We start from the raw sequence: 115343 nt of genomic DNA on the forward strand, positions 1-115343 counted from the left end.
TAAGGACGATTCGGGGCTTACCCGCAAGCGGCTCCGTCAGCGCCTCGACAGCTGCGAAAATAGGCTCAGGCTTCAGTACCATACCGCCGCCGCCGCCGTAAGGATAATCGTCTACGGTATTATGCTTATTATTGGAATAATCGCGAAAATTAACCGTATTCAGCTCGACGATGCCTTTCTCCCTGGCCTTACCTAATATACTGGATGAAAACACGCCGTCAAACATGTCGGGAAATAATGTAAGCACATCAATTCTCATTAGTCCAGCAAGCCTTCCATCAGGGATACCTTAACCCGTTTTTCTTGTACGTCCACTTCCAGAACCACATCGTCAATATAGGGAAGCAGCACCGGTTTGCCGGACTCGCGCTCTACCACCCACACATCGTTAGCTCCCGGAGACAAAATCTCGCTGATGGTGCCGAGCTTCTCCCCCTCGTCGGTATACACCGTGCAGCCAATAATTTCATGGTAATAATATTCATCGTCGGGAAGCTCGCTCAAATATTTCTCTTCCACCTTAAGCAGCCAGCCCTTGTATTTCTCGACTTCATTAATGTTATCGAAGCCTTTAAACTTGACCATGAACATTTTTTTATGCTCGCGTGCCGATTCTACGGTAACAGGTAATCTCGTCTGCTTCTGGGGATCAAAAAAGACCAAGGAACTTCCTTTAGCAAAACGCTCATCCGGAAAATCCGTTTGTGGAACGATTTTCAGCTCTCCCCGGATGCCGTGCGTATTAACGATTTTACCTACCGTAAATAATTTATCGCTCATTTGTACCCTCCAACAGCATTGAATCAATTTCATTATGTATGCGTAAACTCCCTAACCATAGCTTTACCGCGATAAAGCAGTCCGAAGATTAGAGAGGGTAATAGAAGCTAATCTTAAGATAGGCCTGTTTCAGAAGAAAAGAAAGAGCTAGGATTTCTCCTAACTCTCATGGTGTCCATTATGACACGATCTCAACCGAAACACGCTTACTTTCTTTCACTGCAGCCGAGGTAACTACGGTACGAAGCGCCTTGGCAATACGCCCCTGCTTTCCGATAACTTTCCCGACATCATCGGGATGTACGGAAAGCTCGAAGGTAATGCTTCGTTCGTCTTCCACCGTATTTACCTTTACTTCTTCGGGATGATCAACCAACGCCTTGGCGATAACGGTTATTAGATCTTTCATAACACCCTCCGAATCGGCAGATTACTTCTGCAGCTTGGACTCATGGAACTTCTTCAAGATGCCAGCTTGGCTGAACAGACTGCGAACAGTATCAGAAGCTTGAGCACCAGTTTGAAGCCATCTCAGCGCTTTTTCCTCGTCGATATTAACAACGGCTGGTTGAGCAACCGGGTTGTAAGTACCAATCTCTTCGATGAAACGACCGTCACGTGGGGAACGGGAATCCGATACGACCACACGGTAGAAAGGAGCTTTGTGAGCACCCATACGTTTTAGACGAATGCGAGTTGCCATTAGAAAATCACCTCCAACATAGAATAAACTTGACTATATTACATTCCCGCGGGATCAACCGAACGGGAACTTCATTCCTTTGCCCAGCTTGCCCTTCAAGCCCTTCAACGCCTTCGGGCCTTTAGGTCCCATCATGCTGGAGAACTGCTTCATCATTTTGCGCATATCATCAAACTGCTTAATAAACCGGTTCACATCCTGCACGGAGTTTCCGCTTCCCGCAGCCAGACGCTTACGTCTGCTCGGACTGAGCATATCCGGATTTTGCCGTTCTTCCTTGGTCATTGACTTGACGATCGCGGCTATCCGAGCCATCTGCTTGTCATCGACCTTCAAATCCTTCATGCCCTTCATCTTGTTGGCTCCAGGCAGCATATCCAGGATTTGATCCAATGGACCAAGCTTCTTTACCTGCTCCATCTGGTCAAGGAAATCGTCGAACGTAAATTCCGCCGTGCGCATTTTGCGCTCCATTTCCTTGGCCTTCTCGGCATCAATACCGGCTTGGGCCTTCTCGATCAGCGTGAGCATGTCGCCCATACCCAGTATCCGGGATGCCATCCGGTCCGGATGGAACGGCTCAAGCGCATCCAGCTTCTCACCGATACCAGCGAATTTGATCGGGCATCCGGTAACGGCTTTGACTGAAATCGCCGCGCCGCCGCGAGTGTCTCCGTCCAGCTTGGTCAGCACAACACCGGTCAGTTCCAGCTGCTTGTGGAAGCTCTCGGCAACATTGACAGCATCCTGACCTGTCATGGCGTCAACGACCAGCAAAATCTCGTCCGGACTGATCGCCGCCACGATCTGCTTCAGCTCTTCCATAAGGCCTTCATCGATATGCAAACGTCCTGCCGTATCGACAATCAGATAATCATTCCCATTATCCTTGGCATGCTGTAAAGCGTTCTTCGCGATTTCAACGGGACTTACTTGATCTCCCATCGTGAATACAGGCACCTTAAGCTGCTCGCCCAGAACCTGGAGCTGCTTTATGGCAGCCGGTCTGTAAATATCGCCCGCAGCAAGCAGCGGCCGGTGATTTTGCTGTACAAGCATCTTGGCAAGCTTTCCTGTTGCCGTCGTCTTACCTGCACCCTGCAGACCGACCATCAGCACGACGGTCGGCGGCCGGTTCGACCGGGCCAGCTTGCTTTGTGAGCCGCCCATAAGCTCGGTCAGCTCTTTATTCACGATATCGACGACGACCATCGCCGGGGTAAAGCTCTCAAGTACTTCCTGACCGATAGCGCGCTCCTTCACCTTCGCGATGAATTCCTTCACTACCTTAAAGTTCACATCCGCCTCAAGAAGCGCGAGACGAACTTCACGCAGCGCCTCGTTAACATCGTCTTCCGTTAGCTTTCCTTTGCCTCTCAGCCTGCTGAACACATTCTGCAATCGGGTCGCTAATCCTTCGAATGCCATGCGAATTCACCTCTTGAGCGTTACTTATCTATCTTTGATACATAGTCCACATTTGACTGAATCAGGCTGTCCATATATCAATCGAGACTCACCAAGTGATGCAGCAGCTCTTGCGCCTGAGCCCGTTCATTGCCGGAGAGACCGGACAATAGCGGTTCAAGCTTTTGTGTCAGCTGAACCCGTTCATCGTGCTTGGCTAATAGCTGCAGCTTAATCTCGTAATCCTCCAATACGGACTCTGCTCGTTTTATATGTTCATACACCGCCTGGCGGCTAATCTTAAATTCAGCTGCGATTTCTCCAAGCGAATAATCATCGTGAAAATACAGCTTGCAGAACATTTGCTGCTTCTCAGTCAGCAGCTTCTCGTAGAAGTCAAAAAGCAAATTGATGCGATTGGTCTTCATCAATGCATTTTCTTCTGTCATAGTGCCCCGCCTCCGTTAAGGTAAAACACTTTACAGGAACAACAGAACCTATAATACCCAAAACGGAGAAGGATGTCAAGCTATTTTCCTTGTCACTTAAAATATCTTGGGCGAACTATGGTTTTGCCGTCTCATCCGGCTGAGCTTCCCCCTCCGGAATCCAGCGGCTGAACAAGGCATGGACGAACTGATCCGAATCAAACGGCTGTAAATCGTCCATTTTCTCGCCAAGGCCTACGAACTTAACGGGAAGATTCAGCTCCTGACGAATGGCCACTACGATACCGCCTTTTGCCGTACTATCCAGCTTGGTAAGCACAAGACCGGTCAAGCCTGTCTTTTCGTCAAACAGCTTAGCCTGGCTCAGAGCGTTTTGGCCCGTTGTAGCATCAAGCACCAGCAGCACTTCATGCGGCGCTTCAGGAACTTCACGGCGGATGACACGGTAAATTTTATTAAGCTCTTCCATCAAGTTCACTTTATTCTGAAGACGTCCCGCCGTATCGCATAGCAATACGTCTACGCCCCGGTTTTTGGCTGCATGGAGCGCATCGAACATCACCGCTGCCGGGTCGGAGCCCGCCTGCTGCTTGATAACATCAACGCCGACGCGCTGCCCCCATACCTCCAGCTGCTCAATAGCCCCGGCACGGAACGTGTCTCCTGCAGCCAGAAGCACCTTTTTACCCTGCGACTTCAAATGATGCGCCAGCTTGCCGATCGTTGTCGTCTTTCCTACTCCGTTGACGCCAACGAACAGAATGACGGTTAAGCCCGATTCCGCCATTTTCAGAGAAGCGTTCTCCTCACCTTTCAGCAGCTGGATAATCATCTCCGTCAAAATAGGCTGAAGCTCGCTTGGATCTTCGATCTTCCGCTTGCGGACCTCTGCACGCAGATCCTCGACCAGCTTCATAACGGTGTTGACGCCCACATCCGCACCGATCAGAATTTCTTCAAGCTCCTCATAGAAATCCTCGTCGATTTTTTTGCGGCGGCTGAACAAATCTTCGACGCGCTCGACCAGAACATCGCGTGTTTTGGACAAGCCTTCTTTAAACTTATTCGTAACCGCCTCGGCCTTGGAGGAAATGCTTTCTTTCAATCGTTTAAAAAAACTCATCGGGCGATAGCCCCTTTCTATATACTTTTAGCTTTATTGAACTCGAATTGGCTGCATCATGAACGAATCTAGCTCGCAATGATGGCTTCATCCTCTTCCAACCGGACGGATACCAGCTTGGATACGCCGCCTTCTTCCATCGTGACCCCGTACAGCACATCCGCCTCTTCCATCGTCCCCTTGCGGTGCGTTACTACAATGAACTGGGTTTGCTCGGAAAACTCGCGTAAATATTCCGCAAAACGGGATACATTCGCTTCATCCAGGGCTGCTTCGACCTCGTCAAGCACGCAGAACGGCACCGGCTTCACGCGGATGATCGAGAATAGCAGGGCAATAGCCGTCAGCGCTCGTTCTCCCCCCGACAAGAGCTGCAGGTTCTGCAGCTTCTTACCCGGCGGCTGAGCGACAATTTCGATCCCCGTATCAAGAAGATTATCCGGCTCGGATAAAATCAGATCGGCACGTCCTCCGCCGAACAGCTTGGCGAAGACGACAACAAAGTGAGAGCGGATTGCGTCGAACGTCGTTCTAAACCGCTTCGACATCTCTTCGTCCATTTCCCGAATCACCTGATACAAGGTGGTTTTCGCTTCAACCAAATCATTCTTCTGCTCACTTAAAAACTGGAATCGCTCGTTAACCCTCGCGAATTCCTCCACCGCTCCCAGGTTGACTTCACCAAGTACGGCAATGTCGCGTTTCAGCTCACGCACCTGGTTCTGGGCCCCAAGCACATCCTCTGGGACAGGGTAGCGCTCCTTGGCCAATTCATAGCTGAGCTCGTAATCATCCGACAGCTTCTTGAGCAGGTTCTCAAGCTCCACGTCCAGACGGTTTACCCGCACCTCGGTCTGGTGCAAATGCTCCTCCGTCTGGCGCAGCTGGTTGCGCTCTTCCCTTGTCTTGTTCTCCTCTTTCTCTAGCTGTGCCTGCCATTGGGCCCGTTCCGCACGCTTCAGCTCCAACTGCTCGGTACACTGCTGCTTCTTCAGCTTGAGGCTGTTCAACAGCTCGATCTGCATGATTGTTTCCTGCTCGTGATTCGCCATATCCTGCTCCAATTGCAGAACCAGCCTTCGGTTCAAATCGAGCTCGTTATGTAACTGGGTCAGCTCGGAGTGGCTGCGCCGCTCCTGATCCACCAAGGCCTGCTTCTCCTGTGTCTGGGAAGCGACCTTGACTTTTAACTCGGTAAGCTGCGTCTGAAGCTCCTCCTTCGCAAGCTCACCGGCCTTACGCGCCAGCTCCGCTTCACGAATAGCTTGCTGCAGAGCAGCCTCCTCCTGCGTTAGACGCTCCAGCGTTTGAATGGCAACCGCTTGACGGTCCTTCAGCTCCTTGCGCTCCGAGTCCAGCGCATCCCCGTCTTCACTGTACAGCGCCAGCTGCTCGGCTACCTGTTTGGCCTCCTGCTCCAGCGGCTGAAGTCCCGCACGAATTTGCTGCTCCTCTATACGAAGCGCCTCTCCTTCTTGGCGAAGCTCCTCGAGCATTGCGGACTCCGCAGCAATCTCCTTGCGAACCTGATCCGCTTTGACGCGCAGTTGTTGAAGCTGCTCTTGCGAAACGGCAATCTCCTTGTCCATTTCTTCAATCTGCCGCTGGCGGCTCAGCAGGCTGCTCGTTTTCTTCTGCTGACTGCCCCCCGTCATCGATCCTCCCGGGTTCACGACGTCGCCTTCCAGCGTAACCACCCGGTAACGGTATTGGACTTTTGCCGCAATGCGGTTAGCAACTTCCAATTGACTGGCGATGATGACATTGCCGAGCAAGCTGCCGACAATTTGACGATAAGTGTCCTCATATTGAACAAGGTCGGCACCGATACCGACGAAGCCCTCCATACCTTCTATCGTTCTTCGTTCGGAATCCGGAATTGAACGTCCGCGGATAACGTCGAGAGGAAGGAAGGTAGCGCGGCCTAACTGCCTGCGCTTTAAGAAAGCAATCGCTTCACGGCCGTTCGCCTCGCTATCGACGACGATATGCTGCAATGCTCCGCCTAGCGCCGTCTCTACCGCCACCTCGACATGGGCCGGAACCTTAACCAGCTCGGCTACAGCGCCTCGGATTCCGCGCAGATCTTGGCGGTCCTTCGCCTTCAGCACTTCTTTAACGCCATGCATGAAGCCGTCATAATCATTTGCCATTTCACGCATCGTATCGCGGCGGGAGATCATGGAGTCGAGCTTTTGTTCCCATTTTCGCACGGTGGATTGTGATTCCTCAGATAACATTTGCTTCGACTTCAAGCTTTGGCTCAGTTCCAGATAACGGTTTCTCGCGTTTTCAATGTTCCCTATAACCGCGGCTAACCGTTCTTCCAGAACCCGCTTACGTTCCGCAATGCTGTCCTGCTGCTCTCTCCATTTCCGGTGCTCGTCCCCGAGCCGGTCAAGCCGCTTAGACAGCCCTTCCAGCTGCTGCTCCGCGTAGCGCGCCTCGTTGCGGGCGTTCGCCATTTGATTCAGCGTTTCCAGGAGCTCGCCCTTCAGACGGTCTTCCTCCGCGCTGCTGATGCCGCCTGCTACGCCCAGCAACCGGTCTTCCTCCGCCTTTAGCTTGGCTTGATACTGCTGCAGTTCGTCCGAAATAACCGCCAGCTTTTCCCTAATGGCCGCTAATTCGGCTTCCTTCTCCGTTGAACGGATTTCTTGCTGCTTTACGTTTTGCGCGAGCTGAGCCTGGTTAGAAGCATAATTTCTTTTACGCTCCTTGAGTACCTCTCCCTGTCCCTCGCATTTTTCAAAATCCTCGCTTATCTGCAGAAGCTGCGCCTGAAGCGCCTCGATTTCTTCCTCAAGCCTTCTGGTTTCCCAGCGATGCTTCTCCAAATGCGCGTCATGCTGACCGACGATCGCGGATAGCTCCAGCTGCTCCTGCTTCAGCTTGTCCAGCTTTTTATTCGTCTCGGTCCACGAGTTGTAGATTTGCTCGATTTGATACACGTACATAGCAATCTCGTTCTTCTTTAGCTGCTCTCTCAGCTCTCTGTAGCGCACAGCCTTCTCGGATTGGATCCGCAGCGGCTCGATCTGATCCTCCAGCTCAACTACCAGGTCATTAATCCGGAGCAAGTTTTGCTCCGTTTCCTGGAGCTTCTTTTCCGTTTCACGCTTTCTTGATTTATATTTTACGATCCCGGAGGCTTCTTCAAAGATACCCCGGCGATCTTCCGATTTCGTGCTTAAAATTTCTTCAATTCGTCCTTGTCCGATGATAGAGTAAGCTTCCTTACCGATCCCTGTATCCATAAACAGCTCGGTAATGTCCTTCAGACGGCAAGCCTGCTTATTAATTAGATACTCGCTGTCCCCGTTCCGGTGTACGCGCCGGGTTACGGTCACTTCATTAAAATCCAGCGATAGCGATTGATCTGAATTATCCAGGGTGAGCGATACTTCACCGTAGTTAACCGCCTTACGAGCGTCACTTCCGGCAAAAATAATATCCTCCATCTTCCCTCCGCGCAAGCTGCGGGCGCTTTGCTCTCCAAGCACCCAACGAATGCCGTCGGAAATGTTACTTTTCCCACTGCCGTTTGGACCGACTACAGCCGTAATACCTTGTACGAATTCAAGCTCGGTCCGATCGGCAAACGATTTAAAACCGGACAGCTCAATACGCTTTAAAAACATCGTCTCACCTCAACGCTATTGTACCACACATTCCTTATTCATAGAATAAACTCCCACGGTCAACCTCAACACTCCAAGCATGATGTTCTGCATAGCTGGCAGGGATTTACCTTTGCTTTGAATGACGATTTCGTCTTCTCACATCTTCTGAAAAAAAAGAAATGCAGCGACGGCAACCCTTAAGCTGCCATCCCTGCACCCTCTTGCTCTGTTTGCGCTATTGAATATGGACTTTCAACGCTTCCAATGCTTGAGCAGCCGCATGCTGTTCAGCCTCTTTCTTCGAACGGCCGGACCCTTGCCCCAAAAGCGTATCGCTCACATGAACCTGGGCAACAAACTCTCTTTCATGAGCAGGCCCGCGTTCGTCGACGATCCGGTACTCCAGTACCCCCATGTTATGCTGCTGGGTATATTCCTGCAGATGGGTTTTGAAGTCAACGGTCAGCAGCTTGCCTTGGTGAGGCAAATTCGGGAACACATGCTGCTTAAGAAAGCTTGTCACCACTTGAAGTCCCTGGTCCAAATATAATGCGCCGATAAACGATTCGAACACGTCAGCCAGCAATGCCGGTCTGGTTCTGCCGCCGGTCAGCTCCTCGCCCTTGCCTAGAAGCACATAGGAACCGAACTCCAGCTCTTCGGCAAATCCGACTAATGAAGGCTCGCATACGATTGAAGCTCTTAACTTGGTTAATTCCCCTTCGGAACGTTCCGGGTACGTATCGAACAAATACTCGGAAACCGTTAGTTCCAAGACTGCATCGCCCAAAAATTCCAACCGCTCATTATCCTTGTAATTGCCGACTCTATGTTCGTTTACATAGGAAGAGTGGGTAAACGCCTGTCTTAATAGCTCGGGTTTGCGAAACGTAATATTTAACGCAGCCTGAAGCTGCTTCAGGTTTCGATGCATGCCTTCACCACCTAATCGGACATTCCCGTTCGTTAGATTAATTACGGTCTCGCGGCGGAGTGCTTATTGCTCGAACTTTTTCAAAATAATGGTGGCATTATGGCCGCCAAAACCGAACGAGTTCGACATTGCTACCTTCACGTTCGCTTGACGCGCTTGATTTGGCACATAATCCAGATCACATTCAGGATCCTGATTGTCCAAATTAATAGTTGGAGGGATAAACCCATGCTTCAGGGTTAATCCGCAAATCAACGCTTCCACACCGCCGGCAGCTCCTAATAGATGACCTGTCATGGATTTGGTTGAGCTGACTGCGACTTTATATGCATGCTCTCCCAGCGCCTTCTTGATGGCCGTCGTCTCCGAGCGGTCCCCAACCGGCGTAGAGGTCCCATGCGCATTAATATAATCAATATCCTCCGGTGTAATACCCGCATCCTTGATCGCTTTGGCCATACAGCGCGCAGCACCGTCCGGATCCGGATCGGTCATATGATAAGCGTCGCCGCTCATGCCGTATCCGATAACCTCACCGTAAATTTTAGCGCCGCGCTTTTGCGCATGCTCGAGCGACTCCAAAATCAGAATTCCGGAACCTTCGCCCATAACGAAACCGTCCCTGTCCGTATCAAACGGTCTGCTCGCTTTTTGAGGCTCGTCGTTACGAGTCGACATAGCGCGCAGCGCACAGAAACCAGCCACACCCGTCGGACTGATCGTCGCTTCAGCGCCGCCGCAAATCATGACATCGGCATCGCCGCGCTGTATCATTTTGAACGAATCGCCGATGGAGTGAGTCCCTGTTGCGCACGCGGTTACTGCTGTGCTGTTAGGACCTTTGGCTCCTGTGATCATGGAGATTTGGCCGGACGCCATATTCGCGATCATCATGGGAATAAAGAACGGACTTACTCTCTTCGGTCCTTTTTCCAGCAAAATTTTATGCTGCTCTTCCCAAGTGGACAAACCGCCGATACCGGAGCCTACATAGACGCCTACACGCTCCGGATCCGTGTCCTCCTTGATGTTAAGTCCCGCATCCTGCAGTGCAGACAAAGACGACGCCACTGCAAATTGTACGAAACGGTCCATGCGACGGGCTTCCTTTTTATCGAAATACTGCTCAGGATTAAAGTCTTTGATCTCAGCAGCAATGCGCGTTGGATATTCGCTCACATCGAACAATTCAATCATACCTACTCCGGATTTACCTGCCATCAGGTTCCCCCAGAATGTTTCAAGATCATGTCCCAAGGAGGTCATGACGCCCATACCTGTTATGACAACTCGTTGCTTCACTTTAATCCACCTCTATCTAAAATAACTAATGTTATGAATTTACCCAATTTAATGTAGCTGCTAGATTCGCCGTACATGTATGGCAATACTGAATGGAGATAAGTCCCGTCTAAAAAGCAAAACGGGACTTATACCAATTAAGTATGAGATTTTATGTACTCAACTACTTGACCTACTGTAGTTATCTTCTCTGCATCTTCATCAGAGATTTCCATATCAAACTCATCTTCCAGTTCCATGACAAGCTCTACAACATCTAGAGAATCAGCGCCTAAATCATCTTTAAAAGATGCTTCGAGGGACACTTCTGCCTCATCAACACCAAGACGATCGATGACGATACGTTTCACGCGATCTAAAACATCGGACATCCGGTTCACCTCCTCCTTGGTATTATACTTAACTTATGGACAAATTGCCAGAGCAAGCGCTATTTCCGCAGAAAAAAACAATATTTGCGAATTTTCGCACAATGGCTCGGTAACAATTTTCACCCTTACATATACATGCCGCCATCCACATGAATCGTTTGGCCGGTCATGTAAGAAGCATCGTCGGATGCAAGAAAGCGCACTGCCTTCGCTATATCATCCGGCTGGCCGAGACGCGCCAGTGGAATTTGCTTCAGCATCTGCGAACGGGTATCCTCGGATAATTTATCCGTCATATCCGTTTCAATAAATCCTGGAGCTACGGCATTGACTGTAATCCCCCGTGACGACAGCTCCTTGGCGGTTGACTTGGTCATACCGATAACGCCCGCTTTCGCTGCAACATAATTGGCCTGACCCGGATTGCCGAGCGCTCCAACAACGGAGGAGATGTTTATAATGCGGCCATAACGCTGCTTCATCATCGGACGTGTCGCAGCCTTAACACAGTTGAACACGCCCTTCAGATTTGTGGCGATAACCTCGTCGAATTCCTCTTCCTTCATGCGCATAATCAAATTATCTCTCGTGATGCCTGCATTATTCACTAAGATGTCCAGTTTCCCAAAGGTTTCAAGCACCTGCTTGAACATATCGTCCACTTCCTGAGAGGAAGCTACATTCGCTTTCACTTTTATCGCTTTGCGGCCCATACCCTCAATAAGGCCGACCACCTCTGCAGCTGCAGCTTCACTGCCGGCATAATTTACGGCAACGTCTGCTCCCGCTTCTGCAAGCGTAAGAGCAATAGCGCGGCCAATGCCTCGCGAAGCGCCTGTAACCAACGCGACTTTACCCGCTAACATCGTACCCCTCCTATCCTAGATTCTTCCGTTAATCTTGAAAGGCCTGCTTAATTGGTAACATCCAATTGGAACTGATCCAATGCTTCTTTGCTGTTGATCGAATAGATTTTGACCGATTTGTCGATCTTTTTGATCAACCCGGCCAAGACCGTTCCCGAACCGATCTCGACAAACGTATCCACGCCTTGTTCAATCAGCCAGGCAACGCTGTCTTCCCATAATACGGAAGAATGCACCTGCTCTACGAGCAGTTCGCGGATGGATTCAGGCTCTTGCACGGGACGCGCGGTTACATTGGCTACCACGGGCACCGACGCTGTTTGCATAGGAACCGCAGACAGCACATCCGACAACCGCTCGGAGGCGGGTTTCATCAAGGAAGAATGGAACGGACCGCTTACTTCCAATGGAATGACTCGCTTGGCGCCGATCTCCTTTCCACGCTCCACGATAGCTTGTACACCTTCTTTGCTACCGGAAATCACGATTTGACCGGGGCAGTTCAGATTGGCAAGCTCCACTACTCCAGCTTCTTTTGACACTTCTGAGCAGAGCTTCTGAAGCGCTTCCCTCTCTCCTCCGAGAACGGCTGCCATTGCGCCTTGACCGCTCGGAACGGCCTGATCCATGAATTCTCCGCGCGCACGGACGGTCCGCACAGCATCTTCAAAGCTCAGTACCCCGGCAGCTACCAAAGCGCTGTATTCTCCCAAGCTGTGTCCAGCCAAATAATCAGGCTGAAGTCCCTTCGACTTGAATAGCTCCAGGTATGCCACACTCGTCGTAAGAAGTGCAGGCTGGGTATGATAAGTGATTTTCAACTCCGAATCCGGACCATCGAAAATAAGCGAAGATAGAGAATAGCCGAGTGCCTGATCCGCACGATCAAAAATCGCTTTGGCCGCCGGATCGGACTCATAAATGTCCCGCCCCATCCCTACGGCCTGGGCGCCTTGACCCGGAAATACAAATGCTACTTTCCCCAACGTAATATCTCCTTTCGTATCGGTTGCCCGGAGAGCACCAACCCTCTCCAGGCGAACGATTCATCTCATTACCAAACGATTACGGACGCGCCCCAAGTCAGGCCGCCGCCAAATCCGACCAATACGATACAATCGCCCTCTTTTACCTTCCCCTCTTCTACCGCTTCCGCCAAAGCGATCGGGATGGAGGCTGCAGAGACATTGCCGTATTTATCCAAGTTTATCATACATTTGTCTTCGCTCAAATCCAAGCGGTTCAGCGCAGACTGAATGATGCGGATATTCGCTTGATGAGGGACGAGCAGATCGATATCCTGCTTCTCCATCCCTGCTTTACGAAGAGCTTCTTCCGCGGCGCTGCCCATAATCCGGACGGCGAATTTGAAAACCTCGCTGCCCGCCATATAAATGAAGTGCTGCTTGGTTTCGATCGATTGAGGCGATACCGGGCAGCGCGAGCCTCCGCCGCTAATGCGCAGCAGCTCTCCGCCGGAACCATCGGCGCCTAGTTCAAACGATTTGAACCCGCGGCCCTCCGGAACTGCGCCCAACACAACGGCACCCGCTCCGTCACCAAATAATATACATGTGTTGCGATCGGTATAATCCGTAATTTTGGATAAGCATTCAGCGCCCACAACCAAGGCGTATTTATAAGTCCCCAAAGCAATAAAATTGGATGCATTGGCCAATCCGTAAATAAACCCGGAGCACGCAGCGGACAAATCGAAAGCGGCAGCCTTCTTAGCGCCCAGCTTATCCTGCAGAATGCATGCCGTAGACGGGAATGACATATCAGGAGTAATTGTTGCGACAATGATCAGGTCCAGCTGCTCCGGACTGATTCCTGCCGCATCCAATGCCTTCAGAGAAGCCTCGTAAGCCAGATCCGAGGAGGCCTGTTCGGCACTGACCAGTCTGCGTTCCCGAATACCTGTGCGGGTAACGATCCATTCATCATTCGTTTCAACCATTTGTTCCAAATCATGATTCGTCAGTACCCGTTCAGGTACGTACTTTCCTGTACCGATAATGCCCACCGGTATTGAGCTCATAGGTCACATCTCACTTCCATTACTAATTTCCCTAGAAATACTTTGCACCAGATCATTCTGGATAGCAATACGAGCCTGCCGAACGGCATTTTTGATAGCCATGGCATTGGAAGATCCGTGGCTTTTCAGCACAAGTCCGTCAATCCCCAAGAGCGGTGCTGCGCCATGCTCGGCATAGTCGAATGAGCTTCGGAATTTCATTAGTCCTGGCTTCAGAACAGCGGCGGCCAGCTTCGTCATAAAGTTTCTTCTCAACTCCGTTTTGAGCGCAGAGAAGATAGTCGAAGCCGCCCCTTCCAAAGACTTCAGCATAATATTGCCGGCGAAGCCGTCGCAAACCAATACGTCACACGGGCCGTTCAGGACATCCCTGGACTCTACATTGCCCAGGAAATGAATAGGAGCCTGCTCCAGCAGTCCATAGGCTGCCTTGGTCACTTCATTTCCTTTCATGGCTTCGGTGCCGACATTAAGCAATCCGACCCGTGGCTTTGCGATCCCTTCAACCTTTTTCCGGTAAATGCTGCCCATGATGGCATACTGCGTTAATTCCTCGGCACTCGAGTCCATATTGGCGCCCAGGTCCAATGCCAGGATTCCTTTGCCGTCGAGCGTTGGAATCATCGGTGCCAATGCAGGTCTGCTTATCCCCTTCATACGGCCGACAACAAGAATCCCCATTGTCATCAATGCGCCGGTATTCCCCGCGGAGATCATGGCATCGGCTTCTCTTTCGCGAACCATCCGGCCCGCTACGACCATGGAAGCATCCTTTTTACGCCTAACTGCTTTTACCGGTTCATCGTCCGCTTCAATCTTCTCACCTGCATGGCGAACCTCAAGATTGGCAGGCTTTGCGTCACCTAGCATGGCTTCAATCCTGTTTGAGTCTCCAACTAGTGTGATGGTTGTGTCGCTCCATTCCCGTGCCGCTTCTATAGCTCCGGCTACTACAACATCGGGGGCATGGTCTCCACCCATTGCATCAATCGCAATCCGCATCAGGCTCTCCTCCCTCCGATCGATCTCTTGTTGAGTGGTATATGATGAAATTTCCTTGGAAAACAACTTCTTCCCCGATGTAAGTGAACACTTCCACCTTGGCTTTGCCTTTGGAGATAGAACGTACGTATGCTTTGGCGATGCATTTTTCCCCCAGCTTAACCGAGCGGACAAATCGAATATCCGCCGATGCGGTTAACGCAATCTGGTCGTTAATCAAGGCTACGGCGAGCGAATTCGCCTGTGAAAAAATATGATGCCCGCGCGCAATCTTCGTTCTGGAGAAAACATGCTCCTCCTTGATCTCGAAGATAGAAATCCCGCTCTTGTCCAATTGCAGATCAATAACATCCCCAATCACTTCATGAAGAGGCAATGAGCGTACCTGATCGTACGATTGCTCAGCCATCAGCTTAATCCGTTCACGAAGCTCGGGAATTCCGAGCTCCAGCCGGTCCAACCGAATGGTCTGGATACTGACCTGGAATAGCTTCATCAATTCTTCATCTGTAATAAAAGGGTTTTCCTCAATGGCTCCTGCCAGCTGCTGCTGTCGTTGTCGTTTAGGAAGGCGTTCGATGTCCGACACCACCTTTACCTTAGTATACATCCATGATCATTTATATATCTTGAACAGGAATGGTTAAATCATCCCCGCATATGTTCCTGGCTCCAGACTTCACGGCGATATGCCGAGCTAGTCTTATGTAGGTATTGAGCGACCCTGTTCCGAATAAAAGCATGCAAAGGAAACGCCATCTTCTCATGTCGGAATCCGGGTACCTCGAGCTGGATATCACTATATCTTATGACCAAGTAATAAGAGATAGTATAATGGATTGTAATCGAAAAGGGAAGCACAAAAATAGCACCTCACCCTAAAAGATGAAGTGCTACCGTTTTGCTGATATCATCCATTATTGCTTGATGATCTCTCTTTTTTTGTAAGATCCACACACCTTGCAAACGCGGTGAGCCAATTTCAATTCACCACAGTTGTCACACTTTACCATGCCTGGAACTACTAATTTAAAGTGAGTACGGCGCTTGTCGCGACGTGTCTTGGATGTTCTCCTTTGAGGTACTGCCATATTCCCACCTCCTTCAACGAATTCAAGCCTGCTATTGCTTAAAGAAATCTGCCAGTCCGGCCAGCCTCGGATCCGTCGTGTCCTGCTTGCAGCCGCAAGCCCGCTCGTTTCGGTTCCCACCGCATACAGGGCATAATCCTTGGCACCCTTCCTCGCACAGCGGTACGTACGGCAAAGCTACCAGTACATTTTCAATCAAATAGGGCATCAACTCTATCTTCTCATCCGTAACGAAGATAATGTCTTCTTCCTCGTCGTCCGGTTCCGATACATCTGCAGCGAGAGCAAACGTTTCATGAAAAGGAATTTCCAGCCTTTGCTTTACCGGCTCCAGGCAGCGGGAGCAGGGCTGCTCCACATCTATTTCCAGAACACCGGTGACCTCAGCCGCCTCGCCGTTATGACGAGCCTGCAGATTAACCTGCAGCGGACCGAAGCTGAGCAAATCAGTGCGATTCTTCAAAACATCGGACAAATCGATGGTCTCATCAATAAGTACCGTTTCTGCTTTCTTCGCCAATTCTTTTAATCGAATGAACATGAGTATCACCCCAAACAAACAAAGATTATTATAGCTATAATCCTTCTATTTTGTCAACATTTTCAGATCATGCTATAGTGAAAACATATGAAAACATTACCAAAGTGTGTACAAGGAGTGTACGATGAAAACGGTCGGACTAGTTGTTGAATACAACCCCCTGCATAATGGTCATCATTATCATTTCCAACAATCCAAAATCGTATCTGGCGCCGATGCGGTGGTCGCCGTTATGAGCGGTCATTTCCTGCAGCGGGGTGAACCTGCCATGATTGACAAATGGTCGCGTACGGAAATGGCACTTCGTATGGGCGTTGATCTGGTTCTGGAGCTCCCTGTCGCTTATTCTACACAGCCTGCCGAATGGTTCGCGTATGGCGCTGTCTCCGCGCTGGATGCTGCGGGCGTCGTGGACAGTCTCTGCTTCGGAAGCGAGAGCGGCGACATTCAGTGGCTGTATGACGTCGCAGAAGCAGCGTATCATGAGTCGGAGGAGTTTCATGGGCTCCTGCAGCAGGAGCTCAAAGCCGGTATCCCGTATCCGGCCGCCTACGGCAAAGCCATCGCCCGTTATGTACCAGGAACGAACGAAGAAGAGCTGGCCAAGCCTAACAATACGTTAGGCCTGCACTACCTTATTGCCCTTAAAAGATTGGGCAGCCGGATTGAACCATTAACCATCACGCGCCAAAAAGCAGGCTATCACCAGCTTGACATTACTGACCGTCAAATAGCCAGCGCTACGGCACTGAGACATCTGCTTTTCGAGAAGAAGATGCTTGAGGAAATCGCCCCTTATGTGCCTGTAAGCACTATGGAGGTGCTACGCCGCGAATGGAACAAAGGGCGCACACCCATCGGTTGGGAACATTTTGCCAGGCCTTTGCTCCTGCAGCTCATGAACCACAGTGCCGTAGAGCTAGCCGGATATCATGAAGTGGCCGAGGGGCTGGAGCACCGCATCAAGCAGTCGCTTCCTTCCCTGTCCACGGATTCCAGCCAAATCGTTGAGGATTTGATCAACCTGCTCAAAACCAAGCGCTACACTCGAACCAAGCTGCAGCGCACCCTGCTGCGCATACTCCTTAATCATACAAAGCCTAAGCTGACAGCAGATCTATTAAGGCGCGGAGTCCCGTATCTTCGAGTTCTCGGCTTTAGCGCGCGGGGGCAGGAGCTGTTGAAGCGTATGAAAAAAACGGCGAAGGTTCCCGTTGTTACGAAAATAACCTCTCTGGCGGATCCTTCACCGCTGCTGGATTTAGATATTCAAGCTACGTCCGTCTATGCCCTTGCCTATCCTGCGGCTGCAGAGCGCGAGCTCTTCAGGGATTATTACGAGCCCCCGGTCCGTGTTTAGCTTGCTTTTGCGGCTTTCGGCGGAAGATTGTTCATATAATCCAACGCTTCCTGCAAAGTGCCTACAGGAACGACCTTCATGGATGTATGAATTTCCTCCGCCCGTTTGGCCGCATCTGAATAATTGTTAATGCGCTGTTTACCATCCGGAGTTACATAATCTTTCGGTGCAAAGAAAATTTCCGCCCCGGCCTTGTCGGCCGCGATAATCTTATGCTGAATCCCGCCGATTACCCCTACGGTTCCTTTCTCATCGATCGTTCCCGTTCCGGCAACCTTATAGCCTTTTGTGATATCCTCGGGGGTTAATTTGTTGATGATTTCCATGGTGAACATTAGCCCTGCCGACGGTCCGCCGATATCCCCCGCTTTAATGGTCACCTGCTTCGACTCATCGTTCGCCTTGACGCTCTGCACATTGGCAGGCACAACACCAAGCCCTACCCTGCGAACCTCCGGGCTGACCCCCTCATCAGGCGGCAGTAAAGCCAGCTGTATGGATTGCGTCTTTTGCACCTTTTTCCGCTTGTAGGTGATGGAGACGGAGTCTCCTTCTTTTTTGCTTTTCAAAATGGTCTGCAGCTCTTCTTTAGTCTGAATCGGCGTATCGTCGACTTTGACGATGTAATCCCCCGGCTGAAGCACCTCATGCGCCGGAAAATCCTTAAAGACCTGCACGATAACAACACCATCCGTACTGATCCGGTAAGGGATGCCCAAATGGTGATAGGCGGCCTGTATAGCGCTTGACTGAGAGGAGAGCATATTGACCTCCTGCCTCTGTGAATATTCTTCCTCGGATTCGTTCTTTTGCAGCAGCTCTGTTTTCAAATGCAGTTCCTCGAACGGCCTGATGAAAGTCAGTAAATAGCTGAATACGGTAGCGTCGCTCACCCTGACGGTGGTCAGCATGAACGCGCCTTGCTCCTCATCGTTATTTTGATTCACATGAACCATAGGGCGAATAACCTCAGCCGTACCGGCTGAAAAAATGAATAACGGAAGCGGCATAAAATATACGCCGTATACGAGTACAATGGCTATAAATACGGAAACGACGATTCTAGAAGCGCGTTTCAAATGTCTGGTGTCCTCCATCCTTCTCCCCCTAAAGCCCGTATGACTGGCGCCTTCTATCGCAGGCGTTCTTTGTAGGGTTGACCTGCTTGGTCTAAACCATACGGACAAAGCGTAAACATGTACCATCCTACAAATCCGGAGTTGGTACTTATGGCAAGTGAAAAAACTTTAACATCTCCGCGCCTGACCACCTTGATTCTGGGCTGTTTGGCGCTGCTCTTGGTTGTCAGCATTATTTTATTTCCCGATCAAGCCTTCAAATCATCGCTTCAAGGGCTGAGGATCTGGTGGGAGCTTGTCTTCCCTGCTCTGCTGCCATTTTTCATCGTAATCGAGATTGCCAGAGGCATGGGGGTTTTGCACGCAATCGGAGCCTTGCTCGAGCCCCTTCTGCGTCTATTATTCCGGTTGCCGGGTATTGCAGGCTGGGCTATCGCCATCGGTATTACTGCCGGTACCCCCTCAGGCGCCGTAGCCGTAGGCAGCATGAGAAAAGATAAGCTGCTTAGCAGGGACGAAGCCGAGCGGCTACTTACGTTAAGCCACGTAGCAAGCCCTGTGTTCCTTATATCGGTCGTTGGAGTGGGCTTTTTGCATAATGCTCAAAGCGGCTTGGCCCTTGCGATCCTTCATTACGGTTCAGCCCTGCTGCTTGCCTTATGGCAGCGAATTACACTAGCCAAGCAGCATACGAAGCTGGAAGCGGAAGACCAACGCTCTGCCTTGCAAACGGCAACAGGAGACAGCGGGCTGTTCCGTCGCAGCGCCTCCGCATGGCGAACCGCGCAAGCCAGTGATGGCAGAACCTTCGGCAAGCTGCTCGGTGATTCTGTGACCCATGCCGTACAGCAAACAATGGCAATAGGCGGACTCATGATGATGTTCTCGGTCATTGTACATGCCGTATCACTAAGCCAAGTCCTTACCATAGCCGGGCTCGCCATTTCCGCCACTGGGATCGTGACACCCGAGCAAGCCGGTGCGATGCTGTCGTCTCTCCTGCCTGGATTGTTTGAAGCGCATTTGGGCGCCTATTCCCTCGGGCAAAGCCAAGCAATCACCGATTCATGGCAGTACGCGCTGCTTAGCGCCTTGTTCGCCTGGGGCGGCTTATCGACCCACGCTCAAGTCAAAAGCTTTACGTTAGGAACCGATATTCGGTATTCCGCCTTTCTGAAATCCAGGCTTCTTCATGCCGCCATCTCGTTTATAGCCACCAGCGCCTTATGGAAACCATTGAATAACTTGTTAGGTTCACCGGCACCCGCCTGGCTAACTTTCTCGGACCCAAGGATAGATACAATGAAATGGAATTATGTAACGATGTGGCCTCTATTTAGCAAATCGATGCTATGGTTCGGTATGATTCTGCTGCTTATGCTCGTGCTCTCCATAGTCACAGCCTTTGTATTCCATCACAGCCGCCGGGATTCCAAAGGCTAGCCTTTCGGATATTTGGTACGTAAAGCCTTTTCCACCACCTCGGGAACCAGATCGGTAACAGGTCCGTGGAAGCGCGCGATTTCTTTTACAATACTGGAGCTTAAATAAGAATATTGAGGCGTTGACGTCATGAAAAAGGTTTCAAAGCTCTCGTCAAGCTTTCGATTCGTTGAAGCCATTTGCAGCTCATATTCAAAATCCGACACCGCACGAAGACCGCGCACAATGAGATGCGCGTTTTTTTGTTTCATATAATTAATGAGCAAATCGCGAAAATTATCGATTTCCACATTGGGCAAATCCTTCGTCACCTGTTTAAGCAATTCGGTGCGCTCTTCGATCGTAAACAGCGGATTTTTGCTTGAATTGTTCAGCACAGCTACAATCAGCTTGTCAAACACTTTAGCGGAGCGGTGTATAATATCCAAATGCCCGTTGGTCACAGGGTCAAAGCTGCCGGGATAGACAGCGATTTTCATTTCAAAACGATCCATACTCATCTTTACAGTCAACTCCTCCAACATGTGCACGCAACACTCATGACTCATCTTGCGATGTATTTTTATAAATCGTAACCGCTGTATCCCCATATTCCGCTCTTCTTACCCACTGCAAACGGCCGATGGGATCCTGGTACACATCCTCGGCGTCATGTTCCACTACAATAGTAGCCAGCGGATTGAGCATATGTCCCTGATCCAGCTGCTCGATCAATTCTTGTACTACCTTTAACCGATATGGGGGATCCAGGAATACAAGATCAAACTTTGCTTCCCGCTTCATCAGTGCTTTCAATGCGCGAAGGGCATCATTGCGGTATACCTCCGCTTGATCGGCAAATCCGGCGGCCTGCAGATTTTGCCGTATGGTGTCGATGCTTTTTTTGTCAATATCGGTCAAAACTGCCCGGTCCATCCCCCTGCTCAGCGCTTCGATGCTTAGCCCGCCTGTTCCTGCGAACAGATCCAGCACGTGCCCTCCGTCAAAATACGGGCCGATCATGCTGAAAATGGCCTCCTTCACCTTGTCGGTGGTAGGCCTTGTGCCCATGCCAGGTACAGCCTTAAGCGGCCTTCCCTTGGCATTCCCTGATATGACTCTCATTTGCTTCCACCTTCTACTGGATAGTAATGCTATCGTACCACAAACGTAAACTTTTGCACAAAATTTTCTGAATAACGTATAGATTTTTTGAAATCTGTCTATCCTTATATCATCGACATCCGAAAATGTCGTAGACAACCGCGGAGAAGACTTACGTTCCCCATAAGCTCTTCGTCCGGTTTCTCCTCTCCCATGAATGAGCCTCGTCGTGAGACGGGGCTCGATTTTTTTTTTGGTCAAACAAAAAAAATCCCTGTTTCGTCGATGGCAGCCGACAACAGGGATTAAACGTGATATATGTTGAATGTGGGATCAACACTATTGATTCTATAAGAATAAGGTTAATGAAAAATGAACCTAACCTTAAAAAAAGATGAAAATCCGCTGAAACTTTTTCCAATTCCGGTCCCTCACTTTCTAATCCGCATGATTCCGGAGAATAATGCAGATACTGGAAAGAAAACGAGAAGGAGTTCCCACCATGTGCGACCGATTCAACCTGACTGCCGATTTGACCGAACTAAACGATCGCTACCGCTTATCCAAAACGATGTTTTACTATGCCAATGATCGCAGCTTGCGGCCTCAACAGCCGATTACCGCCATTACAGCCAAAGGAAACGAACGAATACTCGATGAATTTCGTTGGGGCCTGATGCCTTTCTGGGCACAAGACTCCGTGCTTGTCGACAGCGAAGCGATCTATGATAAAAGAGCCTTCGATCATTTGCTCAAGCGTCAGAGATGCATTATTCCGGCAAGCAGCTTCGACCGTGTCACCTCGTTAGGACGCAAAAAGGAACAGGTCCAACGTTATATGACCAATGATGGCCAAACATTCGCAATGGCCGGGGTGTACGACGTGTGGTCGGGCTCCTTCGGAGAAGAGCTTCGAACTTGCTCCATCCTGATTAAAAGAATACAAAATAACGAAACCGGAAGTATGGAGACGGTCCCTTTTATTATGAATGAGGAGCAAGCCGATACATGGCTGGACACGGAATTATTCGATAAACCCGCTTTATATCGATGGATGAGAACTGTTGAGCTTCCTCCGCTTCGCCTGCTGCCCGATTCATGGCAGGATATGGCGGACTCACAGGATCAAGAGGATGGAGCTGCAGCGGCTCATGGTATAGGATAATCAATAAAGACCCGCCAAAGCGGGTCTTTATTGATTACGGAATCGTCCTAATTTATCGGGGTTTAGTATAAAATAGATGTCTTGTAAACGGTGGGATTCGGTAGCCGCACCAAAACATATAGCCATGCTCGGCTTCCCTTCCTTCACGATCAATACCCCGTAATCTCCATTGATTCGAACCTCGAGCAGTTCCCCTTCGAAGGAGCCTTTGCCTTGAATTCCTTCCAGAAATGCCTGGATACGATCCTTGCCCAAGATGGGATATAGGGCTGCCCGAACTTTTCCTCCGCCGTCGCTTATGAGTGCAGCCTGTTCTGTAAGCAGTTGGATTAAACCCGCGAAGTCTCCGGTTTTCACCCCGTTAAGGAATGCATGAACGAACGGCTCGCTGTTCTGCTCAGCGGTGGAGGCCGTATTGAGCTGGTCCTGATTCACTTTATGCTTTGCGCGGCTCACAATTTTTCTGCAGTTTGTCTCGGATTTGTCCATCATCTCGGCGATTTGCGCATAATCGTAATCCAGTACTTCCCTCAGCAGAAAAATCGCCCGTTCCACCGGCGAGAGCTGCTGGAGCATAACGAGAAGCGCGTAAGAGACCTTCTCTTTCCTTATGATCTGCTCCTCGGGATTATTCGCTTCTAGTTCGATATCCGGCTCTGGCAGCCAAGGTCCTGTGTAGACCTCGCGCTGCTTCCTGGATGACTTCAGGAGATTCAGACACCTATGAGTCACTGTCTTAATCAAATAAGCCTTAACGCTGAGAATGTCCTCCTCACGGACCCGCTGTAGAGCTACAAATGCATCCTGTACGATATCTTCCGCGTCCGTGTAGGAACCCAGCATCCGGTAGGCAATCGACAGGAGCAGCTGCCGATGCTCAGTATAAGCATGTTCCCACTCAGTCAAACAGCCCCGCCTCCTATCGAATACATTCCATGAATTAATAACTTATCAAAGACGCCAGCAGCAAGCCTGTAGCCACGCTGAGACAGAATGAGAAAAGCCCGACCGAAGCGTTGCCTTTAGGAATTTCTGCTACGACTTTAAACGGCGTCAGGAGCTCGAAGATATAAAACACTATCACTTGAAACGCGATTCCGATGAATCCCCATACGATCAAGTCAACCAAGCCGAGAGAATGATAGACGGCAGATGCCAATACCAGAGTTTGGCCGATGATTTTGCCGCCAAGATCGTATGCGGCAGCCTTGGCCGCAGCCGCTTTGGAAGGGTCAGATAAATCTCCGCCTTCACGAATGAGCTTGAATTCGCTGTACGGCGTCGTAATTGTAAAAAGCAGAATGCCTATTCCCAATAAAGGCACCGTTACTCCCAAATAAATCAGAAAATTAAGTATGGAATCCCATTGTGTCATGCTTTAGCTCCCCCTTTATTCAACCCTGCCGGCAAATAATATGAAATATTGTTTGTAATATGCCCGCCTACTCTGGCGATGACCGCGGAAGGCTTGCCCGCAATAAGAAAGCAGCCCCATAACAAACGGCCGTTCGTCGTCCCCTTCAACGTCTCCACCCGTACAGGCGGAAGTTCTATGTATTGCTGATACACCATCGGCTGATCCAAGTATTCGTCTTCCCCGTTTTCATCGAGCACGCTCCCTGCGGCATCTACAATCCTGACACCGCTTCCCTCTCTTCCGTATATCGGCTTGATGACATAGGAAATGGAAGTGTCTGAGAACCGGTTTTCCAAATAAGTCGGCAGCATATGGGCGGCGATGATCTCATGCTCCTCGTCCGTATAAAATTGGCCCGACTCGTGCAAATTCCAAATAAGCGCTTGAAGCGCTTTGGTCTGAGCTGTAAAGCCTGACGGAGGATTGATGACGGCCAGCTTCTTCTCCGCTATCAGCCTAAGAACATGCTCACCGGTCGGGTATCCGTCTACATCTTTATCTTCCGCCAGCTTCTCCAGCGCATGGAGCCGATATAACACATCGACGGGTGTCATGTGATCGGAGTCATCGGATACCCACATGCGTTCGTCCATCACACGCAGCTGGGAAAGCGGAACAAAAGAAGCGGGGAGTCCCGACTGTGCCAGTAAATACTTGGTTGTGCCAGCATCCTCCTCATGCCAGTCGAGGGCACTGAAGAAGATGTGATCCAGCGGATATTGCGCTGAGCCGTAGGCTTTTATTGCTGCTTGAAAAGCCTCATACAGCATGCCCGAGCAGCCGGCGTTCGGATCCTCAGCTCCGTATGCCTGGCAAACAGCTCCGTTGACATGGAAGGCTTCTACGATCCCGGTAGGCGTATCGCTATTGAATTCAAGCATTTTAATCTGCCCGTTGTTGACGGCGAAATCGAACCTGCCGATAACGGTTGGCGATGGCATCGAATCAATGTGCTGCAATCGGACCGCATCGAAAGCCGCTGTCGGAATGCCGAGCCCGGTCAGAAGCCCTTCATCCGCCTGACTCACTATGTTAACCGTTTTGGCAAAGACACGCCCCAAGGCTTCTGCCGCTATCCTCATCTCATGAAGGACATCGCGGTCCAACGTATAGAGCCCGGCTAGTGCATATTCCTCCTCGTACATACAGTCCCAAGTAAAAATGCCTTCCTTCCTTAACGGCTCATACAATGCTTCCCGCCGCTCAGGATAAGGCAGTCCGGTTATGTCTCTGTCTTTATTCATTACGTGTCCCCCTGCCTTAGCTAGAGCTGGAGCTGCTGCTGCTCCCAATGCCGCCATGTGAGGAGGAACCCTCCGATATGCCCGAGTTTCCCCCTGATGTACCTGACTTACTGGAACTCCCGCCAATGTATCCGCGTGAGCTTCCGCCGCTGCTGCCGCTTCCGTTATCACAATAACCATCACCATTTTGATCTACGCAGTTAGAATTCGCGGTTGTATTGGAACAACCGGATGCAGCTATGAGAGCAGCGGTAACGAATAATGCTACCAGCTTATTTGATTTTCTATGTTCCAATTGAACTCCTCCTAAAATGTTATTCCAGGCGCGATTCTAAAGTCGACATGAAATAACAAGTTCGCAAGTCTGCCGAGAGATGTCCTCCAAGGGATCAGACCGGAGTTTTCTTAAGCACATATGATAGGTTTTATGCTTCTTCGTCCGATTTGACTGCATAGTACACGAAGGTTGACCGGTCTTCATCAATCTCGACAGACGTCCGATACCACTCCTGTCCGTCGACGTACAAATAATTAGCGGTCAGATACAGCATCACATCCAGACTGTCCTCAAAATAATACGTATGCACCAGCCTGTAGTCGGTTGCCAATTCCTTGAATTCCCTAAGCTCCATGCTGAAGCCTGGCGCCGGGGATTGCGGCTTCGCCCAGGATTTTACCTGCTCATCCTCCGAAGGCTTGACATAAATAACATAGCATGAGTCCTCGATCGCGCATGACGTTTTTTCATACACAGTTCCTTCTTTTACCAAATAATCGCATGCAAACCTCAAGGCCGTCTCATCGCGCTCTATATGATCGTAATAATATAGTAGCGGAAAATCTCCGCCTTCTTCATATAACCGATATTCCAAACGTGCCACCGTTAATTGCCCCTTTCCGACTTTGGATCTTTATGTAGAAGAACATAAATGTATTACGCAGCTGCTCAAAAAAAGGTTACAGAGCCTCATTTTTGTTTGGACCCTTTTAAAGAACGTGCGTTCTATTCATCATAGCACTGATTGTAACATTTTTACAAACCATTTTTCTTGGAAGCAAAAAAAGAGCGCTCTTTCTCCCGCGGAGTCAAAGCGCTCAAGGAATGGAGGCCGCAAAATGGACGACCACTCTTTCCCGTGATAATATATTTTGGAGGTGAATTCGGATGCTATTACATAAAGGCGAAATCTTGTTCAGACAAGGGGAAAGCGGACCCTTATTTCATATACGCAGCGGTTTGTTTAAAATCATGCGCGTTCATGAGGACGGCAGTCCCTTCCTCGTCAATATCGTGACTCCCGGCGAGACGATTCCTCATCATTCCTTAATCAGCCCTAAAGAATACCATGGTACGGCCATCGCCCTGATTACCAGTGAGGTAGAATTCATATCTCCCGATGAATGGTACACGGAGCTGGATGTGCATCCTGCAAAGTGCCGTGAGATCGCCCTGCAATTACAAAGCAAGCTGAGAATGATGCAGCAGCGAATTGACCATCTTACGCTGGTCACTCCTGCGGAAAAGCTGGAGAAGCTGGAACAATGGTTTGCTGAGTACATCTCCCCTATGTCCATAAAGGATATATTAACGCAAGAAGAAATAGCGCAATTACTCGGACTTCGGCGGGAAACGGTCAATCGCTTGTTTCGGGCTAAGCAAGGCTAACCCGATGGCTGTCCTATCCCCTTACGACGGCCTCTCCCGCTTCGTTTGTCTGTTCTGCCAAGCTGCCCGCCGGGCCAAAAAACTCAAAGTGAATGTCCGCGTCATCAACGCCCCAATCCTTCAGCGCTCGATATACAGCTTTCATGAAGGGAATTGGCCCGCAAAAATAAAAGCTGGCGTTCGGACCGGATACCCGCTGCTGCAGCCACTCCAAATCAAGATACCCCGCTTTATCAAAAGCCCCTTCCTTCCGGTCCAAATCGGTAGGAGAAGAATAGCAGACATAGGAACGGATATTCGGATGGCTCTTAGCTATATCGGCAACTTCTTCTTTCAAAGCGTGGAACCGGCCGCTGCGCGCGGCATGGATGAAAGTAACGGAACGCTCAGGCTCTTTGGCGGCCAGCGTTTTCAGCATGCTAACCAGTGGAGTCAGACCCACACCGCCGCTAATCAATACAGCCGGCTTTTCCTCTTTTCTCAAAATAAAGTCTCCGGCCGGTGCCGATACCTCCAGAACATCTCCAACAGTGACTTCCCGGTGCAAGTAATTCGATACAATGCCCTCCGGCTTTCCTTCCGCAGCCTCTTCCCTTTTAACGGAAATTCGATAATGCGGTTGTCCCGGCATATCCGACAAGCTGTATTGACGAATATGAGTATAGGATTGACCCGGAATCATAAGCTTCACGCTGATATATTGGCCCGGTTCGAAATCGGCAATTCCTTGTTGATCTTCCGGTACCAGATACAACGAAGTAATCGTATCGCTCTCCTTCACCTTCCGTTCCACAATAAACCGCCTAAATCCCTTCCAGCCCCCAACACGCTCTTCGGCTTGAAGGTACATTTCGTTCTCGGTTTGGATAAACACATTAGCTATAACCCCGTAGGCATCGGCCCAAGCGGCGATGATCTCATCCGTTGCCGCATCTCCCAGGACCTCCTTGATTGCCCGAAGCAGCGTTTCCCCGACAATCGGATAATGCTCTGCCTTCACACCAAGGCTTCGATGCTTGTGCGCTATTTGTTTGACTACCGGCAGGATCGTTCCCAGTTGATCAATATGGGCCGCAGCGGCATAAACCGCGTTAGCCAGAGCCGCCTGTTGACGGCCTTTCTTCTGATTGGCATGGTTAAACAGGTTCAACAGCTCGGGGTGGCCTGTGAACAACAGTTCGTAAAAACGCTTCGTTATGGCTGTTCCGTGTACTTCCAGAACGGGAACCGTGGATTTAATTGTTTGTATCGTTTGTTCACTCAGCATTAAGATCGCCCTCTCTTCATTTCGTTGTGTTCTTGTAATTAAGTATAGTAGAGAGCACAGGCTCGCCTTGTGATTGGAATCACATTGAAATGAACGGAATTGTGTCGATCATGCTGGATGAGACATCCCTACAAAGTTCCATCACATTGAAAAAACGCCCTCCGTGGAGAGCGTCTAGTGTTAGAAGCCTGCGGTCATCGTATTCGTGCCGCTATCTTTGAATGCCTCGGCATTGTCATAACCCGCATTGCCGAACACCGTGTTCGAGTCACAACGTGCAGAACCGACCAGTACTGCAGTAGTCGAGCTTTGCGAGATGGAGTTGTTCATAACGATATTCCGTTTAGCCGATAAGCTTGCGCCTTCTCCAACGACATCCACTACAATTCCGGTTTCCGTACGGCGAACCTCATTGTTTTTTACCGAGTTGCCATCACTATTCAGGATGGAGATACCTCTTACAGAGCCGTACACCGAATTGCCCGTTATCGTGTTTCCAAATGGTTTATCGTCACCTGCATTCTCAGGAGCATCCAGTTGAATGCCTGCGGAGGCCGCTTGAGAAATGACGTTATTCACAATGGTATTGTAGCTGCAAGCATCCTTTAGCCGAATTCCGTAGGTTGAGCTGTTTTTTTGGTCAATCAGCGCATAAGGAGCTACCATATTGGCCTCTATCAAATGATAGGAGCAAGCGCTGACTCTGGAAGATACCATAATGGCGGTATCTCCTGTAAATTCCATGATATTGCCTGTAACATGTGAATACGTGCTGCCTGCAGTCAGATGTATGCAGTATTTGTTTATGTTTTTGAAATGGTTGCCCTGAATGGTATGGTTCGCACCGCCTTCGATGACAATTCCGTACCCCTCATTCGATGCCTCTGTTCCAAATATTTTTATAAATGTGCAGTTCGTGATGCTGACATGTTGGGAACGAGCAGCCCGTATCCCGTTCGCTACGCCATTGAACACACAATTATCGATGCTGACATTAGCAGCCTCGACCATATAAATTCCGCGTTCAACAATTTCGCCTGTCGCTCCGCTTGGACCAATACCCTCAAATGTGATTCCTTCGATGGAATAGTTGTTGATGGATGAGCCGCTGTAAACCATGAACATATCGGCGTTCCCGGCCTTAATAGTCGTGGTCCCTGCTCCTGCCCCTATCAGGTTAACCTTGTTCCTGAGAAGCAGTCCGCGGCTTATGTAATACTTGCCTGCTGGCAGAAAGACCGTTCCCCCTTTGGCAGAGGCTGAGTCAATAGCGGATTGTATGTACGGTGCATCATCATCATATCCGTTGCCCAGCGCTCCGAAGTCCTTCACATTAAGCCATGATTTGTTCTCAGTCAGAGGTACGGTTGACGAGGCTGCACGAGCTTCAAAAGGCAATCCGGCGCCCGCGGCAAGTAGAGCTCCGGCAGCTCCCATGGAAGCAAGCAATTTTCTGCGTGTCATCGGTTTCTCTTTCGGTTCATTTGATGGCAATGATACTCCTCCCCCTATTTGGTTCTCTATGAAAATTATAGCTTTCATAGATTCGAATGGCAACCTTGCTTCCTTTTCTGGGAGCTTAAGTCATTCATAACAAAAAAAACAGACCCAACGGTCTGTTCATTAAGCTATTTACGCTGCGATTGACCGAGGTTTATCGGAACATTCCCCACAGCTTGAGTAAATGAAATGTATTGTTAGGATCTATTTTCTGGGAAATGACAAAATTGACCATATGCTCCTTCTGCATATCTGTCAATCTCTCGTTTAACACCTTTCCCAGCATGTCGACAAATCTTCTTACCTTCGTCCTGTCCTGCAAGTCCGTCTTCGTCACACCCTGCAAAATCATTTTGATACGCTCTTTCGTATCGGGATTTTTCATTTTTAATTTGACACGTTCAACAAAAACGGGATCGAAGCCATATTTTTGATAGCTCATGTCGCGAACTCCTCCCATCATAAGGATATGGTAGTCTTGTGTGCCAACCTCTTTGTAAGTCTATGACGGAAGGCTCGGACATGTGTCTAATAATATGGTTATGTAAGCAAGATTAGGTGTTAGTCCAATAAGTCACTATCGAAAATATGCTCCCTGCGCAAAAATTCATGAAGCATAGAATAACCGGCTGCCGTCCAAAAGTCGGGCTTGCGCACGATCTCGGCAGCATCGTCCCGGGCTTGCTCCATCGTTTCGAAATCTGTCACCATATCGGCGATTCGAAAATCAGGCAGACCGCTCTGCTTCGTTCCGAAGAAGTCCCCGGGGCCTCTCAGCTCAAGATCCCTTCGTGCGATTTCGAATCCGTCGTTCGTATCGGTCATCGCTTTCATTCGCTGCTTCCCTACTTCATTCTTCGGGTCGGCTATAAGAACGCAATAGGACTGATGCTCGCCCCTTCCCACCCGTCCGCGTAGCTGGTGCAGCTGGGACAATCCGAAGCGATGGGCGTCATAGACCACCATCAGGGTCGAATTCGGGACGTCTACCCCAACCTCGATCACCGTCGTAGAAACCAGCACTTGAACCCGATTTTCGCTGAACTCGCGCATGACTTCGTCTTTTTCGGCGGGAGACATTCTTCCGTGCAGCAGCCCGACTCGTAAATCCGGGAAAGCAAACTGGATTTGCGCATGGACGTCAATCGCGTTCTGTACATCCAGCTTCTCCGATTCCTCGATTAACGGACAGATTACGTAAGCCTGCCGGCCCGCAGCGACCTCTCGCCGGATAAACCCAAGCACCCGATCCAGCATATCGTGAGTTACCGCATACGTCTTGATCGGCTTTCTGCCTTTGGGCAGCTCACGCAAAGTCGATACATCCATATCACCAAACGCCGTTATTGCCAGAGTCCTTGGAATAGGTGTCGCGGTCATCGTAAGCACATCCGGATTCATTCCTTTGCGCCGGAGCACGCTTCTCTGGTTAACACCGAACCGGTGCTGTTCATCGGTAACGACCAGGCCAAGCTTGCGGAAAAAGACATCGTCCTGGATCAAAGCATGGGTACCGACAACAACATCGACCATACCGAGCTGAAGAGCTCCAAGAACTTCCCTGCGCTGCCGGGCCGTCAGGCTGCCTGTCAGCAAAGCGACCTGGATGCCGTAAGGCTCGAACAAGCGTTCCAGGGAACGCTTATGCTGTTCCGCTAATATTTCCGTCGGAACCATTAAAGCTCCCTGATATCCTGCTTTCACCACAGCAAATAAAGCGGCTGCGGCAACAACTGTTTTGCCGGCACCAACATCACCTTGAAGCAGGCGGTTCATACAGTAAGGCTGTTGAAGATCGTGTAAAATTTCTGCCAGCACGTTTTTTTGCGACTCGGTCAGGGTAAACGGCAGAGCCCGTACAAATGCGCGGACTGCGGGCAAATCTACAGGGTGGGCCACACCGTCTGCCCTGTCGTGATTGATCGCTCGGTATGCCTGCATTTTCAGCTGAAATAAAAACAGCTCCTCGTAAACCATCCGTTTGCGAGCCTTCTGCCCGTTCTCCATCGATTCGGGCAAATGAAGCAGCGCCACCGCCTGCTTACGCGGCATTAAACCATACTTATCCAGCAGCTCCTTAGGCAGCACCTCCGGGATTAACCCTCCGTACTGCGTCAAAGCCTGCTTCATCGTCTGCCTCATCCATTTTTGCGTTATGGAGCCTGTAACGGAATAAACAGGCTGCAGCGTACCGATCTTCGATGTCCCTTTTCCCGGAAATTCGGACTCCGATACGGTCAAATGCAGCCTTTTTGGATCCCATTTTCCGGTCAAAACAATGTCCGCTCCTGTTTGCAGCTGATCCTTCAAATAATGACGATTGAACCATACGGCAGTGACAAACAGCTTGTCTACCATAAGCTTGCAGGTTAGACGAGATTTGATTCGTCCATACATCTGTACCTGCGGAACCCCGACTATGGTTCCTTGAACCGTGATTTTATCACCGTCCTTAGCCTCAGTCAGATCGCGCAGCGTATAGTCTTCGTATCGAAAAGGATAATAATCAAGCAGCTCGCCAACAGAAGAAATGCCAAGGACAAGCAGCTCCTCCGGCTTCTTGCCCTTGACCCCGTACACCTCTTTAACCGGAACTTTGTACAAATCTATTGACATGCTATGCCGGTCTGACGAACGCAGCTATGGCTCCGGGACCGGCATGCGTTCCGATGACTGGCCCGATAACCGTATAGTTCAGGCTTTCAATCCTAAATTGCTCTTTGATCAACGCGCTCATCTCCTCAGCATAAGGAATATTATTGGCGTGAGCGATCGTGACATGAAGAGATTTATCGCCATAATCCGATTTGATCAGCTCCATAATCCGCGCCATCGCCTTTTTTTGTCCCCTCACTTTATCTACCGAGTAGACTTCACCTTCATCCGATATGGATAAGATCGGCTTAATGTTCAAGAGGGACCCAAACAAGGCAGCGGCTCTTCCGATCCGCCCGCCTTTCTGCAAATACTCGAGCGTATCTACTAAAAAGTAAATGTTCTGCTCCTTGCGGATCCGAGCGATCATGCTCACGATTTCTTCCTTGCTCTTCCCGTCTCTAGCCGCCTCGGCCGCGATCACAGCCAGCATCCCGATTCCATAAGAAGCCGTCAGGGAATCGACAATGGTGACATCGACCTCATCCTCCAGCATGGATTTTGCCAGCAGCGCCGACTGATACGTACCGCTCATATGAGAGGAAAGATGAATAGAAATAATCGGGCCGCCCGATTCGGCCGCCACACGCTTGTAGGTCTCTACAAACTCCACTGGGGATGGCTGTGAGGTCGTAGGCAGCGATGAATAGGCAGCCAGCTTTTCGAAAAAAGCCTCGGAGCCTATATCCACTGAATCTCTGTAGGTTTCCGTACCAAAATGAACCTTTAACGGAACCATTTCTATGTTCAACGCTTTGCGTAAATCCGCCGGAATATCGGCCGTGCTGTCCGTGACAACTCGAACCTGGCTCAATCAGTTCACCTCAAATACTCAATAATCGTAGTTGCTTACTCTGTGGAAATAATATAATAGTACAGCGGCTGACCGCCGTAATGAACTTCAACCTCCACATCGCTGTAATGCTCTTCCAAATATTTCACCAGATGCTCCGTCTGCTCTTCGTCGGCCTCTTCCCCGGTATAAACCGTTACAATTTCTGCTCCATTCTGCAGCAGACTATCCAGCAGCTTTTGGCAGGAGCTGAGCAAATCCGAATCAGACACGACAATATGGTTGTTCCGGATACCGATATAATCGCCTTGCTTAATATTCATTTCGTCTATCTGCGTATCCCGAACCGCATAAGTGACCAGCCCGGATTGAACCTGCTGGATCGCCTGCTGCATCAGATCCGTATTTTCCTCGGGAGCCATGCTGTCCTGATACGCAATAACAGCGGCAATCCCCTGAGGAATGGTCTTCGTCGGAATGACCACAGTCTGGATCCCTTCAACGAGCTCCACGGCTTGCTGTGCAGCCAAGATAATGTTGGAATTGTTCGGAAGAACGAAGACGGTCTGAGCGTTGACCTCTTGCACCGCTTTAACAATATCCTCGGTACTTGGATTCATGGTTTGCCCGCCCATGAGGACCCGATCTACGCCGAGGCTGGTAAAAATATCGGAAATCCCCTGTCCAGCGGATACAGCAACAAATCCATAGCGTTTAAGTTTCCTGCTGCTGTCGCTTTTCGGCTCGGGCGCCGCCTGAGCAATGTTGGAGTCCGCTTCTGTATGGATGATGTGGGAGTGCTGATCACGCATATTTTCAATCTTGATTCGGCTTAAATCCCCGTACTGCATGGCGTAATTCATCACATGGCCCGGATATTCGGCATGGATGTGTACCTTGACCAAGTTATCATCCGCTACTACAAGCAGGGAATCGCCGAACGCGGAGAGCCGCTCCCGGAACCTGGCTTCGTTAAAAGCATTCTCTGCAAGCTTACGGCTGTCCAATGTCACGATAAATTCCGTGCAATATCCGAACTCGATATCCTCGGTCGCCAGCTGAGCTTGGACCGGATGCATGGCTGAAGCTTCCGAAGAAGTCAAGCTTTTTGTAACCTCTGTTATGGCCTGAGCGGGTTGAACCGGGATTTCTGGAATCGTCACTCCTCCAGCCAACTGCTCAAGCGCTTGTACAAAACCCTCGTATATAAACATCAGCCCTTGCCCGCCGGCATCCACGACGCCTACCTGTTTTAGTACAGGCAGCATGTCCGGTGTACGGGATAGCGCCTCGTTCCCTTTTTTCCAAACCTCTTTCATCAGAGCCGATAAGTCCGTGGTGCGCTTAGCGGAAGCTATACCTTGTCTGGCAGCTTCCTTCGAGACCGTGAGGATCGTTCCCTCTACAGGCTTCACTACGGCTTTATAAGCCATATCCACGCCGTTTTGCAATGCGGCCGCGAAGCGTTCGGCATCGATAGTCTCCATATCGGACACAGCCTTGGAGAAACCTCTGAACAATTGGGATAAAATGACGCCGGAATTTCCCCTGGCTCCCATCAAGAGGCCCTTAGCTAATGCGTCCGCCGCTTTGCCTACATGCTTCGAAGGACGTCTGCGAAGCTCCTCCACACCTGAGGTTAAAGTTAAGTTCATATTGGTTCCCGTGTCTCCATCCGGAACAGGAAAAACATTGAGTGCGTTGACGTTGCTCTCATTTTCTCTTAGCTGCCGGGCACCACTCTCGACCATACGGATAAAGTCGTTCCCGTCCATTACATTTAAGCGCTTACTCAAAAAAACATTCCCCTCCCTGCGAAGTCGAACGGCGGTCTGCTTCGTACAGTACCGCAGCCCTCTTGGCATTACTGAGCCACGCGAACGCCCTGAACATAAATGTTCACCGACTCCACTTGAAGCCCCACAATTTCATTTAATACGTACTTTACCTTTGTCTGCACATTGTGGGCCACAACCGATATTTTAGTACCGTAGCTTACGACAATATATAGATCAATGGATAGCGCTCCCTCAGCGTCTTTGCGAACCTCGACACCTCTGCTTAAATTATCGCGGCGAAGCAGCTCCGCAATACCGTCTTTCAATTGATTGCGGGAAGCCATTCCTACAAGTCCATAACAATCCAGGGCAGCTGAACCCGCAAGTACAGCAATAACTTCTTCGGTAATATATACTTTGCCATATTCAGCAGCCAGTTCGATAGCCATTTTTACAGCTCCTTTGATATAGATTAGAATGGACTACAACTCATTTTACTATATCAAACGAAAGAAATAAATAAAATTTGAACAATCTCCCTTAAAAACATCGTCGCGGCGTTGACGGCTTTTATTCCATTGTGATATGATATTTGAGTGTGTTTTTTAACAGGTTTTTCTTACGGAGAATGCTTTTGAAGACAAGTAGTTCGTCATCGAGGCTGTTAAGGAGGTGTATTTCAATGTCCCGCAAATGTTTCATTACTGGCAAAGGACCAGGTACTGGTAACCACGTGTCCCACGCTAATAACAAATCAAAGCGCACTTGGGGTGTTAACGTTCAGAAAGTTCGCATTCTGGTGGACGGTAAACCGAAGCGCGTTTATGTAAGCACGAAAGCTTTGAAATCCGGAAAAGTTACTCGTGTCTAGTTCTTACCATCAGATAGACAAAAAGCACCTGGCCGCAGGTGCTTTTTTTAGTTTGATTGCCGCTGGCGCAAGCACCATTCCATTCCTCTTGGCTGCTTTAGTAACGCTCATGCCGCGGTTTAATTTTTACTGAATGTATTTAGTACAGCTTTAACAAATCCGCCTATAAGTTTCGGTAGCTTGATTGTGTAAAACTTCATTTCTACCCCTCCTCCGGTTTTCACTAGCAAAGCTTCTGCTTGAAATCAAGCGGTGTTCACAACTGCTTCGGTACAAGTCAGTCAACGGAACAAAGCCAAGTCATTATACTTCATTCTATTCCGCAGCTTTGCAAAACGTGCCTATCCCATTCCGATCCGCAAGAACAAAAAAAGGCTACAAAAGCCTAAACTTTTGTAACCATGTTATGCGATGATTCTCCGGAATATGACTGCTACCGGGACATCCGATTTATGTATTCTACCCATTAAGGCGCTGCGGGTACCTGGCCTGTCTTGACGGCTACATATAACGCATAGATGACAGCAAAGAGAAAATAGAAAACGATCGTGGACACAACGAAGGCGATTCTCATTCCACGCTCCTCGTGCCTTTTAAAAAATTGCACACCGGTGATTAACGCTCCAAGCGAGAAAATATATTTTAACAAATCGTTGATCTGAGAAAATAAGCAAAGCAGCAGCGCGCAAAGAATGCTGTAACCTAATACCGTTAAGAATCTCACCCGCTTTTACACCCCGCTTCGAATCTGGCGAATCGCCTCCGCACGGTCGCTGCGGTTAAATACGGCACTGCCTGCTACCAGAACATTTGCTCCCGCGTCTACCACCTGACGTGCGGTTTCTGCATTAATGCCCCCGTCCACTTCAATGTCCACATGTCCTAACCCTCTTGCATTCAGCATTTCACGAAGCTTGGCGATTTTCGGGAGCATTGCGGGAATGAACTGCTGTCCCCCGAAGCCGGGATTGACTGTCATAATGAGTACCAAATCCAAATGTTCATCCATGACATGCTCGATGGAGGACAGCGGTGTGGCAGGGTTTAGGACAACTCCCGCTTTCACCTGCTGCTCCTTAATAAAATGCAAGGTGCGGTGCAGGTGGCGGCACGCTTCCACATGCACGGAAATCAGATCTGCCCCCGCCTTGGCGAACGCCGGAATATAGGCATCCGGATTTTCTATCATCAAATGTACGTCCAACGGAAGTTTCGTCCGTGGTCGAATCGACTCTACTACAAGAGGTCCGATCGTAATATTGGGCACGAAATGACCGTCCATTACATCTACATGAATCCAATCTGCCCCCCCTTTTTCCACATCGGCGATTTCTTCGCCCAATTTGGAAAAATCAGCAGATAAAATAGATGGCGCAATGTTCAGCATGGGAATCAGTACCTCCTTTTTCTCTCTTTAATATCCGTTAAAAATTGCAGGTAATGCTCGTAGCGGGACTCGGAAATGTCCCCTTTCTCCTTTGCCTCCAACACTTTGCAGTCTGGCTCGTGAAGATGGAGACAGCCGCGGAATTTACACCCGGCTGCATACTCCCTGAATTCTCTAAAGCAGGAGCTCAGCTGCTCCGCTTCTTCGATTTGCAAAAAATCAAGCTGGCTAAAGCCGGGGGTATCTGCAACTAAGCCGCCGTTCGTTAAACGGATCAGCTCCACATGCCGAGTCGTATGCTTCCCCCTGCCCAGCTTCATGCTAATCTGATTGGTCTCCAATTGAAGGCCGGGAACCATCGCATTGAGCAGCGACGATTTCCCTACGCCCGATTGCCCGGCAAACACGCTGATCCGCCCTGCCAGCTGCTCCAAAACCGGCTCTATTCCGATACCACGCTTAGCACTTGTAACGACCGTCAGATAGCCGATCGATTCATATAACCTGACGATCTCCGTAATGCCCTGAGCCCCTTCTCCAAGGGCTTGAGACGCTGTCTCAGGGTCTTTGTCGTCCGCTACCAGGTCATGCTTCGTCAAGCATATGATCGTCTCCAAACCGGCACTCTCCGTGTGTACAAGAAATTTGTCCAGCAGCTGCAAATTCAGTGCAGGCTCCGTTACAGCGAATACGAGTACAACGAGTTCGACATTGGCGACAGGAGGCCGTACCAGCTCCGAGGTACGCGGCAAAATTTCGGTAACCGTCCCTTCGCCGTTTTCCGTCAGCTCATAAATCACTCTATCTCCGACCAAAGGGGAGACCCCGCGTTTTTTAAATATGCCGCGGGCCCTGCATTGAATAGAGGTCATTAGCTCGTCTTCTTCCGATAGTACGTAATAGTATCCGCTGAGCGCTTTTACGATTAATCCGGCTGGCATTAATTTTTGCCTCCTGTGTTGTTTGGATTACTAGGCTGCGCACCAGCAGGGGTAGCTGTGCCTGTGCCGCCATTGCCGGTGGTGCTTGCTCCCTGTGCCGCGCCACCATTACCTGCCCCGCCGGCTCCATTAGTCTTGGCAGAAGGCGTCGGCGAAGGTGTCGGGGTTGTCCCCGGACTTGGCGTAGGCGTCGGTGCAGGCGAATTACTTGGCGGAGTGCTTCCTTGCCCCCCGGATGGAATCGGGTTAAACGGTTTGCCGCTCTTCCAAGCAAGATAATCTTGATAAGTCACCGTAATTATTTCCGATATTTCGTTATCCTGTTTGATCTTTATCGTTGCATCTTTGTCCGGAGCCAAGACGAGATTGACATCGGCCGTGGTTGCCTTCGTCACATTCGTCAACGTCTTGTAGTCGAAGTTATCGTACGCTGCATCGCTCAACAATATTTTGATGGTCGATGCTTTGCCCTCCTTCGCAGGCTTGATCGGCACCGTTACCGTCATAGGCCCTGCTTCCTCCGGATAGCCCGAACTGATAATTAGCTTAATATCAGTGCCAGGCGGAACCTCATCTTTATACTTATAAGGGAACTGCGTAATGACTTTCCCTTTCGGCTGCTTATAGCTGGTTTCATAGGTAATCCCATCCGCCGCCAGCTTCAGATTGTTAACGGCAAGCTTCGATTTGGCTTCCGCTTCCGTCAAACCGACCAGATCAGGCATGGAGATGCTCTCTCGGCCTTTGCTTATAACCAGGCTCACAGTCCCTGTAACCGGATCGATCTCTTCATCCTGGCCAGGGGTTTGTTTAATAACCGTGCCCGGTTCCCTATCGATATACGCTTGCTCTGTCTTGATCCTGTCATCACTAATGCCTAGTGCCATAATAGCCGTTTTGGCGTCCGACAGCTTGGCCCCAACGACATTCGGCATCTTCTGTTTCTCGATTCCTTTGCTCACCGTGATCGTTAACTTGCTGTGCACCTTCAGCTTTTGGTTCTGAGGATTTTGCCGTATCACGATATCCTTGGCAACTTCCTTCGAGTTTTCTTGCACTACCACAGCCTCCAATTGGGCGGCAGCTATTTTAGCCTGCGCTTCCGCTACCGGTAAATTCACAACGTAAGGCACGTCCACATCCTGAACGGTGAATTTGGTCTTAACGGCTCCAACCGCATACCACATAGCGCCTAGCACAAGCAAAAGAACAACGATCCAAATCAACGGTTTTACCCAGGCTTTTTTCTTCTTGACGCTGTTCGCTGCCGGTTCTGCCGGCTTAACTTGCTCTTCCTCGTCATCATCCGTTTCGGCCAAGTATTGACCTGGACGAATAGCGGGAATAATCCGGGTTTTTTCCTCATCCAGCTCGTCCTCATCCTGGAAATTAATCTTGGCTTCGTTTCGCCGATGAGGCAAAAGGCAGCTATCCAGATCATCGAGCATTTGTTTGGCGGACCGATAACGTTCTGACGGATTTTTGCGCATCGCCTTTAATATGATGTTCTCCACACTTTGCGGAATAAGCGGATTGACCTTGCGGGGATCTTCTACTTCCTCCTGCAAATGCTTCAATGCTACGCTTATAGGGCTTTCTCCCAGAAAGGGGAGACGGCCGGTCAGCATCTGATACATCACGATACCGAGCGAATACAAATCGGATTGCTCCCCCGTAAAGGTGCCCTTGGCGTGCTCAGGAGAGAAATAATGGACAGAACCGACAACGGAACCGGTTTGAGTAATCGTGGAAGAGGTCACGGCGCGAGCAATACCGAAATCAGTTACTTTGACTCTGCCGTTTTTGCCTATCAAAATATTATGAGGCTTAATATCGCGATGAATGATTTGATTGTGATGGGCATGATCGAGAGCGTCGCATATTTGGCTGGCGATATGGACCGCTTCTTCCACTTGCAGGGGCGCTTTTTCTTTAATCAGCTCATTCAATGTTGTGCCTTCGATGTATTCCATCACAATATAGTGAATGTCTTCCTCTTGACCTACATCGTAGATGCTGACCACATTAGAGTGAGACAACGAAGCCGCCGCCTGTGCTTCCCTGCGGAAGCGCTGGATGAATTCCTCGTCGTGTACATACTGTTGGCGCAGTACTTTCACGGCGACGTGCCGATGTAATAAGATATCAAGTCCTTTATAAACTATAGCCATTCCGCCGCCGCCGACACGCTCGATAATTTCGTAACGGCCTCCCAGCTGCTTACCTATCATTCACCATCACCCCGTTTCACCGTCAAAATGTTCCGCTTCTCCCGATAACGAATCAGCGGCATTACTGACCAACACCACGGTAATGTTGTCGTCGCCACCTGCCTCCAACGCCTCATTGATAAGCTTTTGAGCTTTATCCTCCAGAATTTCTTCTTCCCCATTGACCAGTCTTAAGAGCTGCTCACTGCTAACCAGAGAGCTTAATCCGTCGCTGCAGATCAGCAGTACATCTCCGGTTTGCCATTGGAAATCCTGAATATCCACTTCAATTGTTGATTCTGTACCAAGAGCTCTAGTCAGAACATTCCGGCGGGGATGATGAGTAGCCTCTTCACGGGTAATTTGTCCGTTCTTTACCAGCTCGTTAACTAAAGAGTGGTCTTCCGTCAGCTGCTCGATCGCGCCGCCGCTGATTCGGTAGGCTCTGCTGTCTCCGATATGTCCGATAACGACCGACTGCGTGTCAGCCAACACAGTAACGACAGTCGTACCCATGCCGTAGTAGTTTTCACGCTCAGAGGCCACATCAAAAATTTGCCGGTTCGCAAGCTCCACGGCTTGCTTAACCAGCTCCCGCCGCTGCTCGATAGTTGCATCGCGGGCAATGCTTTGCAATTCACTCTGAATAATATCCACAGCCATTTGACTGGCGACATCCCCCGCTTGATGTCCGCCCATTCCGTCGGCCACGATAGCCAAAACGAAACCGTTCAAATTTTCCTGAACAATCGCACGGTCTTCATTGACCATACGGACGCGCCCTACATCCGTTTGATTGGCCGTTTTCACCATGGTTCTCCTCACCTCGCACCTGACTCCATATGCTTGGCACGCAGCTGTCCGCATGCCGCAGCGATATCGCTTCCTTGTTCCCGGCGTATGGTTGCGTTAATTTTGTTACGTTCTAGTATACGCTGGAACGTAAAGATATCGTCCCTAGGCGTCCGCACATAATCCCGCTCCGACACGAAATTGACAGGGATCAGATTGACATGGGCCATAGGAAACTGCTTAAGTACCTCAGCCAGCTCCTCCGCATGCTCCGGACGATCGTTAACTCCGCCCATAAGCGCGTACTCGAACGTAATGCGCCGGCCGGTTTTGGCAACGTAATATTTACAGGCTTCAATAAGGTCAGCGAAAGGAAATCTGCGGTTGACCGGCATCAGCTTGGAACGGAGCTTATCGTTCGGCGCATGAATCGATATCGCAAGATTGATTTGCGTCTGTTCGTCGGCAAAGCGGTAAATGTTCGGTACGATCCCGCTTGTGGATACAGTGATATGCCGTTGCCCGATATTCAGCCCTTTGGGATGAATCATCACCTGCAAAAACTTCATCATCGCATCATAGTTTTCAAACGGCTCGCCGATCCCCATGATAACGATGCTGCTTACCCGCTCCCCAGTGGCATCAAGCAGCTGCTGGGCTTTTACCACCTGGGCGATAATCTCTCCGGGTGCCAGATTGCGTTTGAGCCCCGTTAAGGTCGATGCACAGAAGGTACAGCCAACTCTGCAGCCGACCTGAGTGGTTACGCACACGCTGTTGCCATAGCTATGCTTCATAATAACGGTCTCGATGGCGTTTTTATCCGTCAGTTCGAACAAAAACTTGACCGTACCGTCCTTCGACTGGTATTTGGCTACTTCCGTCAGGGTAACGAAATCAAACTGCTGGGTAAGCTTGTCTCGCAGCGTTTTGGACAAATTCGTCATTTCCTCGAAGCTTGATACTCTTTTCACATAGAGCCAATCGAAGATTTGCCCTGCGCGAAAAGCAGCCTCGCCATTAGCCTTCACCCACTCCTGCCATTCTTCCAATGACAAGTCGTAGACGTAAGGCTTGCTGTTCAACTGCTGCTCTTGTTTATTTGTCGATTCCAAAGTTTATCACAACCTGTTTGTCAATTAATCAATGCATACGTTTGATTTTACCATAGTTCTCGATGCTACGCTCGTTTTCGCATGGCGGCAATGAAGAAACCGTCCGATTGATGCTCATCGGGATAAATTTGCCGCATGCCGCCTTCCGTCAGTTCAAATTCAGGATGCTCCTGCAAAAACCGGCGCATCATGCCTTCATTTTCATTGTGCTCAATAGTACAGGTACTGTAAACAAGCACACCGCCAGGTTTTAGAAGCGAGTGTACTTCCGATAACAGCTCATGCTGGATTTCGCAGATGGGGCCGAGCTCTTGCTCCTGCTTCCCCCACTTCATATCTGGCTTGCGGCGAATCACTCCAAGACCGGAGCATGGCGCATCAAGCAGAATCCGGTCAAAGCTGCCAGGAGCAAATCGTTCCTTAAGCTTACGGGCATCGGAGGTAAGGGTTCGGACCGATTGAAGCCCCAGCCGCTCCGCTTGCTCGCGGATCAGCTTTTCCTTGTGCTCATGAATATCGCACGCCCATACTTCACCCTGATCGTCCATTTTCTCCGCTATGTGCATCGTCTTTCCGCCTGGCGCGGCACAGCAATCAAGCACCTTGTCCCCGGGTTTCGGATCTACGGCTTCCGCTACGAGCATCGAGCTCTCGTCCTGTATGGAGAAAAGCCCTTCCGCGAACCAAGGCGTTAGGGCCATATTCCCGCCGCCTTTCACCACAACTCCCGCAGGTGCTAATTCGGATGGCTCCGCCTCATAGCCCGCTTCACGCAGCCGCTCGACCAATTCGTCACGGCTCAGCTTGGCGGTATTGGCTCGAAGGCTGACCCGGGGAGGGATATTGTTTACCTCGCAAATTCGCTCCGTACGCTCCTCTCCCAGCTGACGAATCCACCGCTTGACCATCCATTCAGGATGGGAATGCTTCAGCGAGATCCGTTCTACTGGCGGCAGCTTATCCGGGATCGTGAGCGTATCCTTCTGCCGGATCACGTTGCGCAGCACGCCGTTCACCATGCCGGAAATGCCCTGGTGCCCCTTCTTCTTCGCAAGATTGACCGCTTCATTAACTACGGCATGGTCAGGGATTCGATCCAGATACATCATTTGGTAAAAGCTCATTCTTAGCAAGCTTCTTACCCATGGCTGCAGCTTGGCCATGCCTTTGGCAACAAAACGCTCCAGAAAATAGTCGATCGTATTCAAGCGTTGAAGAGTCCCGTAGACAATCTCCGTTGCCAGGCCTGCATCGGCTCTGTCCAATCCGTATTTTTGCAGCGTCTGATGAAGCAGCAGGTTGCTGTACGATCGGTCCTGCTCTGTACGCACGAGCACGTCTAACGCAGCTTCTCTTGCTGTACCAGTCTTTGCTGCCGATTTTCCTCCATGCTGCGCCCGACTGCCGTTGCCGGCTTTCTTGCTAGCCCCAATGCTTTTATTCACTATGCGTTATCCTCCTGCTTTTATTGCGCTGCAATGCCTAATACGGTTCCCAAGGCCAGTTGTCCGCCGCGTATCCACTGGGCCGCATCCATTGCTTTTTTACCCGCAGGCTGCAGCTCGGTAATCGTGATGGTTCCGCTGCCGGTGACCACAACGATCCCTTCTTCGCCCATGCTTACTACTGTACCGGGCTGGCTGTTGTCCGTACGGGGCGATGCTTGTCCTGCCTCCGGCTTGCGGCAGCTCCAGATCTTCAACACTTCCCCGTTCCACAGCGTATAGGCTCCCGGGCGAGGATTTAGCCCTCTAACCTGATTCCAAATGGCCAAAGCAGGCTGATGCCAATCAATCAATTCCTGCTCCCTCGTTATATTAGGCGAGTATATCGCTTCTGATTCATTCTGCGGCACCGCCTGGATTCGGCCCGCTATCAGATCAGGCAGTGTCTCGGTAAGCAGCTTTGCCCCTGCAATGCTTAGCTTCTCAAACATCGAGCCTTGCGTATCCGTATCCTCAATGCGAACCTCGACCTTGCTGATCATATCGCCGGTATCCAGGCCTTCAGCCATATACATGATGGTCACTCCCGTAACCTCATCCCCGTTCATGATAGCGTGGTGAATAGGCGCGCCTCCGCGGTATTTGGGGAGAAGGGATGCATGGATATTAATGCAGCCATGCTTCGGAAGCTCCAACACCGATTTAGGCAGGATTTGACCATAGGCCGCCGTAACGATAAGGTCGGGCTGCAGCTGCTTCAGCTCCTCGACGGATTCGGGCCTTCTTAATCTCTCGGGCTGCAGGACAGAGATGCCATGCTTCAGCGCTTCAACCTTGACGGGCGTAGGCGTCAAAATACGCTTGCGCCCAACCGGACGATCCGGTTGGGTCACAACGCCGACAACGTTAATTCCGTTATCTAACAGGGCTTGAAGAGACGGTACGGCAAATTCCGGCGTCCCCATAAAGACTACTCTCATGATTCACCACCATGCTCATTGCGGTACATTGCTTCCGCAAGGTCGGTATAAAGAACGCCGTTCAAATGGTCAACCTCATGAAGGATGCAGCGGGCCAATAAATCCGTCCCTTCAATAACAATCTCATTGCCGTCACGGTCTAGTCCTTTTACTTTCACTCGTTGAGCTCTACGAACATCGCCGGTCTTCCCTGGAATACTCAAGCACCCCTCCGGACCGAATTGCTCCCCTTCCTTCTCAATCACTTCAGGGTTAATAAGCTCGATCAGCCCATGCTCGTCGCCGACGTCCATTACGATTACACGTTTCAATATGCCGATTTGCGGTGCCGCCAGGCCAACGCCTTCCGCGTCATACATCGTATCGGCCATATCGTTAAGCAGCTTATGAATGTTAGCATTGATCTTGGTCACCGGCTTGCTGATCTCACGAAGCACCGGGTCAGGATCTTTTACAATAATACGAATTGCCATTAGGAACACACCTTTCTTAAGTAAGGGTGATGATAAAGTACGTCATCACATGCACATGTTGAATCTGTTGGATCTATGGTATGGGATAAGAACGAATATCACATCAATACTTGCGGGTCCACATCCACGCTAATGGTAAGCTTGTGCTGCTTCTCCATATCCTCGAATGCGGATACCGCACGCCGTACAAGTCCGGATATGGTAGCTTCTCCACGATATTTTATCATGCATTGAAATCGATATCTATCTTTGATTCGGGCAATGGGCGATGCGACCGGGCCCAATATTTCAACCGGAAGCGGGTGCAGCTCCTTGGCAAGCTCCTTCAGCCGGGCAGCCAAAGCTTCCGCCGTCCTCATCAGTAACGGGATCTGTTCATGGCTCATCGTGATCAGAATCAGCCTGTGAAACGGAGGATACTCATGCAGCTTGCGAAGCGTCATTTCCCTCTCCATAAAGCTGCCATAATCATGCCTGCTGGCACTGATAATGCTGTAATGCTCAGGCGCATAGGTCTGAACGAACACCTCTCCGGGAAGCTCATGCCTGCCCGCTCTCCCCGCCACCTGCGTCAGCAGCTGGAACGTACGCTCCGCTGCCCGGAAATCCGGCAGATTCAATACCGTATCCGCAGCCAAAGCCCCAACCAGAGTAACATGAGGAAAATCAAGCCCCTTTGCTACCATCTGGGTACCAAGCAGTACATCCGCCTGCCGGTTGCGGAACATGGTCAGCCACTTTTCATGGGAGCCCTTCTCCGTTGTCGTATCGACATCCATGCGAATGACCCGGATGCCCGGAAACAGCTTGCCGAGTTCTTCCTCCACACGTTGGGTTCCTGTACCGAAATGACGAATATGCTCGCTGCTGCAGGACGGACAAACCGTCAACTCGCGCTCGGCATACCCGCAGTAATGACAGCGGATCGCACGCGAGCTTTGATGGTAAGTCAAAGAAATATCGCAATGCGGGCATTGAGCCACATATCCGCAGGTGCGGCACATCACGAATGTGGAGTATCCCCGGCGGTTCAATAGCAAAACAATCTGTTCTTTCTTGTGTAACCGTTCTTCAATCGCTTTATACAAGCCGCGGCTAAACATGGAGCGATTGCCGTTTCGGAGCTCCTCCCTCATGTCAATAATCTGCACTTTGGGAAGAGGCCTTCCTTCAACCCGATTATGCATCGTCAGCAGTTCAAAACGAACGCGATCTTTTTTTACACGCTGTATGGCAGGCGTATCCGAAGCACTTTCCGCATCATCAAAAAGCGGCAGACTTTGAACCTCTACCGTTTCTGCTTGCTGACGGACCTCCGGTGCCGATACAGGAAGCGTTCCGTACATGCTTTCAAGGGATGGAGTAGCTGAACCCAGGACAACTGCCGCATCGTGCTGTGAAGCGCGAGCGACAGCGACATCCCTGGCATGATATTTGGGGCTCTCCTCCTGCTTATACGAAGATTCGTGCTCTTCATCAATAATGATCAGGCCGATTTGGGTAAAAGGAGCAAAGATCGCCGATCTGGCCCCAATGACGACGCGTACCTGCTTAAGCATGATTTTGCGCCACTCATCATAACGCTCTCCATGGGACAGACGGCTGTGAAGCACTGCCACAAGATCGCCGAAACGTCCTTTGAACCGTTCCACCATTTGAGGGGTCAGCGAGATTTCCGGAACGAGAACGATCGCTTCCCGCCCTTGATCGAGGCAGGTTTGAATCGATTGCAAATACACTTCTGTTTTTCCGCTGCCGGTAACCCCGTGAAGCAGAAACACTCTATGCTCACGGTTTGTGACCGCCTGAGCGATTTTGCCGAACACCTGCTGCTGTTCGGGCATTAAAGGCAGCGGCTCCGTTCTGTTGAATTTTCTCTTTGCATAAGGGTCGCGGAATACTTCGACCTCTTTAATGGTAAGCCATCCCTTATCCGCCAGGCTCTTCACCGTACTTGCGCTGATTCCGAGCTCATTCAATAGCTCCGTTAGCTTGATCGGGTAAGGGTGCTCCGCCAAATACAGCAGCACTTCCTTTTGCTTGCCCGCTCTTGCCGGCAGCTCCCTTTCCCATTCCAGCAGCCGTTCAGGCTCATCCGGCGGAAACACTGTCAGTACTTTTTTGGCTGCCATCCGGTCTTTGATCATTTGCATTTCAATCAGAAGCCCTTCTTCGATCAATTGCTTGATCTCAGCCCCGGAGGAGCTGAATTTTTGAAGAAGAGCTCCCATTTCTACGGAACCTTTTTCGCGTACAAACCGGATAATCTCTTGCTGCACCGGAAGAAGCAGAACATGCTGACCGTTTGCCGGAATCACTGAAGTGTCTGCCGCAGCCACATGCCGTTCATATTTGGCCTTTAAAGCGCCGGGAATCATTGCTTGCAAGGCAGTGATCTCGTTGCACAGGTAAGTCTGGCTAATCCAATGTGCCAGTGCAACCAAATCCGGAGTTAATGGGGGATACAGATCCATAACCTCTTCAATAGGCTTTACTTTACCGGGATCAATATCCGATCGTTGATGCAGCTCGACGACGAACCCCTGCAGCTTGCGCGGGCCAAACGGGACGCCGACCCGGCTTCCGACAGCCACCCACTCCCGCATGGCTTCGGGAACAAAATAATCGAAAGCGCGGTTAGTTTGCTTGGCCGGGACGTCCACTATGACTTTTGCGTACATCAGTTCGCCTTATCTCCCTTCTTGATCCGTTCCGCCACATGGACTAGCAGATTCCTGGCTACTTCCAGTTTGCTCATGACCGGAAGAGCCTCGACCAGTCCGTTATTATCGTAAATTCGAACCACATTCGTGTCCGTGCCGAATCCGGCCCCTTCTTGAGTCACGTCGTTAGCGACGAGCAAATCGCAGTTTTTGCGTTTCAGCTTATCAATAGCATGCTCGTCAATGCGCTCCGTTTCCGCGGCGAAGCCAACGATATACTGATGCGTCTTAAGACTGCCGATTGTCTGCAAAATATCCGGATTTTTCACGAGCTTCAGTGTCATTTCCTCGTCCTGTTTCTTGATCTTCTGCTTTGCCTGCTCCGCAGGACGATAATCGGCTACAGCCGCAGCCTTAATAAGAATATCCGTATCCGGCATTCTGGACACAACCGCTTCCAGCATGTCTTGGGCAGACTCTATGCGCACGGTGCGAATTCCTTCAGGAAGCGCAGCCGACGCCTTACCGACTACCAAAGTGACATCCGCTCCCATACTCCGGGCCGCTTCTGCAATGGCAAAGCCCATTTTCCCAGAGGAATCGTTGGTCAAGTAACGTACCGGATCAATCCGCTCGACGGTTCCCCCTGCCGTAACAAGCAGCTTCTTTCCTTGCAGCAGCTTACGATCCGCAAAAAAACGCTCGATAGCCGCAACGATTTGTTCCGGCTCCTCCAGCCTTCCTTTGCCGACATAGCCGCAAGCCAGTTGTCCGGTTCCCGGCTCAATAAACCGTACCCCGCGATCGGCTAACGTACGCATATTGGCCTGGACGGCCGGATGGCCATACATATGTACATTCATTGCCGGAGCAACAAAGATCGGAGCCGTCGTTGCAAGCAGTGTTGTACTGAGCATGTCATCTGCCAGACCTTGAGCCATCTTGGCGATGATATTCGCCGTTGCAGGCGCAACAACGACCAAATCGGCGCGATCGGCCAAATCGATATGCGAAACAACCGATGCATCCTTCTCGTCGAACGTATCCACAATCACATCATGCCGGGATAGCGTTTGAAAGGTCAGCGGCGCAATAAAGCGAGTCGCCGATTCCGTCATGATCACTCTGACATCCGCACCTGCCTGCTTAAGCTTGCTGCAGATAGCAGCCGCTTTATAAGCGGCGATGCCTCCGCTGACACCTAAAAGTATCGTCTTACCGTTCAGCATCCGGTCCACCTCCCGATATTCGAGAAAAAAATAACAACCACGAGGGTTGTTGGTAAAGGTTACTTCACTGATTCTTTATTTTGCAGCTTCTCGTAAGAAATGTGATCTTCATAAATTTCTTCCAGCGCCAGACCGACAAATTTATGCGATCTTTTGTTGCGAACCTCGGTTTTGGAACCGTCGCGAAGCATTCTGGCCCGCTTGGCTGCCGCTACTACTAACGAATATTTACTGTCTACTTTGTCCAGCAATTTATCGATTGAAGGATATAACATGCTTAGTTCACCTCTGCCATCCATTGTTTGATTTTATTAACGACTCTTTCTTTACGGCAATGCTCTGATACGATAATCGACTGAATCCTGGAACAGGCATTCTCCACACGATCGTTAACGATTGCGTAATCATAATGCTCCATTAGACGAATCTCATCCATGGCGACCGACATCCGGTTGCGGATGGATTCCTCAGACTCTGTCCCCCGGCCGACAATGCGGTTCTCAAGCTCATCCATGGAAGGAGGCAACAGGAAAATAAATACGCCTTCCGGGAACTTTTGCTTCACCTTCAGCGCACCCTGCACTTCGATTTCGAGGATGATGTCGTTACCGGCATTTAATGTGTCTTCCACGAATTTTCTTGGGGTGCCATAATAATTTCCGACGTATTCCGCCCATTCCAGCATCTGATCCTCTTCGATCAGCTTCTGGAACTGCTCTCTCGTCTTAAAGAAATAGTTTACTCCGTCCACTTCCCCTTGCCTTGGCTCACGGGTAGTGGCGGATACCGAATAGATCAGCTCGGGTGCGCATTGTCTTAACGCCTTGCATACTGTTCCCTTGCCTACTCCGGATGGACCCGAAAGTACAATTAAGATTCCCTTTTCCTTACTCGTCATGATCATCGTCCTTATTAGAAAGTCGATGGGCCACCGTTTCTGGCTGCACAGCAGACAAGATGACATGATCGCTGTCCGTTATAATCACTGCACGCGTACGGCGGCCGTAGGTTGCATCAATCAGCATGTGACGGTCGCGCGCTTCTTGGATAATTCTTTTGATAGGCGCGGATTCCGGACTCACGATGGAAATGATTCGGTTAGCGGATACGATGTTACCGAATCCGATATTAATAAGTTTGATTGCCATCTTGTTTCCTCCTAAGAGCTTTCCCGAACGGGAAGTACATCGTAAGCTCAGCAGATGATATTGAAAAGGATGTCTGCACTCATGAACATCGTCTGAGCTTCTCCACAGGTAAAGCCTACATCGTAAAGCATAACCCAAGCCTGCTGTCGCAAAACGTGGTTGTTACTCAATATTTTGAATCTGCTCTCTCATTTTCTCCAGCTCCGCCTTCATTTCAACTACGATGGCGGTAAGACCGGCATGATTGGCTTTGGAGCCGATGGTGTTCACTTCTCTATTCATTTCCTGAACTAGAAAATCCAGCTTCCTACCTATCGGCTCTGGCGAGCTTAGCAGCTGCCTGCACTGCTGAAAATGACTAAGCAGTCTTGTTATTTCTTCATCCACATTGGCACGGTCCGCAAACACGGCTACCTCCGTTGCCAGCCGCACTTCATCAATCACAGGCTGCTGCATCAGCTCCTGAATTCGGGCACGCAGCTTGACAGCATAATCCTGCACAGCCTGAGGCGATAATCGGCGCGCCTGCTCAAGGTATAATTCCAGAGCCTGCACGCGCTGCAGCGTATCTTCCCCTAAATGGGCTCCCTCCAAGGTACGCATCTGGATGAGCTGCTGAACCGCTTCTTGAACACACAGTGTCCATTCGCGCTCCATATCCTCTTCGGCTGCTTCATCCGTCTCACGGAACGTTATCAGCTCAGGTATGCGCAGGTAGTCTTGAAGCGCCAATGAGCCTTCCAATCCGAACTTTGCCTTCAACTGATCGGCCGCTGAACGATATGCCTCAGCTGCTACCCAGTTGATCTCCATGGAACCGGCTGCATCCGTCTTCCGCTCCACCGACACAAATACGTCTACGCGGCCGCGCTTGATTTCCTGCTGAACGACGCGCTTTACGAGGTCTTCATATTTCATCCATTCTCGGGGCATCCGGACTTGCACTTCACAATAGCGGTGATTGACGGATTTCACGTCCATCTGAACATGGTAACCCGCAAAGGAACGATTTGCTTGTCCGAATCCGGTCATACTGCGAACCATGGCATTCACATCCATTATTCTATATTAATTCATTTTGTCAATGGGTACAAGTGGAAACTGCCCGGCCGGATTTCTCCCACACATAGTTCGTCAGCTGTACCGTCATTTCATAGGAAAGGAACGGCGTCATCAAATAAATACCGTTAAAATATTTCATCGCCGTATCCAGCAATTCTTTGGCGATTTGTACCCCCATAGCGCGGCCTTCTTCACCCTTCAGCTCTCCCATCCTCTGACGCACGTCGTCGGACAATTGAATTCCGGGCACCTCGTTATGGAGATAGGTTGCATTGCCTCCGCTTGCCAGAGGCATGATTCCGATAAAAATAGGAACGGATAAGTGCTTCGTCGCTTCATATATTTTTTCTATTAATTCCGCATTATAAACAGGCTGCGTCATAATATAATCCGCGCCCGCCTCAATTTTGCGCTCCAGCCTTTGGACGGCTTTGTCCAAATATTTGACGTTAGGATTAAATGCGGCTCCGACAATAAAATTAGCCGTCTTCTTCAGTGCCTTGCCCGAGAAGGCGACTCCTTCGTTCAACTGCTTGATCATACGGATGATTTCGAACGAAGTCAAGTCGTACACCGAGCTGGAGCCGGGCAAATCGCCGAATCGCGCAGGGTCGCCTGTTACAGCAAGTACATGGTCGATTCCAAGTGCGTGGAGACCCATCATGTGCGACTGGGTTCCGATCATATTCCGGTCGCGGCACGCGATATGAATCAGCGGTCGCAGGCCTGTCTGTTCTTTGACCAAATAACCGAGAGCCAAGTTGCTCATCCGGGTTACGGCGAGGGAATTATCCGCCATCGTTAATGCATCGACGCGGGCTTCTTTCAGCGCTTGGGCGCCTTGCATAAATTTGGTGATATCCAAATCCCTCGGAGGATCCAGCTCTACAATGACAGTATGGCGCTGTTTGACCAGCTCCACGATGTTGGGCTCCTGATTGGAAGCTCCTCCATCCGGAAACGGTGCGAACTGGAGCTCGGCCGCCTTCGATTTCTCTTGCTCTGCCGACGACACAGTCCCCGCGTTCTGCAAGCGGGTCACTTTTGTCGCATCCGGTGTGTACTCATGCAGCGATTGCGCCATTGCAGCAACATGCTCTGGAGTCGTACCGCAGCATCCTCCGATGATCCGGACGCCCAGATCGGCAAACTTGAGCGCCGTCTCGGCAAAATATTGCGGTGTCGCCGCATACGTAAACCGCCCGTCCACATAATCCGGTATTCCCGCATTCGGGAATACCGAATACGGAAGCGGATCGCTCATTCCGGCCACCTTTTCAAGCGAACGGAGCAAGCCGTTAGGACCGCTTCGGCAGTTAAAGCCGACGACGTCCGCTCCATGCTGCTTCAGCTTGGCGAAGGCTTCCGGCAGCGTCACGCCGTCGTGGGTCGTCCCGGTGCCTTCCGTGGCAAACTGGCAGATGACGGGAATGTCGCTCAGCTTGCGAATGATTTTGAGCGCAATCAGCATTTCTTCCAGATCATAAAACGATTCCAGAAGCAGACCGTCGACCTGCGTATCAAGCAGTATTTCGATTTGCTGGCGTATATCTTCCTTTACCTTTGTTGTCCGCACATTTTTTCTTTTGCCGGCACGTATCGACCCGATCGCTCCGACGACGTAAGCATCTTTTCCGACCGCTTTACGGGCAAGCTCTACACCTGCGCGGTTAATAGCCTCTACGTCCTGCTCCAGACCGTACTTGGACAGCTTTTCGCGATTGGCAGAAAAGGTATTCGTTTCAATAAGCCGCGCGCCCGCCTCGTAATAACGGCGATGGACGTCCATAATAACATCCGGCTTTAACAGATTCAATTCCTCATAGGAAATTCCAACCGGAAACCCCAATTGGTACAAATAAGTCCCCATGGCTCCATCGCCGACCAATATATGCTGACGGAGCGCTTCTCTCAACTCAAGCTTCATTATCTTCCGCCTCGCTTTTCCCCAATAAATGCGCTCATTACAATGTTACGGTGCCTTCGAACACTTGCTCCGCCGGACCGGTCATGAACACGTGATTGCTTGCCTCGTCCCATTCTATGAATAAATCCCCGCCTTTTAAGGAAACCGTGGCCGAACGCTCCGACTTACCGTTCAGAACGGAGGCAACCAGCGTCGCACAGGCTCCAGTTCCGCAAGCGAGCGTCGGTCCCGCTCCCCGCTCCCATACTCGCATATCCATAGCGACGGGGGATTTGACCGTTACAAATTCTACGTTGACGCGGCGAGGAAACATAGGATGCACTTCAAGCTTGGGTCCCCAAGCGGCCAAGTCAAAGCCTACGGCATCCTCCACATAGATTACGCAGTGAGGATTCCCCATCGAAACGGCTGTAAACGCAAACTGGCGTCCGTCTACTTCGATAGGGTGGTTCAATACGACATCGAGGTCGAGCGCCGTCGGCACTTCCGTTCCTTTTAATATCGGCGCCCCCATATCTACGCGGACTGCTGTCACCTTCCCATTATCAACCGTGAGCTGCACTTGTTGAGCTCCCGCTCCGATCGTTTCCACCGTGATCTCCCGTCTATCAGGGTCGACCAGACCATGCTCGTAAATATATTTGGCAACACAGCGAACTGCATTGCCGCATTGTTCGGATTCAGAGCCGTCCGAATTTATAATTCTCATCTTGTAATCCGCTATTTCTGAAGGAAGTATATATACTAAACCGTCTGCCCCGATTCCGAAAAACCGGCTGCACAGCCGGACCGCAAGCTGGCTCGCATCGGCAGGGAGTTCCTTTTCTCCTCCGACAACGATAAAATCATTCCCGAGTCCATGCATTTTTGTAAAGTTCATTGCTTCTCCCCTGCTTTCTATCCTACTCCCGTATTCTTTTGGTTTAGCCATTATCATAACGCAAAAACAAGGTAATGCATAGTTTTTCCGCAAAATTTTAACCGATTTCGGGCTAAAAAGCAAAAAACCGGCTCATGGGCATTTTTCCCATCGCCGGTCTTGCGGAATCTGTTTATCTTGCCACCGGTTTGGCGCTGCCGTAACGGATCGGTTTGCGCTTGGACGGCTTGCTCATCAGGCTGCCGAAGCCCATGAAGAACGTCGGAATACCTGCGAAAATCAATACAATAATCCAATCCTTCCACCCGAGCGGAACGGTTTTGAAAATCGGCTGAAGCTGCTCTACATACAATACCGCCAGCATAAGGATCAGCGATGAAACGACAGCGAGCACCAGGTAGCCGTTCTGAAGCGGATTGCGGTGGAAGATCGAGCGGGAGCTGCGGCAGTCAAAGACATGAATCAGCTGAGCCATAACCAACGTAGCGAAGGCAACCGTCTGAGCTTTTACCAGTACGTCCGCCTCATTCTTGCCTCCTTGATGGAGCATGATCATGAACGCGGCCAAGGTACATACGCCGATCAGAATCCCGCGGCTAATAATTTTCCAGCCAAGACGCCGGGCAAATATATTTTCCCTTGCCGGGCGCGGCTTTTGCTGCATGAGATCCTTTTCCGCCTGGTCGACGCCGAGAGCCATTGCCGGAAGACCGTCTGTCACCAGATTGACCCACAAAATCTGAATCGGAATTAACGGCAGCGGAAGACCTGCCATCATAGCAAGAAACATGGTCATAATCTCGCCTACATTGGATGCGAGCAAATAACGGATAAACTTGCGGATGTTCTCATAAATTCCGCGCCCTTCCTCTATTGCTGCCACTATCGTTGCAAAGTTATCGTCACTAAGCACAAGCGCCGAAGCTTCCTTCGATACGTCCGTGCCGCTGATGCCCATCGCTATCCCGATATCCGCCGCTTTAATAGCAGGCGCGTCGTTAACGCCATCCCCCGTCATCGCGACAACATGACCTTTTCTTTGCAGCGACTTCACGATTCGCAGCTTGTGCTCAGGGGATACCCGCGCATACACGTAGGTATCGTCAACCCGAGCGTCCAGATCGTCGTCCGACATCTGACTCAGCTGATGACCGTTGAGTGCCAGTCCACCGTTAGGCGGGAGAATGCCCAGCTGCTTGGCGATGGCTTCGGCTGTGGACTGATGATCCCCTGTAATCATGACCGTCTTGATGCCCGCCTTGCGGCATTTGGAGATGGCATCTCGTACTTCCTTGCGAGGCGGGTCGATCATTCCGGCCAAACCGATGAAGATGAGTCCGCTTTCGACCTCCTCCTCTGCATCGCAGCGCTCTGTAGGCTTAACATCACGGTAAGCCACGCCGAGAACACGGAGCGCGTTGTTTGCCATGCCTTCGTTGGCTGCCAGCACCTTTTGCTTCAGTGTCGTTGTAAACGGAATCACTCTATCGTCCCACAGGACATAGGAGCATTGATTCAGAAGCACGTCGGGTGCCCCCTTCGTGCATACCATTCGGCCGCCTTGATGCTCCACAAGCACCGACATGCGCTTGCGCTCCGAATCAAAAGGATATTCCCCTACACGCCTGTACAAGCCTTCGATGGACTGCTGCGTCATCCCGGCCTTCGCTCCGAGAACGACAAGCGCTCCCTCGGTCGGGTCTCCTTTGATATTCCATGAAGAAACCGGCGTATCTTCCTCCTGCTTCTTTCTTTTGGTCTCCTGCTTTTCTTCAACAAGTACCGCATTATTACACAGCACCGATACTTGAAGAAGTCTCCGCAGCATCTGGTTTTTCTTTAGATTGACTTGGGCTCCTTTTTGAAGAATGTCACCATGCGGGGCGTATCCGTCCCCGGTTACCTCCAACAGGCTGCCCCCCAGCCACAGATGAGTGACCGTCATCTTATTTTGTGTCAGGGTGCCCGTCTTATCGGAACATATGACCGATGCGCAGCCCAGCGTTTCGACGGAAGGCAGCTTCCTTACGATCGCCTTGCGCTGAATCATCCGCTGCACGCCCAATGCCAGCGCGATGGTAACGATAGCGGGAAGCCCTTCAGGAATGGCGGCCACCGCCAAGCTGACTCCAGCCAAGAACATGCCGTATGGCTCTTGTCCATGCACGATACCTGCTACGACAACAAGAACGGTCAGCGCCAAAGCGACGATGATTAGTATTTTGCCGAGCTGCTCCAAACGATGCTGAAGAGGCGTATCCATGGATTCCGTGCTTTGAATCAAATCGGCGATTTTCCCCATTTCCGTATTCATTCCGGTACGTACAACAATTCCTTTGGCCGTTCCGCGCGTAATCATCGTTCCCATGAAGCCGAGATTCCGCTGATCTCCAAGCGGCACCTCTTCAGCTTGAAGCGCAGCTGTGTGCTTGCCAACAGGCACCGATTCTCCGGTCAGCGCCGATTCCTCCACGTACAAGCCGTTGGCGTCGATAAACCTCAGATCGGCAGGGATCCGGTCCCCGCTTTCCATGACGACGACATCGCCGGGAACAAGGTGCTTGGCCGGAATATGCTCGATCAATCCGCCCCGCACGACCTTCGCGTTTGGTGCCGAAAGCTCCTTGAGAGCACGAAGCGACCGTTCGGCACGGAACTCCTGAATAAAGCCCAGAATACCGTTCATGATGATAATGGCGATAATGGTGATCGCATCCAAATATTCTCCCAGGAGCCCGGAAATTAACGTCGCCCCCATCAGCACCAGCACCATGAAATCTTTAAACTGGTTTAGGAAAAGGGAGAGCGGCGATATTTTCTTCCCCTCGGACAGTTCATTGTGACCATGCTCCTTTAATCGCCTCTCCGCCTCTTCTGAAGAGAGCCCCTGTGACGGTTCGATCTGCTGGATTTGCAGAATTTCCTCAGCCGTCATTTGATACCACTGCTTGTGACCCATCTGCTCATTCCCTCCCAAAAGGTTGTACCAAAAAGGTTGTTACGATGCCTCCCCTGTTCGGAACATCACCACAAGGACAGCTTCTTTTAGTAAATGTATTCAGACAAGCCGCAAAATAGCACAAAGGAAAACGGACTTAAGTTTTTAGCGAAAATATGGCATGATAGAGAATGGTACTTTACCATTATCTTATTCTTGAATCATCGATTGGAGTTGTCTCAAACATGTCGTTAGACGGACTGGTCGTCCACAGCCTTGTGCATGAGCTGCAGCGTTGTGTGGGCGGCAGAATCAATAAAGTTCACATGCCCTCCGAGCATGATATTGTCCTGCAGTTAAGAGCTCAGGGGAGCAACCTGAAGCTTCTTCTGTCAGCAAACCCTACCTATCCGAGGGTACATCTGACAGAGCAGAGCTTCCTGAACCCGCTGGAAGCCCCCATGTTCTGCATGCTGCTCCGCAAGCATTGTGAGAGCGGAATTATCGAGAGCATCACTCAGCCCGGACTCGAACGGGTCATCCATATGCAAATACGCCAGCGCGATGAGCTTGGCGATATGAGCAGCAAAACGCTGATAATCGAAATCATGGGCCGTCACAGCAACATTATTTTAGTGGACCCTTCAGCAGGGACTATCATCGACGGGATTCATCACGTTACCCCGGCCATCAGCAGCTATCGGATCGTCATGCCGGGAAGTCAATATGTGTCACCTCCCGAGCAGCATAAGCAGCATCCTTTTGACGTGAATAAGGAAGGCTTTATTGCAAGCGTTACAAGCCCGCTGCCTGATCTAGAGCAGGATGAGCTGGATAAGCCCCGTTCGGCGCCTGGCGATGAAACCTGGGAGCAGCGGATCGTAAACCGGTTCAGCGGCTTCAGTCCGCTTGTAGCCAAGGAATTGACATCCCGCTGCCATCCTCCATTAACCGATGCGAATACTCCGGAGGAGAACGCCGCCCTGCTATGGGAGCAATTCCACGCTTTGATCGAGCAGCTTCGCCAGGACCAATCGCAGCCGAACATTTGCGAGCGAGAGGCGAACGGGAAAGCCTATTTTTCCATAACCGAGCTATCGCATATCCAGGGAACCGTAACGCACTACCCTTCCGTAAGCGAATGCCTTGAAGCTTTTTACGGAGATAAAGCCGAGCGGGACACAGTGAAGCAGCGCGTGTCGGATTTGCTCCGCTTTCTTCAAAATGAACGAAGCAAAAACATCAAAAAGCTCGACAAGCTTCAGGAAACGCTGGAGGAAGCGCAGGATGCGGATAAATTCCGGATTCTTGGAGAGCTGCTGACGGCTTCGATGCATCAAATCCAAAAAGGCGATTCGGAGATCGAGGTCATCAACTATTATGACGAGGAGCAAAGGCCGATCACCATTGCTTTGGACCCGCTGCTGACGGCTTCCGAGAATGCACAGCGCTATTTCAAGAAATATACGAAAAGCAAAAACAGCCTGATTGCCGTCAACGAGCAATTGGAGCAAACACATGAGGAAATCCGGTATTTGGAAGCATTACTGCAGCAGCTTGGCACCGCCTCGCTCAGCGATATTGAGGAAATCCGCGAGGAATTGGTGGAGCAGGGGTACATTCGCGACCGCGGCAAAAAATCACGCAAGAAGAAACCGAATCAGAAGCCTTCTCTTTCCTGCTTTACCTCAACGGAAGGCATACCAATCTACGTAGGCAAGAACAACACGCAAAATGAATATTTGACCAACCGGCTCGCCCAATCCGGCGATACCTGGCTGCATACGAAGGACATTCCCGGCTCTCATGTCGTCATCCGCAGCAATCAATTTAATGAGCAGACTCTGCATGAAGCCGCGCAGCTAGCCGCCTATTTCAGTCAGGCCAAGGAATCGAGCCAGGTCCCCGTCGACTATACGTTCATCAAGCATGTGCGCAAGCCCAGCGGCGCCAAGCCCGGCTTCGTTATTTACGATCATCAGAAGACGCTGTTCGTCACTCCTGACGCTGACATGATCAAACGAATGCCTGTTAGTATAAAATAACCCCGTAATGTGGGCGTGTCTGTTTGGAAACAACCTGACCCCACAGAACGGGCATTGCTTTCGATACCCGATTCAGACAATGAAAAAGACAAGACCGGTTGTCCGGTCTTGTCTTTTTCTTATCTGCGCCACGGCTCTGTTAACTGGGTCAGGTAAGCTTTTAACGCCCCTTGAAGCTCTTTTCTTTGCAGGGCGAATTCTATAGTCGCTTCGATATAGCCGAGCTTGTCCCCGACATCGTATCGTTTGCCCTGAATCGGATATACCACCATCTGCCGCTCCCGGTTCAAGATACGAAGCGCATCCGTCAGCTGTATCTCCCCGCCTCTTCCCGGCTCGCACTTCTCCAATATGCCAAATATTTCAGGAGTGATGATATATCTGCCGATAACGGCCATATTGGACGGCGCATGATCACGGTCAGGCTTCTCCACAAGATCGTCAATATAGGAGAATGTGCCTGACTTCTGCGACGGCGATACGATGCCGTACTTGTTCACATCCTCCCAGGGAACTTGCTGTGTTGCTATGACCGCCGTTTCCGTCTGTTCGAACAGGTCGATCATTTGCATTAGACACGGCGGCTCCGATTGGATAATATCGTCACCCAGAAGTACGGCAAACGGCTCATTGCCGATAAACTTGCGCGCGCACAAGACCGCATGTCCGAGCCCCAAGGGCTGCTTTTGACGAATGTAGTGAACATCCGCCAAATTGGATACCTTGCGTACGATATCCAGCAGCTCCTGATTATCCTTCTCCTCGAGCATCATTTCCAGCTCCACGGATTTGTCAAAATGATCCTCAATAGCCCGTTTATTGCGGCCCGTCACGATCATAATGTCCTCGATACCCGATTCGATCGCTTCTTCAACTATGTACTGAATAGCGGGTTTATCGACTATAGGCAGCATTTCTTTCGGCTGGGCTTTGGTTGCCGGCAAAAAACGGGTGCCGAGCCCTGCGGCAGGAATGATGGCTTTACGAACGTTCATTTGCGTTCCTCCTTGCTTGACGCAGCTGCTCAATGACTTCCACCGAGATTTGGCGCGAGCCGATCGGGGCATGGAATACAACCCCGTTCCGTTCGCCGTGAAAATCGGAGCCAGCTGTCATAATCAAATGATATTGCTCAGCCAGCTGCTTGTAATGGGCCTCCTGCTCCGGCGTATGGTCGGAATGGTATACCTCCAAGCCTGCCAACCCTTGTGCAGCAAGCTCGCCTATGAGCTCGTCCTGGTCGTACAGCCCGGGATGAGCCAGAACAGGAACGCCGCCGGACTCCAATATCCATTGGATTGCGGCAGCCGGACCAATACGCGGCGGATTGACATAAGCGGCGCCGTCCTTACCAAGATAGCGATCAAAGGCTTCGGTCATCGAAGCTGCGTACCCTTTTCTTACCAAAGCGTCGGCAATATGCGGTCTTCCGATCGTCTCGTCTTGCTTCTTAGACTGAATAAGCGATGCCTTCACATCATCCATCGTAATTTCCATTCCAAGCTCATTCAGGCGCGCTATCATCATCTCATTACGCCGATCGCGAACCTGGCGTATTTCACCCAACCGCTCCAACAGCAGCGGATCGCGATGATCGATGAAATAGCCAAGCACATGAATATCCTGCCCTTTGGACATGGTGCTGATCTCAACCCCGGGGACTACAATAATCCCAAGCCGGCTGCCTGCTTCCAGCGCTTCCTCAATCCCCGCTACCGTATCGTGGTCCGTCACAGCTACGGCTCCCATGCCCGCTTCGCAAGCGAGCCTTACATTCTCCGAGGCAGACTGCGTCCCGTCCGAAGCCAGTGTATGTGTATGTAAATCTGCATAAAGCAAACGTTTCGTCCCCCTTTTTATGTACAAACAACAAAAGCTACATGCTCCAAAGCATCAAATCCACTGACTTAAATCGCGCTCCCGCAAAAACGATACGAAAGTAACCGCCGCGATCGGCAATATCGTCGAATTCAAATAGATGGCATAAAAGCTTCGCTTGAAGTGGATTCCCTCGATTTGCTTGACTTCAAGCACCTTGAGGGCAACCTCATGCTTCACGGAGGACTGGGAGAGAATGGATATCCCCAAACCGGCTTCAACCGCCGATTTGACTGCTCCTGTACTTCCAAGCTCCATCACGATTTTCATGTTTCCCGGGTCAATGCCCGCCCTTGCCAGCTCCTCCTCCATAACTCTTCTGGTTCCCGAGCCCTGTTCCCGAAGCACGAAAGGATACTGCAGAACCTCTTCCATCTTCACCGTGCTTTTGCCGGATAAAGGATGATCTTTAGGAACAATGAGCATGAGCTCATCGTTCATGACGGCTTCCGTATGGACATCGGGATGGTGAATTTCCGCCTCTACCAAGCCGAAGTTCAATTGATGGTTGAGTACTTCTTCCAATATTTGCCTCGTATTAATGACTTTCATGCTAACGGAGATGTTCGGATACTCTTTGCCGAAAGGACCCAGCAGCCTAGGCAATATATATTCGCCTACGGTCATGCTCGCACCCAAATAAAGCCTATCCTCGAGCATATGGGTAAACCTGGACATGCTGATATCCGTTTCCTTCATCAAGTCTATACTGCGCTTTGCAAAAGGTAGCAGCGTTCTTCCCGCCTCCGACAGTTCAATTTTTTTGGTGGAGCGATTGAACAGCTTGGTGCCAAAATAGTCTTCAAGCGATTGAACCTGCATCGTTACTGCAGGCTGTGTCATATGAAGGGCTTGAGCAGCATGAGAAAAGCTCCCTTTTTCCGCAACCGTATAAAAAATATGAAGCTGGTGAAAATTAAGTGCCATCTCTCCTACTACCTCCAACTTGCATTGTAGCCCTATTATAGCAAAGAAAAGTGCGACTCAAAAGGGAACGCCTCCAATCCTTGCCACATCTGGTGGAACCATGCTCATAAACAGAAAAAAGCCTTCCGCCCGTTGAAGCGGAAAGCTTTGGCAACCCCTTTGTATGAAGGCGCTTACCTTCTTTTGCGGCTGTTTTTTATTAATGTCATTCTGCGCGAATGTCGAAGCCAGGAATAATAGGACTTCAGGTCTCTTAACTCAATCGTTTCGGACATGCGGCCTAAAAATGTAACGATAACCATACGGTGCAGCCGATGCTGACCGTACATTGTATCCGGATCAAAGGTTGTAAATTCTGCGACCATAACAAGATCCTCATCCACCAAAAAAACGTCCTCGCCGTTTTTGTAATAAGATTTAATCCTGCCTTCTTTAAGCTTGCTCCATAAAAAATCGCAGATGTCGTCGAATCCGGTTTTCCGGTTCTCCACCCTATCAGTCCAGCGGATCCGAGCATGATTTGTGATTACGATATCCGTAATTTTTTTATCACCAAGGGCAACAAAGTACGGATCGCAGTTGTTGGAACGGTGTGCTGCTTTATCTCTCATAAATCACAACCCCTCGCCCATTAAATTGGTCCTTTTCGCCTATGTACAAAATCGATAGCACTTTCATTTTACTTGATTTAAAATATGAATCCAAATAAAAAAATCTTTAGAAAAGAAAATAAAAAAGCTTTCTCGAAAGAAAGCTTTTTCCCGGTACATCTTGATTTACAGGCTGTAGAATCGGGTTTTATCCGGCATATTGCTTGTATATTCTGTCTTGATTTCGTTACGGTAGGAACGCTCCACCTTTTTTACAAACGGCAGCTTTTGCAGCTGCTTCATCGTCTCCTCCAGCTTGCTGCTGTGGACATACATGGCTGCATAATGCATTCTTTTGGAAATAAAATGGACGCTTCCATAGCGTTCAAGCTGCTTGGCTGCGGCTTTAATATCACTGAACCAAACGATAAGACCGCTTCGATCGATAAACATAGTCAACCCTTCTTTCTAACGGGAGGATAAATATAATGAATTCGGAACTAACGAAGAATCCGATCTTGTAAAATTGGAAGCGCTGGCATCTTTGCTTACTGATTATGTAAATCGCAAATGGCACAAGGATGCCGCGGGGAAAAGCAAAGAAAGCGGAGGGGCCTTGGGAAGGCCCCCCGGCAAACCTTGTAAGGAGCTATCCGCAGTTGCCTGAGCAAGAGCCACCGGAAGAGCAGCTTCCCGAGGAACAGCCGCCCCCAGAAGCAAGAGGATCGTTGCTCGGTACCTTGATCGTGTCCGATACGCTGCGGGCTATCGTCTCCGATACGGAGAAGAGCAATTCGTCAAGACGCTGCTCCGCCTCCTTGAACCTTCTGACGGTCTCCAAGCTGTCCAGCTGTTCCTGAATGGACCTGGCCTGCTCCAGCGCACTGTGGTAATCAGGATGAAAATGCCCGAAGCGCTGGCATTCTTCAAACAGATCCTTCTTCTTCTGGAACAGCTTCAGCAGCTCCTGCACCTGCGGGTCTTCTTCTTTTCTCTTCTTCCAATATAAATAATCCGCCGTCTCCGCGGAGTCTTTAATCAAATCACCCAAGCTGTAAGCCTGCATCAAAATGGCAGACATGTCCAACGTTTGAGCTTCAATAGCTGCCATAATAGCACCTGCCTAATCTTCAATATTTATTCGGGCCAGACAAGTCTATCATATCATACATTGGGCTCATTTGTTGCATCAATATTTATCATTTATCCCAGGCAAGATCATTTTCATTTCCTGCCAATCATCAGCAAGCCAGCATACCTCCTGCATTTCCGACGGGTCCAGCCCGATCATGCTCCAGGTGCCGCGGGTTTCCTGAAGCTTTCTAGGCGCAATAAGCCGGTCCCGCCCGTTATGGCGGACCTGGACTGCCGCCTTCCATTCCATTGCTTTCTCGACCATCTCCCTGCGGGTAGATGCGTGATAGGTACGATAATCCTTCATCCAGCTTGACGGGATTCCGTTCAAATCAGGGTAAAGCTCGGCGATATGAGGAAGACGCTGCTCCATCTCGTAAAGCCCTATATTATGTCGGGAATACAGGAATCCCTTGACCGTTAAATCCAATCTCCATTCTGCCTGTGCAGATTCGCCGTTTCCGTTTGCGCCCGCCGCCGGCTTTTCCATGCTTCCTTTCGCCTCAGAAACACCCTCAGCCGATCCGTCGAGCAAGACCAGCTTGCCGGGCATCCAGCCTGCTTTGTCGAGAATAGCTCTTAAAGAGCCCAGCTGATCCGCTTTTACGATCCATGCCTTGTCACCGATAGCTTCCAGGAAGCAGTCCGATGACGCCGTCAGCTTCCTCACCGTATCAGCCGCCTCGACGGTTTCGCAGCGTAAAAGGATGACCTTGGCAAGCTGCAGCTGGCCAAACGGCTTGGCCCATTGCTCCAAAGTCAGCTTTACATTCTCAGGCACTTCGTACATGGAATGAAGCGTCAGAAAATCCAACATCTCTTCCAGAGTACGCCCGTTCTCGAGGGCTCTCTGTATGCTTTCTTTATTAACCTTATATATGGATAGTGCATCAAAGGTATGCTGATCCGAGAACTGGGCCAGCTCCCATCGCAAGGAATAAGAAACATCGGGTGGAACCAGGATTTCAAAATCAGGCTGCACATACAATTTAGCATCCTCTTCAACCGCTAAGGAGGTATTCAACGGATGTCGCCGCCAACGGTAATAAAGGGAGCCCATGCGGTCCATCCCTTTTTCCAGCCAGCCAAATGCAATAAGCGGAAGAAGCCACATACGTTCGAATGCTTCCGGTCTGGTTTCAGCGCTTTCTCCATCCGGTTCGTTCGGAAGAAGCTGGTGAGTCTGAAGCCACAGTTCCAGCTGCTGCCAAGAGATCCATCGTTCCTCTGTCTTCCCATCCAGCCAAAGAACCGCATGCTGCATCCAAGCTTCGCCCGGAAAAACCGCTGACTTCCATGTTCGGTACAGGGCCGCTGTTTGAACAGTCTCATGCTGCTGCAGCCAGCTTCTTACATTTCCTCCATCCAGCTCGAGGCTTTCTGCGTGGCTCCGTATCAATTGAAGCCGGGTCAGGCATTCCATCATCACCGCTATTTTGTAAGAGTAGAGGTCCGCATAAACATATTTTATGCCGGTTCCTTCTAACCATTCGTCGTTGAGAGAGATGAGCTCGCCCAATTTTTGCAGCTGCCGTTTCGGAATCGATCCGCCCTTGGTTAGCTTGATCGGCTGCTGCCCGAGATAGACTAGCGTTTGAAACAGATCCTCCGTGAGCCCTCTTCCTCCCGTATGCGTAATCTCAATGTCATTACGGGCGGGTTCATCAGAGCCCTCCCCGTCTTCAGACGGGAACAGAATTTGATGCCACAAGGCAAGGGTATCCATCGCCATCCGATATACATGCTCTCCCCACGATTTGCGGAAAGCAAAACAAATGCCTTTTTTCAGCAGCAGCAGCAGTCCGACCTTCGTATCCGCACCTGACATGGTCCGAGCGGCCAGCTTGTCCAGCCTCCCGTTATCAAAAGGCTCACTGCCAATAGCCGATACAATGAGCTGCAGCACCCGCCGTTCCTGCTGTGTCATTTGGTTATAGACCGTTTCCATGATGACCTGGCTCTGGGTTATGTTCTCCAATGTATGTCCCTGTCTCAGCCAAGGGGCGTATACCTCCTCCGCTTCGATTTGTTTGCGCAGGGTTTGCGGTATCCTGGCCAAATAGTCAGCCTGATTCATGGAAATACAGCCTCCTGTCTCTCCGTTGGATGAGCCGTTTGCAAACGGTTTGCTCTCACCGTGTCCGCCCCTCTTTCCTCGATACGGTAGGTATAGCCTTGCTCAATTAGGAACAGCTGACGGTTCAATGCAAATTCCTGCTCCTTGGTATCGGCACTGACAATAGAATAAAAGCTGGCTTTATTGAGCTCTTCCTTCGGGCGCAATATGCGTCCGAGTCTTTGCGCTTCCTCTTGGCGCGAGCCGAAGCTGCCCGACAGCTGAATGGCAACCGAGGCATCGGGCAAATCAACCGCAAAATTGGCAACCTTCGAAACGATAATCGTTTGAAGCTCACCGGTTCGAAATTTGCCATACCACATTTCCCTCTCCTCATGAGGCATTTGACCGTAAATCAACGGCGCTCCGGTTACCTTGGAAATATGCTTCAGCTGATCGATATATTGACCTATAATAATCACTTGATCGCCGCGGTGACGCTCCAGAAGCTCATCAACAACAGCCAGCTTTGCCGGGTTTTCGCTGGCAATTCTCATTTGTGCCCTGGCCCCTGCAGCAAGATATTGATCGCGTTCGGCTTCTGGGAGCGGGATGCGGATTTCGGTACAGGTGACGGAAGCTATCCAGCCCTTTTCCTCCAGTTCCTTCCATGGCATATCATATCGCTTGGGGCCGACAAGAGAGAAGACGTCCTCTTCCCTGCCGTCTTCCCGGACAAGCGTGGCGGTCAGCCCCAATCTTCTGGTCGCCTGAATATCCGCTGTAACGCGAAATACCGGTGCGGGGAGCAAATGGACCTCATCGTACACAATCAAGCCCCAGTCCCTTTTATTGAATAAATCCATATGCTTAAACAGGTCATTCTTGGACTTGCGATAAGTTAATATTTGATAGGTAGCGATCGTTATAGGCCTGACGTCCTTCATATGACCAGTGTATTCACCCACCATGTCCTCTGTTGCATCCGTCTTGTCCAGAATTTCGCGCTTCCATTGGCGGACGGAGGTGCTGTTGGTCGTCAAAATTAAGGTGGCACAGTTTAATTTGCCCATGGCCGCAATGCCAATGATGGTCTTGCCGGCTCCGCAGGGTAGTACAAGTACGCCGCTGCCGCCCTGGAGCGTACCGTCGCGGTAGAAGGATTCCACGGCGGAGCTCTGGTAATCTCTCAGCTGAAACGCTTTTCCCGCTTTTCCTTCGGACTTTAGTCGAATCGGAAGCTCTTCCCCGCGGCTGTAGCCGGCCAAATCCTCTACAGGATAGCCCAGCTTAATCAATTCCTGCTTCAATGCCCCGCGGTACGCTGCCGAGAATCGGAGTGTTCTCGAGTCTACCTGGCATAAGCCATAAGAACGGAGCGATCTGAATGAAACCATTTCTTTAATCGCTTCCACATCATCGGAAATCAGTAGCAAATCCTCTCCCAAGCTCTCGATTCTTATCAAGCCGTAGCGCTCCACAAACCTCTTAATGTCTTGTTTGATCGTATGCGGAACGCCGAATTTAGCGTTTTCCTCCAGAAATAATGTGATATCCTCTGTCGTCATCCCTGCAGCCGCCGCGTTCCACAGCGACAAAGCCGACATACGGTAAGTATGAATATGTTCCGGTGTTTTGATTAAATCTGCAAACCGCGCTAATCCGGCGCGAATGGCATGAAATTGGGGATGGCGAACTTCCAGCAAAATCGTAAAATCACTTTGCACAATTAGCGGCCGTTTGGAATCGATTTGCATTCCTTCAATCCTCCCGAACTTTGTCGTAATTACTCGATTGCCCTATTCATTATAGTATGAGGGGAAAAAGGAATATTTAAACATCCTCTCTTTACAAGCGGATTGGCCAGGCACTACAATAAGGAATTAGCGCGGATTAACAGATGGGGTGACGGAATGAAAAAATGCGGGGTCATTGCTGCGGTACTGCTAATGTGCATGTCGGTCTTTCTGTCCGCATGCAACGAAAAGAAAGCCCTTTCCAAAGATAGCCGCGAGCCGGTTAAGGTAGAACGGGTGATTGACGGTGATACGTTCGAAATCAATCAAGACGGCAAAAAAGAAAGAGTCCGTATGATTGGAGTAGACACGCCCGAGACTAAAAAAGCGGATACCCCCGTCATGTTCTATGGTAAAGAAGCATCGGACTATACGGCCAAGCGTTTGGAGAACAAGACTGTCGAGCTGGAGTGGGACGTGGAGAAGCGCGACCAGTATGACCGTTATCTCGCTTATGTGTGGATTGGTGACGAGCTGTTTAACCGGACCTTGGTGCAAGAGGGATATGCAAGAATGGCAACCTTCCCACCCAATGTCAAATACGTAGATTTGTTCAAAAAAGATCAGGAAGCTGCACGTAAAGCTCAAAAAGGGCTATGGAAAGACTACGATGCCGCGTTCGAGAAAAAAAGGAAGTAGGGTAACAAAATACAAAAGAGCGGAAGTGCCAAATGCGCCTCCGCTCTTTTGTATTATTGAATAAACAAGCCTACCTTGTGCCCTTCTCCCAAGCTTACATACTCCATTTCTTCCCGCCGGTTAAAGCTATAATGATTCAGAAGCACATTCTCCTTCAAAACATGTTCGAACCGCTCCACGGCTTCTTGGGTTTCAGAGTCCGCATCCAATTCCAGATGGATCCTCTGATCAACGGCAAGATTGAGCTGCTTCCTATAGTCCTGCACAGCCCGCACTAATTCACGCACGAGCCCTTCCTGCTCAAGCTCGGGTGTCAGCTCTGTATTTAGTGCTGCTGTCAAACCGTAACCGGAAGCAGAGGCAAATCCAGGTTTGGCGACCTTTTCAACCAGCAGCTCTTCTATAGGAATGTCGAGCACTTCTCCACTGCTTGTATGGTGCAGATAGTGTCCTGCCCGGACAATATCCGCAGCCTCCTTGGCAGATCGGGTACGCAAAGCCTGCTGCAGCTCGGCAACGTGTTTGCCGTACTTGGGCCCTGCCGTCTTTAAATTCAGCTTCAAAGAAACGTCGACGAAGCCTTCTGCGCTGTGCTCTAATCGAATGGCTTTGACATTAATTTCCTCTTTAATGATGGACTCGTATCCGGACAAATCGACGGTCTGGTCAAGAGCGACGATGAGCTCGGACAACGGCTGCCGCGTTTTCACACCGCTTTCGTTTCGGACGCTGCGCGCAAGCTCCACTATGTTCCGAACCATCTCCATTTCCTGCTCCAGCCGCAAATCCATTAGTCCGGCTTCAGCTTGAGGGTAATCAGCGAGATGTACGCTATCCATTTCTCCACCCAGGTTCAGATACAATTCATCAGACAAGAAAGGCGTATACGGAGCCATGAGCCTCGCCATCGTCACCAGCACAGTTCGAAGCGTCTGGTAAGCGGCCAGCTTATCTTCCGTAAGACCGTTCCCCCAGAACCGGTCTCTGGAGCGGCGAATGTACCAGTTGCTCATCTCATCGACGAAGCCTTCTATCGCCTTGGCGGGATTCAGGAAGTCGTTGGCTTCCAGTCCTTTGCCTACAGCCGCGGCCAATCGATTCAATCGGGATATGATCCAGCGGTCCAAAATATGGCTGCTCTGGACACTGTCATGCTCTCCGGGCTTGTAACCGTCAATCGAAGCATAAAGGGTGTAGAAGGCGTGCGCATTCACGATGGTATCGATAACCTTGGATTTGGCTTCTGCCACGATCTGCTTCGAAAACCGTTTGCTGTTCCAAGGCGCACTATCCGACAGCAAGGCCCAACGGAATGCATCCGTCCCGAATTCATTGATGATCTCCCATGGATCGATGACGTTCCCTTTACTTTTGGACATTTTCTGGCCGTTCTCGTCCAGGATATGTCCTGTCGATAGAACCGCTTTATATGGTGCTTTTCCATTAAAGAGCGTAGAGACTGCCAATAGGCTGAAGAACCAGCCCCTTGTCTGATCAATCCCTTCACAGATCATATCCGCAGGATATTGCCGTTCAAACATTTCTTTATTTTCAAATGGAGTATGATACTGAGCAAAAGGCATAGAACCGCTGTCGAACCATACGTCGATGACCTCAGGCGTGCGATCCATTGACCCCTTGCCGCAATGAGGGCATTTCAGCTTGATTTCATCCACGAACGGCTTGTGCAGCTCCAAATCGGCAGCCACCTCCGTAACAGCCTTATCCTTTAAATCAGCTACGCTCGACGGCACGTACTCGCCTTGGCAATCCGGGCATACCCAGACGTTCAGCGGCGTCCCCCAATACCGGTTCCGGCTTATATTCCAGTCGACGAGCTCTTCAAGGAAGTTCCCGAATCGGCCATCCCGCAAATGCTCGGGGTACCACGCTACTTCCCGGTTGTTGACAAGGAGCTGCTCTTTGACTGCCGTCGTACGAATGAACCAGCTCTCCGTAGCATAATAGAGCAGCGGGGATTTGCAGCGCCAGCAGAACGGATAGCTGTGCTCGTATTTCTCCTTGGAGTACAAAAGCCCTCGCTCGGCCAGCAGCTTTACAATATCGACGTCGCAATCCTTGACGAACCGGCCTGCCAAATCCGTCACTTCATCAATATAGCGCCCGGCCGTATTGACTACGCTTAGCATGCTGATTCCGTTCTTCATTGCAGCCCTGTAATCATCCTCACCATGCGCAGGAGCGATATGAACAATTCCTGTACCGCTTGCATCCGTTACAAAATCACCGTCAATGATTACATAGGCGTTCTGAGCTTTAACGTAAGGCAGAGGCGGAGAGTAATGCAGTCCCACCAGCTCCTCGCCCTTCATGGTGCCTGAGATTTCATAATCGCTTTTCATCACTTTCTCAACCAGATTTTCGGCAACGATGAAGCTTTCGCCGTTCTGAAGCACTTTGGCATAAGTAATTTGCTTGTTCACCGCTAAGGCTACGTTTGCAGGCAGCGTCCACGGCGTTGTCGTCCATGCCAGCACCGTTTCTTCCCGGCCTGTTAGTTTAAACTTCACCGTCGCTGACAAATCCTTGACATCCTCATAGCCTTGCGCCACTTCATGAGAGCTTAACGTCGTTTGACAGCACGGACAATATGGACTGACGCGATGGCCTTTGTACAGAAGCCCCTTCTTGTGGATTTCCGACAGCAAGTACCAGACGCTCTCGATATAGTTGTTATCCAGGGTAACATACGGATGCTCCATATCCGTCCAATATCCGATGGCCTCCGTCAGTTCCCGCCATTGCTTTTCGTATTCAAATACGCTTGCTTTACATTTAGCGACGAATTCGGCTACGCCGTATCGCTCGATTTCCTGCTTGCCCGAAATGCCCAGCTGCTTTTCTACACCGAGCTCAACTGGCAAACCGTGCGTATCCCAGCCTGCTTTGCGGATGACTTGGTGACCTGTCATCGTTTTGTACCGGCAAATAAAATCCTTGATGACCCGGCCCAAAACATGCCCGATATGAGGTGCACCATTTGCGGTCGGCGGCCCTTCATAGAACACGAAATTCGGCTTGCCTTCCCTGTTTTCGATTGATTTCCTGAACGTGCCTTGCCGCTGCCAATGCTCAAGAACGCGAAGCTCCCTGCTTCTCGCTTTTTCCTTAGGGTCTACATTCCTCATCACAGTCACCTTCCCAGTTTTGTCGTAAAAACAAAAAAGACCCGTCCCCCAGAAGGGACGAGTCATCGCTCGCGTTACCACCCTTGTTCCGCACCACAGCATAAAGCGGCGCAGCACTCATCAACGTACCATCATACGCGTTCCTTGTAACGGCGGACCCCCGGTTAAGCTTACTCGATTGACCTTTCAGCTTCACTTCTCCGAGATGATTTTCAACTAGGACATGAACACCGGCTTTCAGCAATCACCGGCTCTCTGGGGATCAACATCATAGTTTACTCTTTCTCGTCATCGAATTTATCATTTACTTACTTCCATTTATATACCAATTTTTATAATCTGTCAAGTCATGTTGCTGTTGTAAAAGAAAAAGGCGCCCCATGGAGAGCACCTTTTGGTATGAATGGAAGATTAATGAGTTCCTTTAACGTCCATCTCAAGCTGTTTGGTTTCTTTTTTGTAGGTGGAGTTGTTGATGCGCTCCTGAAGCTTCTCGTAGTACAAATCTTCATTGATCGGAAGATCCACCCAGTTATCGATCCAGGAGGACAAATGCATCGCATTGGAAAGCGTCAAGCCTTTGATTCCTTCTTCCCCTGGAGCCAGGAGCGGCGTTCCGTTCAGAATGTGGTTGACGAAGTTTTGCGTAATGCCTTTATGGCCCGGGCCCGGCACTCCTTTAATAGGTACTTCGCACTTCCAGCACTCGGGGGAGCCGAAACCGCCGGTGTATTCCTTGTTAAATTGCGGCTCAGGCGTACGCAAGCGCCAGAAGGTTAGCTTCTCGTCCTCGATAACGATTTTGCCGCGGTCGCCTGTAACTTCAAAACGGTTCGTCCCCGGAGCTTCCCCTGTCGTAGTAACGAACAAGCCGGTAGCACCGTTCTCGTACTCCACATAGGCGGTTACGTCATCTTCCACTTCAATATTGCGATATTTGCCGAATCCGCAGAATGCTCTGACACGCTTAGGCATCATATCGATAGTCCACTGCCACAGGTCAAGCTGATGCGGGTCTTGGTTGATCAGGACACCGCCGCCTTCGCCCGCCCATGTTGCGCGCCAGCCGCCGGAATCATAGTAGCTTTGTGAGCGGTACCAGTTCGTAATGATCCAGTTCGTGCGGCGAACCTCGCCAAGCTCACCGGATGTAATCAAATCTCTCAGCTTTTGGTAGAGAGGATTCGTACGCTGATTATACATAATACCGAAGGCTTTACCCGATTTGGCTGCAGCTTCGTTCATTTCACGCACTTGCTTTGTATAAACGCCAGCAGGCTTTTCTACCAGCACATGGTATCCGTGAGAAAACGCTTTAATTGCAGAAGTCGGATGATCGTAGTGAGGCGTTGCGACAATCACTGCGTCAAATGCCTTCGATGCGAAGAATGCATCCAGATTATCGAACAGTTGAATATTTTTACTGCCGTGATTATTTCTTACCCATTCCAGGCGTGAAGCGTCGGTATCCACAATGGCTGTCAGCTCTGCACCCTTGACTTGGTTGTTCACCAAATATTCTGTGTGGCCCTTACCCATGTTGCCCACACCGATCAAACCGATACGCACTTTATCCATTCGTGTTTGTCACCTTCCATTTTTTCTTATTTTCATAAGATGATTAGCAATCGTTCTACCAACCTTATTATATAATGCACACGTTAACATTACAATAACAATTTCGGTATAAACAGCAAAAATCGTTCCTCTGTAATAGAAGAACGATTTGCTTATCCTTTATAAATGGGATGATCTGCGATTTAGGCCTTAACTCCGTCCGAGGAAATTTTACTCAATGCTTCTCCGGCTTCATCTTCAAATTTATCCCTTACGGCGAGGTCACCGATCGAAACGATACCTACCAGCTCGCCGTTCTCGCATACCGGAAGACGGCGAATTTGCTGCTTCGCCATCATTTTGGCGGCTTCATCCACCGTCGTTTCCGGGGAGGCGGCAGTAATCTGATTGCTGCTCATGACTTCTTTAACGGAAGTAGAACCTTCCCGCTTCTCAGCAAAGCCGCGAATAACGAGGTCACGGTCCGTTATAACGCCAATCAGCTTCTTGCCTTCCACAACGGGAATGAAGCCGGTATCCTCGTTCTTCATTTTTACGGCAACCTCATAAATATTATCCAGTAAGGTGACGGTCGAGCAATCTGTCGTCATGATATCCTTCAATGCTCTACTCAAGGAAAATCCCTCCCAAGGAAGTTGTCTAGAAAAACAAATCACCCACGGGTGCTTGCCCTTCTGTGCAACCATAGATTTTCCCTAAACCATGCGCAGCATGCACCCTGACGTTTAGCACTTATCGGAATTCCATTCCTTCTGGCAGTCGTCAATCATACCGATAAACAACTTGGCCGCCGCAGCCATTGCCGATTCGTCGATATCGAATTTCGGGTGATGATGCGGATACACAATGCCGAGCTCCGGATTGCCGGCTCCTACGAACATGAAGCAGCCTTTGCGATGATGAAGGTAATAGGCAAAATCCTCCCCTGCCATGATAAGCGGCGATGTTTCTGCGGTCCCCGCCTTGGCGGCCGCTCTATAGAATCTGTCTGCTTCGCCTGGATCGTTTATAACCGGAGGGTATCCCAATTTATAATCGATGGAAACTTCTGCTCCATACATGCTGCAGGTCTGTTCTACGATGGACTCCAGTCTTTCCTTAACCTCCATCCTCAGCTTCGGATCGAAGGTTCGGACCGTGCCGTTCAATGAAGCTTTCTCTGCGATTACATTGAAACTCGTCCCTCCATGAAACGAGCCTACACTGACGACACAGGGCTGAGTCGGATCGACGGTACGGCTGACAATCGTTTGTAAATTGACCACCAGGTGCGAAGCAATCGCTATGCTATCCACAGTTTCATGAGGAAGTCCTCCATGCCCGCCTTTTCCCTTCACGACAATTTCAAATTCATCCGCTGCCGCCATCATAGGACCGGGCCTGCAGTAGGCAGTTCCCACCGGGAACGGAGTCCATAGATGAATCCCGTAAACGAAGTCAACGCCTTCGAGCGCTCCTTCTTCTATCATACTGTAAGCCCCTCCGGGGGTTAATTCCTCCGCATGCTGGAACAGGAAGACAATCGTGCCCTTGAGCTGCTCTCGATTCTCCGACAAGAGCTTCGCTACTCCGAGCAATGTTGCCGTGTGGGCATCGTGCCCGCATGCATGCATGACACCTTGTACTTTGGAGGAGAATTCGCAATTCTTCTCATCCTGGATCGGCAGGGCATCCATATCGGCGCGAAGCGCGATGGTAGGTCCGTCACCGCCGCGGCCCGTTAAACGTCCGACCATTCCATTCCCGCCAACCCCTGTAGTCACTTCCAGGCCCCATTCCCGCAAATGCGCGGCTACAAAAGACGCGGTTTCTTGTTCCTGAAACGATAATTCCGGATGCTGATGCAAGTATCTGCGCCAGCCCACCATTTCCGGATATAACAGATCCACTTTGTTCATTAGCGATTCCATGGCTATTACCTCCGGTTTTAGACTTCTTCTTATTTTACCAAATGCCGTACTTTCTTTCATCCATGTGTCACAAGAATTTCAAATTTTTCTTGCGTCTTCGTTTGGACATTTAGCAATAGGCTTGCACAACTTTGGGAAACATACTATCATGATAAAAAGAAATGAGAATTTTTGGACTTGACTTTCTAGGAGGGCTTTTACAAGTGATTATTGAAAATAGCGGCTTAAAAGGGCTTAAAAGCGATCTTGCCCATTTAGATGAAAGCACAGCCAAACTGGGCTTTGTCCGTTGGCAATGGGAATATTACCGCGCCACTTACGATTTGAAAATTACCGACAATGCGTCGCACAAAGATTACTTTTTGCGCATAAATACCCGTGTTGAATCCGGCAAACTGGAGTCTCCTTACGCCATTCTTTACATAGAAGACGTTTACATCGGAGTGGCAACCTTCCCTCATGGATTGGATTATCAATCTCCGATTCCTGATTCCGTAATGAAAATCGCTCAACAAAAGCTGTCGCAGCTCAAAACCGAATTGTCTGAATAAGCGGAGGTCATCATGACTTCCCCGCGAAGAGGAACACCGGATTTTTTGCTGTTGTTTTTAACGTTTTTGCTCGTTTGCTTCGGTTTGGCTATGGTATTCAGCGCAAGCATGGCGTATACGCGTTCTGTACAAATTGACGGTGCGAAGATAACGGTCAACGATCCTTCGTATCTGGTTATTCGTCAGGCGATCTTCGTTGCTTTGGGTACCGTAGCCATGTTTTTTTGTATGAACATCGATTTCAACAAGCTTAAAACATGGGTTCGTCCCATGTTCATCGTCGTAGTCATCATGCTGCTTCTTGTTCCTGTCATCGGAACCGAGATTAATGGTGCCAGAAGCTGGTTCAGGATCGGAAGCTTCGGTATTCAGCCGGCCGAATTCGCCAAACTTGCCGTTATTTTATATTTGTCCAATTTAATAAGCAAAAAAGAGGACAAATTCAATGATTTCCAAAAAGGTCTGTTACCGGCACTTGTCATTGTCGGATTTATATCCGCGCTAATTATGCTGCAGCCTGATTTTGGCTCTACCATGATCCTGGTTATGTGTGCTGCCATCGTTATCATCGTAGGGGGAGCCAACATAAAGCACTTATTCTTCCTAGGTATTTCAGGCGCAGGGGTCATGTCCGTAGCTGTTGCCATTCATATGATTCAATCCAAGGGCGACAGCTACAAAATCGACCGTTTTACGTCCTTCTTGAATCCGTGGGCCGATCCGCTGGTTTCCGGCTATCAGCTTATTCAATCCTTTTATGCGCTTGGACATGGAGGCTTCTCCGGAGCAGGCTTCGGACAAGGGATTCAAAAGCTGAATTATTTGCCGGAAGCGCACACAGACTTTATTTTTTCCATCATAGGTGAAGAGCTTGGCTTTGTTGGTGCCACCTTATTCATCTTCATTTATTTAGCCTTCTTATGGCGCGGATTGACCGTTGCCGTCCGCTGCAAGGACCCTTTCGGTACTTTAGCTGGCGTCGGCATTGTCGGAATGATCGCGATTCAAGCGTTGATCAATCTGGGAGGAGTTACTGGAAGCATTCCGCTGACCGGAGTTCCACTGCCATTGATCAGCTACGGCGGCTCTTCCATGCTTGTTATGTTAACCAGTGTCGGCATCTTACTAAGCTTATCTAGGGAATATAACAAGCCTGATAAAGAACCTGCAAAGAAAAAGAGAGCCTGAATCGGCTCTCTTTTTTATGTCCCTCTTCTGCTTCCTGGTGCCCGGGCGCAGTAGAGATGTGCTCTTTGCGCAGGTTAGGAGGTGCGGAAATCATTACTTCACTCTATGTAGATCTTCCGCGACTACGGCCTCTTCTTCGCGGAACGCAACGCCTTCCACTTTCACATTCACTTCAACGACGGTTAATCCTGTCATATTCTCGACAGCTTCGCGAACGTTCAACTGCAAATTATGACAAACTTCTTGGATCTTGCTTCCGTAATTGACAATGACTCGCAAATCGATAGCTGCTTCCACCTGACCTACTTCGACAGAAACACCTTTTTGCACATTTTTGCCGCTAAGCCTTTTGGCTAGTCCCTCGGAAATACCTCCCGACATTGCGGCGATCCCAGGAGTCTCCAACGCAGCCAAGCCTGCGATAGTCGAAACGACATCATCTGAAATGCGAATGAGACCTGCTTGAATTTCTTCGGACATACGGATCACTCCTTAATGGGTTATAGTTCCATTGTAATGACTTCCAACGGGGAAATCAACTTGTCCAAGCTGACGTCTGACCAACGTTTATAACGACTTAACGGCTCCGCCGTCAACGTAGAATACGGACCCTGTCATATAGCTGTTCAGAGGGGACAAGAGATACGCTGCAATCGTCGCCAGCTCATGCGGTTCGCCGTACCGGCCTAGCGGGATGTCCTGACTAAGGGTCTCCCGGACCTCCTCTATGGTTCGATTGTCACGCTCCGCCTTCAAGGAATCGAGCTCCATAATTCGATCTGTCATGATACGGCCCGGGCAAACCGTGTTCAATAAAATGCCATCTTTCGCAAATTCAATCGACAAGGTTTTCATCAACCCGACGACTCCTGTCCGGAACGTGTTCGATAATACGAGCCCTGGTATCGGCATTTTCACCGATGTGGAAGCAATAGTGACGATTCGGCCCCCCTGCTTTGCAAGAAACGGGTGAAAGCCTCGAATCAACCGGACGACACTCATCATGTTGCCTAGAAATGCCTGCTCCCACGCTGCATCATCGAAGGATAAAAAGCTCCCGCTTGGAGGGCCTCCCGCATTGCACACCAACGCGTCCACGGTGGCAAACTGGGCCGAAGCCCGTTCAATCAGCTCTTGGATGTCCTCCTTGCGGCTGACATCTACTGCCAGTGATTCTACCTTTACTCCGTACTGATTGCGGATTTCCTCAGCGGCCGCTGCAATTGCCTCCCCGCTTCGGCTGCAAAGCAGCAGATTCGCCCCTTCGGCGGCAAGCTGCTCTGCAACAGCCCGTCCCAGCCCTTTACTGGATGCGGTGACTACGGCGGTTTTCCCCTTCAGCTTTAAATCCATATTCCCTGTCTCTCCTTCGGATTCATGTTTACTTTATCCTAAATTATGGGTATATTAGAATAGGTTTTATTCAATAAGGTTACTTTACCATATGAGGTGAATGTTTTGAAACGCCATATGTTTAAAATAGGGCTTATAGGAAGCTTCGTCATTAGCGCCATTGCCCATTATTCCGGTTGGGCATCTCCTACCGTTCAGTTCATCATATCTTGCATTGCCATTTTGTTCGTTGCCGGCTTTTTGGGAAAAGCCACCGAGAGCGTCGCACACTATGCAGGAGAACGACTGGGCGGTTTTTTAAATGCCACCTTCGGCAATGCGGCGGAGCTGATCATCGCCATTTTTTTGGTTAAGGACGGATTGTTCGATATCGTAAAGGCAAGCATCACCGGCTCCATTATCGGTAACCTGCTGCTTGTTCTTGGACTTAGCTTGTTCGTAGGCGGTTTGAAATACAAGGAGCAGCATTTTAATGTGAAGCTCGCCAGCCACAACGGTTCGTTAATGACTTTAGCCGTAATCGCCTTGTTCGTTCCGGCCGCTTTCGCCAAAAGCCTGACGACCTTTGAAACGGCCAACATGAGTATTCTTGTAGCGACCATCCTGATCGTAGCTTACCTGCTGTGGCTGTTTTTCTCTATGGTGACTCATAAGAACGAGCTGTCTGACGAAGTCGTTGAACACGGCGAACCGGCCTGGTCCAAAGGCCTTTCCATTCTGTTCCTGATCCTTGCTACCGTCATGGTCGCATTCGAAAGCGAATGGCTGGTCGGAACCCTCGAGAGCATAACGCATAAATTCGGTTTATCCGAGCTGTTCGTCGGAGCCTTCCTGATTGCTATTATCGGGAATGCAGCAGAGCATAGCGCTGCCGTTATGATGGCCCGTAAGAATAAAATTGGAGCCGCTGTCGAGATCGCCGTTGGCAGCAGTCTGCAAATTTCCTTGTTCGTAGCTCCCGTGCTTGTCCTTGTGTCTATGCTGTTTGGAAAAACGATGAACATCGTATTCAGTACCTTCGAGCTTGTAGCTATAGGCGTAGCCGTCATTATAGCCAAATCTATCTCCCAGGATGGAACAACCAACTGGTATGAAGGCGTTCTGCTGCTGGTCGTTTACTGCATCCTGGGGATTGCTTTCTACCTGGTATAACTGCCGCGCGCTTCTATTCCAACAAACAAAAAAGAGTAACCTTCAATGACGAAGGCTACTCTTTTTTGTTTAAAGCTTCATAGAGCTGAGCAAGATTACGTTCGAGCTTTACCAGGATTTGTTTGCCCACGGTCTCTGTAATCAGCTCCGCCCGGATAGCAAAGTCAATTTCTCTCGATAAACCATACATTTGTGTATCTAATACCTCTTCATACAGAGGACATTTACGTGTCGTTAAGTTCTCCATCTGTACTTCGATGAGCTTCTCAATTTTATCTGCATCCTCTTGAAGAAGATAAAGGGCTTTCTGTGACAAGCCAAGTAACAATTCGGATGATGACATCAAGCTTCCCCCCCTGTACGTACGAGTTCATAGCTTAATATTAGTCGAAATCGCATCAATACACAAGAGAGCGGAGCATCTACTTTTATACTTGTCTCTTTTTTCCTGTTCATCACGCTACAGCTGGCGGCAGCCTCTAATGAGAAAACGGCATTCCCATCCATCGATGGAAATACCGTTATGTACGATTAATCTTGGATGCTGTTGATTTGCAGATTGTGCTTCGCAAATACTTCAGCCATAGCTTTTTTAGCTTCCTCCGCATCAGGTCCATGAACATGGAGATCATAGTGGCTGCTTGTCAGCAAAGTAGTGAACAAGCCCAGGATGCTTTTTACATCGATATACTTATTATCATACTGTAAAACAATGGAAGATCTAAATTTGTTAGCAGTTTGCGAAATTTCTACAATAGCAGCGTTGTTGGCACTTGACATATTGAATCCCTCCATGCGATCAATAACATTGGTAAACGATTAAATCGCTTACTTTGTATGATACATGGGAAAAGATTAACACGCAACTACTATTTCAAATGCTCAGGATTTAAGCCTTCGAGTTCAGGAATGACGAACCGGCCGTCCTTGCGGATCAGCACGTCGTCAAAATAAATTTCTCCGCCGCCATACTCCGGCCGTTGAATTAGGACTAGGTCCCAATGTACCGAGGAACGGTTACCGTTATCCGCCTTTTCGTAGGCTTGGCCAGGGGTGAAATGAAGGCTGCCGTCAATTTTCTCATCGAATAACGTATCCTTCATCGGGGTTGAAATATAAGGGTTGAACCCAAGGCTGAACTCGCCGATGTAACGGGCGCCTTCGTCCGAGTCCAAAATTTTATTCAATCTTTCCGTATCATTGCATGTCGCTTCGACAATCTTCCCGTTCTCGAAACGGAAGGTAATATTCTCAAACGTAATGCCTGACTTCACCGAAGGCGTGTTGTAATGGATCACTCCGTTAACGGAATCACGGACAGGGGCCGTATACACCTCTCCGTCCGGAATGTTGCGTTTGCCGCAGCATTTGACCGAACCGATGCCTTTGATGGAAAATTGAATGTCCGTACCTGGCGATACGATTCGGACACGGTCCGTACGATTCATAAGCTCCTGCAGCGGATCCATCGCTACCGACATTTTGGCGTAATCGAGATTGCATACATTAAAGTAGAAATCCTCGAATTTGGCCGTGCTCATGGTAGCCAACTGGGCCATAGAAGCGTTAGGATAGCGCAGGACGACCCAGCGTGTCTTTTTGACGCGCTGCTCCATATGTACAGGCTTGCTGTAGTACATCTCGTACAGCTTCATTTGCGCTTCGGGAACGTCCGACAGTTCACTTACGTTGGAGCCGCCACGGATACCGACATAGCAGTTCATATCCTGCATCCGCTTCAAGTCCATAGCAGCCCAGTGCTCGATTTGTTCTTTGGTGGCCGATTGCAATAAGGAGCTTCTCACGGATGGCTCGACCAGCTCGACATATGGCTGTCCTCCGCGGGCGTACACTTCTTCAATCAGGCACTTCACGATCTCACTTTCGGAGCCGATCATTTCGATCAATACTTTCTCACCGGGCTGTACATCCAGCGAGTACGTTACGATATTTTTTGCCAACTGCTGTAATCTGGGATCACGCATTGTTTTGGCCTCCTTCTCTAATTGGTCATTCTACGTAGATTTGTTTTTTTCGCTGTCAAACCATTTTTTCTTATAAATATTGCCGATAATGAGCAGGACGACAAAAATAAGCACCAACAGGGTAAGTCTGCCCTTATTGTGACTAAAATGCAGCAAATCATGGCCTATTAACGATTCCAAAAAAATCATAGGCAGTTTGCCGACCATGGTTCCCAATATGAAATCCCTGGTCCTTACCTTCATAACCGCTGCCGCCAAATTAATCGCAAACGATGGCAGGATAGGAATGATTCGCGAAATCGCTATGTAAAGAAATCCGTTCTGTTCGAGCTTTTGATTGAATTTCCCGATATACTCATAGTGTTCCAGCTTTTTTTCTACCCAATCTCTTGCAAAATTGCGCGCAACCCAAAATGCGGTGATGGCTCCCAATACCGACATCGTATAATTGACGGCAAAGCCCGCCCACATTCCGAACAGCAGCACGTTAGCCCCTGCAACCACAACAAAAGGCACAAACGGCACCACCGTCTGCACATAAGCCAATATCGCCCCTGCCAGATGTCCCAACAGTCCCCAGGATTGCAAAATGTCGGACAAATGCCGGACATTCCATTCGGCCAAAGAACATTCCCCCTTCTACATTATAACATTGTACCACTTTTCAAATTCATTTCCTAACATAAGCAAAGCGAAAAAAGTCTATGTTCATGCGCAAGATATCAAGGCGGACTACTTGACATCGATAGGCAATTTCTTATAGAATTAGAAGTCGAGATAAGTATGTTTACTTGTTAATAGAAATCATACTTATGGTGGAAGCATGTGTCACCCTCACCGATTTTGTTGCTGACAGGACAGCGGCTGAGATTCTTGTCAGGTGCCGGATTTATATCCACAGGCTTTAAACAAAATTGAGCATATGTTTCACCCGAGGATACAACAACCACCATTCTAATTATTAAAGGAGCTCACAATACATGTCACGTTACACAGGTCCTAAATTTAAACTTAGCCGTCGTCTGGGTATCTCCCTGAGCGGCACTGGTAAAGAATTGAAACGCCCATTCCCTCCAGGACAACACGGTCCAGGACAACGCAGAAAAATGAGCGGCTACGGCGTTCAATTGCAAGAGAAGCAAAAACTGCGTCATATGTACGGCGTGAACGAGAAGCAATTCCGCAACTTGTTCGACAAAGCTAACAAAATCCAAGGTATCGCCGGTGAAAACTTCATGATCCTGCTGGAAAGCCGTCTGGACAACCTGGTTTACCGTCTTGGCTTTGCTAACTCCCGTGCAGGCGCTCGTCAATTGGTTTCTCACGGTCACATTACCGTTAACGGTAAAAAAGTCGACATCGCTTCTTACACTGTAAGCACTGGCGATGTAATCGGTCTTCGTGAAAGAAGCCGCGGTCTGTCTTCCGTTAAAGAAGCTTTGGCTAACCGCAACTACTTGCCAGCTTACTTGGAATTCAACGACGCTGCAGTAGAAGGTAAATACACTCGTCTTCCTGAGCGTTCCGAATTGCCTCAAGAAATTGACGAAAAACAAATCGTCGAGTTCTACAGCCGTTAATCTATGGCTTGCAAACTGTCCTTCATTTATGGAGGGCAGTTTTTTATTGTATTTTTACATTTGGAGACTCCCCTGCATCGCACTTGAATCACCTTGGATGCCAAGATCTAACTTGTACTCACAAAAATAAGGGGCCCTCATTCCCCGGTCCATGCAGCCGATAGGTAGAAGAGCCCCCATATATTTTTACACAAACTTCGCCAGGTAGTAGTTTTTCTTGCCGCGGCGAATAACGATATATTTCCCTTCCAACCCGTCACTTGGCTGAAGCACTTTGTCCAGATCCGTCACTTTCGTTCCGTTAACCGATACCGCACCGCTCTCGATATCCTGTCTTGCCTGACGCTTCGAAGGAGCAGCCTTGACCGAGATCAGCAGATCAATAAGAGCTGTCTCTCCGCTGATTTCAGAGGATGGAACGTCCTGGAACGCGTCTTCAATTTCACGGCCTGTCAGGATGCTGACGTTACCGCTGAACAACACCTCGGAGATTTTGATGGCGCTTAGAGCCGCCTCTTCCCCATGCACCAGCTCGGTAACCTCTTTGGCAAGCACGCGTTGAGCTTCCCGCTTCTCCGGACTGGTCTTTACTTGCTCCTCCAGACGCTCGATTTCCTCATGCGACAGGAAGGTGAAGTATTTCAGGAATTTCACAACGTCATTGTCGTGTGTGTTGATCCAGAACTGGTAGAACTGGTACGGGGATGTTTTCTCAGGATCAAGCCACACTGCTCCGCCGGCCGTTTTACCGAATTTAGAGCCGTCGCTCTTCGTTACAAGCGGCATTGTCAAACCGAAAGCTTTATTGCCTGTCGTTTTGCCGATTAGCTCGAGCCCCGCCGTAATATTCCCCCATTGATCGCTTCCGCCTACCTGCAAGGAGCAGTTGATGTCCGTGTTCATCCGGTAGAAATCGTAAGCCTGCAAAATCATGTAGCTGAACTCCGTAAACGAAATCCCGTTGCTCAGACGAGAATCTACGCTGTCCTTAGCGAGCATGTAGTTAACGGAGAAGTTCTTTCCGATATCTCTCAAGAACGTGATAACGTTCAAGTTCCCCAGCCAGTCGTAGTTATTGGCCATCCGTGCAGGATTTACGGTCGAATCAAAATCCAGAAATCGGGACAGCTGATTCCGCAGCTTTCCTACCCACTCTTCTACAATGTCCTGCGTGTTTAAGGAGCGTTCTGTCGATCTGCCGCTCGGGTCTCCGATTAATCCTGTCCCGCCGCCTACTAAGGCAATCGGAAGATGACCTGCCATCTGGAATCGTTTCAAGCATAGGATCGGCAGCAAATGACCGATATGAAGGCTGTCCGCGGTCGGGTCAAAGCCTGCATAGAGGACAACGGGCTCTTCGCTCAATTTCTTGGCCAAGCCTTCTTCATCGGTGAGCTGCTGGATCAATCCTCTGTACTGCAATTCCTTTAAAATATCCATCGTATTCCTGACTCCCTCTCTTTATGAAATAAATACAAAAAAGCCTTCGCATCCACAAAGGGACGAGAAGGCTGCTGCTCGCGGTACCACCCTAATTAAAGCCGAGAACACGAATGCTGTATCCGAAACCGAAACAGCTCTTGTCTCTGCTTTCACTTTGCAACGATAACGGGTCAGACCCGATAGGAAGCTACTTACGTTAGCATACAGGCTCGCCGGCGATAGGCCACCTTATGCCGTGTTCTCTTCCCCTGCTCCGGACGGTATTTCGAATGAAGGGCAACTGCCGATTCTCACCAACCATCGGCTCTCTGAAAGCTTGGTTCCTTCCTCTACTGCTGCGCGGTTAAGGAAAACCCTTCCCCGTCGTCATGTCCATCATAGCATTTGTCATATGCAATTAAACCAAGTTATATCACAATTCGATTTCATTTGTCAAACCTAATGTTCAAGCAAACGTCAGGGATGCTATTATCCACACTTTCCTTCTTTATGATATAATGAACTACGTATGTTTTCCAATTTCGGGAGGATTTCTATCAATATGGAGATGGAGAAAAAAGAAAGCAAGACAAAAGACGTACTATGGAGCATCGGTAAATATACGCTTATTACGTTAAAATGGATGTTCATCGTCTTTATCATCGCCGGATTTCTGGGAGGAGGCGCCGCCTTTGGTTACGTGTCCGCCCTGGTAAAGGAGGATCCTGTACGAAGCAAGGAGAGCATGATGGCGCAGGTGCAGGAGAATGCCCTAACCGGCTTCGTCTATTTTAATGATGATACGGTTATCGGCCAGCTGCGCTCGGAGGAAGACCGCAGAATGGTTGAGCTCAAGGATATTCCGCAGATCATGCTGGACGCGGTATTTGCTATTGAAGATAACCATTTTTACGAGCACCATGGAATTGACTTCAAAGGCCTCGGAAGAGCCGTCATTCAAAAGCTTTTAAGAGAGGATATTCAGACTGGAGGAAGCACGATTACCCAGCAGCTGGCCAGACGGGTATTCTTATCTCTTGATCGTGAGGACAGCCGTAAAGCCAAGGAAATCTTCTTATCCCTGCGGATGGAACGCCTCATGTCCAAGGACGAGATCCTGCTGGCCTATATGAACAAAATTCCGTACGGCAATGGCTCTTCAGGCTATAATCTGTACGGGATCAAAGCAGCCGCCAAAGGAATCTTTAATATCGATGACCTGAAGGAGCTTAATATCGCGCAGGCTGCCTATTTGGCGGGATTGCCCCAGCAACCGAGCAATTATTCTACGTTTACTAGCAAGGGACAATTTGACGGAGCCGCCTTCAAAAGAGCCGTTGCCCGACAGCAGCTTGTCCTGCGGAGAATGCTGGAGGAAGGAAAGATCAATTCCGACCAATACCAGGAGGCCCTTAATTTTGACCTGCGCAAATCGCTGGCAGAGCCTTCCAAGAAAGCGTACTCGACCTACCCTTATCTCATGCTGGAGATTGAGAAGGAGGCTGCCAAGGCGCTGCTGAAGGTTCAGGATCCCAAGCTGGCTGAGCAGCCGAATACCGACGCCTACAACGAGGCCCTCAAAAACGTTCAGGCCCAAATGAACCGCGGCGGTTATCAAATCTATACGACGATCGATAAAGACATTTACGATGCTATGCATGCCATCGCCGATAACCCTAAAAACTTCACTCCGGATGATCCGACCAAGGGGATTGAACAGGTCGGTGCGGTGATGATGGATAGCAAAACCGGCGCCATACTCGGCATGATTGAAGGAAGGGACTTCTTCAAGGAGCAGCTTAACCATGCCACGCAGGCCTTCCGGCAGCCCGGCTCTACGATGAAGCCCATCGCAGCCTATGTCCCTGCCATCGAGAAAGGCGCAATTCAACCTGCTTCAATCATTGACGATGTACCGATCATATTAAAAGACGGTACCAAGGTCGGCTATCATATTCCGGAGAACTGGGATGACCGGTATCACGGCCTAATTACAGCCCGAAGAGCTCTGGATCAATCTTATAACATTCCAGCTATCAAGCTGTTCCTGGATGTAGTCGGCATTAAGGAAGCATGGGATTTCGCCAAAAAAATGGGGATCACCACCATTACCAAGGAGGATTATGTAGCTCAGACGGGGGTTATAGGCGGTTTGAGATACGGTGTTTCCGTAAAAGAGCTCACCAACGCATACTCCACTATTGGCAATAAAGGCGTACATAACGACGCGTTCATGATCCGTAAAATCACGGATTCCAACGGAAAAACGGTCTATGAGCACGAGCTTCAACCGACTTCTCTGTTCTCGGAGCAAACAGCCTACTTGATGTCCGACATGATGAGGACTGTTATCACTTCCGGTACTGCCACCGATTTGATGAGCAAATTCAAGCATTACGGCAAGGTGCCGATCGTAGGGAAAACGGGCTCCACTCAGGATGATGCGGATGCCTGGTTCATGGGTTATACGCCCGATATTACATTAGGTGTATGGATAGGCTATGACTCCCCTGCCTTCAAATTGAGCAAAAAGACGGGTGGAACGAACCGTGCCAAAGACATTTGGGCGAAAGCCATGGATGCAGCCATCGATAAAAAGCCGGAATATTTCCCAACAAAATCGTTTGTACGTCCGGATAATATCGTCGAAATGACGGTATCCAGCTTATCGGGTAAGCTTCCAAGTGAAGCGACCACCAAAGCGGGCAAGCTCGTGACCGATATTTTTAATAAAAAGGATATTCCTACGGAAGAGGATAATGTGATGGTGAAGCTGCCGATTATTTCTTATAACGGCATCAACTACATTGCCCAATCCTCGACACCTCAAGAATTCGTGCAAGAAAAAACCGTCATCAAGAGAGAAAAATCGTTGGGCGCTCTGATGAAGGAACTACAATCCATTATTCCGAGGCTTCCGGCAGGCAGACAGCAATCCCTTGACATGTATCGGCCGATTGATTACAACGAGGATGCCCCATCCGAGACAGACCCTCGTACCGACGACGGGAAAGCCCCGGAAGCACCGACTATGGTAGTGGCCACCCATTCGGGAGACACGAGTGTCATTACCTTCCAGGCGAGCGCCAGTACCGACGTGGTCGGCTACCGGTTGTATAAATCCGTTAACCACGGTACGTTTCAGCGTGTAAGTAATAAAATCGTCATGGCAGGCGAGGAAACGAAGTTTACAGAACAGACCCACGCCAATGGTGTTATTGGTTACTATGTAACAGCGGTAGATGTAGCGGGTAATGAATCCCTTCCGAGCAAGGGAGCTTATACCGATGGCTCGAGCAAGGATCTCCTTCTCATGACGCCTGATAACGGCGGCGGCTTGATACCGGGAGCCGGTGAAACCCCTCAGGGAACTGGAGCAGACGACAACAATGCCTCCCCTACTCCGACGCCAAGTCCAGGTCCTGCCAAGGAGAAGCCGGCAACTCCGACCGGAGTATCGGTCAAAGCCAGCGGAGCCGGCATCGTTGTCAATTGGAAGGCCAATGCAGCAAAAGATAAGGTACAGCAATATATCGTGTATTTCAGCGAAAAGGAAAACGGAAGCTATACGAAACTGGGCAATGTAAGCAATGGTACCGAATTCCGCTATTACGCTTCAGGCTATGAAGGCTACTACAAAGTGTCGGCGGTTAACGAGCTCGGTGAATCCAAGCCCACAGCCCCGGTACATTTCAAAAAGTGAGTTGGCTGAGATCCCACGCAAAGTGGGTGGGCCTTGGCCTCGGGGCTGATCCGGCTACTTTGTGGTGGAGCGCCGAGGCCTACTAAAAAGCACTCAAATAAAAATGGAGCCACCTTAGGTGAGCTCCATTTTTTTGAGTGCTTTTAAACATATAGTGTACAGCCTAGGGCATTAGTCCTCGATTGTGGACAAGTCGCCAGTCGGAAGGTTCAGTTCCCACGCCTTCAAGACGCGGCGCATGATTTTACCGCTGCGGGTTTTAGGCAGCTTATCTTTAAATTCGATCTCGCGAGGCGCAGCATGCGCTGACAAGCCTACTTTGACGAATTTGGATATATCCGCCTTTAATTCCTCTGAAGGCTCGAACCCTTCACGCAACGCGATGAATGCCTTGATAATCTCCCCGCGCATCGGATCCGGCTTCCCGATAACACCAGCCTCTGCAACGGCAGGATGCTCAACGAGCTTGCTTTCTACTTCGAACGGACCTACACGTTCACCAGCCGTATTAATTACATCATCGATGCGGCCTTGGAACCAGAAATATCCGTCTTCATCGCAGTATGCCGAGTCCCCGGAGATATACCAGCCTTTTATGCGGAAATATTCCTCATACTTCGCAGGGTTATTCCATATTTGTCTCATCATGGACGGCCAAGGCGTTTTGATGGCCAGGTTCCCCATGCGGTAAGGAGGTAAAATATTGCCCGCGTCATCGACGATCGCGGCTTCAATTCCCGGAAGCGGTTTACCCATAGAGCCGGGACGGATAGCCATGCAAGGGTAGTTACAAATCAGTTGGCCGCCTGTTTCGGTCATCCACCAGGTATCATGGATGCGTTGGTTATATACCTTCAAGCCCCAACGTACGACTTCAGGGTTAAGCGGCTCGCCGACGCTCAGCACATGGCGCAGCGCAGACAAATCAAATTGCTTGGATACGTCGTCTCCTGCACCCATCAGCATACGGAATGCGGTTGGAGCGCTGTACCAAACGGTTACTCCGTATTTCTCCAATGTGCGGTACCAATCCTGCGGGCTGAAACGGCCGCCGCGAATGACGTTCGTCGCCCCATTCAACCAAGGAGCGAAAATGCCGTAGGACGTACCGGTAACCCAGCCCGGATCCGCAGTACACCAGTACACGTCCTGGTCCTGCAAATCAAGGACGACGCGGCCGGTATAATAATGCTGCAGCATGGCATTATGAACGTGAAGCACGCCTTTTGGTTTCCCGGTAGAACCGGAGGTATAATGAATCAGCAAGCCGTCCTCGCGGTCCACCCATTCAATATCCAACTGATCGGATGCTTGCGCCATTTCTTTATGATAATCGACTTGACCGTCGGTCAGCTCGAGGTTCTCACCGACGATAATCACATGCTTCAATTCAGGAAGTTCACTTACGGGTATTCTTGATACTAATGAAGGCGTAGTAATAATGGCAGCTGCACCGCTGTCCTGCAAACGGTCTCTGACAGCCGTTTCCATGAAAGCTTCGAATAATGGACCTACAATAGCACCGATTTTAAGGGAGCCGATTAACGAAAAATAAAGCTCCGGCGTTCTTGGCATAAAGATAAAAACGCGGTCGCCTTTGGCGATTCCCAGCTTGCGAAGCACATTGCCGAATCGGTTCGACTGCAGCTTCATGTCCAGGAACGTGTATTTTTCATCCCGTTTGTCGTCACTATAATACAAGGCGATTTTATCGCTTTTGTCGGAATCCGCATGGCGATCGATAGCTTCATAGGCCATGTTCACTTTGCCGGTAGTAGACCATGAGAACTGCTTCTCAACAGTCTCCCAGCTGAACTGGGCCCGCTCTTCCTCGTAATTTTTCATGTTGGACGTTTTGGAAACGGGTTCAATGCTTTCAATATTTGTGTGATCCATGCCACTACCTCCCGATATCAACAATTTCCATTTTTCATTGAAACGCTTACATCTGAATTTCGAATGTAGTTTTTTTACAACTGATATTATATCACAACCTTACTGTTTCCACTATTTCTTTTCTTAGTTCCTTTTTTTTGATATAGTAACAAGCAAGTGTGGGTACATAAGCATACCCAGGAAGTCCGCTTGATCCGCAGGAAGGGAGACTACAGGCAATGGAGCATTACAAAATATATCATTCCCGTCACGTGCCCTATCGTGATTCGCAGATTATAGTGGAAGGCCCTGTCCCTCCTGAACGGTTGAAATCGTATCGGATGCATCCGGACCTGGACGCTTTTCGCCGTCCTAAGGAACAGTTCGAAGCATTAATCGAGATAGCCGAATTGCCCGAAGGGCGTATCATCATTTCCAGGCTTGACGATGAGATTATCGGTTATGTCACCTTCCATTATCCGGACGAGATGGAGCGTTGGTCCGAAGGCAATATGGAGGATCTTATCGAGCTGGGCGCGATTGAGGTTGCCGATGATTACCGGGGACTTGGTCTCGGCAAACAAATGATTATTCTCGCCTTCGAAGGCGATCAATTGGAAAATATGATTACTTTTACAACCGAATATTACTGGCATTGGGATTTGGAAAAAAGCGGATTGAACGTATGGGATTACAGAAATATGATGGAAAAGCTGATGAAGTCCGTTGACATGGTATGGTTTGCTACGGACGACCCGGAGATCTGCTCCCATCCCGCCAACTGCCTTATGGTACGGATCGGTAAGCATGTCCCGCTCTCCTCTGTCGAGCAATTTGACCGCGTTCGGTTTAGACAGAGGTTTATGTATTGACCGGGTCACTTGCATTTCAACATTTCTCCGAGAGGAACGAGTCATGGGGGCGCAACAGAATGACGAAGTCATCGTTATTTATTTACAGTGAACAGGAAACCGGTTATCGGCTGCAGCAGGGACATCCTTTCAACCAGGAAAGACTTCTTCCGACTATCGATCTGCTGCAAAAGCTGGAAGCCATACCGGAGTCGATCGTACGCGCTCCGTCCCCGGCTTCCGAGGAGCTATTACAGTCCATTCATAGTATGGACTACATAGAAGCCGTGAAAGCGCTTAGCGCAGATTGTCCAGATGAAGCGTGGCAGAAGCAAGCCGACAAATTCGGCTTTGATTTGGAGGACACTCCTTACTTCAAGGGCATGCACGAAGTGACTTCGCTCTTGGTCGGCGGATCTGTCCGAGCGGTGGACGAGGTGATGAGCGGACATGCAGAGCACGCATTGCATTTGGGCGGCGGGCTTCATCATGCATTAAGAAACCGGGCGGCGGGCTTCTGCATCTACAATGATGCCTCGGTGGCGATTGAGCATGCCAAGACCCGCTATGGAGCCAGAGTTCTTTATATTGATACGGACGTTCACCATGGGGACGGCGTCCAATGGAGCTTCTACAGCGAGCCTGATGTCTGCACGCTCTCCATACATGAAACAGGGAAATATTTATTTCCAGGTACAGGGGCCGTTAATGAGCGCGGAGAAGGAACCGCTTTCGGCACCTGTATTAACATTCCTGTCGAGCCGTACACCGAGGACGCCTCCTGGCTGGAATGTCTCGAAGAGGTGCTTAGCAAGGTCGCCGAGCAATTTCAGCCGGACCTGATCGTCTCCCAGCATGGGTGCGATGCCCATGCCTATGATCCTTTGTCCCATGTCCATTGCAGCATGGACATCTACCTGGCGATGCCAAAGCTTATTCATCGCATCGCGCACGAGTACAGCGGCGGGCGATGGGTTGCTTTGGGAGGAGGAGGCTATGACTTCTGGCGCGTCGTACCGCGCGCCTGGAGCCTTCTGTGGCTCGAAATGAGCAACAACCCGCTCATCCCCCTTCTGGAGCAGAACCGGGCTTTAAAACTGCCTTCAGCTTGGCTCAAGCAGTGGCAACCGATGAGTCCCGTCGAGCTGCCGACCACCTGGCTGGATGAGGCGGATTGGACTCCCATGCCGCGGCGACAGGAAATCACAACCAAGAACCGTCAGACGAAAGAGCTTGCTATGCTTTACTTAAGCTAATTCATTAGCTTCATACGCCACTGTGATTGCAGCTTTGCATCCGTACCCATCACTTTTTTAGCATGATTAGTTATCGCCCTTTCGAATTTCGCATCCGATTACCTCGGAATCTTACCATTCTTTTGTAGCAGCAAAAAAGCCCGCAGGGAGGAAAAGATGATCGATCTCTTTTCCCTCTACTGCGGGCTTTGCTATTAAAATTGAATATTGGCTTCGATGAACGCCTTCAGTTCACTGATCGGCATACGGGTTTGTTCCATGGTATCCCGGTGGCGAACCGTCACCTGGCCGTCCTGCTCCGACTCAAAGTCATATGTGATACAGAAAGGAGTACCGATCTCATCGTGACGGCGGTATCTTTTCCCGATGGAGCCTGCATCATCATAATCCACCATGAAGTGCTGGGACAAATCTGCAAAAATTTTGTGTGCGCCGTCGGCCAGTTTTTTGGACAGCGGGAAGATCGCTGCTTTGATAGGCGCCAGTGCCGGGTGGAAACGCAGCACCGTACGGCTGTCATCACCTTCAAGCTGCTGCTCCTCATAAGCGTCGATCAGGAACGCCAAAGTCACACGGTCGGCGCCAAGAGACGGCTCAATGCAATAAGGCACATAGCGTTCGTTCGCTTCTTGATCGATATAATTGAAATCTTCACCAGAATGCTCCATATGCTGCTTCAAATCGTAATCGGTACGATCTGCGATACCCCACAGCTCGCCCCAGCCGAACGGGAACTTGAATTCGATGTCCGTTGTAGCGTTACTGTAATGGGACAGTTCGTCTTCGGAGTGGTCGCGCAGACGAATATTCTCATCTTTCAAATTCAGGCTTAAAAGCCATTGATAGCAGAAATTTCTCCAGTATTCGAACCATTGCAAATCTTCGCCCGGCTTGCAGAAAAACTCGAGTTCCATTTGCTCAAATTCGCGGGTACGGAACGTAAAGTTGCCCGGGGTAATTTCATTACGGAAGCTTTTACCAATTTGGCCGATACCGAATGGCAGTTTTTTCCTCATGGTACGCTGCACATTTTTGAAGTTCACGAAAATGCCCTGCGCAGTTTCGGGGCGCATGTAAACCACGTTAGCGCTCGATTCGGTTACGCCTTGGAATGTTTTGAACATCAGGTTGAATTGACGGATGTCCGTGTAATCGAAAGCTCCGCAATCCGGACAAACGATGTGATGCTCTTGAATCAGCCCCATCATTTGATCGAAGGTCATACCGTCAACGACCACTTCCATACCCTTTTCCGCAAGTGCATTCTCAATAATTTTGTCTGCACGATGGCGGGACTTACATTTTTTACAATCGATCATCGGATCGTTAAAGTTGCCGACGTGACCGGATGCTACCCATGCTTGAGGGTTCATCAGAATCGCTGCGTCGAGACCTACGTTATACGGGGATTGTTGAATGAATTTTTTCCACCAAGCGCGTTTAATGTTATTTTTCAGTTCAACACCAAGCGGGCCGTAATCCCAGGTATTGGCCAATCCGCCGTATATTTCAGATCCGGGAAAAATAAATCCGCGGTGCTTGGCTAAGGCTACAATTTGATCCATCGTTACTGTCATGATTGTTCTCTCCTTCTGCTTTCTACAGTTGCTTCAGCATATGCTCTACGATACGATAAGAATTCTCGGATGCCTGTACCGTAAATTCGGCAAAATTAACATGAGCGGAGCCATCCGCTTTGTCGGACATGGAACGTATGATGACGTGAGGGATGCCATTCATCGCGCATACTTGCGCAACTGAAGCCCCTTCCATTTCCGTACATGTACCTTGAAGCTCGCTGTACAATCTGGATACGGTCTCCCGGCTTGCAATAAATTGATCCCCCGATAGAATCCGTCCCACTTTGACGCGCCCCGGAAACAATTCCGAGCTCGCGTTAACAGCCAGCTGACGCAAGGACTCATCCGCCGCAAATACGGAGGTTTCCTCATAGGGAATCGTTCCCACAGGGAATCCAAGAGCCGTGACGTCCATGTCATGCTGCATCGATTCCGATGAAATGACAATATCGCCTACGTTCAGCTCGGGATCAAGCGCTCCGGCTACGCCGGTGAAGATAATGGCATCGACACCATATGTATCGATCAGCACCTGAGTCGTGACCGCCGCATTTACCTTGCCTACTCCGGACTTGCAAAGCACGATAGGCTTACCGTAAAAGAGCCCTTCTCTGAACTGTACCTTTGCTTTCTCCGATACGTTCACTCGCTCCATGTGCTGCAAAAATAGTTCAATTTCTTCTTTCATGGCGCCGATAACGCCGATTTTCCCGTAAGACAACTGTCTTTTCCCCCCAAAGGTTTACTCGCTAAGGCAACGCAACAAGCATGCGAAGCAAACTAACATCACAAGTAATTTATACCCTCACAAAAGAAAGAGGCTCATATTAACGATGAGCCACCGAGTTTCTATGAATGACGTCATGCGGTAGAATTACCTGCATTTGCTCCGATGCATCTTTCGTTTCTTTGTTCATAAGCTTGGTCAACAGCCTCATGGATACGGCACCGATATCATACATCGGCATTGCCACTGTCGTTAATTGAGGACGTACCATTGAAGCCATGCGAATGTTGTCAACGCTGATGACGGACATATCATCCGGTACCTTATACCCGTTATCCTGCAGCGTGTGAATGGCTCCTATCGCCATTTCGTCTGTCGCCGCAAATATGGCGGTCGGACGCTCGCTCAGCTCCAGGAAATGCTTCGTTACTTCCAGACCGGATTCATAACGGTAATTGCCGATCCGCACGTAGTCGTCACGTACAGGAATTCCCGCTTCCTCTAGCGCTTTCTTATATCCTTGGTAACGCGCAAATCCGTTGGCCGGATCCTGAAGCGTACCTGAGATCATCGCGATATCGCGATGACCGTTATCAATCAATACCTTCACTGCGTCATACGCGGCCTTCTCGTGGTCAATGTCGACGGAGGCGATGGTATTGTTCTCGTCGGTCGTAGCGCACAGAACGATAGGTACGGCTGACGTTTTGAAGGCTTGAATATGCTCTTCGGTTACAACGCCGCCCATAAATAACAGCCCGTCCACTTGCTTCTCCAACAGCGTGTTGATAACGCGGATTTCTTTCTCCTTCTTCTTGTCCGCGTTACACAAAATGATGTTGTAGTGATACATATTCGCGATATCCTCAATCCCTCTTGCAACTTCAGAAAAGATCGAGTTCGATATATCAGGAATAACGACACCGACTGTAGTCGTTTTTTTACTTGCCAAGCCCCTGGCAACGGCATTAGGCCGATAACCCAAACGTTCAATGGCCTCAAATACTTTTTTGCGGGTTTGGGGCTTTACGTTGGGATTATTATTGACAACTCTCGATACGGTTGCCATGGAAACGCCTGCTTCTCTGGCTACATCATAAATGGTTACAGTCACGGTCATTCTCTCCATTATAGTAAAATGTATAATGCTGCGATCGTATACTATTAAGCCCTATCATACGACAAATTTATGTTGAAAGCAATAAATTCGGGACCTTCTTACATGTATAGTATCAAAAAAATGCAAAAAAAGCCAACTGCAGCGCAGCTGGCAATGAAAGAACCCATTTTTTGTCTGTGAAAATACATGCTTCAGGCTTTCATAGTATCATCGTAAGACAGGCGATCCCAGTCCCTTAAGCAATATCGTTAACAGACATGGAATGCATGGCAATCTGACCGAGACGCTTACGAATATCCTCCATCCAGTCATCATCCTTTAACGATTGAGCCAGCAGCATAAGATCCAGCAGCTCATTGATCCGGTCTTCTACAATTTTTTCGACAGGAGCCGCCGCATAATATTTGTCTGTCACCATTTTCAGGAGATGCGCGATCTCGCTGATGTCGTTAAAATGCAGCAGCTGCTTTTCCGGTACGCTCCCAAGGCTTCCGATGATTCCTGTCAATTCCGGCTTAACCTGGGCTACCACTTCACTTCTTTGGCAGGTTTCGCAAGAATAGACCGGGACGTTTTCAATTTCGACTTTGTTCTGATAAATGACAGTCCGCAGCTTGATGCCCATCGCGCTGCCACACTTGCACTGCTTCTGCAACTAGTACCACTCCTTCGTTCCAACAAACCCATCATTGAGCGGCAATCTAATGACCTCCCACATTCAAACCGACTTCTAAATACAACGTTCCCAGTTTCTCATAAACAGGTCATTCACCCCTTACATCTCAGCATGCAGGGGGTATGTATCGAGGTTGATATAAGGTATCGGGATCATTAAGCCTGCTCCTCTATGATACAAATATTCTACTTTCGCCTGTAAACTCCTTCTGAAAGAGCGTTAGTAATATTAACCACAATGAAAAGCAAAAAGACCGTGATCCCCGGAAGGGACAACGATCTTTTGAAGGTTATTTGCGTGTATAATCCGCCAGTACCCGCACGAATTCTTTCGTAAACGCTGGAAGATCCGGCGGTCTTCTGCCTGATACAATATTCCGGTCGACAACCACCTCTTGGTCAACCCAAATAGCTCCGGCATTCTCCAAATCATCTTTTATGCCCGGCGTGGAGGTCATCGTATAGCCCTCGCATATTTTTGCAGACACAAGGACCCACCCGGCATGACATATATGGGCAATAGGCTTCTCAGCCTCATGAAATTCCCTGGTCAAACGAAGCACATCGGCATAGCGGCGAAGCTTATCGGGAGCCCAGCCGCCCGGAACATAAAGTCCGATATAGTCTTTGCTTGCCACATCACCGAACGCATATTCGGTTGTCAACGGCACCCCATACTTTCCATGGTACACAGTATTGGCCTTCGGCCCCACCAGATGCACCTCTGCTCCCGCTTCCTTCAAGCGAAGGACAGGGTACCACATCTCCAAATCCTCAAACTCTTCATCAACGAATGCCAGCACTTTATGGCCTGTTAATTCCATTGACCTCTCCACCTTCCTGATTAATAGCTTCTCTAATTTGCAACGACATCCTGCCGCAGATTAGAATTCAGCACCTCCAGAATGGATTTGCTGTTTTTGCAGCTTAGAAGCTGCTTCCAGATAACTTTGCCTTCGCTGTGGCTTGTTTGCAGCAGGCTGTTTTTGACCGGCAATATGGATTGCACCGACATGCTGAGCTCCTGAATGCCCAGTCCCAGCCATATTGGCAGAGCACGGATGTCGCCGGCCATCTCCCCGCAGACGCTCACATGAACGCCCGAGGCCTGCGCGGCTTCCACCGTAGTCTTCAGCATGCGAAGCACGGCAGGATGAAACGGATCATATAAATGGGCGACGGTTTCGTTCATACGGTCCACCGCAAGGATGTACTGTACCAGATCATTGGTCCCAATGCTGAAAAAATCAACATGGGGCGCCAAAATATCAGCAATAATGACGGCTGCAGGGACTTCAATCATAATGCCGATTTCGATGTTCTGCTTGAATGGAACTCCTTCTTGCTGAAGCTCCCGCTTCGCTTCCTCAAGCACTTCGTTAGCTTTGTTCAGCTCTTCCAAGGAAGAAATCATCGGGTATAATATCTTGATATTACCGTAATGGCTTGCCCTTAGAATGGCGCGGAGCTGGGTTTTGAACAGGTCGGTCCGATCCAGTGAAATGCGGATCGCTCGATATCCCAGCGACGGGTTATCCTCTTCCGGCAGCTCGATATAATCGAGGCTCTTGTCGCCGCCAATATCCAACGTCCGAATAACAACACGCCTTCCTTCCAGCTTCTCGGCTACCTGCTTGTAGACCACAAACTGCTCTTCCTCTTGCGGCAGGCTGTCCCTGTCCATATACAGAAACTCTGTTCGGAAGAGCCCTACTCCGGAGGCCCCGTTCTTGAGAACCTGATCGAGCTCCTTTACCGAGCTGATATTCGCTGCCAGCTGAAAGGATAGGCCGTCTGCGGTTTGTGACGGAACATGCGCCAGCGTCTGCAGCTTATCCTTCCTGACCTGCAATATCGCCTTGCGTTTCTTATACTCCTCCACCAGCTCGTCCGAGGGGTTGATATAGACGCATCCCTCATCTCCATCGATGATGAGGTAGTCTCCGGTTTGAATCGGCGTGCTGAGCTTGCCTTCTAAGCCCAGCACGTAGGGAACGCCCATAGCGCGTGCCATTATGGCTACATGCGATGTTTTCCCCCCGAGCATAGTAACGAGCCCCAGCGCTAAATTGGTGTCCAGATGGACCATTTGCGACGGGGAGAGCTCCTTGGCTACGACCAGATACGGCTGATCCTTGGGAGGAAGCGTCTCCTCCAGTGCCCCCAGCAAATGCTTGAGGAGCCGGTTGCCGACATCCTTAATGTCAAGAGCTCTCTCTTTCATATATTGATCGTCCAGTAAATCGAACATATTGACAAACTTCTCAATCGCCTCTTTGACGGCGACTTCGGCTGCCTTGTACTGCTTCTGCATGATCCCCTGAACCTCGTTCATAAAAATAGGATCCTCCAGAATCGCCAAGTGAGCATCGAAGATGGACGTTTGCTCCTCTCCTAATACGGAGACGAATTCCTGTTTGATGGTTTCTATCTCATCCTTGGAAGAACGAATTCCGTCGTACAGCCTTTCGAATTCAAATGCCAAATCGGTGACATCGATCAGCTTATCCGGGAAATCCCATTCCCAGGTCGGAATGACGAAAGCTTTCCCCATCGCTATTCCAGATGAAGCTCCGATCCCCTTAGCCAAAAGTGTTCCCTCCCCCTGAAGCATCCTTCAATACAACCGACATGACGGATGCTTGACCTTTCTTGACCGCTTTAAACGGCGCAAAGCTCCATGATTTCACTTTATCTACATTCGTAATGATCATCGGCGTCGCCAGCGACTTGCTGTTTTGCTTTACTTTATGCAGATTAAAGCGGATTAATAGCTGTCCCGCCTCAACCATGTCGCCTTCTTTAATATAAGCCGTGAACCATTTGCCCTGCAGCTGTGAAGTATCTATGCCTATATGCAGCAGTACCTCCAGTCCCTCTTCCGTTTGGATGCCTACTGCATGAAGGGATGGGTACAAAATGATGATTTTCCCGGCAACCGGCGCAACCAGCTCCCCTTTATCCGGCATGAAAGCGACCCCATTGCCGACCAGCTTGCCGGCGAATATTTGGTCGGGGACCTCTTCCAAAGGCATCATCCGTCCCTGCATTGGTGCGCTGAACAAGACCCTCTGAATATCCTTCATCAGAACTTTCTTGATTTCTTCCCGGATTAATTCGGAATAGGTGCCGAAGACAACCTGAACATTGCCGCCGCCAAGTCTAATGACGCCAGCCGCTCCCAAGTGCTTAAGCGCAGCCGTATCCAGCAGCTTATCGTTGTCCAAAGTGAGCCTTAGCCTGGTGATACAGGCTTCAATTTTTTTAATGTTGTTCTTGCCCCCGAGTGCCTGCAGAATTAACGGAGAGCGGTAGGGGATATCTCCTGCCCATTCTTCCAGCTGAGAGCCTTCCTCCCTGCCTGGAGTCGGGATACGGAATTTACGTATGGCCCAGCGAAACAAGAAATAATAGACAAAAAAATACGCAAGTCCGATAGGAATCAGCATCCACCCGTTATGGGACAAATGATAGTTGATGATAAAATCAATAGCCCCGGCCGAGTAAGAGAATCCGTGATGGATATCGAAATAATAGGCAATCCACATGGAAAGTCCCGACAGGATCGCATGAACGATAAATAAATAAGGCGCAACGAACAGGAAAGCAAATTCGACCGGCTCCGTAACCCCGGTCAAGAAGGAGGCCAGCGCCGCCGTTAGAAAGGTGATTCGGATTTTCGGCTTCAAATCTTCCCTTGCCTCATGAATAATCGCCATGGCAATAGCAGGCAGCGCAAACATCATGATCGGATATAATCCGGCCATGTAGATACCTGCATTCGGATCACCCGCAAAGAAACGCGGCAAATCGCCGAAGATCATCTCACCGCTAGGCTTTTCATAGGCTCCAAGTTGAAACCAAAACAAATTGTTGAATACATGATGCAGCCCTGAAGGTACTAAAAGACGATGGATCACTCCATAAACGAAGGTGCCAAAGCCGCCTAGGCCCAATACCGCTGAAGAAAGGGTTTGCATAAAATATTCCAAATATGGTCCGATTTCAATAACAATCAGAGTCAGCACCAGGATGCATAAGCCCATTAATAACGGAACCATTCGAGGCCCGCCAAAAAACTGGATGTATTCCGGCAATTGAATGTGCTTCACCTTATGAAACAGGATAGCCGCGATAAGTCCAATTAATATACCGCCAGGTACACCGAGATGAAACTCATCCCCAAGGTAATGCCGGATCGCCTGGTTAAACATAATTTGACCGATCAATGCCGACATTCCGGCAATACCTGCGCCTTCCGTTAAACCGAGGGCAACGCCAACCGCAAAAATCACCGGCAAGTACGTAAATATGGTATTGCCAAAAAACAGCATAATTTCCCCGACACGGGACATATGTACATCTTGCCAAGGCAGCGTCCCGAGACGCAGTAAAATAGCCGCAACAGGGATCGTAATAGTCGAAAGCATTAAGGACCGACCCAACTGCTGCAAGTTACCCATCCAGTTCAAACAACCGCTCCCTCCTTTCTTACTCGATGGTAAGGCCAATGCTCCATTTTGTCAAACAACCCCAAACATGTTTTCGTTCGGGGTTGGTCGGCACAATTATGAAAAGGTCGGAAATTGGGAGGAGTATCCGCTAAATTGCTGCTTCGCTTGAGAAATTTCTTGTTTATCGGCCGCTTTCATCTTGTACCAGCCTTTTTCGAACATAAGATTAAACAATTGCCATTGCGATTCATGCTGCGTGTTTAAAATAGAGGAGATCGTTTTGCGAAGCTCCGGATTTTGCACCTCGTTGAGTCCGGTATTAAAGCCGGTCGTCATATATTTTTCGAGCATGAGAATATCATTGATATGATCTCTATCATTCATTTCAGGGCCTTTGACTTGCGGCAGCTGTCCGGTCTGGGGCTTAGCGATATCCATCGTTGGCATAGCTTCTTATCCTCCTTGTTTATTGTAAATGGTTTAATATGGCGTTGTATTGGTCAAGATGAGCTTGGCCCGTCTTTTCGATCAGCTGTTTGATTTGCGGATCCTGGCATAGATTTGCCGTCTCCTTGCATTTTTTCATGGCTAGAAGCTCCCAGGATAAAAAATCCTTAATATAGCTGAACTCTTTTTCGGACAATAAGGATCTGTCCGCCGTCATGTTTTGCTGATTGTTCATACGAAATTCCTCCTGACTTGTTCATACTAGGATAAATAGAGCGGGCTCTAATAAGCCCGCCCATTCTATTTGCCAATTAAAATTGTCTGTTAAATCCGAAAGAGGAGATTCCGAATTGTTGTTGAGCCGGTTGGCTGGAATCTGAACGCAGGTAAGCGTCATGACCTTGTTGGTTACCGCGGTAGTTAGCGGTATGGTAAGCTTGAGAGGATTGTACTTGACCATACTGCTGGGAACCACCATAGTTCAAGCCGGCATTAAAGGATTGACCGATGCCGAATTGTTGCTGAGCTGGTTGGCTGGAATCCGAACGCAGGTAGGCATCATGACCTTGTTGGTTACCACGGTAGTTAGCGGTATGATAAGCTTCAGGGTTTTGCTGTACAAATTGCTGGCCAGAGAAAGAGGAGTTGAAGTTACTGTTGAAAGATGGAGCTTGATTCAAGAAGCTGCCGCCAAATTGCTGTGCAGGCTGATTGGAGTCCGAACGCAGGTAGGCATCATGACCTTGTTGATTTCCACGGTAGTTTGCTGTGTGATAATTTTGCGGGCTTTGGAAGCTGGAGAATTGGTTAGAGCCTTGGAATTGTTGATTACCGGATTGATATTGGGATTGAACTGTACCCACCGGTTGGTATCTGTTTTCCAATCCGCGATACTGGGATACCACGTTCCCGGAACCTACTTGGGGTTGAAAGCTATTTTGTTGAAAGTTCTGATACATAACAAAAATCCTCCTTAGGAAGTGTTAAAAGTCTTCCGGGGTCGGTTACCTCAACCGTTGCTTTACCAGAAGCCTTTCTTATTGTCTCTAAGGAGGTTTTATTTTATTTATGGTAGCTCTTGGGTTGCGGATGCTATTTTATTCCTTGGTTTGAAGCACCGTTTGCTTGAGTAAAGCTGCAGCGCTCCTTGAATCCGACTGCTTCGTAATTGCCGATACTACGGCAATGCCGCGTGCTCCCGCTTGAATAACGGCAGCCGCATTATCCATGTGAATACCGCCGATGCCGACCATCGGAACATCCCATCGGCCGGCGATCTCCCGAATCAGTCCCGTTCCTATGGCGGCGCCGGCATCCTCTTTGGTCGAGGTTGCATACACGGCACCAACGCCAAGGTAATCCGCACCTTGGGCTATTGCCCACTCCGCTTCTTCCCTATTACCCGCAGAAATCCCGATGATTTTGCTGTCGCCAAGAAGCTTTCTGGCTTCAAGTCCGGGTACGTCGTCTTGCCCGACATGTACACCATCAGCGTCCAGCAGCAGAGCGACATCAATCCTGTCGTTAACAAGGAAAGGGACTCCATACTGCCGGCATAAATCGCGCAGCTCGGCACCTTGCTCAAGAACCTGTCTCAAAGGCGCCTTCTTCTCTCTTAATTGAAAAAGGGTTACTCCCCCCTCAAGCGCTTCCTTAGCGATCTCCAGGGCAGTACGATCTCCATGATGCTCCAGGCCCATCACCAGATAGACCGGAAGATAATCCGCAATCCGTTCACGGTACAATTTATTTCCCTCCTGGCAGCAGAATGGAATCCTCTACTTTGATGCAGCGGTCCATAATGACTTCCAGTCCGCCTCCGCGGGCTATATCGGCCGCTTCCTCGTTGTAGATACCCAACTGAAGCCAGAATACTTTGGCACCGATTTTGACAGCTTCCTCCGCGACGGGAACTACGGTTTCACTCCGACGAAATACGTTCACAATATCCACTGGCTCCGGAATATCCGATAGGGAAGGATAGCAGGTTTCTCCCAAAATTTCAGTCGCATTCGGGTTTACAGGGATAATGCGGTAGCCTTTCTTTTGCATCGCTTCTGCAACCATGTATGAAACGCGGTCCGGCTTGTCAGACAATCCTACTACGGCTACATTTCCTGCAGCGGACAAGATTTCTTTAATGCGGTCACGAGACGGATTTTCAAATGCCATTACGTTCATCCCCTTATGATTTCGTATACGAGATAGCCTGGCTTCCCATGGCTTCCCATGTTTCGAGAAACTGGGCTTTATTGATTTTCACTTTGCTTTTTCCGTTATACGGGTCATTGACATACACATTCTCTTCATCAAAACCGACTAATAATACCGCATGCTCCATGAAAGTCGTTTGGATGGGACCAATAGGTGTATCCCAGATGACCCACCGGTCAGGAACCTGATAATTAATCGTCGTCCATACAACGGACGGAATTCCTTCACGGAGCTGGTCCTCCAGCTTCTCAAATGGCTGCCGAGTGAAATCCTTGGCGGTCGGTACATATTTATTCAGAAGCTCCATCAATGCGGTATGATAAATGCCGAAGCCTTTGGCGCCTCCTGTAATGTCTCCGACAAAGCCCGTATTAGGATTGCCCCAATAAGCGACGGAACCATCCGGATTCCGTTTGAGAGGGGTCGGATCTTTTTTGAGTTCCGGTACCAGCTCCATTTTACTTTTCTCAATGCCGACGAATTGAAGCAGCATCGTAAGGCTTGTCAGCTCGCAGCCGGAAGGCAGCTCAGGGTATTGCCTTATAGCAGGCACATCCAGCAATACGGAAGCAGCACGCGGAGCCGGAGGATCCGGGAGGGCTTCTTGAGCCTTATTTGAAGCCGGTGTTTCTGCATAAGCCACGGACGACTCTTCTGCATACCAAGCCTGTCCCGTTAGTTTGGCGTATAAGAGAATACATAATACTCCACTGATAAACATGAGCCCTATGATCGTAAAAAAGCCGAGTGTTACCTGGATTCCTTTCCAAAGCACCTTCATTATGACTCAACCCGCTTGATTTTATTAGATAGTAGGCTACTGGATCGCCGCTCGGAAACGGGTAGCACTGAAATTCAAAATCCTATTCCTCAACCAGCTCGATGTGAGCGCCCAACGAGAGCAGATGCTCAAAGTAATGAGGATACGATTTGGCGACATGGTGAGCATCGTTGATGATAAGCCCTTTCTCCGAACGCAAACCGACTACAGTTAATGCCATGATGACACGATGATCAAAATGAGCATTGATCTCGACTCCGCCGGTTACTCCTTGAGGACGGCCATGGATAATAATTTCGCTTTGTCTTTCCTCCACGTCGGCGCCGGCCTTACGAAGCTCGGCAAGGAAATCGGTAATCCGGTCACATTCCTTATACCGCAAATTCTCGACGTTATAGAAACGGGAGGTACCTTCGGCAAATATGGCTGCCGCCACCATCGCCAGAACGGCGTCCGTAAAATGATCCCCGTCAAATTCCCCTGCTTGCAACCGCTGGTTTCCTTTGACATGAACCACACCGTTCTCGTGCGTTAAGTTAACCCCCATAGCGCGAAGAACATCGACAACGGCCTTCTCACCCTGTCTGCTCTCTTCTTCCAGCCGCAGCACTTTAACATCGGAATTAGTGACAGCCGCCGCAGCCAAAATAGCGGCCGAGCCAGGATAATCGCCTTGAACGACATACTTTTGTGGCTGGTACTGCTGACGTCCAGGAATTTTATAATGCATGAGATCCTCGGAGGCTTCAATCCGAATGCCCGCCTGAGCAATAACCTCGAGAGTTTGCCCGACAATTACCTTGGATTTCAGGTCATGGAGCACTTCAATCTCGCAGTCTTCGTCCAGAAGCGGAGTCATAAACAGCAAGGAGCTTAGAAATTGGGAGCTCACGTTGCCCGATACTTTAATTTTGCCGCCGCGCGGCTTGCCTCCGCGAATTGTGATAGGCAGCTTGCCTTCCCGATGGTCGACCTCTACTCCCATTTGCTTCAGAGCGTCGATCAGATCGTCATGCGGCCTTTTTCCCAAAGAGTCCGGATATTGGTTAACGAATGTTACCTCCGGGCAAAATGCGGCGACAGACATCAGAAAGCGAAGTACTGCGCCGGCATTACCGACATTCAGCTCGCTTACATGCTTAGGATGCTTGCCGAAGCCGCGAATCGTCATTTTCTCTTCATCTTCTTCAACGACAGCTCCCAAATCGCGGATGCAACGGCGCATCGCATCGCTGTCCTCACTGTGGGCAGGATAATATACAGTGCTTGTCCCGTCTGCCAATGCTCCGATGAGCAAATAGCGGGTCGTGTAGTTTTTGGAAGATAGCGCATTAATCGTACCTTCTAAGTTATTTGTCGGCTTTACGATCGCTTTCATGAATATGTATCTCTCCTGTTCCGCATAAAAGTTACGAAATCATTAGACTTATTTCAGATTATTGCCAGTGTACCATACCCTCCGGGGCTTGGAAACCGCAAGTTTGACACCCATACGGGTTTCTCTATATCATGGGATTGAGGAAGATGTTCCTATTACAAAAAACCTATTTGGAGGCTTCTTAATTATGCAAACCATTACCCCGCAAGAACTAAAGTCACGCCTGGATAAAGGTGATAAGCTGGATATCATTGACGTCCGCGAGGCCGAAGAGGTTGCTCTCGGCATGATTCCCGGTGCTGTCCACATACCTTTGATGCAAATTCCGGATCGCCTAAATGACATCCCCCGCGACAGAGAAACCATTCTAGTTTGCCGAAGCGGCAACCGCAGCGGCAGAGCCTATGATTTTCTCAGCGCTCAAGGGTTTACCAATTTGAAAAACATGAGCGGCGGCATGCTGGAATGGGAGCAGCTTTAAAGCTGCAGGTCCGCTGTGATCATTTCTGCAATTTCTTGAACGGACAGCTTACTCGTGTCGATCTTGCGGTCCGCGAAATCATAGGCATGCTTACGGGCTTCCAGCAGCGTATGCACCCGCTCGGCTACGTCACCTTGAACCAAGGGCCGGTTTTGGTCCTGACTCACACGTTCAATGATTGTGTCCGCATCAGCCGTCAAGGCCACGACATAGCCCTTCTCCTTCATGACAGCGCGGTTTTGCTCTGCCAAAACTGCGCCACCTCCGGTGGCAATGATGCAGTTCATCCCTTCGAGGGATTTCCGAATGACATCGCACTCCACTTGCCTGAATACAGGCTCTCCCAGCTTTGCAAACATGTCGCTGATTGACATTCCCTGCTGCTCTTCAATGACGTCATCGGTATTGATGAACCGCCATCCCAACCGAGAAGCCAATGTGTGTCCTACCGTCGATTTGCCGGTGCCCATGAATCCTATTAATACGATATTCTTTTTTTCCAAATTCCTACACCTCTTGACAGCTTCTGTCTAACCCTACAATCATATCATAGGTTGATGTTGATGAATAGAAATTACGAGAAATTCATATGATGGAATGTGAATAGATTCCAGTCTTTTCTGCTATGATGATACTATGAAACCATTTCGAGGAGAGATGAATTGTTGATGCATTCAGCCATGTCTCAATCCCAGAACCCCGTTCCTAATGCCGCACAGCGGAAGCTGGAGCAAATTCTAAATCCTTCCCATCCGTTATGCAAAGATGATGTTGTCTGGATTTTGGAATTTATTAAAAAAAAGGTGGCTGAAGAAGATCCGCAGATAGCAGATCTTTCCCAACCACGCTTATTACAAAACTTTCGCTATTTTGCCGAAATTGCTTTAATGCTTATCCAGCGTCGCAACGGCTTCGATCAGGAGGCAGACCGCCTGAAGCACTGGATTTCCGAGGCTTCCTACGGGCTGCATCCCTTGAAACCGAACGGCCGGGCATTCAAGGATTAGTTCTCCATCCAGTTGAAATGGAAGGTTCCTTCTTTGTCCAAGCGTTGGAATGTATGTGCACCGAAATAATCTCTTTGCGCTTGCAGCAGGTTCGCAGGCAGACGCTCGGAACGGTAGCTGTCATAGTAAGCCAATGCGGATGCAAACGCAGGCACTGGAATACCGCGTGTTACAGCTGCGGACACTACAGTTCTCCAAGCGTCTTGGTAGTTGCTCACAACGCCTTGGAAATATTCGTCAAGAAGCAGGTTTTTCAATTCTGGGTTGCGATCGTACGCATCTTTGATGTTTTGCAGGAAACGAGCACGGATGATGCAGCCGCCGCGGAAAATCATTGCGATGCTGCCGTAATCCAATCCCCAGTTATATTCTTCGGAAGCGGCTCTCATTTGCGCGAAGCCTTGAGCGTAGGAGCAAATTTTGCTCGCGTACAGCGCTTTGCGTACAGCCTCGATGAACTCCTTGCGGTCTCCTTCGAAAGCAGGTGCTTGCGGGCCGCTCAGCACTTTGCTTGCAGCTACGCGCTCTTGCTTCATAGCCGACAAGAAGCGGGAGAATACGGACTCGGTAATGATCGACAATGGTACCCCAAGGTCAAGAGAGCTTTGGCTGGTCCATTTACCAGTACCCTTTTGGCCGGCGGAATCCAGGATAACGTCAACCATAGGCTTGCCGGTTTCCGGATCTTTTTTCGTGAAGATATCGGTAGTGATCTCGATCAGATAGCTGTCAAGCTCACCTTTATTCCACTCGGCAAAAATCTCATGAAGCTCTTCTGTGCTAACGTTCAATACGTCTTTCAGCAATTGGTAAGCTTCGCAAATCAGCTGCATGTCGCCGTACTCGATGCCGTTATGCACCATTTTCACGTAATGACCCGCACCGTCCGGTCCGATGTACGTGCAGCAAGGATCGCCATTTACTTTGGCCGAAATAGCTGTCAGAATCGGTTCTACCAATTCGTAAGCGTCTTTTTGACCGCCAGGCATAATCGAAGGACCTTTCAGAGCGCCCTCTTCGCCGCCGGATACGCCCGTTCCGATGAAACGCAAGCCGTGAGCGGACAATTCCTTGTTTCTGCGTTGGGTATCCGGGAAGTAAGCATTCCCTCCGTCGATGATGATGTCCCCTTCTTCCAAATGAGGAATCAAGGAATTGATGGTAGCGTCAGTACCTGCGCCTGCTTGAACCATGATCAAAATTTTACGAGGCTTTTCGAGAGATGCTACGAATTCCTCAATGCTGTATGTACCTACCAGGTTTTTGCCTTTAGCTTCTTCGATCAAAGCATCTGTTTTTTCACGGGAACGGTTGTATACCGATACGGTGAAACCTCTGCTTTCAATATTTAATGCCAGGTTTTTACCCATGACAGCCAATCCGATAACGCCAACTTGTTGTTTGGACATATGGTTACTCTTCCTTCCTTTGAATTAATTAGTTGTGATGTTCTCTTGTTTGAAAAAAGCTCATTCCGACCAGCCGTGAGCAGCATCATTGCCGCCCGATGGAAGCAAGGCTGACAATGGATGCCGCTTGGAGACCAGTTCTCGTGGAACTAACCTTTTTCAATTTTTTTATCTATTAAATCGTCATTGCTCCATAGCCGCCGTCTACACGAAGCAGCGAGCCGGTCACAAAGCTGGAAGCCTTGTCGGAAGCAAGGTATACAGCTGCGCCTTGAAGCTCTTCCGCTTCACCGAAACGGTTCATTGGAGTATGGCGCAAAATCGATTCCGTACGCTCAGGAGAAAGGATTTTACGATTTTGTTCAGCCGGGAAGAAGCCGGGAATAATTGCATTCACACGAACGCGAGCCGGTGCAAATTCACGCGCCAAAAACTTCGTAACGTTGTTCACAGCCGCTTTGGACGCCGAGTAAGTAAATACGCGGGACAACGGTGGCTCGGAGGATACGGACGAAATGTTGATAATGCTGCCGCCTTCGCCTTTGTCCACCATATGTTTCCCAAACACCTGGCAAGCTAACACAACGCTTTTGAGGTTTACTTCCATAATAGCGTCCCATTCTTCCATTTTCAATTCGAAGAACGGAGTCGCGCTGTTCATGCCAGGGCAGTTCATCAAGATGTCACAACGGCCTGTCCAAGCCAGAACGTCCTCAAGAACCTTTTGAAGATCCTCGACTTTGGTAGCGTCTGCTGAGAAGCTTTTGGCTTTGCCGCCTACTTCCTCAATTTTTTTGACAACAGCCTCGGATTTCTCCGCGTTACGTCCTACGACAGCCACATTGGCGCCATGACCGCCCAGTGCTACAGCCATTGCTCCCCCAAGAGTACTGTTACCCCCAATAATTACTGCTGTTTTACCAGTCAAATCGAACAAATTCATGATGATCCTCCTCATGTATAGGTATTGCATGAACCGTCTGTTGGGCGGAACTACTTTGCATGCTGCTGTTGGTACGCAGCAATCGCATCGAATTCATCCTTCAACTGATGGTACACACGATTATAAATATTTGTCAACTGTTGGTACAGCTGATGGTTGCCGGAATCCGGCTGGTGGCGATGGTGAACCTGCATCCAATTGTGTACGGAGGAGAAGTCTTTAATCTCTCCCATCGCCAGCATACCGAGCTGTGCAGCGCCCAATCCGGAGCTCTCGATCGAGTTCGGTACGGCTACCGAGCTGCCCGTTACGTCGGCCATACACTGCAGCCAGAAGCTGGATCGTGCGAAGCCGCCGGATGCGCGGATTTCCTTGGTCGGCCCGGACAGCTCTTCCAATGCGCTTAATACGGAGTTGATCCGATAGACAACCCCTTCAAGAACAGAACGAATCATGTGCTTCTTCTGATGGTAAAGCGATAAGCCAAAGAAGACGCCACGTGCATTAGCATTCCAATAAGGTGCGCGCTCCCCGGTTAGAAGCGGGAGGAAGATAAGTCCGTCGGAGCCCGCGGATACCTCTTCGGCAAGCGAAGTCAAATAGTCATACGGATCCAGGCCTCTGCGGCGGCCTTCTTCCGCTTCGGCCGTCGCCAGCTGGTCTCTGACCCAACGGAACATGATGCCGCCGTTATTGATGGCTCCACCAACCACCCAGAAGTCCTCCTTCAGAGCATAGCAGAATAGTCTTCCTTTGGGGTCGGTTACAGGCTCGCGGACAACCCCGCGAACCGCGCCGGAGGTTCCGATGGTCACGGCATAAATGCCTTCTTCGAACGCGCCGACTCCAAGGTTCGCCAGCACTCCGTCCGATGCGCCCACAACGAATGGCGTATCCGCATGCAGGCCCATTGCCTGAGCATACTGCTCCTTCATACCGGAAATGTGGTATACGGTAGAAACCGGCTCGGAAAGCTGCTCTTCACGTACGCCGCAGGCTTTCAATGCCAGATCGTCCCAAGCAAGGTTGCGAAGATTGAACAGCCCCGTGGCGCTCGCGATGGAATAGTCCACGATAAATTTGCCGAACAGCTTGGCAAATACATACTCCTTAATCCCGATAAACTTGTACGCATTCTCAAACACATCCGGACGGTTGTCGCGAAGCCACATCAGCTTCAGCAAAGGCGACATCGGATGAAGAGGCGTTCCGGTATTCAAATAAATCTGGTGCCCGTTTAATTCTTCCTTCAAAGGCTTGACGTAGCCGACGCTGCGGTTATCCGCAAACGTGATGGATTGTGTCAGCAGATTCAAATCGCGATCGACCGCAATTAAGCTGTGCATCGCCGAGCTGAACGAAACGCACAGCACCTGGCTAGGCAAAATCTTAGCCTTGGTGATGACAGCCTGAATCCCAGTCACTACTGCATGAAAGATTTCATCCGGGTTCTGCTCCGCCATATCCGGTCTAGGCGTATTCAGAGGATATTCAATAGAATTCGATGCCAGAACGCGGCCGTCCCGGTCGATCACCAGCGTTTTCGCGCTGGTCGTCCCGAGATCGGCTGCAATAATGTACGGCTTTGCTATTGTCAAACTCATTTCGCTAAGTTCCCTTCGCTGTCAAATTGCAAGTCATAAGGTTCCGTCAAAATTTCAATATCCGGATGCAGCTTGGCTTCTTCAAGCAAATTGACGGAAATTTCGATTTCACCCAAATGCAGCGTATCTTGAATGCGTACGAGTCTGCATTTGGTATAATCCAGGATGTTGCAGGTTTTAACGCCTGCTTTAATCGCGTAATAATCGTTATCCAGCGTGGTCGAAATTTTGGTTGGAGCACATACCGTCGAAGTCAATCCGTTAACGAAGGTAGCTGCTCTATCCATTTTGTCGACCAGACGCTGCGTAGTAAAGTCGGCTGTACCTACGCCGTTGGCATTCCCTTTGGTTTCCGGTGTCAGATCGAGAACGATCATCTTGGAAACGTCAGGTCCGCCATGCGCATAAGGAGTCGGATAACGGCCGGTTACGTTTGGATCCATGCCGTCGCCGCTGATGTTCTTGCCGATATAATCGATAACAAGCACGTCGATTTGGTCGAACAAAATTTTTGGCAGGCGCGCCTTCGCCTCTTCCAGCAGCTGCATTTCACGCTCTTCGATTTGCGCAGCCGGAAGCGCCTCGATGCGGCAGGTTTGGTCATAAGCATTCTCAACCAATGCTACGCCAAAAACAATCGGAAGCTTCTCAATCATAATTTTGGCCATAGCCGGAACGTTCTCCGCCATATACTTAAAGCCTAATTGATGGCAGGCTTCGGCCCCTTTTTGCTTACCAAGACCGATGGAGATCATTTTCATAATACCGCTTTCGATGCGTCCGCGGAACGCCGTGTGGGGCTTCACGCGGTTGATGACTACGATAGCGTCTGCAGTTGAAGCAATTTTATCTACATAAACAGGCAGGCCGTTAGGAAGCTCGTCGATTTTAACCACTTCCATCGAGGAACGGATCGGTGCTCCCATCGCTTCTTCCGTTACTCCAAGATGATGCAGAACCTCTTTTTGCCCTTCAGCCGTTGCGCCGCCATGGCTGCCCATGCAAGGCACGATAAACGGCTCTCCGCCTGCTTGCTTGATGGCATCGATCGTTACTTTCGTAAACAAAGCGATATTCGCCACACCGCGGCTGCCCACGGCTACCGCTACCTGCTGGCCCGGCTTGATTTGGTCGATGGTCCCCGGCTTTTTCAGCTCCTGCTCCAGCACTTCTTTCAGGTTATCAATCTTGGTGTCATCAAATTTTTGGCGGATACGTACCATTTGCGGAATAGGAATGTCTTCTAGAACCTGTCTCAAAATACTCATAGCTTCTAAGCGCCTCCTGCGATTGTTTTGACGGAGTCACGAATAATGAGCTCCGTTCGAATGAAGATGGTTTCTTTCTCCACCTGCTTGCTTTCTATAAAAGTGAGCAGCTTCGCCGCGCCTTCCCGGCTGATCTCCTCAATCGGCCTCCTGACGGTAGTCAATGCCGGAGTCACGAATGCGGAAAACAGCTGATCGTCGAACCCGACGACCGAGATATCTCCAGGTACGGACAATTGCTTCTCAGTGATCGCTTTAATGGCTCCTAACGCCATCTCATCGTTGCAGCAAAAAACGGCCGTAGGCTTGTGGTCCAGTGTCAACAGCCGCGACATAGCGGCATATCCGCTCTCCACGTCGTAATTTCCCTGTACCCTGTACTCTTCCCTTACGGTCACCTTATACTGATTCATCGCTTCAAGATAGCCTTCGCGGCGGGCCTGCGTCGATTTGAAGTTTTCTTTCCCTTCAATTATCGCTATATCCCTGTGGCCCTTCTGAATCAAATATTCCACCACGCGATACGCTCCGCGCAAGTCATCCGGAATAAGATTCATGACAGGCAGAGTATCGATCTGGCGATTCAAGACAACCAGCGGAATTTCCCGCTCCGTCACATATTCGATAAACGGCTGGTCGGAGGAGCTTTGGCTCATGACGATAATGCCGTCAAAGCTTTTGCGGTTAATTTTATGATAGCTTTTGTAATCATCAATGCCTCGCACGATCAAATTGTATTGATCCTGTATGACATCGTTGACCCCCTTAACCGCCTCGTACAAGAAGCCGGCAGATGTACCGGTATGAAGAGTTGAAAAAAACAATCCCAAGTTGTATGATCGATCAAGGACCAGACTCTTGGCGCTGTAGTTCGGGGTGTAATTCAAGGTTGCCGCGAGCTGCTGGATCCGCTCCTTTGTCTCCTGATTGATCAGCGGACTGTCGTTCAAAGCCCTGGAGACCGTAGTATGCGAAACATTCGCCAGCTTGGCAATGTCTTTGATCGTAACACTCAATCCTACCACCTCCGTTTTATAATATCATACAGCTGCACACGTTAACAACGAACATTTTTTGCGAAGTATTGATCTGTTTTGCTCTTTTTACGCAAATATCGCCTGTCTCCACCCCGTAGTGCCGCTGCTTCTTTAGCTCCCTCTGCAGCTGCGACACGGCATTTCCCCTTCCCGTTCCCCCGTATGACCCAAAAAGCCAACAAAAATGGTCTGTGCATACTATACACAGACCCTTCTAATCGTAACGTTTACATTTCGAGCTGCAACATTTCATGCCTGAGTTCCATCAACCTTTCTTTGCACAATTTCACCGTTTTAGCATCTCCCGACTTCAATGCATCATGGAGAGTTGCAAGCTCATAATCTAGCTCCAGCCTCAGGACAGGAATACGGTCATCAGGTCTTTTCGATCGGAAAGCTTGCATCATTTCTTCCACCGTAACCACCGGCTCCTTTTGAAAAAGTACTTTATGCTCGACACCGGAAATTTCGACCATTCGGATGATTTCACCAAACATAATATTTTCGATTAATATTTGTCTGTCCTTGAATCGTTTGACTACGGCATGCCCGCGCGTATCGCCGATCATTTTCTCCATCAGCTCCGCCAGCTTTTCGTCCTTGAACGAATAATTCCCGACAATTTTGTATCGGTCTCCTATGCGCTGAAACTTCAATTTCACCAGCTTGCGGCCGGTTCGGATCGAGACGATGAATTGTTGATCGCTCTCGTTCCAATATAGAGAATACCCCTCTTGTATCAGCGCTTTAATGAAGTTACGGATTAGCCGACGGTCAAATCGTAACTCAAGGTTGCAATATTCCACTTCATGACTTTTACTCACGGCAATCCCCTCCCAAATGGTACATAACCCATGGCCATCTATCCCTTATTATCGACTGATCTGGATAGCCCGGATTTTGATAGAATTTTCAGACAATTCAGTTACTTAATTCTATCTTATTATGAATCATATGATTTAGCAACTTGGATTATTGACTTTTTTCCTTGAATTTCAATCCATTTTTTTAATAAGATACCTCTGCAAAGCGGGGTCATAACTTCGAAGCGGCTACACAACTTTGCAGAAAGACCCGGCAGCTATAAGAAAAACAAAGGACCGCCTCCTGGAGACGATCCTTGAATGGACTCGGCTATTATTTCTGTTCATCGCTTTGCTGGCTTGCCTGGTTGATCTTGCGGTCGAGCTCGTCATTCAAGTCGGTACGGGTTTCCACATTGACGCTATACGTCAAGTTATCCCCAAACCCTTGCTTGTCCAAACGGAGTATAGCCCGGAAATAATGGCTTTGGTTGATGTTGAAGCCGTTGCCTCTGCCGCTCATCGTCTGGTACACCAAATATTCGTAACGATCCTCGCCATCAATCTTCTCTATCATGATCGGTTTGGTCGAGTAGTAATAATCTTTGATTGTAAAATTGGCCGTGCTTTTGACGTATTCCTTGAGCTTGGCGAGCTTCTCCGTATTCACCTCGTTAGCAATGATGTAATTCTCCTTGTTCTGGCGGGACACGGACGGCGCTTGCCGCCACCGCTTTCTCGCTTCCGCATCGCTTACATACAGAACCCCGGTCAGCTTCTCCCGGTTCTTCTTCAAGCCTTCCGTATCAATCCCCATCCTTTTTAAATCGGACAGCCTGTAATAAACCCCGGAGCCTTTGTCGGAGTACACGGTTAGCAGCGGATAATCCGCCCCTAAATACGTCACCCACTGGGAGGCAGGCGAGCGAAGCGTAAACTCCTCATAGGTCGCGTCTTTATCCTCAGTCGGCTGCTCCGAATTAATGCGGCTGTTAATGTATATCGTCTTGTTGTCGCTCTTCCACAAAATATTGGCACCCAGCATATTGCCCAGCTCCTTTAATGGCAAATAGCTTTTATCCTGGTATACCAGCGTCGGTCCTTCCAGCTTCACCGGCTTGCCGTCCACGACGATATTAAAATCCGGACGCAGATAGGCTTCGACTCTTTGTAAAATATCTTCCGCATACACACCCGCGGTAAAAGTGCTTCCCAGCACCGCACCCATAATCAAAACTCTCTTCCATTGCTTCATCACAGCTCAAACCTTTCCCCATTGAAATTTTGACAAGAAGGCAGCCTCAAGCGGCCTCGTCTATGCCGAAAGTCCAACCATTTCCTGCAAATGAAAACTTTATATTGACAAACATATTAATTCCGATAGAATAGGTTGGTATAAGAAAGCGGAATCGCACGCAGAAAGCGAAATAGTATCGTTAATCGGCATACTCCTACTTATTTATCGTACACAGCGGCCGAAAATGTTATAGGACGTTTGGACCAGTACCGTTTTTTCGATATTTGTTCATGCGGTTCATGTTTGATCTTACAAAAGAAAAACTATGTTTCGGATTTCAGGGGAGTGAGCGTCATTGATCGAAATCACAGGTGTCAGCAAGACGTTTCATCAGCGGACGGGTGGTTCTTTTACCGCCATTGATAATGTATCTCTTACGATTCAAAAAGGGGAATTTGTTTCCCTGCTGGGTCCGTCGGGCTGCGGCAAATCTACGCTTTTGAATCTGGTAGCGGGCTTGGAGCAGGCCGAGCAGGGCTCGATAACCGTCAACGGAAAGCCTTGTAAGGAACCTGGACCGGATCGCGTAGTCGTCTTTCAGGAGCATGCGTTGTTTCCTTGGTTAACCGTACTGGATAACGTGGCCTTCGGCTTGAAGCAGAAGGGCGTTGGCAAGAAGGAACGGGAAGAGCTCGCGATGGAGCAGATCAAATCCGTTCATCTAAGCCGATTTGCCGATCGGTATCCACATGAATTGTCCGGCGGTATGAAGCAAAGAGCAGCGATAGCACGAGCTCTGGCTATGGATCCGGAAAT

Annotated in this window: 111 protein-coding genes and 1 other annotated feature (2 of these 112 cut by a window edge); of the genes, 17 read left to right on the forward strand and 94 right to left on the reverse strand. The window is 49.7% G+C overall.

Annotated features, from left to right (window positions below; genetic code table 11):
• The 18 genes from trmD to B1728_RS11215 all read right to left on the reverse strand — a co-directional run.
• Window positions 1–259, reverse strand: the 5' portion of a protein-coding gene (gene trmD, locus B1728_RS11130) for a tRNA (guanosine(37)-N1)-methyltransferase TrmD (protein ID WP_079910289.1). The gene continues 500 nt to the left of window position 1, outside the view; the window shows 259 of its 759 coding nt (coding positions 1–259); it begins with the start codon at window positions 257–259; the stop codon falls past the left edge of the window.
• Window positions 259–780, reverse strand: a complete 522-nt coding sequence (rimM, locus tag B1728_RS11135; RefSeq protein WP_079910290.1) for a ribosome maturation factor RimM — start codon at window positions 778–780, stop codon at window positions 259–261. Before rimM ends, trmD begins: the two co-directional genes overlap by 1 nt.
• Window positions 781–958: 178 nt before the next feature.
• Entirely contained in the window at window positions 959–1189 is a 231-nt protein-coding gene (locus B1728_RS11140) for a KH domain-containing protein (RefSeq protein ID WP_079910291.1), read from the reverse strand.
• A 21-nt stretch (window positions 1190–1210) separates the two neighbouring features.
• A complete protein-coding gene (gene rpsP / locus B1728_RS11145) occupies window positions 1211–1483 on the reverse strand; it encodes a 30S ribosomal protein S16 (protein ID WP_079910292.1) in 273 nt (90 codons plus the stop codon).
• Between the two features lie 54 nt (window positions 1484–1537).
• Window positions 1538–2911, reverse strand: coding sequence for a signal recognition particle protein (gene ffh, locus B1728_RS11150; RefSeq protein ID WP_079910293.1), 1374 nt, complete (start codon window positions 2909–2911; stop codon window positions 1538–1540).
• A gap of 77 nt (window positions 2912–2988) precedes the next feature.
• Window positions 2989–3339, reverse strand: a complete 351-nt coding sequence (locus B1728_RS11155; RefSeq protein WP_079910294.1) for a putative DNA-binding protein — start codon at window positions 3337–3339, stop codon at window positions 2989–2991.
• Window positions 3340–3454: 115 nt separating this feature from the next.
• A complete protein-coding gene (ftsY, locus tag B1728_RS11160) occupies window positions 3455–4462 on the reverse strand; it encodes a signal recognition particle-docking protein FtsY (RefSeq protein WP_079910295.1) in 1008 nt (335 codons plus the stop codon).
• Window positions 4463–4530: 68 nt separating this feature from the next.
• Complete coding sequence (smc, locus tag B1728_RS11165) at window positions 4531–8103, reverse strand: chromosome segregation protein SMC (RefSeq protein WP_079910296.1); 3573 nt, start codon at window positions 8101–8103, stop codon at window positions 4531–4533.
• A 217-nt stretch (window positions 8104–8320) separates the two neighbouring features.
• The gene (gene rnc, locus B1728_RS11170; RefSeq protein ID WP_079910297.1) at window positions 8321–9019 is read right to left on the reverse strand and encodes a ribonuclease III; all 699 of its coding nucleotides are present in this window, start codon (window positions 9017–9019) and stop codon (window positions 8321–8323) included.
• 63 nt (window positions 9020–9082) lie between these two features.
• On the reverse strand, window positions 9083–10321 hold the full coding sequence (fabF, locus tag B1728_RS11175; protein ID WP_079910298.1) for a beta-ketoacyl-ACP synthase II: 1239 nt from the start codon (window positions 10319–10321) through the stop codon (window positions 9083–9085).
• A 137-nt stretch (window positions 10322–10458) separates the two neighbouring features.
• On the reverse strand, window positions 10459–10692 hold the full coding sequence (gene acpP / locus B1728_RS11180; protein ID WP_079910299.1) for an acyl carrier protein: 234 nt from the start codon (window positions 10690–10692) through the stop codon (window positions 10459–10461).
• 125 nt (window positions 10693–10817) lie between these two features.
• Complete coding sequence (gene fabG / locus B1728_RS11185) at window positions 10818–11558, reverse strand: 3-oxoacyl-[acyl-carrier-protein] reductase (RefSeq protein ID WP_079910300.1); 741 nt, start codon at window positions 11556–11558, stop codon at window positions 10818–10820.
• Window positions 11559–11605: 47 nt separating this feature from the next.
• Window positions 11606–12544 (reverse strand): ACP S-malonyltransferase, encoded by a 939-nt coding sequence (gene fabD, locus B1728_RS11190; RefSeq protein ID WP_079910301.1) that lies wholly within the window; start codon window positions 12542–12544, stop codon window positions 11606–11608.
• Window positions 12545–12612: 68 nt separating this feature from the next.
• A complete protein-coding gene (locus B1728_RS11195; protein ID WP_079910302.1) occupies window positions 12613–13599 on the reverse strand; it encodes a beta-ketoacyl-ACP synthase III in 987 nt (328 codons plus the stop codon).
• 3 nt (window positions 13600–13602) lie between these two features.
• Complete coding sequence (gene plsX / locus B1728_RS11200) at window positions 13603–14601, reverse strand: phosphate acyltransferase PlsX (RefSeq protein WP_079910303.1); 999 nt, start codon at window positions 14599–14601, stop codon at window positions 13603–13605.
• The gene (gene fapR / locus B1728_RS11205; protein WP_079910304.1) at window positions 14585–15211 is read right to left on the reverse strand and encodes a transcription factor FapR; all 627 of its coding nucleotides are present in this window, start codon (window positions 15209–15211) and stop codon (window positions 14585–14587) included. Before fapR ends, plsX begins: the two co-directional genes overlap by 17 nt.
• Window positions 15212–15518: 307 nt before the next feature.
• Complete coding sequence (gene rpmF / locus B1728_RS11210) at window positions 15519–15692, reverse strand: 50S ribosomal protein L32 (protein WP_028550384.1); 174 nt, start codon at window positions 15690–15692, stop codon at window positions 15519–15521.
• Between the two features lie 31 nt (window positions 15693–15723).
• Window positions 15724–16233 carry a YceD family protein gene (locus B1728_RS11215; protein ID WP_079910305.1) on the reverse strand — a complete coding sequence of 170 codons (510 nt, stop codon included), beginning with the start codon at window positions 16231–16233 and terminating at the stop codon, window positions 15724–15726.
• A 124-nt stretch (window positions 16234–16357) separates the two neighbouring features.
• On the opposite strand from B1728_RS11215, the gene B1728_RS11220 reads away from it, so the two are divergent.
• The gene (locus B1728_RS11220) at window positions 16358–17593 is read left to right on the forward strand and encodes a nucleotidyltransferase (protein WP_079910306.1); all 1236 of its coding nucleotides are present in this window, start codon (window positions 16358–16360) and stop codon (window positions 17591–17593) included.
• On the opposite strand, the gene B1728_RS11225 is transcribed toward B1728_RS11220, so the two are convergent.
• Window positions 17590–18690, reverse strand: coding sequence for a SepM family pheromone-processing serine protease (locus B1728_RS11225; RefSeq protein ID WP_079910307.1), 1101 nt, complete (start codon window positions 18688–18690; stop codon window positions 17590–17592). The genes B1728_RS11220 and B1728_RS11225 overlap by 4 nt on opposite strands.
• Before the next feature lie 132 nt (window positions 18691–18822).
• On the opposite strand from B1728_RS11225, the gene B1728_RS11230 reads away from it, so the two are divergent.
• Window positions 18823–20115: a nucleoside recognition domain-containing protein gene (locus B1728_RS11230; protein ID WP_079910308.1), complete on the forward strand. Its 1293-nt coding sequence runs from the start codon at window positions 18823–18825 to the stop codon at window positions 20113–20115.
• On the opposite strand, the gene coaD is transcribed toward B1728_RS11230, so the two are convergent.
• Both coaD and rsmD read right to left on the reverse strand, forming a co-directional pair.
• On the reverse strand, window positions 20112–20615 hold the full coding sequence (gene coaD / locus B1728_RS11235; RefSeq protein ID WP_079910309.1) for a pantetheine-phosphate adenylyltransferase: 504 nt from the start codon (window positions 20613–20615) through the stop codon (window positions 20112–20114). The genes B1728_RS11230 and coaD overlap by 4 nt on opposite strands.
• A gap of 37 nt (window positions 20616–20652) precedes the next feature.
• Window positions 20653–21219: a 16S rRNA (guanine(966)-N(2))-methyltransferase RsmD gene (gene rsmD, locus B1728_RS11240; RefSeq protein ID WP_079910310.1), complete on the reverse strand. Its 567-nt coding sequence runs from the start codon at window positions 21217–21219 to the stop codon at window positions 20653–20655.
• A 481-nt stretch (window positions 21220–21700) separates the two neighbouring features.
• Here rsmD and B1728_RS11245 point away from each other — a divergent pair, with 481 nt between their 5' ends.
• A complete protein-coding gene (locus B1728_RS11245; protein ID WP_179135976.1) occupies window positions 21701–22363 on the forward strand; it encodes an SOS response-associated peptidase family protein in 663 nt (220 codons plus the stop codon).
• A 27-nt stretch (window positions 22364–22390) separates the two neighbouring features.
• On the opposite strand, the gene B1728_RS11250 is transcribed toward B1728_RS11245, so the two are convergent.
• The 5 genes from B1728_RS11250 to B1728_RS11270 all read right to left on the reverse strand — a co-directional run bounded on the left by B1728_RS11250 (window position 22391) and on the right by B1728_RS11270 (window position 25905).
• Window positions 22391–23269, reverse strand: coding sequence for an RNA polymerase sigma-70 factor (locus tag B1728_RS11250; RefSeq protein WP_079910312.1), 879 nt, complete (start codon window positions 23267–23269; stop codon window positions 22391–22393).
• 34 nt (window positions 23270–23303) lie between these two features.
• On the reverse strand, window positions 23304–23738 hold the full coding sequence (locus tag B1728_RS11255; protein ID WP_079910313.1) for a DUF350 domain-containing protein: 435 nt from the start codon (window positions 23736–23738) through the stop codon (window positions 23304–23306).
• On the reverse strand, window positions 23735–25024 hold the full coding sequence (locus B1728_RS11260) for a glutathionylspermidine synthase family protein (protein ID WP_079910314.1): 1290 nt from the start codon (window positions 25022–25024) through the stop codon (window positions 23735–23737). The genes B1728_RS11255 and B1728_RS11260 overlap by 4 nt, the downstream gene beginning before the upstream one ends.
• Before the next feature lie 16 nt (window positions 25025–25040).
• Window positions 25041–25319, reverse strand: coding sequence for a hypothetical protein (locus tag B1728_RS11265; protein WP_079910315.1), 279 nt, complete (start codon window positions 25317–25319; stop codon window positions 25041–25043).
• 130 nt (window positions 25320–25449) lie between these two features.
• Entirely contained in the window at window positions 25450–25905 is a 456-nt protein-coding gene (locus tag B1728_RS11270) for a hypothetical protein (RefSeq protein ID WP_079910316.1), read from the reverse strand.
• 284 nt (window positions 25906–26189) lie between these two features.
• Between B1728_RS11270 and B1728_RS11275 the strand changes: the two genes are divergently transcribed.
• Window positions 26190–26690, forward strand: a complete 501-nt coding sequence (locus tag B1728_RS11275; RefSeq protein ID WP_079910317.1) for a Crp/Fnr family transcriptional regulator — start codon at window positions 26190–26192, stop codon at window positions 26688–26690.
• A 13-nt stretch (window positions 26691–26703) separates the two neighbouring features.
• On the opposite strand, the gene hmpA is transcribed toward B1728_RS11275, so the two are convergent.
• From hmpA to B1728_RS11310, 7 genes are all read right to left on the reverse strand, one after another.
• Complete coding sequence (gene hmpA, locus B1728_RS11280; RefSeq protein ID WP_079910318.1) at window positions 26704–27957, reverse strand: NO-inducible flavohemoprotein; 1254 nt, start codon at window positions 27955–27957, stop codon at window positions 26704–26706.
• 180 nt (window positions 27958–28137) lie between these two features.
• On the reverse strand, window positions 28138–29451 hold the full coding sequence (locus tag B1728_RS11285) for a right-handed parallel beta-helix repeat-containing protein (RefSeq protein ID WP_179135977.1): 1314 nt from the start codon (window positions 29449–29451) through the stop codon (window positions 28138–28140).
• 160 nt (window positions 29452–29611) lie between these two features.
• Window positions 29612–29899: a stage VI sporulation protein F gene (locus B1728_RS11290; protein WP_079910320.1), complete on the reverse strand. Its 288-nt coding sequence runs from the start codon at window positions 29897–29899 to the stop codon at window positions 29612–29614.
• Between the two features lie 119 nt (window positions 29900–30018).
• Window positions 30019–32073: an ATP-dependent DNA helicase RecG gene (recG, locus tag B1728_RS11295; protein ID WP_079910321.1), complete on the reverse strand. Its 2055-nt coding sequence runs from the start codon at window positions 32071–32073 to the stop codon at window positions 30019–30021.
• A gap of 1 nt (window position 32074) precedes the next feature.
• Entirely contained in the window at window positions 32075–32926 is an 852-nt protein-coding gene (locus B1728_RS11300; protein WP_079910322.1) for a DegV family protein, read from the reverse strand.
• A 35-nt stretch (window positions 32927–32961) separates the two neighbouring features.
• Window positions 32962–34680 (reverse strand): DAK2 domain-containing protein, encoded by a 1719-nt coding sequence (locus B1728_RS11305; RefSeq protein ID WP_079910323.1) that lies wholly within the window; start codon window positions 34678–34680, stop codon window positions 32962–32964.
• An 89-nt stretch (window positions 34681–34769) separates the two neighbouring features.
• A complete protein-coding gene (locus B1728_RS11310; RefSeq protein ID WP_079910324.1) occupies window positions 34770–35132 on the reverse strand; it encodes an Asp23/Gls24 family envelope stress response protein in 363 nt (120 codons plus the stop codon).
• A 233-nt stretch (window positions 35133–35365) separates the two neighbouring features.
• Here B1728_RS11310 and rpmB point away from each other — a divergent pair, with 233 nt between their 5' ends.
• On the forward strand, window positions 35366–35554 hold the full coding sequence (gene rpmB / locus B1728_RS11315) for a 50S ribosomal protein L28 (protein ID WP_028550362.1): 189 nt from the start codon (window positions 35366–35368) through the stop codon (window positions 35552–35554).
• Window positions 35555–35673: 119 nt separating this feature from the next.
• Here the strand turns inward: rpmB and spoVM are convergent, their stop codons facing one another.
• The 19 genes from spoVM to B1728_RS11410 form a co-directional block, all read right to left on the reverse strand.
• Complete coding sequence (spoVM, locus tag B1728_RS37205; protein WP_079910325.1) at window positions 35674–35754, reverse strand: stage V sporulation protein SpoVM; 81 nt, start codon at window positions 35752–35754, stop codon at window positions 35674–35676.
• A 266-nt stretch (window positions 35755–36020) separates the two neighbouring features.
• Window positions 36021–36278: a hypothetical protein gene (locus B1728_RS11325; RefSeq protein WP_079910326.1), complete on the reverse strand. Its 258-nt coding sequence runs from the start codon at window positions 36276–36278 to the stop codon at window positions 36021–36023.
• A 6-nt stretch (window positions 36279–36284) separates the two neighbouring features.
• Window positions 36285–36941 (reverse strand): ribulose-phosphate 3-epimerase, encoded by a 657-nt coding sequence (gene rpe / locus B1728_RS11330; protein ID WP_079910327.1) that lies wholly within the window; start codon window positions 36939–36941, stop codon window positions 36285–36287.
• Between the two features lie 5 nt (window positions 36942–36946).
• Window positions 36947–37882 (reverse strand): ribosome small subunit-dependent GTPase A, encoded by a 936-nt coding sequence (gene rsgA / locus B1728_RS11335; RefSeq protein ID WP_079910328.1) that lies wholly within the window; start codon window positions 37880–37882, stop codon window positions 36947–36949.
• Complete coding sequence (gene pknB, locus B1728_RS11340) at window positions 37882–40113, reverse strand: Stk1 family PASTA domain-containing Ser/Thr kinase (RefSeq protein WP_079910329.1); 2232 nt, start codon at window positions 40111–40113, stop codon at window positions 37882–37884. The genes rsgA and pknB overlap by 1 nt, the downstream gene beginning before the upstream one ends.
• Before the next feature lie 6 nt (window positions 40114–40119).
• A complete protein-coding gene (locus B1728_RS11345; RefSeq protein WP_079910330.1) occupies window positions 40120–40905 on the reverse strand; it encodes a Stp1/IreP family PP2C-type Ser/Thr phosphatase in 786 nt (261 codons plus the stop codon).
• 8 nt (window positions 40906–40913) lie between these two features.
• A complete protein-coding gene (gene rlmN / locus B1728_RS11350) occupies window positions 40914–41999 on the reverse strand; it encodes a dual-specificity RNA methyltransferase RlmN (protein ID WP_079910331.1) in 1086 nt (361 codons plus the stop codon).
• A gap of 65 nt (window positions 42000–42064) precedes the next feature.
• A complete protein-coding gene (gene rsmB, locus B1728_RS11355; protein WP_256865331.1) occupies window positions 42065–43444 on the reverse strand; it encodes a 16S rRNA (cytosine(967)-C(5))-methyltransferase RsmB in 1380 nt (459 codons plus the stop codon).
• Window positions 43445–43464: 20 nt separating this feature from the next.
• A complete protein-coding gene (fmt, locus tag B1728_RS11360) occupies window positions 43465–44424 on the reverse strand; it encodes a methionyl-tRNA formyltransferase (RefSeq protein WP_179135978.1) in 960 nt (319 codons plus the stop codon).
• Window positions 44421–44897 carry a peptide deformylase gene (gene def, locus B1728_RS11365; protein WP_079910333.1) on the reverse strand — a complete coding sequence of 159 codons (477 nt, stop codon included), beginning with the start codon at window positions 44895–44897 and terminating at the stop codon, window positions 44421–44423. The genes fmt and def overlap by 4 nt, the downstream gene beginning before the upstream one ends.
• A 98-nt stretch (window positions 44898–44995) precedes the next feature.
• On the reverse strand, window positions 44996–47578 hold the full coding sequence (gene priA / locus B1728_RS11370) for a primosomal protein N' (protein ID WP_079910334.1): 2583 nt from the start codon (window positions 47576–47578) through the stop codon (window positions 44996–44998).
• Window positions 47578–48789 (reverse strand): bifunctional phosphopantothenoylcysteine decarboxylase/phosphopantothenate--cysteine ligase CoaBC, encoded by a 1212-nt coding sequence (gene coaBC / locus B1728_RS11375; RefSeq protein WP_079910335.1) that lies wholly within the window; start codon window positions 48787–48789, stop codon window positions 47578–47580. Before coaBC ends, priA begins: the two co-directional genes overlap by 1 nt.
• Before the next feature lie 59 nt (window positions 48790–48848).
• Entirely contained in the window at window positions 48849–49064 is a 216-nt protein-coding gene (rpoZ, locus tag B1728_RS11380) for a DNA-directed RNA polymerase subunit omega (RefSeq protein WP_079910336.1), read from the reverse strand.
• Window positions 49065–49066: 2 nt separating this feature from the next.
• On the reverse strand, window positions 49067–49687 hold the full coding sequence (gmk, locus tag B1728_RS11385) for a guanylate kinase (RefSeq protein WP_079910337.1): 621 nt from the start codon (window positions 49685–49687) through the stop codon (window positions 49067–49069).
• The gene (remA, locus tag B1728_RS11390; RefSeq protein WP_009672664.1) at window positions 49677–49937 is read right to left on the reverse strand and encodes an extracellular matrix/biofilm regulator RemA; all 261 of its coding nucleotides are present in this window, start codon (window positions 49935–49937) and stop codon (window positions 49677–49679) included. Before remA ends, gmk begins: the two co-directional genes overlap by 11 nt.
• Before the next feature lie 162 nt (window positions 49938–50099).
• Window positions 50100–50981, reverse strand: coding sequence for a YicC/YloC family endoribonuclease (locus B1728_RS11395; RefSeq protein ID WP_079910338.1), 882 nt, complete (start codon window positions 50979–50981; stop codon window positions 50100–50102).
• Window positions 50982–51018: 37 nt separating this feature from the next.
• On the reverse strand, window positions 51019–52926 hold the full coding sequence (locus B1728_RS11400; RefSeq protein WP_079910339.1) for a bifunctional homocysteine S-methyltransferase/methylenetetrahydrofolate reductase: 1908 nt from the start codon (window positions 52924–52926) through the stop codon (window positions 51019–51021).
• Between the two features lie 37 nt (window positions 52927–52963).
• A complete protein-coding gene (gene dapF / locus B1728_RS11405) occupies window positions 52964–53806 on the reverse strand; it encodes a diaminopimelate epimerase (RefSeq protein ID WP_079910340.1) in 843 nt (280 codons plus the stop codon).
• Window positions 53807–53978: 172 nt separating this feature from the next.
• On the reverse strand, window positions 53979–56765 hold the full coding sequence (locus tag B1728_RS11410; RefSeq protein WP_079910341.1) for a calcium-translocating P-type ATPase, SERCA-type: 2787 nt from the start codon (window positions 56763–56765) through the stop codon (window positions 53979–53981).
• Between the two features lie 224 nt (window positions 56766–56989).
• Here B1728_RS11410 and B1728_RS11415 point away from each other — a divergent pair, with 224 nt between their 5' ends.
• Window positions 56990–58789 carry an Rqc2 family fibronectin-binding protein gene (locus tag B1728_RS11415; protein ID WP_079910342.1) on the forward strand — a complete coding sequence of 600 codons (1800 nt, stop codon included), beginning with the start codon at window positions 56990–56992 and terminating at the stop codon, window positions 58787–58789.
• 119 nt (window positions 58790–58908) lie between these two features.
• Here B1728_RS11415 and galU read toward each other — a convergent pair whose 3' ends face one another.
• From galU to B1728_RS11455, 8 genes are all read right to left on the reverse strand, one after another.
• Window positions 58909–59784, reverse strand: coding sequence for a UTP--glucose-1-phosphate uridylyltransferase GalU (gene galU, locus B1728_RS11420; RefSeq protein ID WP_079910343.1), 876 nt, complete (start codon window positions 59782–59784; stop codon window positions 58909–58911).
• Window positions 59771–60628, reverse strand: a complete 858-nt coding sequence (locus B1728_RS11425) for a PHP domain-containing protein (protein WP_079910344.1) — start codon at window positions 60626–60628, stop codon at window positions 59771–59773. The genes galU and B1728_RS11425 overlap by 14 nt, the downstream gene beginning before the upstream one ends.
• Window positions 60629–60682: 54 nt before the next feature.
• Entirely contained in the window at window positions 60683–61594 is a 912-nt protein-coding gene (locus tag B1728_RS11430) for a selenium metabolism-associated LysR family transcriptional regulator (protein WP_079910345.1), read from the reverse strand.
• A 173-nt stretch (window positions 61595–61767) separates the two neighbouring features.
• On the reverse strand, window positions 61768–62205 hold the full coding sequence (locus B1728_RS11435) for a hypothetical protein (protein ID WP_079910346.1): 438 nt from the start codon (window positions 62203–62205) through the stop codon (window positions 61768–61770).
• 165 nt (window positions 62206–62370) lie between these two features.
• Complete coding sequence (locus B1728_RS11440; protein ID WP_079910347.1) at window positions 62371–62637, reverse strand: YlbG family protein; 267 nt, start codon at window positions 62635–62637, stop codon at window positions 62371–62373.
• Window positions 62638–62833: 196 nt separating this feature from the next.
• On the reverse strand, window positions 62834–63295 hold the full coding sequence (locus B1728_RS11445) for a YlbF/YmcA family competence regulator (RefSeq protein WP_079910348.1): 462 nt from the start codon (window positions 63293–63295) through the stop codon (window positions 62834–62836).
• A 78-nt stretch (window positions 63296–63373) separates the two neighbouring features.
• Complete coding sequence (locus B1728_RS11450; RefSeq protein WP_079910349.1) at window positions 63374–65395, reverse strand: helicase-associated domain-containing protein; 2022 nt, start codon at window positions 65393–65395, stop codon at window positions 63374–63376.
• Window positions 65392–67131 (reverse strand): DNA repair helicase XPB, encoded by a 1740-nt coding sequence (locus B1728_RS11455; RefSeq protein ID WP_079910350.1) that lies wholly within the window; start codon window positions 67129–67131, stop codon window positions 65392–65394. The genes B1728_RS11450 and B1728_RS11455 overlap by 4 nt, the downstream gene beginning before the upstream one ends.
• 156 nt (window positions 67132–67287) lie before the next feature.
• Here B1728_RS11455 and B1728_RS11460 point away from each other — a divergent pair, with 156 nt between their 5' ends.
• The gene (locus tag B1728_RS11460; RefSeq protein WP_079910351.1) at window positions 67288–67809 is read left to right on the forward strand and encodes a thermonuclease family protein; all 522 of its coding nucleotides are present in this window, start codon (window positions 67288–67290) and stop codon (window positions 67807–67809) included.
• Window positions 67810–67862: 53 nt separating this feature from the next.
• Here the strand turns inward: B1728_RS11460 and ileS are convergent, their stop codons facing one another.
• The 4 genes from ileS to B1728_RS11485 all read right to left on the reverse strand — a co-directional run bounded on the left by ileS (window position 67863) and on the right by B1728_RS11485 (window position 74446).
• On the reverse strand, window positions 67863–70958 hold the full coding sequence (gene ileS / locus B1728_RS11465) for an isoleucine--tRNA ligase (protein WP_079910352.1): 3096 nt from the start codon (window positions 70956–70958) through the stop codon (window positions 67863–67865).
• Window positions 70959–71008: 50 nt separating this feature from the next.
• Window positions 71009–71259 (reverse strand) — a binding site (T-box leader).
• 110 nt (window positions 71260–71369) lie between these two features.
• A complete protein-coding gene (locus B1728_RS11475) occupies window positions 71370–72536 on the reverse strand; it encodes a Gfo/Idh/MocA family protein (protein ID WP_079910354.1) in 1167 nt (388 codons plus the stop codon).
• A 182-nt stretch (window positions 72537–72718) separates the two neighbouring features.
• Entirely contained in the window at window positions 72719–73126 is a 408-nt protein-coding gene (locus tag B1728_RS11480; RefSeq protein WP_192705992.1) for a CBS domain-containing protein, read from the reverse strand.
• A gap of 135 nt (window positions 73127–73261) precedes the next feature.
• Complete coding sequence (locus tag B1728_RS11485; protein ID WP_079910356.1) at window positions 73262–74446, reverse strand: M20 family metallopeptidase; 1185 nt, start codon at window positions 74444–74446, stop codon at window positions 73262–73264.
• A gap of 203 nt (window positions 74447–74649) precedes the next feature.
• On the opposite strand from B1728_RS11485, the gene B1728_RS11490 reads away from it, so the two are divergent.
• Window positions 74650–74997, forward strand: a complete 348-nt coding sequence (locus B1728_RS11490) for a YugN family protein (RefSeq protein WP_079910357.1) — start codon at window positions 74650–74652, stop codon at window positions 74995–74997.
• Window positions 74998–75009: 12 nt separating this feature from the next.
• Window positions 75010–76185: a putative lipid II flippase FtsW gene (gene ftsW / locus B1728_RS11495; protein ID WP_079910358.1), complete on the forward strand. Its 1176-nt coding sequence runs from the start codon at window positions 75010–75012 to the stop codon at window positions 76183–76185.
• Between the two features lie 93 nt (window positions 76186–76278).
• Here ftsW and B1728_RS11500 read toward each other — a convergent pair whose 3' ends face one another.
• Together B1728_RS11500 and B1728_RS11505 are read right to left on the reverse strand one after the other, a co-directional pair.
• On the reverse strand, window positions 76279–76665 hold the full coding sequence (locus B1728_RS11500; RefSeq protein ID WP_079910359.1) for an Asp23/Gls24 family envelope stress response protein: 387 nt from the start codon (window positions 76663–76665) through the stop codon (window positions 76279–76281).
• Between the two features lie 87 nt (window positions 76666–76752).
• Complete coding sequence (locus tag B1728_RS11505; RefSeq protein WP_079910360.1) at window positions 76753–77538, reverse strand: SDR family oxidoreductase; 786 nt, start codon at window positions 77536–77538, stop codon at window positions 76753–76755.
• Window positions 77539–77655: 117 nt separating this feature from the next.
• On the opposite strand from B1728_RS11505, the gene cax reads away from it, so the two are divergent.
• A complete protein-coding gene (gene cax / locus B1728_RS11510; protein WP_412973909.1) occupies window positions 77656–78690 on the forward strand; it encodes a calcium/proton exchanger in 1035 nt (344 codons plus the stop codon).
• Between the two features lie 55 nt (window positions 78691–78745).
• Here cax and B1728_RS11515 read toward each other — a convergent pair whose 3' ends face one another.
• The 4 genes from B1728_RS11515 to B1728_RS11530 form a co-directional block, all read right to left on the reverse strand.
• A complete protein-coding gene (locus B1728_RS11515; protein ID WP_079910362.1) occupies window positions 78746–79033 on the reverse strand; it encodes an Fpa/YlaN family protein in 288 nt (95 codons plus the stop codon).
• A gap of 188 nt (window positions 79034–79221) precedes the next feature.
• Window positions 79222–79470 (reverse strand): HPr family phosphocarrier protein, encoded by a 249-nt coding sequence (locus B1728_RS11520; protein WP_079910363.1) that lies wholly within the window; start codon window positions 79468–79470, stop codon window positions 79222–79224.
• Between the two features lie 89 nt (window positions 79471–79559).
• On the reverse strand, window positions 79560–80675 hold the full coding sequence (locus tag B1728_RS11525; protein WP_079910364.1) for an aminopeptidase: 1116 nt from the start codon (window positions 80673–80675) through the stop codon (window positions 79560–79562).
• Between the two features lie 30 nt (window positions 80676–80705).
• Entirely contained in the window at window positions 80706–81299 is a 594-nt protein-coding gene (locus B1728_RS11530; protein WP_079910365.1) for a TVP38/TMEM64 family protein, read from the reverse strand.
• Window positions 81300–81655: 356 nt separating this feature from the next.
• Here B1728_RS11530 and rpsD point away from each other — a divergent pair, with 356 nt between their 5' ends.
• On the forward strand, window positions 81656–82255 hold the full coding sequence (gene rpsD / locus B1728_RS11535) for a 30S ribosomal protein S4 (protein ID WP_079910366.1): 600 nt from the start codon (window positions 81656–81658) through the stop codon (window positions 82253–82255).
• Between the two features lie 186 nt (window positions 82256–82441).
• Here rpsD and tyrS read toward each other — a convergent pair whose 3' ends face one another.
• The gene (gene tyrS, locus B1728_RS11540) at window positions 82442–83695 is read right to left on the reverse strand and encodes a tyrosine--tRNA ligase (RefSeq protein ID WP_079910367.1); all 1254 of its coding nucleotides are present in this window, start codon (window positions 83693–83695) and stop codon (window positions 82442–82444) included.
• Between the two features lie 544 nt (window positions 83696–84239).
• Between tyrS and B1728_RS11545 the strand changes: the two genes are divergently transcribed.
• Window positions 84240–87380: a transglycosylase domain-containing protein gene (locus B1728_RS11545; protein ID WP_256865332.1), complete on the forward strand. Its 3141-nt coding sequence runs from the start codon at window positions 84240–84242 to the stop codon at window positions 87378–87380.
• 171 nt (window positions 87381–87551) lie between these two features.
• Here B1728_RS11545 and acsA read toward each other — a convergent pair whose 3' ends face one another.
• A complete protein-coding gene (gene acsA, locus B1728_RS11550) occupies window positions 87552–89276 on the reverse strand; it encodes an acetate--CoA ligase (RefSeq protein ID WP_079910368.1) in 1725 nt (574 codons plus the stop codon).
• A gap of 218 nt (window positions 89277–89494) precedes the next feature.
• Here acsA and B1728_RS11555 point away from each other — a divergent pair, with 218 nt between their 5' ends.
• Both B1728_RS11555 and B1728_RS11560 read left to right on the forward strand, forming a co-directional pair.
• Window positions 89495–90127, forward strand: a complete 633-nt coding sequence (locus tag B1728_RS11555; protein WP_079910369.1) for a GNAT family N-acetyltransferase — start codon at window positions 89495–89497, stop codon at window positions 90125–90127.
• A gap of 59 nt (window positions 90128–90186) precedes the next feature.
• Window positions 90187–91362, forward strand: coding sequence for an acetoin utilization protein AcuC (locus tag B1728_RS11560; protein ID WP_079910370.1), 1176 nt, complete (start codon window positions 90187–90189; stop codon window positions 91360–91362).
• Window positions 91363–91556: 194 nt separating this feature from the next.
• Here B1728_RS11560 and B1728_RS11565 read toward each other — a convergent pair whose 3' ends face one another.
• The 14 genes from B1728_RS11565 to aroA all read right to left on the reverse strand — a co-directional run bounded on the left by B1728_RS11565 (window position 91557) and on the right by aroA (window position 104738).
• Complete coding sequence (locus B1728_RS11565) at window positions 91557–92939, reverse strand: glycine--tRNA ligase (RefSeq protein ID WP_079910371.1); 1383 nt, start codon at window positions 92937–92939, stop codon at window positions 91557–91559.
• Between the two features lie 22 nt (window positions 92940–92961).
• Window positions 92962–93663: a 5'-methylthioadenosine/adenosylhomocysteine nucleosidase gene (locus B1728_RS11570; RefSeq protein WP_079910372.1), complete on the reverse strand. Its 702-nt coding sequence runs from the start codon at window positions 93661–93663 to the stop codon at window positions 92962–92964.
• Between the two features lie 106 nt (window positions 93664–93769).
• Window positions 93770–94783, reverse strand: a complete 1014-nt coding sequence (ccpA, locus tag B1728_RS11575) for a catabolite control protein A (RefSeq protein WP_079910373.1) — start codon at window positions 94781–94783, stop codon at window positions 93770–93772.
• A 241-nt stretch (window positions 94784–95024) separates the two neighbouring features.
• Window positions 95025–95444 carry a hypothetical protein gene (locus tag B1728_RS11580; RefSeq protein ID WP_079910374.1) on the reverse strand — a complete coding sequence of 140 codons (420 nt, stop codon included), beginning with the start codon at window positions 95442–95444 and terminating at the stop codon, window positions 95025–95027.
• A 310-nt stretch (window positions 95445–95754) separates the two neighbouring features.
• Window positions 95755–96288 (reverse strand): type 1 glutamine amidotransferase domain-containing protein, encoded by a 534-nt coding sequence (locus tag B1728_RS11585; RefSeq protein WP_079910375.1) that lies wholly within the window; start codon window positions 96286–96288, stop codon window positions 95755–95757.
• Between the two features lie 32 nt (window positions 96289–96320).
• Complete coding sequence (gene ptsP, locus B1728_RS11590; protein WP_079910376.1) at window positions 96321–98054, reverse strand: phosphoenolpyruvate--protein phosphotransferase; 1734 nt, start codon at window positions 98052–98054, stop codon at window positions 96321–96323.
• Window positions 98047–99936: a glucose PTS transporter subunit IIA gene (locus B1728_RS11595; RefSeq protein WP_079910377.1), complete on the reverse strand. Its 1890-nt coding sequence runs from the start codon at window positions 99934–99936 to the stop codon at window positions 98047–98049. The genes ptsP and B1728_RS11595 overlap by 8 nt, the downstream gene beginning before the upstream one ends.
• Window positions 99937–100032: 96 nt before the next feature.
• Window positions 100033–100365 carry a spore coat protein gene (locus B1728_RS11600; protein WP_079910378.1) on the reverse strand — a complete coding sequence of 111 codons (333 nt, stop codon included), beginning with the start codon at window positions 100363–100365 and terminating at the stop codon, window positions 100033–100035.
• A gap of 19 nt (window positions 100366–100384) precedes the next feature.
• Window positions 100385–100600: a hypothetical protein gene (locus tag B1728_RS11605; RefSeq protein WP_144027840.1), complete on the reverse strand. Its 216-nt coding sequence runs from the start codon at window positions 100598–100600 to the stop codon at window positions 100385–100387.
• 76 nt (window positions 100601–100676) lie between these two features.
• Complete coding sequence (locus B1728_RS11610) at window positions 100677–101324, reverse strand: hypothetical protein (RefSeq protein ID WP_079910379.1); 648 nt, start codon at window positions 101322–101324, stop codon at window positions 100677–100679.
• A 138-nt stretch (window positions 101325–101462) separates the two neighbouring features.
• The gene (gene thiE / locus B1728_RS11615; protein WP_079910380.1) at window positions 101463–102110 is read right to left on the reverse strand and encodes a thiamine phosphate synthase; all 648 of its coding nucleotides are present in this window, start codon (window positions 102108–102110) and stop codon (window positions 101463–101465) included.
• 1 nt (window position 102111) lies between these two features.
• Window positions 102112–102537: a CoA-binding protein gene (locus B1728_RS11620; RefSeq protein ID WP_079910381.1), complete on the reverse strand. Its 426-nt coding sequence runs from the start codon at window positions 102535–102537 to the stop codon at window positions 102112–102114.
• Between the two features lie 13 nt (window positions 102538–102550).
• Window positions 102551–103360, reverse strand: coding sequence for a C39 family peptidase (locus tag B1728_RS11625; protein WP_079910382.1), 810 nt, complete (start codon window positions 103358–103360; stop codon window positions 102551–102553).
• Between the two features lie 82 nt (window positions 103361–103442).
• Window positions 103443–104738, reverse strand: a complete 1296-nt coding sequence (gene aroA / locus B1728_RS11630) for a 3-phosphoshikimate 1-carboxyvinyltransferase (protein ID WP_079910383.1) — start codon at window positions 104736–104738, stop codon at window positions 103443–103445.
• 187 nt (window positions 104739–104925) lie between these two features.
• On the opposite strand from aroA, the gene B1728_RS11635 reads away from it, so the two are divergent.
• Window positions 104926–105219, forward strand: a complete 294-nt coding sequence (locus tag B1728_RS11635; protein WP_079910384.1) for a rhodanese-like domain-containing protein — start codon at window positions 104926–104928, stop codon at window positions 105217–105219.
• On the opposite strand, the gene B1728_RS11640 is transcribed toward B1728_RS11635, so the two are convergent.
• A complete protein-coding gene (locus tag B1728_RS11640; protein ID WP_144027841.1) occupies window positions 105216–105722 on the reverse strand; it encodes a shikimate kinase in 507 nt (168 codons plus the stop codon). The genes B1728_RS11635 and B1728_RS11640 overlap by 4 nt on opposite strands.
• 165 nt (window positions 105723–105887) lie before the next feature.
• Here B1728_RS11640 and B1728_RS11645 point away from each other — a divergent pair, with 165 nt between their 5' ends.
• On the forward strand, window positions 105888–106226 hold the full coding sequence (locus B1728_RS11645) for a hypothetical protein (RefSeq protein ID WP_079910385.1): 339 nt from the start codon (window positions 105888–105890) through the stop codon (window positions 106224–106226).
• Here the strand turns inward: B1728_RS11645 and gndA are convergent.
• From gndA to B1728_RS11680, 7 genes are all read right to left on the reverse strand, one after another.
• On the reverse strand, window positions 106223–107635 hold the full coding sequence (gene gndA, locus B1728_RS11650) for an NADP-dependent phosphogluconate dehydrogenase (protein ID WP_079910386.1): 1413 nt from the start codon (window positions 107633–107635) through the stop codon (window positions 106223–106225). The genes B1728_RS11645 and gndA overlap by 4 nt on opposite strands.
• Before the next feature lie 175 nt (window positions 107636–107810).
• A complete protein-coding gene (locus B1728_RS11655) occupies window positions 107811–108578 on the reverse strand; it encodes an SDR family oxidoreductase (RefSeq protein ID WP_179135982.1) in 768 nt (255 codons plus the stop codon).
• Between the two features lie 50 nt (window positions 108579–108628).
• The gene (locus B1728_RS11660) at window positions 108629–110182 is read right to left on the reverse strand and encodes a gluconokinase (RefSeq protein ID WP_079910387.1); all 1554 of its coding nucleotides are present in this window, start codon (window positions 110180–110182) and stop codon (window positions 108629–108631) included.
• A complete protein-coding gene (locus B1728_RS11665) occupies window positions 110179–111450 on the reverse strand; it encodes a nickel pincer cofactor-dependent isomerase, group 22 (protein WP_079910388.1) in 1272 nt (423 codons plus the stop codon). The genes B1728_RS11660 and B1728_RS11665 overlap by 4 nt, the downstream gene beginning before the upstream one ends.
• Window positions 111451–111455: 5 nt before the next feature.
• Entirely contained in the window at window positions 111456–112466 is a 1011-nt protein-coding gene (locus B1728_RS11670) for a LacI family DNA-binding transcriptional regulator (protein ID WP_079910389.1), read from the reverse strand.
• A gap of 248 nt (window positions 112467–112714) precedes the next feature.
• Window positions 112715–113311: a hypothetical protein gene (locus B1728_RS11675; protein ID WP_079910390.1), complete on the reverse strand. Its 597-nt coding sequence runs from the start codon at window positions 113309–113311 to the stop codon at window positions 112715–112717.
• A gap of 313 nt (window positions 113312–113624) precedes the next feature.
• On the reverse strand, window positions 113625–114545 hold the full coding sequence (locus B1728_RS11680; RefSeq protein WP_144027842.1) for a stalk domain-containing protein: 921 nt from the start codon (window positions 114543–114545) through the stop codon (window positions 113625–113627).
• A gap of 337 nt (window positions 114546–114882) precedes the next feature.
• Between B1728_RS11680 and B1728_RS11685 the strand changes: the two genes are divergently transcribed.
• Window positions 114883–115343: the 5' portion of an ABC transporter ATP-binding protein gene (locus B1728_RS11685; RefSeq protein ID WP_079910392.1), read on the forward strand. It continues 379 nt past the right edge of the window; the window shows 461 of its 840 coding nt (coding positions 1–461); it begins with the start codon at window positions 114883–114885; its stop codon lies off the right edge, out of view.

Source organism: Paenibacillus sp. 32352 (assembly GCF_002042965.1).
Taxonomy (GTDB): domain Bacteria; phylum Bacillota; class Bacilli; order Paenibacillales; family NBRC-103111; genus Paenibacillus_S; species Paenibacillus_S vulneris.

Coding starts and splice junctions, on each gene's coding strand:
- rimM (WP_079910290.1), bottom strand. CDS start 780: ATGAGCGATAAATTATTTACGGTAGGTAAAATCGTTAATACGCACGGC.
- B1728_RS11140 (WP_079910291.1), bottom strand. CDS start 1,189: ATGAAAGATCTAATAACCGTTATCGCCAAGGCGTTGGTTGATCATCCC.
- rpsP (WP_079910292.1), bottom strand. CDS start 1,483: ATGGCAACTCGCATTCGTCTAAAACGTATGGGTGCTCACAAAGCTCCT.
- ffh (WP_079910293.1), bottom strand. CDS start 2,911: ATGGCATTCGAAGGATTAGCGACCCGATTGCAGAATGTGTTCAGCAGG.
- B1728_RS11155 (WP_079910294.1), bottom strand. CDS start 3,339: ATGACAGAAGAAAATGCATTGATGAAGACCAATCGCATCAATTTGCTT.
- ftsY (WP_079910295.1), bottom strand. CDS start 4,462: ATGAGTTTTTTTAAACGATTGAAAGAAAGCATTTCCTCCAAGGCCGAG.
- smc (WP_079910296.1), bottom strand. CDS start 8,103: ATGTTTTTAAAGCGTATTGAGCTGTCCGGTTTTAAATCGTTTGCCGAT.
- rnc (WP_079910297.1), bottom strand. CDS start 9,019: ATGCATCGAAACCTGAAGCAGCTTCAGGCTGCGTTAAATATTACGTTT.
- acpP (WP_079910299.1), bottom strand. CDS start 10,692: ATGTCCGATGTTTTAGATCGCGTGAAACGTATCGTCATCGATCGTCTT.
- fabG (WP_079910300.1), bottom strand. CDS start 11,558: ATGTTAGCGGGTAAAGTCGCGTTGGTTACAGGCGCTTCGCGAGGCATT.
- B1728_RS11195 (WP_079910302.1), bottom strand. CDS start 13,599: ATGAGCTCAATACCGGTGGGCATTATCGGTACAGGAAAGTACGTACCT.
- plsX (WP_079910303.1), bottom strand. CDS start 14,601: ATGCGGATTGCGATTGATGCAATGGGTGGAGACCATGCCCCCGATGTT.
- fapR (WP_079910304.1), bottom strand. CDS start 15,211: ATGTATACTAAGGTAAAGGTGGTGTCGGACATCGAACGCCTTCCTAAA.
- rpmF (WP_028550384.1), bottom strand. CDS start 15,692: ATGGCAGTACCTCAAAGGAGAACATCCAAGACACGTCGCGACAAGCGC.
- B1728_RS11215 (WP_079910305.1), bottom strand. CDS start 16,233: ATGTTCATTCGATTAAAAGAATTGGCGAAGAAAGCAGAAACGGTACTT.
- B1728_RS11220 (WP_079910306.1), top strand. CDS start 16,358: ATGAAAACGGTCGGACTAGTTGTTGAATACAACCCCCTGCATAATGGT.
- B1728_RS11225 (WP_079910307.1), bottom strand. CDS start 18,690: ATGGAGGACACCAGACATTTGAAACGCGCTTCTAGAATCGTCGTTTCC.
- B1728_RS11230 (WP_079910308.1), top strand. CDS start 18,823: ATGGCAAGTGAAAAAACTTTAACATCTCCGCGCCTGACCACCTTGATT.
- coaD (WP_079910309.1), bottom strand. CDS start 20,615: ATGAGTATGGATCGTTTTGAAATGAAAATCGCTGTCTATCCCGGCAGC.
- rsmD (WP_079910310.1), bottom strand. CDS start 21,219: ATGAGAGTCATATCAGGGAATGCCAAGGGAAGGCCGCTTAAGGCTGTA.
- B1728_RS11245 (WP_179135976.1), top strand. CDS start 21,701: ATGTGCGACCGATTCAACCTGACTGCCGATTTGACCGAACTAAACGAT.
- B1728_RS11255 (WP_079910313.1), bottom strand. CDS start 23,738: ATGACACAATGGGATTCCATACTTAATTTTCTGATTTATTTGGGAGTA.
- B1728_RS11260 (WP_079910314.1), bottom strand. CDS start 25,024: ATGAATAAAGACAGAGACATAACCGGACTGCCTTATCCTGAGCGGCGG.
- B1728_RS11275 (WP_079910317.1), top strand. CDS start 26,190: ATGCTATTACATAAAGGCGAAATCTTGTTCAGACAAGGGGAAAGCGGA.
- hmpA (WP_079910318.1), bottom strand. CDS start 27,957: ATGCTGAGTGAACAAACGATACAAACAATTAAATCCACGGTTCCCGTT.
- B1728_RS11290 (WP_079910320.1), bottom strand. CDS start 29,899: ATGAGCTATCAAAAATATGGCTTCGATCCCGTTTTTGTTGAACGTGTC.
- recG (WP_079910321.1), bottom strand. CDS start 32,073: ATGTCAATAGATTTGTACAAAGTTCCGGTTAAAGAGGTGTACGGGGTC.
- B1728_RS11305 (WP_079910323.1), bottom strand. CDS start 34,680: ATGGACGGGAACGACTTTATCCGTATGGTCGAGAGTGGTGCCCGGCAG.
- B1728_RS11310 (WP_079910324.1), bottom strand. CDS start 35,132: ATGGCTATCGAACTGGCTGCTGAATATGGCAAAGTATATATTACCGAA.
- rpmB (WP_028550362.1), top strand. CDS start 35,366: ATGTCCCGCAAATGTTTCATTACTGGCAAAGGACCAGGTACTGGTAAC.
- spoVM (WP_079910325.1), bottom strand. CDS start 35,754: ATGAAGTTTTACACAATCAAGCTACCGAAACTTATAGGCGGATTTGTT.
- rpe (WP_079910327.1), bottom strand. CDS start 36,941: ATGCTGAACATTGCGCCATCTATTTTATCTGCTGATTTTTCCAAATTG.
- rsgA (WP_079910328.1), bottom strand. CDS start 37,882: ATGCCAGCCGGATTAATCGTAAAAGCGCTCAGCGGATACTATTACGTA.
- pknB (WP_079910329.1), bottom strand. CDS start 40,113: ATGATAGGTAAGCAGCTGGGAGGCCGTTACGAAATTATCGAGCGTGTC.
- B1728_RS11345 (WP_079910330.1), bottom strand. CDS start 40,905: ATGGTGAAAACGGCCAATCAAACGGATGTAGGGCGCGTCCGTATGGTC.
- fmt (WP_179135978.1), bottom strand. CDS start 44,424: ATGAGAGTAGTCTTTATGGGGACGCCGGAATTTGCCGTACCGTCTCTT.
- def (WP_079910333.1), bottom strand. CDS start 44,897: ATGGCAATTCGTATTATTGTAAAAGATCCTGACCCGGTGCTTCGTGAG.
- priA (WP_079910334.1), bottom strand. CDS start 47,578: ATGTACGCAAAAGTCATAGTGGACGTCCCGGCCAAGCAAACTAACCGC.
- coaBC (WP_079910335.1), bottom strand. CDS start 48,789: ATGCTGAACGGTAAGACGATACTTTTAGGTGTCAGCGGAGGCATCGCC.
- rpoZ (WP_079910336.1), bottom strand. CDS start 49,064: ATGTTATATCCTTCAATCGATAAATTGCTGGACAAAGTAGACAGTAAA.
- gmk (WP_079910337.1), bottom strand. CDS start 49,687: ATGACGAGTAAGGAAAAGGGAATCTTAATTGTACTTTCGGGTCCATCC.
- remA (WP_009672664.1), bottom strand. CDS start 49,937: ATGGCAATCAAACTTATTAATATCGGATTCGGTAACATCGTATCCGCT.
- B1728_RS11395 (WP_079910338.1), bottom strand. CDS start 50,981: ATGGTTCGCAGTATGACCGGATTCGGACAAGCAAATCGTTCCTTTGCG.
- B1728_RS11400 (WP_079910339.1), bottom strand. CDS start 52,926: ATGAAGCTTGAGTTGAGAGAAGCGCTCCGTCAGCATATATTGGTCGGC.
- dapF (WP_079910340.1), bottom strand. CDS start 53,806: ATGAACTTTACAAAAATGCATGGACTCGGGAATGATTTTATCGTTGTC.
- B1728_RS11410 (WP_079910341.1), bottom strand. CDS start 56,765: ATGGGTCACAAGCAGTGGTATCAAATGACGGCTGAGGAAATTCTGCAA.
- B1728_RS11415 (WP_079910342.1), top strand. CDS start 56,990: ATGTCGTTAGACGGACTGGTCGTCCACAGCCTTGTGCATGAGCTGCAG.
- galU (WP_079910343.1), bottom strand. CDS start 59,784: ATGAACGTTCGTAAAGCCATCATTCCTGCCGCAGGGCTCGGCACCCGT.
- B1728_RS11430 (WP_079910345.1), bottom strand. CDS start 61,594: ATGGCACTTAATTTTCACCAGCTTCATATTTTTTATACGGTTGCGGAA.
- B1728_RS11435 (WP_079910346.1), bottom strand. CDS start 62,205: ATGAGAGATAAAGCAGCACACCGTTCCAACAACTGCGATCCGTACTTT.
- B1728_RS11440 (WP_079910347.1), bottom strand. CDS start 62,637: ATGTTTATCGATCGAAGCGGTCTTATCGTTTGGTTCAGTGATATTAAA.
- B1728_RS11445 (WP_079910348.1), bottom strand. CDS start 63,295: ATGGCAGCTATTGAAGCTCAAACGTTGGACATGTCTGCCATTTTGATG.
- B1728_RS11450 (WP_079910349.1), bottom strand. CDS start 65,395: ATGAATCAGGCTGACTATTTGGCCAGGATACCGCAAACCCTGCGCAAA.
- B1728_RS11455 (WP_079910350.1), bottom strand. CDS start 67,131: ATGCAAATCGATTCCAAACGGCCGCTAATTGTGCAAAGTGATTTTACG.
- B1728_RS11460 (WP_079910351.1), top strand. CDS start 67,288: ATGAAAAAATGCGGGGTCATTGCTGCGGTACTGCTAATGTGCATGTCG.
- ileS (WP_079910352.1), bottom strand. CDS start 70,958: ATGAGGAATGTAGACCCTAAGGAAAAAGCGAGAAGCAGGGAGCTTCGC.
- B1728_RS11475 (WP_079910354.1), bottom strand. CDS start 72,536: ATGGATAAAGTGCGTATCGGTTTGATCGGTGTGGGCAACATGGGTAAG.
- B1728_RS11480 (WP_192705992.1), bottom strand. CDS start 73,126: ATGACGACAGATTGCTCGACCGTCACCTTACTGGATAATATTTATGAG.
- B1728_RS11485 (WP_079910356.1), bottom strand. CDS start 74,446: ATGGAATCGCTAATGAACAAAGTGGATCTGTTATATCCGGAAATGGTG.
- ftsW (WP_079910358.1), top strand. CDS start 75,010: ATGACTTCCCCGCGAAGAGGAACACCGGATTTTTTGCTGTTGTTTTTA.
- B1728_RS11500 (WP_079910359.1), bottom strand. CDS start 76,665: ATGTCCGAAGAAATTCAAGCAGGTCTCATTCGCATTTCAGATGATGTC.
- B1728_RS11505 (WP_079910360.1), bottom strand. CDS start 77,538: ATGGATTTAAAGCTGAAGGGGAAAACCGCCGTAGTCACCGCATCCAGT.
- cax (WP_412973909.1), top strand. CDS start 77,656: ATGTTTAAAATAGGGCTTATAGGAAGCTTCGTCATTAGCGCCATTGCC.
- B1728_RS11515 (WP_079910362.1), bottom strand. CDS start 79,033: ATGTCATCATCCGAATTGTTACTTGGCTTGTCACAGAAAGCCCTTTAT.
- B1728_RS11520 (WP_079910363.1), bottom strand. CDS start 79,470: ATGTCAAGTGCCAACAACGCTGCTATTGTAGAAATTTCGCAAACTGCT.
- B1728_RS11525 (WP_079910364.1), bottom strand. CDS start 80,675: ATGCGTGATCCCAGATTACAGCAGTTGGCAAAAAATATCGTAACGTAC.
- rpsD (WP_079910366.1), top strand. CDS start 81,656: ATGTCACGTTACACAGGTCCTAAATTTAAACTTAGCCGTCGTCTGGGT.
- tyrS (WP_079910367.1), bottom strand. CDS start 83,695: ATGGATATTTTAAAGGAATTGCAGTACAGAGGATTGATCCAGCAGCTC.
- B1728_RS11545 (WP_256865332.1), top strand. CDS start 84,240: ATGGAGATGGAGAAAAAAGAAAGCAAGACAAAAGACGTACTATGGAGC.
- acsA (WP_079910368.1), bottom strand. CDS start 89,276: ATGGATCACACAAATATTGAAAGCATTGAACCCGTTTCCAAAACGTCC.
- B1728_RS11555 (WP_079910369.1), top strand. CDS start 89,495: ATGGAGCATTACAAAATATATCATTCCCGTCACGTGCCCTATCGTGAT.
- B1728_RS11560 (WP_079910370.1), top strand. CDS start 90,187: ATGACGAAGTCATCGTTATTTATTTACAGTGAACAGGAAACCGGTTAT.
- B1728_RS11565 (WP_079910371.1), bottom strand. CDS start 92,939: ATGACAGTAACGATGGATCAAATTGTAGCCTTAGCCAAGCACCGCGGA.
- B1728_RS11585 (WP_079910375.1), bottom strand. CDS start 96,288: ATGGAATTAACAGGCCATAAAGTGCTGGCATTCGTTGATGAAGAGTTT.
- B1728_RS11600 (WP_079910378.1), bottom strand. CDS start 100,365: ATGCCAACGATGGATATCGCTAAGCCCCAGACCGGACAGCTGCCGCAA.
- B1728_RS11605 (WP_144027840.1), bottom strand. CDS start 100,600: ATGAACAATCAGCAAAACATGACGGCGGACAGATCCTTATTGTCCGAA.
- B1728_RS11610 (WP_079910379.1), bottom strand. CDS start 101,324: ATGTATCAGAACTTTCAACAAAATAGCTTTCAACCCCAAGTAGGTTCC.
- B1728_RS11620 (WP_079910381.1), bottom strand. CDS start 102,537: ATGGCATTTGAAAATCCGTCTCGTGACCGCATTAAAGAAATCTTGTCC.
- B1728_RS11625 (WP_079910382.1), bottom strand. CDS start 103,360: ATGAAGGTGCTTTGGAAAGGAATCCAGGTAACACTCGGCTTTTTTACG.
- aroA (WP_079910383.1), bottom strand. CDS start 104,738: ATGAAAGCGATCGTAAAGCCGACAAATAACTTAGAAGGTACGATTAAT.
- B1728_RS11635 (WP_079910384.1), top strand. CDS start 104,926: ATGCAAACCATTACCCCGCAAGAACTAAAGTCACGCCTGGATAAAGGT.
- B1728_RS11645 (WP_079910385.1), top strand. CDS start 105,888: ATGCATTCAGCCATGTCTCAATCCCAGAACCCCGTTCCTAATGCCGCA.
- gndA (WP_079910386.1), bottom strand. CDS start 107,635: ATGTCCAAACAACAAGTTGGCGTTATCGGATTGGCTGTCATGGGTAAA.
- B1728_RS11655 (WP_179135982.1), bottom strand. CDS start 108,578: ATGAATTTGTTCGATTTGACTGGTAAAACAGCAGTAATTATTGGGGGT.
- B1728_RS11660 (WP_079910387.1), bottom strand. CDS start 110,182: ATGAGTTTGACAATAGCAAAGCCGTACATTATTGCAGCCGATCTCGGG.
- B1728_RS11665 (WP_079910388.1), bottom strand. CDS start 111,450: ATGAGTATTTTGAGACAGGTTCTAGAAGACATTCCTATTCCGCAAATG.
- B1728_RS11680 (WP_144027842.1), bottom strand. CDS start 114,545: ATGAAGCAATGGAAGAGAGTTTTGATTATGGGTGCGGTGCTGGGAAGC.